Origin of the sequence: Parabacteroides faecis, assembly GCF_014647375.1 — a bacterium.
GTDB lineage: Bacteria > Bacteroidota > Bacteroidia > Bacteroidales > Tannerellaceae > Parabacteroides > Parabacteroides faecis.
Genome location: NZ_BMPB01000017.1, coordinates 115,343 through 204,250 on the forward strand (window position 1 = coordinate 115,343; position 88,908 = coordinate 204,250).

The 88,908-nt window shown below is 43.9% G+C and carries 72 protein-coding genes, 1 other RNA gene and 1 pseudogene; 43 read left to right on the forward strand and 31 right to left on the reverse strand.

All coding sequences use genetic code 11. The features are described 5' to 3' along the window. Positions 1 to 41: 41 nt before the first annotated feature. From IEY67_RS22530 to IEY67_RS22545, 4 genes are read left to right on the forward strand one after another with little or no spacing between them, the layout of a single operon-like run. Positions 42 to 596 carry a nitroreductase family protein gene (locus tag IEY67_RS22530; protein WP_122375310.1) on the forward strand — a complete coding sequence of 185 codons (555 nt, stop codon included), beginning with the start codon at positions 42 to 44 and terminating at the stop codon, positions 594 to 596. Then, positions 593 to 1,360, forward strand: a complete 768-nt coding sequence (locus tag IEY67_RS22535) for a Rossmann-like and DUF2520 domain-containing protein (protein WP_122352109.1) — start codon at positions 593 to 595, stop codon at positions 1,358 to 1,360. The genes IEY67_RS22530 and IEY67_RS22535 overlap by 4 nt, the downstream gene beginning before the upstream one ends. After that, entirely contained in the window at positions 1,353 to 1,874 is a 522-nt protein-coding gene (locus IEY67_RS22540; RefSeq protein WP_122352110.1) for a KdsC family phosphatase, read from the forward strand. Before IEY67_RS22535 ends, IEY67_RS22540 begins: the two co-directional genes overlap by 8 nt. 14 nt (positions 1,875 to 1,888) lie before the next feature. Next, positions 1,889 to 2,470 carry a Maf-like protein gene (locus IEY67_RS22545; protein ID WP_122375312.1) on the forward strand — a complete coding sequence of 194 codons (582 nt, stop codon included), beginning with the start codon at positions 1,889 to 1,891 and terminating at the stop codon, positions 2,468 to 2,470. 4 nt (positions 2,471 to 2,474) lie between these two features. Here the strand turns inward: IEY67_RS22545 and IEY67_RS22550 are convergent, their stop codons facing one another. Further along, complete coding sequence (locus tag IEY67_RS22550; protein ID WP_122375365.1) at positions 2,475 to 3,284, reverse strand: MBL fold metallo-hydrolase; 810 nt, start codon at positions 3,282 to 3,284, stop codon at positions 2,475 to 2,477. Between the two features lie 204 nt (positions 3,285 to 3,488). On the opposite strand from IEY67_RS22550, the gene rplU reads away from it, so the two are divergent. Continuing rightward, positions 3,489 to 3,806, forward strand: a complete 318-nt coding sequence (gene rplU, locus IEY67_RS22555) for a 50S ribosomal protein L21 (protein WP_122352112.1) — start codon at positions 3,489 to 3,491, stop codon at positions 3,804 to 3,806. A 22-nt stretch (positions 3,807 to 3,828) separates the two neighbouring features. Continuing rightward, the gene (gene rpmA, locus IEY67_RS22560; protein WP_122352113.1) at positions 3,829 to 4,095 is read left to right on the forward strand and encodes a 50S ribosomal protein L27; all 267 of its coding nucleotides are present in this window, start codon (positions 3,829 to 3,831) and stop codon (positions 4,093 to 4,095) included. Positions 4,096 to 4,226: 131 nt separating this feature from the next. On the opposite strand, the gene IEY67_RS22565 is transcribed toward rpmA, so the two are convergent. Both IEY67_RS22565 and IEY67_RS22570 read right to left on the reverse strand, forming a co-directional pair. Next, a complete protein-coding gene (locus tag IEY67_RS22565; RefSeq protein WP_183672440.1) occupies positions 4,227 to 5,444 on the reverse strand; it encodes a sensor histidine kinase in 1,218 nt (405 codons plus the stop codon). Further along, positions 5,441 to 6,793 (reverse strand): sigma-54-dependent transcriptional regulator, encoded by a 1,353-nt coding sequence (locus IEY67_RS22570; RefSeq protein ID WP_122352115.1) that lies wholly within the window; start codon positions 6,791 to 6,793, stop codon positions 5,441 to 5,443. Before IEY67_RS22570 ends, IEY67_RS22565 begins: the two co-directional genes overlap by 4 nt. 214 nt (positions 6,794 to 7,007) lie before the next feature. Here IEY67_RS22570 and IEY67_RS22575 point away from each other — a divergent pair, with 214 nt between their 5' ends. The 6 genes from IEY67_RS22575 to IEY67_RS22600 all read left to right on the forward strand — a co-directional run bounded on the left by IEY67_RS22575 (position 7,008) and on the right by IEY67_RS22600 (position 14,534). Then, a complete protein-coding gene (locus IEY67_RS22575; protein WP_183672441.1) occupies positions 7,008 to 7,706 on the forward strand; it encodes an ABC transporter ATP-binding protein in 699 nt (232 codons plus the stop codon). A gap of 12 nt (positions 7,707 to 7,718) precedes the next feature. After that, positions 7,719 to 10,100 (forward strand): ABC transporter permease, encoded by a 2,382-nt coding sequence (locus IEY67_RS22580; protein ID WP_183672442.1) that lies wholly within the window; start codon positions 7,719 to 7,721, stop codon positions 10,098 to 10,100. A 195-nt stretch (positions 10,101 to 10,295) separates the two neighbouring features. After that, positions 10,296 to 10,829 (forward strand): C40 family peptidase, encoded by a 534-nt coding sequence (locus IEY67_RS22585; RefSeq protein ID WP_183672443.1) that lies wholly within the window; start codon positions 10,296 to 10,298, stop codon positions 10,827 to 10,829. 79 nt (positions 10,830 to 10,908) lie between these two features. Beyond that, positions 10,909 to 12,183: a serine--tRNA ligase gene (gene serS / locus IEY67_RS22590; protein WP_122352119.1), complete on the forward strand. Its 1,275-nt coding sequence runs from the start codon at positions 10,909 to 10,911 to the stop codon at positions 12,181 to 12,183. A gap of 96 nt (positions 12,184 to 12,279) precedes the next feature. Next, a complete protein-coding gene (locus IEY67_RS22595) occupies positions 12,280 to 13,569 on the forward strand; it encodes a DUF3472 domain-containing protein (protein ID WP_183672444.1) in 1,290 nt (429 codons plus the stop codon). A gap of 11 nt (positions 13,570 to 13,580) precedes the next feature. Next, complete coding sequence (locus tag IEY67_RS22600; protein WP_183672445.1) at positions 13,581 to 14,534, forward strand: TraB/GumN family protein; 954 nt, start codon at positions 13,581 to 13,583, stop codon at positions 14,532 to 14,534. Between the two features lie 62 nt (positions 14,535 to 14,596). Here the strand turns inward: IEY67_RS22600 and IEY67_RS22605 are convergent, their stop codons facing one another. The 7 genes from IEY67_RS22605 to IEY67_RS22635 form a co-directional block, all read right to left on the reverse strand. After that, positions 14,597 to 15,043 carry a hypothetical protein gene (locus tag IEY67_RS22605; protein WP_122375319.1) on the reverse strand — a complete coding sequence of 149 codons (447 nt, stop codon included), beginning with the start codon at positions 15,041 to 15,043 and terminating at the stop codon, positions 14,597 to 14,599. Beyond that, positions 15,033 to 17,450, reverse strand: coding sequence for a glycoside hydrolase family 3 N-terminal domain-containing protein (locus tag IEY67_RS22610; RefSeq protein WP_183672446.1), 2,418 nt, complete (start codon positions 17,448 to 17,450; stop codon positions 15,033 to 15,035). The genes IEY67_RS22605 and IEY67_RS22610 overlap by 11 nt, the downstream gene beginning before the upstream one ends. Before the next feature lie 29 nt (positions 17,451 to 17,479). Continuing rightward, positions 17,480 to 19,753 carry a hypothetical protein gene (locus tag IEY67_RS22615; RefSeq protein WP_183672447.1) on the reverse strand — a complete coding sequence of 758 codons (2,274 nt, stop codon included), beginning with the start codon at positions 19,751 to 19,753 and terminating at the stop codon, positions 17,480 to 17,482. 71 nt (positions 19,754 to 19,824) lie between these two features. Next, complete coding sequence (locus tag IEY67_RS22620) at positions 19,825 to 21,429, reverse strand: RagB/SusD family nutrient uptake outer membrane protein (protein WP_122375322.1); 1,605 nt, start codon at positions 21,427 to 21,429, stop codon at positions 19,825 to 19,827. 19 nt (positions 21,430 to 21,448) lie between these two features. Continuing rightward, positions 21,449 to 24,529, reverse strand: coding sequence for a SusC/RagA family TonB-linked outer membrane protein (locus IEY67_RS22625; RefSeq protein WP_183672448.1), 3,081 nt, complete (start codon positions 24,527 to 24,529; stop codon positions 21,449 to 21,451). Positions 24,530 to 24,700: 171 nt separating this feature from the next. Further along, on the reverse strand, positions 24,701 to 25,867 hold the full coding sequence (locus tag IEY67_RS22630; RefSeq protein WP_183672449.1) for a glycoside hydrolase family 88/105 protein: 1,167 nt from the start codon (positions 25,865 to 25,867) through the stop codon (positions 24,701 to 24,703). A 92-nt stretch (positions 25,868 to 25,959) separates the two neighbouring features. Beyond that, positions 25,960 to 30,048 (reverse strand): hybrid sensor histidine kinase/response regulator transcription factor, encoded by a 4,089-nt coding sequence (locus IEY67_RS22635; protein WP_183672450.1) that lies wholly within the window; start codon positions 30,046 to 30,048, stop codon positions 25,960 to 25,962. 173 nt (positions 30,049 to 30,221) lie between these two features. On the opposite strand from IEY67_RS22635, the gene IEY67_RS22640 reads away from it, so the two are divergent. Continuing rightward, a complete protein-coding gene (locus IEY67_RS22640; RefSeq protein WP_183672451.1) occupies positions 30,222 to 32,339 on the forward strand; it encodes a glycoside hydrolase family 2 protein in 2,118 nt (705 codons plus the stop codon). Between the two features lie 87 nt (positions 32,340 to 32,426). On the opposite strand, the gene IEY67_RS22645 is transcribed toward IEY67_RS22640, so the two are convergent. Then, entirely contained in the window at positions 32,427 to 33,017 is a 591-nt protein-coding gene (locus tag IEY67_RS22645; protein WP_183672452.1) for a nitroreductase family protein, read from the reverse strand. Positions 33,018 to 33,230: 213 nt separating this feature from the next. Between IEY67_RS22645 and IEY67_RS25270 the strand changes: the two are divergent. From IEY67_RS25270 to IEY67_RS22665, 5 genes and pseudogenes are all read left to right on the forward strand, one after another. Beyond that, positions 33,231 to 33,311: pseudogene (locus tag IEY67_RS25270) on the forward strand (ORF6N domain-containing protein); the annotation flags it as partial. Positions 33,312 to 33,471: 160 nt separating this feature from the next. Then, positions 33,472 to 34,740, forward strand: a complete 1,269-nt coding sequence (locus tag IEY67_RS22650) for a site-specific integrase (protein ID WP_183672453.1) — start codon at positions 33,472 to 33,474, stop codon at positions 34,738 to 34,740. Then, complete coding sequence (locus IEY67_RS22655; protein ID WP_183672454.1) at positions 34,733 to 35,722, forward strand: tyrosine-type recombinase/integrase; 990 nt, start codon at positions 34,733 to 34,735, stop codon at positions 35,720 to 35,722. The genes IEY67_RS22650 and IEY67_RS22655 overlap by 8 nt, the downstream gene beginning before the upstream one ends. Continuing rightward, complete coding sequence (locus tag IEY67_RS22660; RefSeq protein ID WP_183672455.1) at positions 35,709 to 36,722, forward strand: site-specific integrase; 1,014 nt, start codon at positions 35,709 to 35,711, stop codon at positions 36,720 to 36,722. The genes IEY67_RS22655 and IEY67_RS22660 overlap by 14 nt, the downstream gene beginning before the upstream one ends. Before the next feature lie 12 nt (positions 36,723 to 36,734). Beyond that, positions 36,735 to 37,328, forward strand: a complete 594-nt coding sequence (locus IEY67_RS22665) for an ORF6N domain-containing protein (RefSeq protein ID WP_229801172.1) — start codon at positions 36,735 to 36,737, stop codon at positions 37,326 to 37,328. A gap of 18 nt (positions 37,329 to 37,346) precedes the next feature. On the opposite strand, the gene IEY67_RS22670 is transcribed toward IEY67_RS22665, so the two are convergent. Beyond that, on the reverse strand, positions 37,347 to 38,192 hold the full coding sequence (locus tag IEY67_RS22670; protein ID WP_183672456.1) for an endonuclease VIII: 846 nt from the start codon (positions 38,190 to 38,192) through the stop codon (positions 37,347 to 37,349). Positions 38,193 to 38,370: 178 nt separating this feature from the next. Here IEY67_RS22670 and IEY67_RS22675 point away from each other — a divergent pair, with 178 nt between their 5' ends. The 4 genes from IEY67_RS22675 to map all read left to right on the forward strand — a co-directional run bounded on the left by IEY67_RS22675 (position 38,371) and on the right by map (position 41,170). Further along, positions 38,371 to 38,985 (forward strand): TetR/AcrR family transcriptional regulator, encoded by a 615-nt coding sequence (locus tag IEY67_RS22675; RefSeq protein ID WP_122375367.1) that lies wholly within the window; start codon positions 38,371 to 38,373, stop codon positions 38,983 to 38,985. Continuing rightward, positions 38,978 to 39,706, forward strand: a complete 729-nt coding sequence (locus tag IEY67_RS22680; protein ID WP_183672457.1) for a T9SS type B sorting domain-containing protein — start codon at positions 38,978 to 38,980, stop codon at positions 39,704 to 39,706. Before IEY67_RS22675 ends, IEY67_RS22680 begins: the two co-directional genes overlap by 8 nt. Continuing rightward, entirely contained in the window at positions 39,703 to 40,233 is a 531-nt protein-coding gene (locus tag IEY67_RS22685) for a hypothetical protein (protein ID WP_183672458.1), read from the forward strand. The genes IEY67_RS22680 and IEY67_RS22685 overlap by 4 nt, the downstream gene beginning before the upstream one ends. 85 nt (positions 40,234 to 40,318) lie before the next feature. Beyond that, positions 40,319 to 41,170: a type I methionyl aminopeptidase gene (map, locus tag IEY67_RS22690; protein ID WP_183672459.1), complete on the forward strand. Its 852-nt coding sequence runs from the start codon at positions 40,319 to 40,321 to the stop codon at positions 41,168 to 41,170. Positions 41,171 to 41,335: 165 nt separating this feature from the next. Here the strand turns inward: map and IEY67_RS22695 are convergent, their stop codons facing one another. Next, positions 41,336 to 41,647: a hypothetical protein gene (locus IEY67_RS22695; RefSeq protein ID WP_147382550.1), complete on the reverse strand. Its 312-nt coding sequence runs from the start codon at positions 41,645 to 41,647 to the stop codon at positions 41,336 to 41,338. A gap of 434 nt (positions 41,648 to 42,081) precedes the next feature. Between IEY67_RS22695 and IEY67_RS22700 the strand changes: the two genes are divergently transcribed. Beyond that, positions 42,082 to 43,812 carry a serine protease gene (locus tag IEY67_RS22700; RefSeq protein ID WP_183672460.1) on the forward strand — a complete coding sequence of 577 codons (1,731 nt, stop codon included), beginning with the start codon at positions 42,082 to 42,084 and terminating at the stop codon, positions 43,810 to 43,812. Between the two features lie 9 nt (positions 43,813 to 43,821). Then, positions 43,822 to 44,289, forward strand: a complete 468-nt coding sequence (locus IEY67_RS22705) for a hypothetical protein (RefSeq protein ID WP_122352134.1) — start codon at positions 43,822 to 43,824, stop codon at positions 44,287 to 44,289. A 248-nt stretch (positions 44,290 to 44,537) separates the two neighbouring features. Here the strand turns inward: IEY67_RS22705 and IEY67_RS22710 are convergent, their stop codons facing one another. Beyond that, entirely contained in the window at positions 44,538 to 45,764 is a 1,227-nt protein-coding gene (locus IEY67_RS22710) for a DUF763 domain-containing protein (RefSeq protein WP_183672461.1), read from the reverse strand. Between the two features lie 110 nt (positions 45,765 to 45,874). On the opposite strand from IEY67_RS22710, the gene IEY67_RS22715 reads away from it, so the two are divergent. Both IEY67_RS22715 and IEY67_RS22720 read left to right on the forward strand, forming a co-directional pair. Further along, positions 45,875 to 46,393, forward strand: coding sequence for a DsbA family protein (locus tag IEY67_RS22715; protein WP_229801173.1), 519 nt, complete (start codon positions 45,875 to 45,877; stop codon positions 46,391 to 46,393). A gap of 2 nt (positions 46,394 to 46,395) precedes the next feature. Continuing rightward, complete coding sequence (locus IEY67_RS22720; protein WP_183672462.1) at positions 46,396 to 47,028, forward strand: hypothetical protein; 633 nt, start codon at positions 46,396 to 46,398, stop codon at positions 47,026 to 47,028. Between the two features lie 115 nt (positions 47,029 to 47,143). Here IEY67_RS22720 and IEY67_RS22725 read toward each other — a convergent pair whose 3' ends face one another. The 5 genes from IEY67_RS22725 to IEY67_RS22745 form a co-directional block, all read right to left on the reverse strand. Beyond that, the gene (locus IEY67_RS22725; protein ID WP_122352138.1) at positions 47,144 to 48,145 is read right to left on the reverse strand and encodes a GGGtGRT protein; all 1,002 of its coding nucleotides are present in this window, start codon (positions 48,143 to 48,145) and stop codon (positions 47,144 to 47,146) included. Positions 48,146 to 48,152: 7 nt separating this feature from the next. Beyond that, a complete protein-coding gene (locus IEY67_RS22730) occupies positions 48,153 to 48,344 on the reverse strand; it encodes a hypothetical protein (RefSeq protein ID WP_122352139.1) in 192 nt (63 codons plus the stop codon). Beyond that, complete coding sequence (locus IEY67_RS22735; RefSeq protein WP_075556747.1) at positions 48,337 to 49,029, reverse strand: iron-sulfur cluster assembly scaffold protein; 693 nt, start codon at positions 49,027 to 49,029, stop codon at positions 48,337 to 48,339. Before IEY67_RS22735 ends, IEY67_RS22730 begins: the two co-directional genes overlap by 8 nt. A gap of 123 nt (positions 49,030 to 49,152) precedes the next feature. Beyond that, positions 49,153 to 49,599 (reverse strand): OsmC family protein, encoded by a 447-nt coding sequence (locus IEY67_RS22740; RefSeq protein ID WP_122375336.1) that lies wholly within the window; start codon positions 49,597 to 49,599, stop codon positions 49,153 to 49,155. 14 nt (positions 49,600 to 49,613) lie between these two features. After that, positions 49,614 to 50,723 carry a TlpA disulfide reductase family protein gene (locus IEY67_RS22745; RefSeq protein ID WP_183672463.1) on the reverse strand — a complete coding sequence of 370 codons (1,110 nt, stop codon included), beginning with the start codon at positions 50,721 to 50,723 and terminating at the stop codon, positions 49,614 to 49,616. Between the two features lie 188 nt (positions 50,724 to 50,911). Between IEY67_RS22745 and IEY67_RS22750 the strand changes: the two genes are divergently transcribed. The 5 genes from IEY67_RS22750 to IEY67_RS22770 all read left to right on the forward strand — a co-directional run bounded on the left by IEY67_RS22750 (position 50,912) and on the right by IEY67_RS22770 (position 63,677). Next, the gene (locus IEY67_RS22750) at positions 50,912 to 54,973 is read left to right on the forward strand and encodes a hybrid sensor histidine kinase/response regulator transcription factor (RefSeq protein ID WP_183672464.1); all 4,062 of its coding nucleotides are present in this window, start codon (positions 50,912 to 50,914) and stop codon (positions 54,971 to 54,973) included. Positions 54,974 to 55,257: 284 nt separating this feature from the next. Further along, positions 55,258 to 56,385 carry a basic secretory protein-like protein gene (locus tag IEY67_RS22755; RefSeq protein WP_183672465.1) on the forward strand — a complete coding sequence of 376 codons (1,128 nt, stop codon included), beginning with the start codon at positions 55,258 to 55,260 and terminating at the stop codon, positions 56,383 to 56,385. A 17-nt stretch (positions 56,386 to 56,402) separates the two neighbouring features. Further along, positions 56,403 to 58,739 carry a GH92 family glycosyl hydrolase gene (locus IEY67_RS22760; RefSeq protein WP_122352144.1) on the forward strand — a complete coding sequence of 779 codons (2,337 nt, stop codon included), beginning with the start codon at positions 56,403 to 56,405 and terminating at the stop codon, positions 58,737 to 58,739. Between the two features lie 22 nt (positions 58,740 to 58,761). Beyond that, positions 58,762 to 61,050 (forward strand): GH92 family glycosyl hydrolase, encoded by a 2,289-nt coding sequence (locus IEY67_RS22765; protein ID WP_183672466.1) that lies wholly within the window; start codon positions 58,762 to 58,764, stop codon positions 61,048 to 61,050. 302 nt (positions 61,051 to 61,352) lie between these two features. Continuing rightward, a complete protein-coding gene (locus tag IEY67_RS22770) occupies positions 61,353 to 63,677 on the forward strand; it encodes a GH92 family glycosyl hydrolase (protein ID WP_183672467.1) in 2,325 nt (774 codons plus the stop codon). Positions 63,678 to 63,762: 85 nt separating this feature from the next. On the opposite strand, the gene IEY67_RS22775 is transcribed toward IEY67_RS22770, so the two are convergent. The 4 genes from IEY67_RS22775 to IEY67_RS22790 all read right to left on the reverse strand — a co-directional run bounded on the left by IEY67_RS22775 (position 63,763) and on the right by IEY67_RS22790 (position 67,399). After that, positions 63,763 to 64,143, reverse strand: coding sequence for an MmcQ/YjbR family DNA-binding protein (locus tag IEY67_RS22775; RefSeq protein WP_183672468.1), 381 nt, complete (start codon positions 64,141 to 64,143; stop codon positions 63,763 to 63,765). Positions 64,144 to 64,221: 78 nt separating this feature from the next. Then, positions 64,222 to 65,118, reverse strand: coding sequence for a HEPN domain-containing protein (locus IEY67_RS22780; protein WP_183672469.1), 897 nt, complete (start codon positions 65,116 to 65,118; stop codon positions 64,222 to 64,224). A 23-nt stretch (positions 65,119 to 65,141) separates the two neighbouring features. Next, positions 65,142 to 66,707 (reverse strand): PD-(D/E)XK nuclease domain-containing ATP-binding protein, encoded by a 1,566-nt coding sequence (locus tag IEY67_RS22785; protein ID WP_183672470.1) that lies wholly within the window; start codon positions 66,705 to 66,707, stop codon positions 65,142 to 65,144. A 77-nt stretch (positions 66,708 to 66,784) separates the two neighbouring features. Continuing rightward, complete coding sequence (locus IEY67_RS22790) at positions 66,785 to 67,399, reverse strand: HU family DNA-binding protein (RefSeq protein WP_183672471.1); 615 nt, start codon at positions 67,397 to 67,399, stop codon at positions 66,785 to 66,787. A 357-nt stretch (positions 67,400 to 67,756) separates the two neighbouring features. On the opposite strand from IEY67_RS22790, the gene IEY67_RS22795 reads away from it, so the two are divergent. The 7 genes from IEY67_RS22795 (at position 67,757) to IEY67_RS22825 (ending at position 76,594) form a co-directional block, all read left to right on the forward strand. Continuing rightward, positions 67,757 to 69,046, forward strand: a complete 1,290-nt coding sequence (locus tag IEY67_RS22795) for a TolC family protein (protein ID WP_183672472.1) — start codon at positions 67,757 to 67,759, stop codon at positions 69,044 to 69,046. A gap of 15 nt (positions 69,047 to 69,061) precedes the next feature. Continuing rightward, on the forward strand, positions 69,062 to 69,955 hold the full coding sequence (locus IEY67_RS22800; RefSeq protein ID WP_183672473.1) for an efflux RND transporter periplasmic adaptor subunit: 894 nt from the start codon (positions 69,062 to 69,064) through the stop codon (positions 69,953 to 69,955). Between the two features lie 9 nt (positions 69,956 to 69,964). After that, the gene (locus IEY67_RS22805; RefSeq protein WP_183672474.1) at positions 69,965 to 73,090 is read left to right on the forward strand and encodes an efflux RND transporter permease subunit; all 3,126 of its coding nucleotides are present in this window, start codon (positions 69,965 to 69,967) and stop codon (positions 73,088 to 73,090) included. 52 nt (positions 73,091 to 73,142) lie between these two features. Next, positions 73,143 to 73,559: an EamA family transporter gene (locus tag IEY67_RS22810; RefSeq protein ID WP_075556725.1), complete on the forward strand. Its 417-nt coding sequence runs from the start codon at positions 73,143 to 73,145 to the stop codon at positions 73,557 to 73,559. Next, a complete protein-coding gene (locus IEY67_RS22815) occupies positions 73,556 to 74,230 on the forward strand; it encodes a response regulator transcription factor (RefSeq protein ID WP_183672475.1) in 675 nt (224 codons plus the stop codon). Before IEY67_RS22810 ends, IEY67_RS22815 begins: the two co-directional genes overlap by 4 nt. Then, the gene (locus tag IEY67_RS22820; protein ID WP_221267842.1) at positions 74,227 to 75,297 is read left to right on the forward strand and encodes a sensor histidine kinase; all 1,071 of its coding nucleotides are present in this window, start codon (positions 74,227 to 74,229) and stop codon (positions 75,295 to 75,297) included. Before IEY67_RS22815 ends, IEY67_RS22820 begins: the two co-directional genes overlap by 4 nt. 67 nt (positions 75,298 to 75,364) lie before the next feature. Beyond that, on the forward strand, positions 75,365 to 76,594 hold the full coding sequence (locus IEY67_RS22825; protein WP_229801174.1) for a phosphatase PAP2 family protein: 1,230 nt from the start codon (positions 75,365 to 75,367) through the stop codon (positions 76,592 to 76,594). Positions 76,595 to 76,614: 20 nt separating this feature from the next. On the opposite strand, the gene IEY67_RS22830 is transcribed toward IEY67_RS22825, so the two are convergent. Further along, positions 76,615 to 77,367, reverse strand: coding sequence for a response regulator transcription factor (locus tag IEY67_RS22830; protein WP_183672478.1), 753 nt, complete (start codon positions 77,365 to 77,367; stop codon positions 76,615 to 76,617). Positions 77,368 to 77,456: 89 nt separating this feature from the next. Between IEY67_RS22830 and IEY67_RS22835 the strand changes: the two genes are divergently transcribed. Beyond that, positions 77,457 to 78,107 (forward strand): DUF1349 domain-containing protein, encoded by a 651-nt coding sequence (locus IEY67_RS22835; RefSeq protein ID WP_183672479.1) that lies wholly within the window; start codon positions 77,457 to 77,459, stop codon positions 78,105 to 78,107. 97 nt (positions 78,108 to 78,204) lie between these two features. Next, positions 78,205 to 79,851: a diphosphate--fructose-6-phosphate 1-phosphotransferase gene (locus IEY67_RS22840; protein ID WP_183672480.1), complete on the forward strand. Its 1,647-nt coding sequence runs from the start codon at positions 78,205 to 78,207 to the stop codon at positions 79,849 to 79,851. A gap of 69 nt (positions 79,852 to 79,920) precedes the next feature. Here the strand turns inward: IEY67_RS22840 and IEY67_RS22845 are convergent, their stop codons facing one another. Genes IEY67_RS22845 through IEY67_RS22860 form a run of 4 tightly spaced genes read right to left on the reverse strand, consistent with a single transcriptional unit; the run spans position 79,921 to position 81,720 of the window. Beyond that, positions 79,921 to 80,559 (reverse strand): hypothetical protein, encoded by a 639-nt coding sequence (locus IEY67_RS22845; RefSeq protein ID WP_122352159.1) that lies wholly within the window; start codon positions 80,557 to 80,559, stop codon positions 79,921 to 79,923. A 53-nt stretch (positions 80,560 to 80,612) separates the two neighbouring features. Next, entirely contained in the window at positions 80,613 to 80,945 is a 333-nt protein-coding gene (locus IEY67_RS22850; protein ID WP_122352160.1) for an NINE protein, read from the reverse strand. Positions 80,946 to 80,996: 51 nt separating this feature from the next. Continuing rightward, entirely contained in the window at positions 80,997 to 81,368 is a 372-nt protein-coding gene (locus tag IEY67_RS22855) for a DUF2752 domain-containing protein (RefSeq protein ID WP_183672481.1), read from the reverse strand. A gap of 10 nt (positions 81,369 to 81,378) precedes the next feature. After that, positions 81,379 to 81,720, reverse strand: a complete 342-nt coding sequence (locus IEY67_RS22860) for a TM2 domain-containing protein (protein WP_122352162.1) — start codon at positions 81,718 to 81,720, stop codon at positions 81,379 to 81,381. An 87-nt stretch (positions 81,721 to 81,807) separates the two neighbouring features. Between IEY67_RS22860 and IEY67_RS22865 the strand changes: the two genes are divergently transcribed. After that, positions 81,808 to 82,410, forward strand: a complete 603-nt coding sequence (locus tag IEY67_RS22865; protein ID WP_122352163.1) for a riboflavin synthase — start codon at positions 81,808 to 81,810, stop codon at positions 82,408 to 82,410. A gap of 66 nt (positions 82,411 to 82,476) precedes the next feature. Here the strand turns inward: IEY67_RS22865 and IEY67_RS22870 are convergent, their stop codons facing one another. The 3 genes from IEY67_RS22870 to rnpB all read right to left on the reverse strand — a co-directional run bounded on the left by IEY67_RS22870 (position 82,477) and on the right by rnpB (position 85,632). Continuing rightward, on the reverse strand, positions 82,477 to 83,844 hold the full coding sequence (locus tag IEY67_RS22870) for an MATE family efflux transporter (RefSeq protein WP_183672482.1): 1,368 nt from the start codon (positions 83,842 to 83,844) through the stop codon (positions 82,477 to 82,479). A 10-nt stretch (positions 83,845 to 83,854) separates the two neighbouring features. Continuing rightward, positions 83,855 to 85,231, reverse strand: coding sequence for a YihY/virulence factor BrkB family protein (locus IEY67_RS22875; protein WP_122352165.1), 1,377 nt, complete (start codon positions 85,229 to 85,231; stop codon positions 83,855 to 83,857). Between the two features lie 44 nt (positions 85,232 to 85,275). Next, positions 85,276 to 85,632, reverse strand: an RNA gene (gene rnpB, locus IEY67_RS22880) — RNase P RNA component class A. Between the two features lie 495 nt (positions 85,633 to 86,127). Between rnpB and IEY67_RS22885 the strand changes: the two genes are divergently transcribed. Both IEY67_RS22885 and IEY67_RS22890 read left to right on the forward strand, forming a co-directional pair. After that, positions 86,128 to 87,705 carry a Do family serine endopeptidase gene (locus tag IEY67_RS22885; protein WP_122352166.1) on the forward strand — a complete coding sequence of 526 codons (1,578 nt, stop codon included), beginning with the start codon at positions 86,128 to 86,130 and terminating at the stop codon, positions 87,703 to 87,705. A 143-nt stretch (positions 87,706 to 87,848) separates the two neighbouring features. Beyond that, on the forward strand, positions 87,849 to 88,709 hold the full coding sequence (locus IEY67_RS22890; RefSeq protein ID WP_005641668.1) for a sigma-70 family RNA polymerase sigma factor: 861 nt from the start codon (positions 87,849 to 87,851) through the stop codon (positions 88,707 to 88,709). Positions 88,710 to 88,908 lie beyond the last annotated feature (199 nt).

Sequence of the window (88,908 nt, forward strand, 5' to 3'; positions counted from 1 at the left end):
GGATGAAGATGATTAATTAATAGTACAAAAGTAAGATAAAAATGGATAGTTTTGCAACACTGATCAAGAATAGAAGAAGCACGCGTAAGTTTACTGACCGGTTGCTTTCACCTGAACAAGTCGAAATGATTTTGAAAGCTGCCTTGATGGCTCCCGCTTCCAAGCGTAAGAATCCCTGGCAGTTCATAGTGGTGGAAGATAAGGAAATGTTGAAAAAGCTGGCTGGCTGTAAAGCGGCAGGTTCCTCGTTTCTTGAGGGGTGTGCACTGGCTGTTGTGGTTATAGCGAATGTGATGGAAAGCGACGTCTGGGTGGAAGATGCTTCTATTGCCTCTATCTATATGCAACTTCAGGCGGAAGATCTGGGACTAGGTAGCTGCTGGTGCCAGATACGTAACCGTCAGACGGAAGACGATACCGACGCAAATACTTATGTACGTGATCTGCTCGATATCCCTTATCAGCTGGAAGTCCTTTCAATAATCGGTTTCGGTTATAAGGACCAGGAGCGTAAGCCGTTTGATGAAGCTCATTTGCAGTGGGAGAAGATTCACCTGGGCACATTTAAAATGCCGGAAGAAAATAAGGAAGCATGAAAATAGTTTTTGTCGGAGCCGGAAATCTGGCAACACGTTTGTCGCTTGCCATGCAACGGGTCGGAATGCAGATAGGGCAGGTGTATAGCCATACGGAAGAGAGTGCCCGTCAGTTGGCTGTGCAGCTGGGATGTCCGTGGACCAACGATCTGTCTGCCTTGCAGGAGGATGCGGATCTGTATGTCTTTTCTTTAAAGGATACGGTTTTGCAGGAGGTGATTTCTAAAGTCAAACCGAACAGCGGCATGTGGGTTCATACGGCTGGAAGTATGCCGATGAATGTTTTTGAAGGATATACCCGGAGATTCGGAGTTCTTTATCCTTTGCAGACTTTCAGTAAAGGCCGGAATGTGAGTTTCGACGTAATCCCTTTTTTCCTGGAAGCCAATACGGAGAAGGAGGCGGATTATCTGAAAAATATAGCCAGCGCTCTTTCTGAAAATGTCCGTTTCATGTCTTCTGAAAAGCGCCGGAGTCTGCATCTGGCAGCTGTGTTTGCCTGTAATTTTACCAATCATATTTATACATTATCTTATAAATTGCTGGAAAACGAATCCATCCCGGCGGATGTCCTGTTGCCGCTTATCGATGAGACGGCAGCAAAAATACATTCCATGTCGCCGTCAGCCGCTCAAACCGGTCCGGCGATCCGGTATGATGAAAATGTGATCAATAAACATCTGGCTATGCTGGACGATCCGGATATGAAAGCGATCTACCAGCTTCTAAGCCGGAGCATACATAAGGAGGCCCAAAATGAGTAGTATCAATTATGACCTGACAAAGATAAAAGCATTTGTATTCGATGTAGACGGTGTGTTGTCGTGCGACGTGATCCCGCTTCATCCTGATGGCGATCCGATGCGTACAGTCAATATCAAAGACGGTTACGCCTTGCAGTTGGCTGTAAAGAAAGGCTATCAGGTTGGAATTATTACCGGTGGCTATACGGAAGCCGTACAAATTCGTTTCTCCCGGTTGGGTATCGAACATATATATATGCGCAGTGCTGTAAAGATACATGACTTCCATGATTTTCTGCAAAAGACCGGGTTAAAACCGGAAGAGGTTATGTATGCCGGCGACGATATTCCGGATTATGATGTGATGAAGCTGGTGGGATTGCCTGTAGCTCCAGCCGATGCCGCACCGGAAATCAAACAGATTGCCAGGTATATCTCCTTGCGTAACGGGGGCGAAGGTGTTGCCCGCGATGTGATAGAACAAACAATGAAAGCACAAGGCCATTGGATGAGCGCGGAAGCCTTCGGATGGTAATAACAATGAAACATATGTTGACTAACCTACGTAAATACCGGATTGTACTGGGGTCTAACTCGCCTCGCCGGAAAGAATTATTGTCCGGACTTGATCTCGAGTTTGAGGTCGAGGTGATTCCCGGTATCGATGAATCGTATCCTGAAACATTGACGGCAGAAGAGATTCCTTTGCATATCGCCCGCAGGAAGGCGGAAGCGTATCTGGAAAAAATGACTGATGATGAATTGCTGATTACGGCTGATACCATCGTGGCTACTTACGATCGTATTTTGGGTAAACCTGCAAATCGTGAAGAGGCGATCGAAATGTTAAACTATTTGTCCGATCATGTCCATGAGGTTGTGACAGGAGTTTGCTTGACGACCAAAGAGAAGAGTATCTCTTTCTCTGTAGCTTCGGCCGTCAGCTTTGCGAAGCTGGAAGAGGATGATATTATCTATTATGTAGATAAATATCGTCCGTTCGACAAAGCCGGTAGTTATGGTATACAGGAATGGATCGGGTATATCGGTGTGGAGGCCATCAACGGATCATTTTATAATGTGATGGGGTTGCCGGTACAACGATTGTATCAGGAGCTGAAAAAGTTTTAAGTAGTCATTTTATCTCGATAACATTTCCTGTGTAGTTGTAAAATACACGGTCGTTGAATTGTTGATGGAAGAGGGCGTATTTATCGACCCCTGTACAATGACAAGTACCAATTCGTTCGACCGGATTTGTTTTAAAGTGATTGGCGATCACTTCAAATTTCTCAGTTGCAGCATTGTGGATATGGAAGCCTCCCAGGATCAGATCGGGAGATAAGGCAGGGAATCTATCTCGTACTGTCCGGTAAATATTAGTGATCCCCCGGTGTGAACAGGCACTGATGATTGAAAAAGAATTATTAGTTGTCAGAGCTAATGCCAGTTCGTCTTCAAAGTTATCAGGGATTTTACCCGTATTGCCCCGGGTATAGAAACGATCGAAGTGTGTATCTTCCGGATCGGAAATTTCTATCTGAGGAAAAATAAAAACTCCGGAAACCAGTTCTGTTATACTATTAATGTATAAGAAGCGGGAACGTTCGGACACCGGTACTTCCCTGATCCCGTTTTCTCTGTCATCTTTGAATTTAGGACAAAGAATTTCCTGTTTACAGACAATCTTTGCCGTTTCATTCAATGCCATGAAATGCCGTAAGCCTCCGGTATGGTCGCTGTGTCCGTGTGAAAGGATCAGGTAGTCTGTCTTTTTCAGATCGATATTCAGTATATGGGCGTTATGAATGAACAAGTCGGAGGCGCCTGTATCGAAAAGTATATTATATTCAGGGGTTTCGATATATAATGACAAACCATGTTCTGCACGCAGTTGGCGTCCGTAGACACAGTTTTCGACCAAAGTGGTTATTTTGTATTTCATACGGAATAATATTTTATTCAACTGATAAAATTCAGTCATAAAGATAAACAATTCTTCTGGGATGAATAAAAAAATCCAGTTAATCCTTGCATAATATATTCGGAAACAGTAATTTTGCGGTCTGAAATTCTGCAGAGGGTAAACAAGTGATACCTAATATGTATCCACCCCCGGGACATAACCTGTTTAAATATAAAAAGACAGATGTACGTAATCGTAGAAATTAACGGACAGCAGTTCAAAGCTGAAGAAGGAAAGAAATTGTTCGTTCATCACATTCAGAACGCAGAAAGCGGTGCTGTTGTTGAGTTTGACAAAGTATTGTTGGTTGACAACAATGGTGATGTAAAAGTAGGTGTTCCTACAGTTGATGGCGCAAAGGTAGTATGTGAAGTACTGTCTCCGCTGGTAAAAGGTGATAAAGTGCTGATCTTTCACAAGAAGAGAAGAAAAGGTTATCGTAAACTGAACGGTCACCGTCAGCAGTTCACTGAAGTGAGTGTAAAAGAAATTGTTGCTTAACGTTTAAAGGAGAAAAAAAGAAATGGCACATAAAAAAGGTGTTGGTAGTTCTAAGAACGGCCGTGAATCACAAAGTAAGAGATTAGGTGTTAAGCTTTTTGGTGGTGAAGTAGCTAAAGCTGGTAACATTTTGGTTCGCCAGAGAGGTACAGTTCATCATCCGGGTGAAAACGTTGGTATCGGTAAAGATCATACGTTGTACGCTTTGAAAGATGGTGTTGTTACTTTCCGTAGAGGTAAAGAAAACAGATCTTTCGTTTCTATTCAGGAAATCGTAGCAGAAGCATAATTCGCTTTACTCGAAAAGAATAAGAAAAGCGGAATATCCGAAAGGATGTTTCGCTTTTTTATTTTGTTTCACTTAGGAGAAACAGTTGTTTCTTCGAGTAGGAACAAACGTTTCTTAAGATGAAACAAATGTTAGCCTTGGGGATTGAACAAAACAGTAAAAGCACTTCCCGCCTTTTCCTGGCTTTGCACATGCAACTTAGCGTTATGTAACTTGACGATTTCCCGGGAGATACTCAGGCCGATGCCGTTACCGTTTTTCTTTGTACTGAAGAAGGGGATAAATATTTTGTCGCGTACCGCATCGGATATACCGCATCCGTTATCGGCAACGGTGACATAAGGATGCCCTTCGGCATCGCAACCGGAGAAGAGATGTATTTCCGGCTTCTTTTTTTCGCAAATAGCATAGGCGGCATTGGTTACGAAGTTGATTATCACCTGTTCGATCAGATCTCTGTCTATATAGGCCGTTACGTCCGGATCGTCCGTTTTGAGAGTGAATTCGATCCCTTTTTGCTGCAAGGAAGGGTTCATCAGGGAATGAATGGAGTTCAACAGGTCGTAGAGGTTATAGGATTTCATATCGGGCACTATCTTCTGGCTCAAACTGCGATACGTCTCGGCGAAACGTAGCAACCCGTCACTGCGGCGATGTATTGTATCCAATGCCAGTTCCATATCTTCCAGATCCGGCTCTGACAGTTGGGATGATCTTTCTTTCAGGACATGTATTTTTCTTCTGAGCGTATCCGAAAGGGAGGAGACGGGGACGATAGAATTCATTATTTCATGAGTCATCACATTAAGCAATCCTTTCCAGGCCCCCGATTCAACCTCTTCCATAGTAGCGCTGACATTATGGAAAGCTATCAGTTTATAGGTTTTTCCTCCTGTTTGGAAAATGGAGGCATTGGTCATCGTTTTGATGGTTTGTTTCCGGGCATGGATCGTGATCAATGTACTTTCATTTACCGGAATATCGAGCAATTCATTGAACAGATCTTCATTTTGTTTTTTCAACCAGTTGATGTTCTTTATATGGGGAATATTGAGCATAGTTGTAAAAGAGTCGTTCATCCACAATGTTTCGTGTGTTTCTATCTCATAGGCGAGAATGCCGGTGTCGACCAGTTCCAACATCTCTTTCAGATAATGTTGCTGCGCTTCTTTTTCGCTTGCCAGGTTCAGGAAAGCGTCCGTGATGGTCTGGAACCGGGGATATTTTCTTGAGAAATCTTTGTAAAGGATAGACTCGGCAAATTCGTCGATCTCCCGGTTGGTCTTTTTCCGTACGTACATTATATATATAAGGAGTACGGCAATTATACTGGATAACAGGATAGTCATAGTCCGTATTTTTCTAACCGACGGTATAAAGCTCCCCGGGTCAGTCCCAGCTCTTTAGCAGCCTGTGATATGTTTCCGTTATGTTTTTGGATCACCTGTTCGATAGCGGTTCTTTCCAGATCTTCCAGATTATGGGTCGGTATCGGTTGGTTGTTTTCTTCCGGTTGTTCCATCGGCGAGAAGGTGATATCCTCCGCTTTCAGCACATTGCTGTCGGACATAATAACACCTCTTTCTATGGTATATTGCAATTCGCGTACATTTCCCGGGTAATGATACAGCATCAGTTTCTTTTTGGCTGAGTCGGATAAACGGAACTTTTGCTTGAAATACTTTTTCTCATATATCTCCAGGAAGTGTTCTGCCAGCAGGATGATATCTTCGCCCCGTTCACGGAGAGGAGGCACTGTTATTTCTACCGTATTGATCCGGTAGATCAAGTCCCTGCGAAAATGTGTCTCATTAGCCAGTTCCCGTAGCGGAAGATTGGTTGCGGATAATAAACGAATATCTACCGGTGTCGGTGCATTGGCTCCCAGGCGTGTTACCTCCCGGTTTTGTAATACGGTCAGCAGTTTGGCCTGTTGTTGCAAAGTAATATTACCTATTTCGTCCAGAAAGAGCGTGCCTTTGTCGGCCGCCTCGATTAATCCGGTTCGGTCTTCGCGTGCATCTGTAAAGGCTCCTTTTTTATGTCCGAAAAGCTCGCTTTCAAAAAGAGTCTCTGTCAGGGAACCTACATCCACTTTTATATACGGGTAGTTTCGGCGGAGAGATAACTGATAAATATAACGGGCTACCAGATCCTTACCTGTACCGTTCTCTCCCAGTATTAATATATTGGCATCGGTAGGTGCTATCTTTTGTAATTTATGGAACAATAGCTGCATGCTTTCCGAAGCACCTATAATCTTTACATCTGTTTTCCTTTCATTTATCTTTTCTTTGATCTCAGGAGATGTCTGTTTATATAATGTTTCCGTCAGGAGATTTATCAGGTTTTCATTATGCCAGGGTTTAACGATAAAGTCGGCTGCCCCTTCTTTCAGGCTTTTGATTGCCAGATCTATATCGGCATAGGCCGTGATCATGATAACGGATTGAGCCGGTTTCCATTTCTTGATTTCCTTCAACCAGTACAAACCTTCATTGCCGGTATTGATGGAGCTTCTGAAATTCATATCCAACATAACAATGTCGATATCGTTTGTCATGATCAGTTTATGGATGTTTTCAGGGTTCGTTTCGGTCAATACCGTTTTTGCTTCCATCTTCAGCAAGAAACGAACTGCGGTCAGAACGTCTTTATCATCATCAACAATCAGTATATTTGCCTGGTGTAAGTTCATAACAACTCTTTTTTAGTAGGTTGCAAATATATCAAGAATGAGGTGAATCCCAAAGTCGTTTCTGTTTTTTGTCCACAGGCATACAGAAGGTGTCCGTTAATGGACACTTTGGAAATTAGCGCATTTGACTAATGGGTTAATAGATAGTGCGTTAATGCTTTGGTACGCTACTTGTTCCTGATAATATGTAATATACTGAATAATTCATAAAACTATGATTCGAATAAATGATTTGAGAAAAGTATACCGAACGGATGAAGTTGAGACGATTGCGCTGGATAATATGTCGCTTCACGTAAAGGAACATGAATTTGTTGCTATCATGGGGCCTTCAGGATGTGGTAAGTCTACTTTGCTGAATATTCTGGGATTGCTCGACGATCCTACTTCGGGTTTTTATCTTCTTAATGGCGTCGAAATGACCGGCCTGAATGAAAATAAACGATGTGACTTGCGGCGGGAGAATATAGGGTTTGTCTTCCAGAGCTTCAATTTGATCGAGGAACTTACCGTATTCGAGAATATCGAATTACCTCTGGAAAATTGCGGAATGAAAGCTTCCCTGCGGAAGATGAAGGTGGAAAAGGCTTTAAAAAGCGTTTTGTTAAATCACCGGCGTAACTATTTCCCGTCACAGCTTTCCGGCGGACAGCAGCAGAGAGTGGCAATTGCCCGGGCAATTGTCAATGACCCGAAGCTGATCCTGGCAGATGAGCCTACCGGTAATCTGGATAGCCAGAATGGTCTGGAAATTATGGATCTGCTGACTTCTCTCAACGATGCGGGTACTACCGTCGTTATGGTGACGCACAGTGAACATGATGCCCGTTACAGTCATCGTATCGTTCACATGCTGGATGGGAAACCGGTTACAGAAAATTTCCTGAAAGAATTGGCTTACACTACAAACTAAAGACTTACACAAATGAATATAAGAAGATCTATCCGGATTATTTTCCGGAGTAAAACATATAGTTTATTGAATATCGTCGGGCTGGCAATCGGAATTACTTCGGCAGCACTGATCTTTCTTTGGGTCGAGAGCAAGGTGAATTTCAATAAGGCAATCCCCAATTCCCGGAATATATATGTCAGTGCTTATCACTATTATCCGGGATCGGGTGAGTGTATCACTTCTTTTGAATCAAATAATTTACTAGCAAAAGCTTTGGATGATGACTTTCCGGAAGTGAAAAGTTGTGCCAGGTACAATAGTGAAACACTCGTTTTTGTGCCGGAGAATACGACAAACTCTTTTGAGGAAAAAGGTGCATATGCCGATTCTTCTCTCTTTAATATGATCGGAATGGAGTTTATATACGGAGATATATCCTATGTCTTTGAACCCCAATATTCGATCATCCTCAGTCGTTCGATGGCCCGGAAGATTTATGGGAACGAAAACCCGATAGGAAAAGGCCTTGTCAATGAAGGGGCTATATATCAAGTGACGGGTGTGTTTGAAGATATGCCGGATAATACCTCCTTTCAGTTTGAATGGTTGATTCCTTTTCGTATCATGGAGCAGAAAGTAAAAAAAGTATTCGATATAGGCGAATGGGGGGCTTCCTGGTTGCATACTTATGTCGAACTGGAACCGGGTGTCGATTTAAAATTGTTGAATGATAAATTGGACAAACTGTCTTTCCTGAAAGCTGGTCCGACGTATAAAAGTTTTCATATATTTCTTTATCCTTTGAATAGAATGCTTTTATACGGGCAGTATAAAAATGGGGTGGAAACCGGAGGGGGGTATATTAAGACTGTTTCGCTCTTTTTTCTGATCGGAGTATTGATTCTGCTGATTGCTTGTATTAATTTTATGAACCTGTCGACAGCCCGTTCTCAAAAGCGGGCATTGGAAGTCGGGGTACGGAAAACGTTCGGGACTAAAAGGAAGTACCTGATCAGGCAATTCCTGGTGGAGTCGGGACTGATAACGTCGATAGCCCTTTTGTTGTCGGTCGGGTTGATCTGGCTGAGTCTTCCCTTGTTTAATGAATTTATAGGTGTCCGGTTATCCTTCAGTCTTCTTAATCCGACGATTGTGATAGGGTTGTTGGTAATCGGGTTATTCTGTACTTTTCTGGCAGGCAGTTATCCAGCCTTGTATTTATCTTCTTACAATCCGTTGGCTACGTTGAAAATGCAGAAAGTGAGTAAAGGGGGGAGTGCCGCATGGATACGTCAGGGGTTAGTCGTCTTTCAGTTTACGATGGCATTTATTCTGATTTGCAGCACTTTTGTTATTTATCTTCAGATACAACTGATACAAAAACGTGATATCGGGATAGTAAAAGACAATCTGGTGAGTTTTTCTGTCACGGCTGAGTTATATAATTCGTCATCGGCTGTGCTGAACGAATTGAGAAATACAGGTGTGGTAGAGAAATGTGGATTTTCTGCCAATCAGATCCTGAATTCGAGTATGAAAACCAATCCCTGGGTCTGGAATGGGAAAGATCCGGAGGATGATGCCTATGTCTCTGTGAATTTTGTATCGGAAGGTTTAATCGGTGCTGCCGGTATAAAACTTATAGACGGAACGGATATTGATCCGACTAAGAAAAATAATAAAGGGGAGGCTGGGGTTCTTATCAATGAAACTCTGGCAAAAAGAATGGGAAAAGAAGGACGTATAGGAGGACAGATCGGACAGTCGGCAGAACGTAAATGGGAAATCGTAGGTATTATGAAAGATTTTGTGTTCGATGATTTTTATGCAATCGAACCGGCGTCGGCATTGTTTTTTTATGATCCGAAAAGAACGAACCTATTGTTTGTCCGTCTGAAACCGGATATCGAGACATACAAAGCAATAGGGCAGGTGCAAACTGTATTACGTTCTTTTACGCCGTATCACGCATTCGAACCGACCTTTATGACTGACGATTTCGATCGTTTATTCGAGAATGAACATCTGGTAGAAAAACTGTCCGCCTTGTTTGCCGTGCTGGCTATTTTCATATCCTGTTTAGGATTATTGGGGTTAAGTGCTTTCTCTGCCGAACAACGAACCAAAGAGATCGGTATCCGTAAGGTTTTGGGTGCTAAGATAATAGATATACTTTTCCTGTTGGGAAAAGCGTATATGGTGCTTCTGCTTATTTCTTTTGTAATAGGTATTCCTGTCTCATTATATGCCGGTACTCGTTACCTGAAAGATTATGCTTATCGTATTGTGCTCAGTTGGAATATCTTTGTTGGGGTTGCTTTGCTGATCACCCTGATAGCCCTTCTGACAGTTAGTTTCCAGTCACTGAAAGCTGCCATTGCCAATCCGGTGAAGTCGATAAAGACGGAGTGAGTCTGATATAGGTCTTATAGAACAATTATGACTCGTAGAAATTTCATCATATCCTGTCTTTGAGGACTTCTGTTTAGGGTTATAACCATAACAAAAGAATAGTATTGCAGGTTTTTTGGGGCTACAACCCTAAAAGCTTATTGGAAATATACTATATTTGTGGTTATATCCCTAAAATTAGTTGTATGATAAGTCATGACTTGTAGAAATTTTATCATATCCCATCTCTGGATGCTTTTGTTTATTCTGGCACTGACATCCTGCGGTAGCAAGAAGCGTGTTGCACTTCCGGCTGACTTTAAAGGGCCTAAAGAATTATCGCGTTTGTATGGAGTCCGTATTACTCCCGATGATAATATATTCCTTTATAATGAGGGAGCTAAATGGCTCGGTACGCCTCACCGGATGGGAGGAAGTACGAAACGGGGAGTCGATTGTTCCGGATTTGTGGCGATTGTCTTTCGGGAGGTTTATGGAAAACAATTGTCGCGTTCGTCGGCGGATATGCTGAAATATAACTGCCGGAAGGTTAGCCGGGGTAAATTGCAGGAAGGCGACCTGGTGTTTTTCAGGACAGGGAGCGGTAAGAAAAAAGTACCTAACCATGTCGGTATTTATCTGAAGAACGGTAAATTTATCCATACCAGTACTTCGAAAGGAGTTATAGTAAGTAACTTGAGCGAACCCTATTATACACGGAGCTGGATAACAGGCGGTCGGGTGAAGTAAGATATTTTTGTAAACATCTGAGCAGAAGTTGCATTTTTATGTATCTTTGCACTTCAAAATAAATAAACATAGAGCAAGTATGTTGACGCTTAAAATGATTACGGAAGAAACAGACCGCGTAATTCGTGGCCTGGAGAAGAAACACTTTAAGGGTGCACAAGAAAGCATCGCTAAGGTGATCGAACTGAACGATAAAAGACGTAGTACACAGAATCAATTAGATACAAACCTGGCAGAGGTAAATTCGCTGTCGAAAGCAATCGGTGGCCTGATGAAAGAAGGCAAAAAAGAAGAAGCCGAAGCTGCTAAAAAGCGTGTTGCCGAGATCAAGGAAATCAGCAAGGGTATCCAGGCTGAAATGGATCAGGCTTCGGAAGAGATGCAGAACCTGCTTTATACAATTCCGAATGTTCCTTATGATGAAGTTCCTGAAGGTGTAGCTGCCGAAGATAATGTGGTAGAGAAAATGGGTGGCATGGAAACCGAGTTGCCGAAAGATGCGCTGCCTCATTGGGAATTAGCTAAGAAATACGACCTGATCGACTTCGATCTGGGAGTGAAGATCACCGGTGCCGGTTTTCCGGTTTACAAAGGACAGGGTGCTCAGTTGCAGCGTGCCCTTATCAATTTCTTCCTGGATGAAGCCCGCAAATCGGGTTATATGGAAATCATGCCGCCGACAGTAGTAAATGCTGCTTCCGGTTTTGGTACAGGTCAGCTTCCGGATAAAGAAGGCCAGATGTATCATTGTGAGGTAGATGATCTTTATCTGATACCGACGGCAGAAGTGCCTGTAACAAATATCTATCGCGATGTGATCATCGATGAAAAGCAATTGCCGATCAAGAACTGTGCTTATACACAGTGTTTCCGTCGTGAAGCAGGTTCGTACGGTAAGGATGTACGTGGGCTGAACCGTCTGCATGAGTTTTCTAAAGTGGAACTGGTTCGTATCGACAAGCCGGAACATTCAAAACAATCTCATCAGGAGATGTTGGATCATGTGGAAGGTTTGCTTCAGAAACTGGAACTTCCGTATCGTATCCTTCGTCTGTGTGGTGGCGATATGAGTTTTACTGCGGCTCTTTGTTTTGATTTCGAAGTCTATTCCGAAGCTCAGAAACGTTGGCTGGAAGTTAGTTCTGTTTCCAATTTCGACAATTATCAGGCGAACCGTCTGAAATGCCGTTACCGTGATGAAAACAAAAAAACTCAACTGTGTCACACCCTGAATGGTAGTGCTTTGGCTTTGCCGCGTATTGTGGCTGCATTGCTTGAGAACAATCAGACACCGGAAGGTATCCGCATTCCGAAAGCGCTGATTCCTTACACAGGATTTGATATGATCAAATAATATCCGTAGATTAGTAGCGGAAAAAATAACAGGAGACGGGATGGAGAGTAGCGAGGTTACTTCCGTCCCGTTTTGCTTTAAATCTAAAAACAGAAAATGAAGAAGATTAAACAAGTTTTTTTATTGGGTATAGCTGTCCTGATGTGCAGTTGTCAGGGGAAACAGTTAGAACTGACAGCGGATGCGGTGGTTGTTCCGTTGGGTGGAAATACCTATGTGACAGCAGGGAAAGATGGAGCGAAAGTCTCAACCGAAGGTATCAAATCGTGGACGGGACCCGAAGCTGTTCTTTCATCGTGGTTTAAGGTAAGCCAGGCAGGAGAATTGAAACTGTTCCTGAAAGCCTCTGCTACGGAAGGTCCGTCGGTGGTGAAGGTTACTTTTGGCGGAAAGAGTTTTGATGTGAAGGTCGTAGATGCTGCGGAAACGGTTATTCCGGTAGGTAGCATATTACTTTCTGAACCAGGTTATGTGCGTGTGGATTTGCAGGGAGAGAAAAAAGAAGGTACTCAGTTTGCCGGTATTTCCGAACTGTTGATAGATGGTCCGGCTGCCCGGGAACCTCTTTATTTTATACGTGATTTTGAACCTTACTGGGGAATGCGCGGACCTTCAGTGCACATGAAATATACTTTGCCGGAAGAACCGATTGAATATTTTTATAATGAAATAACTGTACCTGAGGGAGAAGATAAAATAGGTAGTTATTTTATGACCAATGGTTTTGGGGAAGGATATTGTGGTATCCAGGCGAATAGCGACAAAGAGCGTCGTATTTTATTTTCTGTATGGAGCCCGTTTGAAACGGATGATCCGAAAGCGATACCGGAAGATCACCGTATTAAATTACTGGCACAGGGAAAGGACGTTCATATCGGCGAGTTTGGTAATGAGGGTTCTGGCGGACAAAGTTATTTGATTTATCCCTGGAAAGCAGGTGAAACTTATCGTGTAATTACACGCGTTCATCCGGATGGGAAAGGAAATACCGCTTATTATGCCTGGTTTTTTGCCCCTGAAGAAAATCAATGGCGCCTGATAGCCGGGTTCTTGCGTCCGCAGACAAATGTGTGGTATACCGGAGCACATTCTTTCCTTGAAAACTTTATACCCGGACAAGGCTATCTGGAACGTAGCGTCCGTTTCGGAAACCAATGGGCACGTACGGCAAAAGGAGAATGGAAAGAACTTACCGAAGGTATGTTTACTTATGATGCTACAGCCCGTGCCGGGGTCCGTCAGGATTATGCGGGTGGTGTGGCTGATAATATGTTTTTCCTTCGTAACGGCGGTTTCTTCAATGATAATACAGAGTTTAAATCTATGTTTACCCGTCAGCCGAATGGCACTGTTCCGGAGGTGGATGTAAGTAAGTTACCCTTATAAGATAGGCTGTTATGTATAAAAATTTGGTTTCAGTACTTGTCTTATTTTTTGCTTTTTTGTCTTGTTCCTTTTCTTCCCAAAAGGATCTTGAAGGAGGTGTGTTGTGGGAAATCTCAGGAAATGGGCTTGAAAAGCCTTCTTATCTTTTGGGAACGTGGCATGGAACTTTCGATATATTGTATAGTTATGTTGATAGTATTCCCGGTTTTCAAAAAGCGTTCGATACCTGTACGCAATATGTGGGAGAAGCAGAAAATATAGATAATATGGAAGAGTTTATGTCTTCATTTGACCCCAAATTGCCAAGGGATACTTCTTATACAAATTTATTGGATGAACCTGAATATTCATTTCTGGACTCTGTGTTGGTTAGCCGAATGAATGTTCCTTTGGATAAAATGTATTTGAAGCCGGCTTTTCTGGCATTGGTACTTAGGCAGCTGGAGGAACAAGCTAAGCTGGTGAAGGCAGGATACAGCCAGGGGCAAATTGATAGTATGCGTACTCAGGTCATGGATGTGGTATTGTACACAAGTGCAAAAGACAAGCAATATAATGTGTTGGGTTTGGAGACAATCAAGGAACAATTGGATATGTTATTTCCTGAGGGTAATCTGAAAGAGGAAGCCTCCCAGTTGATCATCGCTTTACGAGACCAGAAAGTACAGACTCTTTTGATAGATGAATTGCATAGTGCTTACCGGTCACAGGATATAAACCGTATAGTTGATTGTGAGAAAAAGATTCGTTCGGCTTTTCAGGATGAACCTCTGTATAGTAAGGAATATGACGATTTTTTAGAAAAGATGATAGACCAAAGGAACCGGGACTGGGTACAAAAGTTACCCGGATTAATTAAAGATAATCCGACATTCATAGCAGTCGGTGTTCGTCATTTACCGGGTAAAAATGGAGTTATTTGTCTTTTACGGGAAAAGGGTTATCGAGTGGAAGCCTTCAGATAAAAAAGAGAGGATTATACAACGAAGATTTATATTTTAAAGTGCACTCCTTAAGTTGAATATAACTAAGGAGTGCATTTGGTATAAAGTAGGATTAACAGGTCATCTTTTAATGAAAGATGTATCTGGTAGTCATCGAAAGTATAGATCGTGTTCAATGTTTCTCCGTCTACATCTATTTCCTCTCCTGAAGCTTCAGCTTCCTGCAAAGAAATTTCTTCCAGGAGCGTAGCTGCCCAATAACGATGAATCGGCAACAAACGTTCGTAGGACACACATACATTATTTTCCAAATAGAAGCGATAGGACACTTTGAATAAGCGTCCTAATTCATCTTCTTCCTGGTCGGTCATAATGAAGAGCGTATCGGTCTGTTTACAGTTTTCGATGCGTTCCTTGTTCTCTGAAATATATTGGAGGATATTTTTATCGGTTTTATCCAACCATGTCTGGGAAAAAATAGCCTGGCTGCCTACTAGCAGCAACAGGACTATCATTAACTTATTCCACATAAAATTCTGCATTTAAAGGAGTCGATTGGGATGAATTTCCGGCAGACAGGAAGAACTTCCCGGGTTCTACTACAAACTCATTTTGATCGTTATACATGCCGTAAGCACGGCGGTTTACCTTGAAAGTGACTGTCTTTTCTTCACCCGGTTCCAGAGAGACACGTTCGAAGCCGCATAATTCTTTTTCGAAGCGGGAGATGGAAGATGTTTCGTCGTTCAGATAAAGCTGGACGACTTCATCGCCTTTTACCGAACCTGTGTTTTTTACTTTGCAGGTAACGGTCAAGGTGTCTCCATCGGCTATTTTTGCAATGGTCGGTTGAAGGTCGCTTAGTTCGAAGGTGGTATAGCTGAGTCCGTAGCCGAACGGATACAATTCGCCGTCCACCCGTGCAAAACCTTTACCTGTAGCATTTGGTTTGAAAGGGAAGGCCCAGGGAATTTGTCCGACCGATTTCGGAAAGGTGGCAGAGAGTTTTCCTCCGGGATTATAGTCACCGAACAGCACTTCGGCAACCGCTTGTCCGGAGAACTCCCCGGGATACCAGGCTTCAACGATGGCCGGTAAATGGGTATCTTCCCAATTCAATGTGACCGGCCGGCCGTTGAATAGTACTAATACGACCGGAGTACCGGTTGCCTGTACAGCACGTACCAGCTCTTTTTGCCTACCCGACAGATCCAGGTTGACACGACTCCTGGATTCACCGATCGTACGGAAGTCATCGCCTACATAAACGATTGCAACTTCAGCTTTTCGGGCAATCTCTACGGCTTCGTCGATTTCTTCTTTTTCCTTATCGCTCAGTTCAAAGAACATCACATCGCTTTGCGGGAAGTTTTTATCCCGGACATTACAACCTTTGGCATACATCAGATTTACATTGTCTCCCAACAAATTCTTCAGTCCTTGCAGACCGGTTATTATTTCCGGATTATGGGAGCCGTAACGGGAAGTCAACGATTTGTATTCATCCGCCAACGGACCAATCACCGCAATGTTTTTGATGTCTTTTGACAAAGGCAACCTGTTTTTTTCATTTTTCAGTAAGACGATGGATTCGTGGGCGGCACGTAATGAAACAGTCCGGTTTTTCTCGCTGTTGACTATCCGGTCTGCGAGTTGGGGGTCTTTTACATAAGGTTCGTCGAAAAGTCCCAGCCAGAATTTGACATAAAGAACTTCCCGTACGCGCTGATCCAGGGTACTTTCCTCTACCAAGCCGTTTGTCAAGGCTTTTCGTAACGTTTCGATAAATATTTCCGGTTTTTGGAAGAATGTGCGGATATTCAACCCAGCATTCAACTCGCTGGCAACGGCTTCTTCTTCATTATCTACAATGTGATAGAACTTTTTATTTTTATCAATGCTCCAACTGTCGGATACGATATATCCTTTAAATCCCCATTGGTTTCGCATTAATTCGGTCATCAGATAATAACTGGCACTGACCGGAGTGCCGTTATAGTCGTTATGGGCACACATGGTTCCCAGGGCTCCGGCTTCCTGGAAGGCGATACGGAACGGTTCCAAGTGAAGTTCGTGTACTTCCTGTGGAGTGGCATGTGGATCGGTGCGTGATTCACAGTCGCGACCTCCGGCAGGCACTCCATAGATGGCGAAGTGTTTGGGGGTGGATACCACCCGGTTACTCTGGATGCCAAGTACCTGTTGTCGTCCCAGTTCTCCGGCAAGATAAGGATCTTCTCCGTAGCTTTCGACGGTCCGTCCCCAACGTGGGTCGCGTGCCAGGTCGAGAATGGGAGAGTAGACATTTGTATATCCTAGGGCTTTCGCTTCTTCTCCGGTGATACGGCCGATCTCACGGACAAGTTCTTTATCCCAGGTACATCCTAGTCCGATCTGTGCCGGGAAGAATGTCGATTTTTCATGCTTTAGTCCGCGGATCCCTTCGTTGGTCATGTCGGCAGGGATTCCCAGACGTGTTTCTTCCACAAAGAAAGCCTGTACTTTATTCATGGCATCTGTGTGATTGGAGTAGGGATAATCCAGGGAAGTACGTTTCCATTCTCCATTCAGATGTTCGTCGATGTTGCCGATACCGTCTTTCCAGATCCGGTTTTTCCATTCCGGCGTTGGAAGAGTATCTTTCAACACGGCACCATATCCGTAGATTGTACCTAGCTGACAGGTTTTCTCCTCGGTTGTCATTTGTTTGAGCAGATCTTCCACCCGTCTGTCGATGGGCTGGGAAGGATCTTCGTAAATATCTTTTTCTCCGTTTTTATTGAAGTCGATCCATCCTTTGTGATAGATGTTCTTCTGCTTTTTGGGTATGCCGGGCTTTGAAGCCTGCAGGTTGTAGCAATCTGCGCTCAGCATGGGGAGTATCCCGAATAAAAAGCAAAGAAGCAGACGTTTGGGAGATGTGTTATTGATGATCATGATCTTACTATTAGATGCTTATATTTATGTTATTCAACGATATACCAGTTATATCCTTTGGCTGGTATAGTAATAGGGATGGTGACGGAATAGTCGCGTTCCAATGCGTATACCTGCATATTTTTGTCTTGTTCTTTTATGGTTACCTTATCGGTCAGCCCCGTATAATAAAGAGGAATTTTGATCTCTTTGTGTACGGGAACGTCCAGCGGATTGTAAACGGAGATGAAACCTTTCTGTTTCAGTGTCGGGTTTACGTGCATGATCCCATCCCAGTCTTGTCCGTCGGGTCGGCGGAGGTGGATAATGTCGGAATCCAGTATCTGACGGTATTTTTTATAGAAAGAGACCCATTTGTCTACGAGTTCTTTTGTTGCTTCGGTGTCGTATAGACGCGGTCCGCGATAACAAGCTTGTACGCCTGCCCCGAACAGATTCCGGAGCCGTGTTTCGTAATGGTCCAGATGCTCATTCAGAGGCTCGATCGTAGCAGCTTCACCTCCTCCGTGATATTGGGTGAGGGGAACGAACATGAATCCCATGCTGGGTGTTTTCTGCCAGGTTCCGTCATAGATATTTTGTCGTTCGATGATTTCCTGATAGGCACGGGGTAACGACCAGTTGGTCTCTACATATCCCATCGGTGTTTTGTTGGAACCGCTGAGGAAATACCAGTCCGGAACGTTCAGATAGACTCCGTTCGCCCGGCACCAACGATAGAAGGAGCTGATTTTCTTCCATTGCTGCCATTGGGAATCGAGATACCCTTTGTGCCCGCTGTGAGAAGTGGAAGCGCAGGGATCTCCGGGATACGAACCGTCGTTTTCAAAGACGTTCATGCCTGTTGTCGTAAAGAAATTCTGTAATTTACGGAAGTAGGTATCTCCCCAATCGGATGCGATACAGGGAGATACGCCGAACCGGCTACCTTCTTCACGTGTTTTGGCCGGTTTCCCGGTTCTATGACTAATTGCGGCGTCTGTCTCTTTTGCTCCTCGGCTAGCCAGCAGGGAGTAACCTCCGATGGCGATACCTTTTCCGGCGGCATAGTCGCTTAATTCTTTCATTCGTTGCAGATAAGAAGCTGAATCATTCTCAATCTTGAATCCGCTGCCGAAAGTCATGATGACCATTTCGAAGCCGACGGCGGCACATTGGTCGATGGCTTGTTTGACCGCTTCGCTATCTGATTGGCGTACGTGCATAAATATCGGATTCTCCTGTGTCCAGGGAGCCATCATGCGCCAGAACTTACATTCTGCCAAGCCACGTCGTTCCCGGTCGGTCGCATCCCGTAGCATCTCGAATGCCGTACAGGATTCAAAACTATTACCGGCCTTGATTTCCATTCCGGGGCCGAGCAAGGGAGTGACTTCCAGACGGGCGGGTTTGTATTGCCCGTAGTAACGTATTCCGGTAAATTCATATTCGGGATGGTCGAACACCCAGCGGACAGCGGGATTATCTTTCATTGCTTCCATATCGCCGCCCATGGCATAGTCGGTAACGACAAACAGCTGGGTGAAACGGTCTATATAGTCACGTGGTGCATCTGTCTGTACCGGTTGTTTACGAAAATCTTGGGTGTAAGCACCCGGCTCTTGTGCCATCATGCGTACTTCGTGCGGTTCGCCGTAATGTACTTTCGGGGCGGTTTCCACTAAGGCGAGTATTTCAGATTTGAAAGAGTCGAGCGTAACGGTTTCCGGCCCTTTGTTTTCGATCTCGATCCATTTAGCAAGGATAGGGGCACCGTCATACAGTTCGTAGATGACGCGTACTCTCAGCTCTTTACATTCCAGGGGAGCTGTTGCCGGTGCCTGGTAATTGAATGTGATCCGTTTTCCCGGAGCCGGCCAGGGATATACATTCGAGATCCATTGAGAGTTGGGTTTCCAGGGAAAGCGTTCTTTGCTTTCGCTTATCTGGTAATCGACTAACATAAAGGCTGAGTCGCAAGCCTGCATCGTGTCGATAAATTCTTCTGTCAGAAAGTTATTGACGGGTTGCCCGGTCAGTCCTCCGACAGGGTATTCTTTTCCATTGATGACAAGGAGGGCTTCAGGGCGCACTGCCCGTAATTCGTTTTGTCCGGTTATCAGGTTGTCAAGGGCGATGGTTGCTGCGTTAGGGGCAAGCAGAAAAGTACGGCGCAGGAGGCCGTTGCTCAGTTCGAGACGTTTCCCCTCATGGGTAGTCTGTACATTAGACTTGTAGGAAGAACCGTCGATCAGCCAATCCTGGGCAGATGCGTTGAATACCAGTGTGATAAGAATCAGAAATGAGTGTAAGATACGTTTCATGGTGAATTATTTTAGAAAATGTATTATATAAAGTATGTGTGACTTTTGTCACACATACTTTCATTTATCTGTTAATAACCCGGATTCTGTGGAAAATCAGCTCCCGTGTTGGAGTCGATAATCGTTTGCGGGATCGGCCATAAAGCATGATGTTCGTCGATCTGGTTGCTGTAAGAATTGTACTTTTTGGTACGTTCTACCAGCTTACCGGTACGAACCAATGTCAGACGGCGTAATTCTTCTCCTACTAATTCGCGGATACGTTCATCCAGCAGGAAGTCCATTGTAGCCTGTGAAGCAGCGATGTCCGGAGCACCGGCACGTTTACGAACGACATTGATCGCTTCGGCAGCACCGTTTGCGTTGTTCTGGCGGATACGGGCTTCGGCTAACAGCAGGTAAGTTTCAGCCAGCCGGAATTTCATACGGTCTTTGTTGTTGCCTTCATAACTCGGACTATCGTCTGTTTTTCCGTAGAAGAATTTAGTGATCACCGGATAGATGGTACATTTCGACCAGGTACTTTCCGTGACAGGAGCTTCTTTACCCAATAATTCCGGGGTTTCCGGGTTATTATAATACCAGGTCCTTTTGATATTATATTTTGAATTACGTATATCGCTGTTTGCATAGAAGTTATCTGTGTCGATCCACCATTTGAACGGAACGATCTGCGCCAGACCACGTCCACCCAGTGAGTCACACAATGTGAAACCTGTTTCATTCCAGTATTTGGGAACCCATGCGCGTTTTGTCCAGTCTTCGTATTTTCCGCCGCCGCCTGTCGTATTGTATTCGAGCTGCATCACCCAGATAGCTTCTTTGTTTCCGGAAGTACGGTTCTGATTGTATTCGATGAACATATCGGAGAACGGGTCACCCGGTAGGTCTTTCTGCGCGCCGAAACGTGTAGTCATCAACTGGAAATAACCGGAATTGATCACTTGTTGAGCGGCTTCCTCTGACTTGGCATATTCCCCGGTGAGCAAATACATTTCCGAAAGCAGGTGAAGGGCCGGCCATTTGGTCAGTTTTCCTGCTTCCACATTATCCGGATTTTCCGGAAGATTTTCTGCAGCGAACTTCAGGTCGTCTATGATATGTCCGAGAACTTCTGCTTTCGGTGTCCGGGTAAAATCGATGCGGAACTGTCCTTCGATCGTTTCCACGTAAGGTACATCCCCGTAGAGGTAAACGAGATAGCGGTAAGCATAGGCACGGAAGAAACGGGCTTCTGCCTGGAAACCTACTTTATCGGTAGGAGCATTCCAGTTCTCATTCTTATCAGCATAGGTCAGTAACTCGTTTACATTCGCGATCAGGCCATATGACCATTTCCAATAGTTCTCAACGAATGTAGTGGAAGAGGTGTAAGACAAATTTTCAAAAGGCAGTAAAGAACCGTCCTTATGACCGGTGTAGACGATATCGGTAGCTACCTGGAATGCTTCGTAAGGACAGGCCTGACTCAGGGATGCAGTGCCGCCTCCCCATGTGTTGAACTCGGAACGGGCCCAGCCGTACAGACCGTTAACCCCTACCTGGAAACCGTAAGTGCTGGTATAAGTATTGTCCGGAGCCAGTTCTTTTTTTAGATCTTCATCTAAAAAATCGGAACAGGATGTTCCTGAGAATAATAAAAGTGTTGCTGCGGCAACTTTCAATATATTTTTCATATCTGTATTCATTTATGGATTAGAAAGTAAGATTTAAACCTAACATGTATGAACGGGCAGTCGGGTAGGTATAAATGATATTGGCATTTGTATCCGTACCGTCGAAGTTCAATGCGTTCTTTACGTTGCTGAATGTACATACGTTATTAATACTGGCATTTACGTTCAGGGCGGCGATACCTACCCTGTTCAACAGGGATTGCGGGATATTGTAACCTAGCGTGATGTTCTTCAACTGAACATAATTCATTTTCTTATAGAATGTATGTTTGTCGTAAGGCACATAACCCGGTGAGGTCATTTCGTTTGTCGGATTTTCCGGTGTCCAGTAGTCCATGCCGTCGATATAGTTGTATCCGAGAGACCAACGTTCGAAATTGTAATCCTGCATTTCTTTGGTAACGCCGAATACGCCGTTGAACAGGAACGAGAATGTGAAATCTTTGTAGTTGATCGTGTTGCCTAAAGACATCGTGAAGCTCGGCAGTTTGGAACCGATGATCATTTTATCCTTTGCCGTAATTTTACCGTCACCGTCCCGGTCTTCCAGCTTGGCAGAACCCGGCGCTGCTCCTTTTTGGTATTCTTCCCCCTTTTCATTCAGGTATTTTTTCTGTGTGGCGTCCCAGGCGATGGTATGGCCGTTCAGTTCGAAGCTGTCATTTTCCTGCCAGGTACCCAACACGTTGTAGTCGTAATGGACTTTCACCGGTTCGCCGATAAACCATTTGTTGGTCAGGTCATCGTTACCGTCACCACGCAGTTCGACGATCTTGTCACGATTCAGAGCGAAGTTGAAGCTTGATCCCCAGCGGAAGTCTTTTGTTTCCACATTTACAGAGTTCAATGTAATTTCGACCCCTTTGTTGCGGGTTTTACCCACGTTGTCCATGATAGAGTTATAGCCGTTCATAATAGGTACGGTACGTTTCATCAACAGGTCGGATGTATTGGAAACGTAAACATCGATATTACCGGACAGGCGGTTGTTCAGGAAGCTGAAGTCGAGACCTGCATTGAATGTGCGGGTTGTTTCCCATTTCAGGTTCGGATTACCTACACCGTCATAAGGGAGGTAAACACCATTCACGGCTGTACTTTTGTCCCCGTAGATATAAGTTGTCAGTGAAAGACGGTCCAATGTCTGATAGGCTTTGATCGCCTGGTTACCGTTAGAACCCCATGAAAGACGAAGTTTCAACATACTCAATACGTCGGCAGTACTTTCCATGAAGCTTTCCTGTGAAATATTCCATGCTGCTGCTACCGATGGGAAGAAAGCATATTTGTTATTTTCACCAAAAGCTGAATAACCGTCGGAACGACCGGTAAACGTCAGCAAATATTTGTTGGCGAAGTTGTAGTTGACACGTAACATATAGGATAACATAGCGGTTTCGGTCAATTCTGATTTCAGAATCTTGTTCTCTTCTGCTCCAGCCATATTATGGTATTCGGAATCGTCATTAACGAAGCTGGTACCGGATTGTTCGGACTTTTGCAGATTGGTCTGTTGTAAACTGAACAGGGCTGTCGCGTCGATTTTATGTCTTCCGAATTCACGGTTGTATTTCAACAAGTTTTCCCAGGTGTAATCCCAGTAATGTTCGTTTATGATTTTAGCGGAACCGTTTTGCTCACGTCCTGTAAGTGTATTACGTCCGTAGTATTCACCTTCGAATTTAGAGCGATAGTTGTAACCGAAGTTTGTGCGGAAAGACAATCCTTTCACCGGCAACATCGCATCTGCAAATGTGGAGATGAAAATGTTACGTGATGTCTTATCACTGGTTGCGTTCATATTGGCGAACGGGTTCGGATGTAATGTCTCATCCATCGGATAGTCGCGTAAAGAACCGTCGGTGTTGTACATTTTTCCGTAAGGTGACTGGAGCATCGCATCGGATATACCTGCCTGCATGCCACCATATTCTTTTTGTATAGCTTGAGTTCCCATACCTATTGTCAGCCAGCTGCCTAACTTCTGAGTGATATTCAGAGAGATGTTCGTTCGTTTTACACCGGTATCTTCGACCACACCTTCCTGGTTCAGGCGTGAGATAGATGCCATGTAAGTGGTGGCATCCGTACCACCGGAGATACTGATCTGATGGCTGTTAGTCAGGGCGGTCCGGAAAATCATATCCTGCCAGTCTGTTTCAATGCCATTCTGGTAGTTTTCCTTTTCGATCGCTCTTAATACATCGTCTACGGTCGGGTTTTCGATACCTTTCCATACTGCGTACTGAGCCTGTAGGTATTTGATATAATCGGAACCGTTCATCATATTAATATGACGTTCCGGTTGTGAGAAACCGATCTGTCCTTTATAAGTTACAGAAGCAGCTCCTCTTTTACCTTTCTTTGTCTGGATAAGGATAACCCCGTTAGAACCGCGTGAACCATAGATTGCTGCGGAAGAAGCATCTTTCAGGACTGACATGTTTTCAATGATGTTCGGGTCGATATCCCCGAGTGATCCACTGTAGGGAATACCGTCGAGTACAACCAACGGAGCATTATCGGCTGTCAGCGAGTTTTCGCCACGTACACGCAGGGTCTGGTCTTCCGACGGACTCGCTTTGCTTGTCGTGATGTTCAGACCGGCAACCTGCCCTGCCAGTTTATCCAACAGGTTGTTGGTTGTTACCATCTGAAGCTTTTCTTCTCCAACGGCAACAATACCACCGGTTAAGTCGGATTTCTTTTGCGAACCGTAACCGATCACAACAACGTCTTCCAGACCGATTGCATCGTCTTTTAATACAATGTTCAACATTTTTGCTCCTGTCACTTTGATCTCTTGTGTCTGACAACCGATGTAAGAAATTACGAGGGTTGAGTTCTGAGGCACATCAAGAAAGAATTTACCATCCACATCGGTAATTGTACCCATTGTAGTACCTTTTACCAATACGTTTGCTCCGATGATCGGAAATTTGTCGGCTTCTCCAATAACAGTACCAGAAATCTTAACATCTTGTGCAAAAACCTGCACTGATAAAGATGTAAGAAGAATAAATAATAAAGAAAGAAATCTACTCTTTCTTTTGGCTGCCTCCCCTGTAAGAGGAGGTAGCGCATTGAAAAATCTTCTCATGCTTTCCATAATAATTTTGCGCATTAAATAATTTAAGTAATAAAATAAAGTAAAGTGGTTTACTAATTTTGGGTCAAAAGAATGAATTATACATATTGTGTGCGGACAAATATGTCTCAAAAGGACGTATTATTGTCTCAATACGCTAAAAAACATGTATTTTATGTGGCTTTATTTGTTAAAATTATAAATCTCACATGCGGCCATCAGAAAAGCGCCCGTTCCGTATAATTCTGTCATATCACGAGTCACTTTGCGCGGATCGGCACCGACTGGCTGTACCCATCCCAGTTTACCGTCCGGTTCTACTGCCGAGACAAGAGCTTTCCATCCTTTTTCGATAACGGGAAGGTATTTATCTGCCGGAAGATACCCCTGATTCACCCCGTATGCAAGACCATAGACGATAAAACCGGTCGCACTGGTTTCCGGCGACGGATAACTTTCCGGGTCCAACAGGCTGGCATGCCAATAGCCGTCTTTGCTTTGCAGTCCGGCTAGCCGTTCGCTTATTTCCTGAAACAACTGGAGGTAAAAGGGACGATATTCCGTATCATCGACAGGTAATGTTTTCAATATTTCTGCCAGACCGCCGATCACCCAGCCGTTTCCGCGTCCCCAAAAGACTTTTTTGCCGTTTGCCTCTTTCTGACCGAAATAGCGGCTATCACGGAAAAAGAGTTTTTCATCTTTATCGTATAAATGATTGTAAGTGGCTTTAAATTCGGTATCGGCGAACATCATATATTTTTTATTGCCGGTGAGGGTGTAAAGGCGGGTATAAACGGCGGGAGCCATGAACAAGGCATCGCACCAGGACCATCTTTCATAGGTGACAGGTTTGCTATAATCGATATCCAATCCTCCTTTGGATGGATTATTGATGACCCAGTCGATGCGGGCCAGGGTAGGGAGAAGCATTTTTTCTTCCTTGTACTTATTATACATATCCAGATAAGTCTGTGAGACACAAATGTCGTCGGCATGATACATCCGGTCGGCTACCTGCCAGTGCTGGCGGTTGAAGACCTTTTTCAGCCAGTCGAAGTATTGGGTATCGCCACAGAGTTCGGCCCAGTCGTACATTCCCAAATAGAGAGCACCGGCGATCCAACCTTTGGGTTCACTGATTGCATATTTATTGTTGGGAAACTCTTTGATCTGCCAGTCGGCAACTTTTCCGGCAACCGATAATATTTCCTGTTTATCAAAGCCTGACCGGGTGTTTTGTTCGATAGAAGGGCTGACGGCCGTTTCTGCAATCAGATTTACGGGCAACAAGGTGGCGGCACTCAGCCCGGCCAGTGCTGCCATGTGTTTTAATGACAATGAATACATAGTTTCTTTTATTAATGATTAACAATAGCCAAAAGAATAAAAGAACTGCATTTGGGATAAGTATAATTATCCCAAATGTGAGTATAAATGTCTCATTGTTTACTTTCCTGATATTCGGTCGGTGACATTCCATAAACCGTCTTAAAACTTCGGGCAAAATAAGAGCGGCTACTGAAACCTACATGCTGGGCTACTTCAGACACATTCATACTCGATTCTTTAAGTAGCTTTGCTCCGGCTTCCAGGCGTATATTCTTGATAAGCTCGATAGGGGATAAGCCGGTAACGGCTTTCACTTTCCTGTAAAAGTTTGCCCGGCTCATACCCAAAGCCTGGTAGATCACTGACACGTCCAGTTCCTGATTGGATATATTGGCTTTCACAATATCTATGTATTGACTGAGGAAGTCGTTGTTCTCTTCCGGTTCTTCCACACCGAGCTGTTTCAGTGTCGATGATTCTCCGTAGATATTTTTCATTTTCTCCCGGAGTGAGAGGATATTTTTTATACGGGCTTTCAGTAAAGAGACCTGGAACGGTTTTACGATATAATCGTCTGCTCCTGCTTCCAGCCCTTCTTCAATTTGTGAGACCATCGATTTAGCTGTTAACAGAATGACCGGAATATGACAGAAGTTTTGATCTTCTTTGATTCTTATGCAGAGTTCCAGTCCGTTCATTTCCGGCATCATCACATCACTGATAACGATATGCGGATACGTTTTATCTATTTGTTCAAGAGCATCTTTTCCATTGATCGCCTTCATGACAATGTAGTCGTGTTGGAGTTGCTGTTCCAGATATTCCAATACTTCCTGATTATCGTCAACCAGTAAGACTGTTTGTTTATTACGGGTTTCTGTTTCTTCAACCAGCAACGCTACTTTCTTATTGATCTCGGAAGGATATGAATGGGAAACGTCATTAGCCTGCTCTTTTTGCTTTTCCGTATCCGGCAGGAGTATCATAAAGCAAGTGCCTTTTCCTTCGGTACTTGTAGCCCAGATAGATCCCTGGTGTTGCTGGACGATGGAACGAGTCAGGCTAAGGCCGATACCGGTACCGGATACCTGTTTGTAGATATCTTCTTTGGCACGGTAGAATGGCTCGAATATTTTATCGGCTTCTCCCTGGTTGAATCCCATTCCGGTATCTGTTATTTCGATAAACAGGTAACTGCTTTCTATCAAAGTTGAAACTTGTTGTTCCGGGAACATCGGTAAACCTTCGCAATAGGGCTGGGCTATTTGCCGTATGCGAATGGTTACCTGACCACCGGACGAAGTGAATTTGAATGCATTGGACAACAGATTGAAAAAGACTTTTTCGATTTCCGCCTCATCGTAACAAGTGAAGAATGATTCCGGCAGATTATTATCCAGCGTGAAAGTAATCTCCCGGTTCGCTGCAACACTTTCGAATGAATGATACATTTCCTGTATGAACGCACTAAAATTAAAACGAGTCTTCTGGAGGATTGTTTTTCCGGCTTCATATTTCTGGATATCCATTAAATTGTTTACCAGCAGTAACATTCTTCCTGTATTTTTCTTGATCAGTTGCAAGGCATCTTTCACTTCCGGAGAGAAGGTTACCCGTTGAAGAAGATCATTCAACGGATTAATGATCAATGTAAGGGGTGTTCTCAGTTCATGTGAGAAGTTGGTGAACATCCGCATCCGTTCTTCATGCAGTTCGTTCATCCGTTCCTGTTCCAGCTCCCTGTATTTTTCTTCCCGTTCCCGTTCGTGTTTGAGGTGTTGCCGCTGCACGATCCATATAACGATCAGGGATATGATACACAAATAGATCAGGTAGGCCCACCACGTTTTGTAGAATGGAGGATTGACGGTGATATGCAGTATTGCTTCCCGGGTATTCCAAATGCCGTCGTTGTTGGCTGCTTTTATCCGGAAAGTATATTTTCCGGGTGATAGATTACTATAATAAGCTTCCCGGCGATGACCGATATTATGCCAGTTATGGTCGGCTCCTTCCATTATATAAGCGTAGGAATTATCCTGAGAATGGATAAAGTTTAAAGCTGAATACCGGATCGTGATATTTCCCTGGTTGGCTTCAAGTGTGACGTTATTATCATACTGCAGAGGCGATAACTCCTGATAGGTTGCTTGCCCTTCCGGATCTTCCTGAGTGTTTATAAGCAATGAGGTTATATAAACTGGGGGAATATTGGGATTCGTTATCACTTTTTGCGGATTGATCGCCAGTATTCCTTTATTTCCCGGGAAATAGAGGGTTCCGTCTTTCGATACACAATTATTGGCATAGAGTGTGTATTCTTGTGTCGGACTGTCAATGGGGCTGATCAGTTCAAATTTATTTTCCGGACGATTTAATTTATATAGTTCTTTAACGGTGACCACCCATATATCGCCATTCTTATCGATGGATAGCGAATTGATGTAACTTTCCGACAGTCCATCCTCTTTCTGATAATTCTGTATTAAGTTCAACTCTTTATCCAGCCGGAATAAACCACCTTTGGTGGTGGCTATCCATATGTATTGTTCGACATCTTTCAATGCACCGGTGATACTTCCTAATCGTTTGTTTTTCTCTCCGTTCTGTAACCGGGCAGTGAGGTCCGTTACTGTTTCTTCGTTCATGTCATAGACGAAAACACTATCGCTGATCGCACCAAATAAAAAGATATCCTGTTCGAGTTCTTTGATCAGGCACATTCCTTTGAATTGTTTTTCTCTGCCATCGACATTGAATTTATTGATTGTTTTCCCTTTATCGACCATAACCGTCTGGCTTGGAGTATTGGTCGGAATCCATAACCGTTTTTTGCTATCAATATATAAGGTATTAATGTCGTTATATTTATAGTCATGTATTTTTTGATATTGTTTACTATGAATCGAAAAGAGATAAACAGACCCGAAATGGGTCGCACAAAAAATAGAATCTCCCTGTATCAAAATGGATTTGAGGATATTTATTTCATAATTCCCGGCTTGTAACGGTTTAATGGGATAGATCCTTTGTTCCTCATTGTTCGGATTATAATAAAGTAATCCGGCCCCTTCCGTTGCGAACCACATATTACCGTCGTTATCTTCCTGGCCTTGTCCTATGATACCGGCAAAGGCATTCGGCGTGATGAATGAGGTCGGTTTATAAAACGGGCTGTGGTAATTGACTCCGGCAGAATAGGTTCCAACCCATAATGTTTGATCACGGTCGATCAGCATGCTGTGAATGGAGTAATGGCTGAGTGCCCCCTTTGCATTCATGTCCATATCGATGGACTTGATAATCATAGTTTGAGTATTCAGTATATTTAAACCTCTGAATGTGCCGATCAGAATAGAGTCTTTACCGAATGGAATAAGGTGACGGATCGAATTGTTATTCAGGCCGGAGTTGTCTGTGTCCAGCCGGATAAAAGTCTCATCTTTTTTGTTATATATACATAACCCGTGTTCATTGGTTCCAATGAAAATGTTATTATCAGGACCTTTTAATAAAGTGGATATAGTGCTATTAGGTAGTTTCTGCCGATTATTGGCGCTATCCGGAAGATAATGTTTTTTTCGTTTCCAGTCGCTGGAGAATATATATAATCCTTTGTCTTCCGTTCCGATAAAGATATCTCCGTCGTTATCCTGAATGACAGAGTGAATAGGAGCCTCGAAATTTTTCAGGAAAGACATTTCCTCTACCGTTTTATCCGGATTACATTTTAATACGCTTCGGGTGGTGAACGCATATAAATCGCCGTTGGTATGGTATAGAAAGTTATTGACGGCATTAGTCGTAATTGACGGATTAATTGTTCTGGGATAGAAACGGGAGATTTGCTGTGTTTTATAGTCAATGCAGTTCACACCGTTGGAGGTTCCTATCCATATGTTTTTATTTTTGTCTTCGTTGATCTTGCGGATATAATTATCACTGATTGAAGCCGGGTTGTTCACTTCGTTTTGATACAGTTTAAATTCATATCCGTCATAACGGTTTGCCCCATTACGGGTTCCGAACCATATATATCCGTCCGAATCCTGGAAAATATTAAGCACTGAGACTTGGGAAAGCCCGTCTTCCACTCCCAGGTGTGAAAAGAAGAACAGGTTGTTGTTGTTTCCATAACCGGAAATGGTATGGATGAGTAAAATGATAAGTATGTGTATTTGTTTGTGTATTTTCGCCATATGTATTCAACGTGTGGTTTTGCAGGAGCAATATAGTTGTTTTTATCTGTACAAAGGTAATAAATATGGAGCTATTTGCCGAAATAGAGACGATCTTAATCGGTAATGAGATGATTTTATTAGCAGAAACGGATGCTCGGAGGTATATTTGCAACTCATTCAATTAACAAATCATGAATAAACGAGTATTAAGTTTAACCTTATTATTAGCCTGTCTGGGATTTGTGTCGATGCAGGCGGAAGGCCGGAAAGTGGAATCTTTTAATTCCGGCTGGTCATTTAAGAAGGCTCCGGCTGAAAAAGAGTTGGCTGTAAATGCCCGAAAGTGGGATAGTGGTTGGTCAGAAGTGGAAATACCCCATACCTGGAATGCTAAAGATATGCAGGTACAGGCTAATAGCTTTTATGAAGGGGCTGCTTATTACAAGAAACAATATTTTTTCCCTGCGGAATTAAAGGATAAACGTGTCTTTTTACGTTTTGAAGGTGTCGGCTCTTGTTCCGAAGTGTTTGTGAACGGAGTGTTGGCTACTGCCCATAAAGGAGGATACTCGGCTTTTGCCTGTGAGATCGGTCCGTTATTGAAAGCGGGAGAAGAAAATGAGATCATGGTGAAAGCGGACAATAAATCGCGTCCGGATGTGATTCCCGTCAACCATAATCTGTTCGGGGTGTATGGCGGTATCTATCGTCCGGTATGGTTGATCGTAACAGAACCGTATAACATCAGTGTGACTGATTGTGCTTCTCCGGGTGTTTATATTACCCAAAAGAATGTGTCTAAGAAACAGGCGGAGGTAAAAGTAAAGGTGAAACTGGATAACGGTACTCTGCAACCGGTCCCTGTGACTTTGCAGAATACGATCTATGACCAGGAAGGGAAACAGATTGCAACGAACAGTCAGTCTTTCGAATTGACGGCACAGGGCGAACAGGCTTACGAGTCTTCTTTCACGATCAAGAAACCGACTTTGTGGCAGGGACGTGAGAATCCTTATCTGTATAAGGTTGTCAGCCGTCTGATCAAAGACGGACAGGTGATCGACGAAATGGTACAGCCGTTAGGGTTGCGTAAATATGAGATCGTTGCCGGTAAAGGATTCTATCTGAACGGTGAGAAGTATCCGATGTATGGTGTTACCCGTCATCAGGACTGGTGGGGACTGGGTAGTGCTTTAAAGAATGAGAACCATGACTTCGATCTGGCTACGATCATGGATGTCGGTGCGACAACCGTCCGTTTTGCTCATTACCAGCAGTCGGATTATTTATATTCCCGCTGCGACAGCCTGGGATTGATCATCTGGGCGGAAATACCGTTTGTGAACCGTGTCACGGGTCAGGAAGCGGAAAACTGCCGGAACCAGTTGCGTGAAATGATCCGCCAGAGCTTCAATCACCCGTCTATTTATGTGTGGGGACTGCATAACGAAGTGTATCAGCCGCATCAATATACCAAAGAACTGACGCAATCTCTGCATGATCTGGCTAAGACGGAAGACCCGGATCGTTACACAGTATCGGTAAACGGATATGGTCATATGGAACATCCGGTGAACCTGGTTGCCGATATTCAGGGGATGAACCGTTATTTCGGTTGGTATGAAAAGAAAATACAGGATATCAAACCCTGGGTGGAAGGATTGGAAAAAGAATATCCTCATCAGAAACTGATGCTGACCGAGTACGGTGCTGATGCCAACCTGAACCATCAGACAGAATATCTGGGAGATGCCCTAAACTGGACAAAAGAATTTTATCCGGAGACATTTGCTACCAAGACTCACGAATATCAGTGGAGCGTGATCGCGGCCCATCCGTATATCATTGCTTCTTATCTTTGGAATACGTTTGACTTCTGTGCCCCGATGTGGGTGCGTGGCGGTGTTCCGGCTCGGAATATGAAAGGACTGGTTACATTCGATCGTAAGATCAAAAAAGATTCTTATTTTTGGTATAAGGCCAACTGGAGCAAAGAACCTGTACTGTTCCTGACGCAACGTCGTAACTGGGATCGTGAGAAAAAGGAAACTTCAGTGACGGTTTATTCAAATATCGGTACGCCGAAAGTGTATCTGAACGGCAAAGAACTGGCCGGTATCCGTGAAGGTTATACGCCCGTACATTATATTATAGATAATGTGACGCTCGATATGGGTAAGAATATCGTAAAGACGGTCGTTGTAAAAGACGGCAAGACGTACGAAGATGAGATCGAATGGATGTATAGCGGAGAAAAGAAACGCGATTCGGACCAGTCGGTTAATAAAGAAGAACATGCCGGATTCTGATCTTTTTCCCGGAATTAAATGATAGATAAAATCCCGGTATTACTCCTGAAAGCCAAAAGGCAGGGGAGTGATACCGGGATTTATTTTTTACCATCCGTTGTAATGTATCTGTTTCTTGTTGAATTTATCTTTCGGCTTTTCTATTCCCGTAGGGTAACCGACCGGAATAACTGTCAGCGGAACGATATGGTCGGGAAGATGCAATGCTTCCCGTACAACATTCATCCGTTCAGGATAAGGATAGGCGGCAGTCCATACGGCTCCCAGTCCTAACGATTCGGCAGCCAGCAGTACGTTTTGCGCAGCAGCGGAGCAATCCAACTGCCAGGCATTGCCGGATTTGACGGTATCGCCACATACGATAATGGCTTGTTTAGTCTCTTTCAGCATACGTGCCAGGGGTAATCCGTCTCCCATGGTATCCAGGATATCACGGTCTGTTACGATGATAAACTCCCAAGGGCGGCGGTCTCTGGATGAAGGGGCTGCCATTCCTGCACGGGCCAATGTTTCCAGCTTCTCTTTTTCAACCGGCTGTTGTGTATATTTGCGTACGCTTTTGCGGTTGAAGATTGTTTCCAATGTTTGGTTTTCTTCCTGACTGTCTTTTGATTCTGTATTGCTGTTACAGGCAATCAGGATAGAGAATAATGCGATAAAAGAATATGTCCATTTCATACTGCAAACATACAAATTGAAACGGATAAAATCCGGAATTACAATAAGATTATTTCTATCTTTGTGAAGTCACTTTAAAAATCAAAATCATGTCGATCAATTCAATAAACAGGCGTCGGGAAGACTTGATAAAGCAGATCAGTCAAATAGAAGACGAAGAATTGTTGATCTCTCTGGAAGATCAGATATGAACATCAATAAAACATTGACATTATGGATTTACAGATTATTCAAAGTAAAATATATGAGATCAGAGGACAAAAGATTATGCTTGATAAAGATTTGGCCGTTATGTGAAGCTTCACATAACCGCAATTATGCACAGTAAGCGATTATGTACAGTAAAGTCATCTAGCAGCTTTAAAATAGAGCATAAGAGAATCAATAACTAAACATAATTTTTTGTATTTTACTGAGAGCAGTGATTTTGCTGTTCTTAGTAAAATATTTAGTTATGAGACCATTATTTAAATTCAGCATCCTTTCCTTGGATGAATTAACCGCCTCAGTTAGTAATTACATGTCAACACATTTTCTTCGGTCAAAAGTCACAATCCGCAATTATTACTGGGTTTGGCGAAAGTTAGATCGGTATATGTTCGAAAATGACATTGATATTTACACCCCTCTGGTAGGGAAATCCTTTTTAAGTCAGAGGTTTGGATTAAATCAGGATTATCGTAAACTGTCCACCTCCAATAAAAATTTTGTCAGATCGATTAAGATCTTATCAGAATACCAATCAACAGGGATTGTAAAACCATCAAAGCAAGAGGTGTCATTTTATGGAGAAATAGGAACTTTAATGCAATCCTATATTAATGCTTGTCGTTTGAGACGTTTAGTTCCGGATGCAATAGATCGATACGAGAGAACTCTCTATCGCTTTTTTTGTTTTCTGAATAGAATTAAAGTAGATGAAATCCAGAACATTAAGACTGTTCACATCTTACTGTATTTTAATAACCTTGACGCTCAGGTAAAGTCCCTTATACAAAATGCAGCTTCCATATTGAAGTTATTTTTTTCTTACTTGTATGACAACAACTATACACTTACAAATTTATCCCTGGCTGTTCCACGCCATAATATCAGGGAGCAACCCAAGCTACCATCATATTACTCAAAAGATGAGATAGAAAGCCTGCTGCAATCTATTGAAAGAAGTAGTGATTTGGGGAAGCGTGACTACGCAATAATTTTATTGGCTGCCCGACTAGGATTGAGAGCTTCAGATATTTGCAGTCTGAAGTTTGAAAATATTATATGGGACAAAAGCCTTATGCAATTGGATCAAAACAAAACAGGGAAACGGATAGAATTACCACTACTCACAGAATTAGGGAATGCAATTATTGATTATTTAAAACTCGCACGTCCGAAATCAAAAGAAACATATGTTTTCTTAAGAGCAAAAGCTCCTTTTACCCGACTTTATAGTGCCGCCATAACCTCTATTGTCCATAAACACCTTGTTCATGCTGGAATAAATATTGAAAACAGAAGACATGGAGCACATGCTTTGAGACATTCATTAGCTGGTGTACTGCTCGAACAAAGGACTACTCTTCCCATCATTTCTGAGGTTCTTGGTCATGGTAGTACAGAGTCCACGAAGTATTACTTGAGGATAGATTCTACATCCCTTAAACAATGTGCGCTTGAAGTACCTCCTGTTTTACAAAAGTTTTACACTCAAAAAGGAGGGATTTTTTATGCGTAAACATTATAACTTTACAGGGGCTTATGCTTTATACATTGAGCAATTGATTGCTTTGAAACAAAAATTAGGCTATAAATATACATCCGCACAAGAATTGCTGTTCCGGTTCGACCGGTTTACTATAGAAAGAGCGGAATTATCGCCTGGCATAACAAAAGAACTTTCAGACGCATGGTCTGAAAGAATAGGGTTTGAATCAGACAAATACAGGCAACGCAGAATCAGAATATTGGTACAGCTGTCTTCTTTAATGAATGATATTGGAGTACATTCATACATCCCTGTCTTTCCGAAAGTTCACGAACGTATTGTCATTCCATACATCTATTCTCAAACAGAGATTGTGGCTATATTCAAAGCTTGCGATGAAGTTCAAATAAGCCGTAGACTAATGAATTGCTATGTAATTATTTTACCTGCTCTGTTTCGGTTACTCTATAGCACGGGACTCCGCATAAATGAAGCATTGGCGCTTTTGGATGATGATATAAATTTGGATCAAAATTATTTGATCGTCAGGGATAGTAAAAATACTAAAGAACGTTTAATCCCTATCTCCGAGTCGCTTTCTTCTGTTTGTAAGGAATATCTACAATATAGGGATATGATGCCACTAAATAGGGATAAAAACTATTTCTTTGTTTCCCTGAATGGGAGCAAATGCAAAAGTGGAGTTGTGTATGGATGGTTCCGGAGAATCCTTTTGGATGCTGGTATTCCATACAAGGGGAACCACCAAGGACCTCGCATCCATGACTTAAGACATACATTTGCCGTGCATTCTCTTGCTAAAATGGCAGAGGAAGGTACTGACTTGTATTGTGCATTACCTTACTTGTCTATCTACCTTGGTCATCAGTCAATAAGGGCGACAAACGGATATGTGAGATTGACCGCTGAAATGTATCCAGAGTTGCTTAAGAATGTCAATGTTGTATGTTTGAACGTTTTCCCTAAAACAGAATATCATGAATCCAACTGATTTCTCAAAACACTTATCTGGCTTTTTAATCAAATACTTGCCCGGAGAACGCGGTGTAAGCACCAACACTATCAGCTCTTATAAATACACATTTTTATTACTTGTCACCTTTGTTCAAGAGAAGAAGGGTCTCAATATAAAAGTACTTACTATTAAATGTATAACAAAAGAACTTGTTGTGGAATTTCTTGATTGGCTACAAAAGGAAAGGCACAACGGCAATTCAACTCGAAACGCGCGGCTTGCAGCCATCCATGCTTTTTATCGTTACCTACAGTATCAAGCTATAGAGAACCTTTATGAATGCCAAAGAATATTATCTATCAAAAATAAGAAGACTGAGACGAAATTTTTAAATTACTTGACAATAGAGGGTGTTGCATTAATTTTAAAGCAACCCGATATATCTACCATGCGTGGCAGACGTGACCTGGCTTTATTGTCATTGATGTATGACACAGGAGCACGAGTACAAGAAATAGCCGACTTGATAGCTTCATCCGTCCGCCTCGACAAGCCATATGTGATAAAAATCAAAGGAAAGGGTAACAAGGTGCGGATTGTACCAATGTTGGATGGACAAGTGGCACATTTACTAAAATATATGATTGAGCATAAACTTACTGATAAGTATGCCAATCAGTATCCTTTATTTTGTAATAAGCATAATGAGAAACTAACGCGTGGTGGAATCACATACATTCTCTTGAAATATGCAGAAATGGCAAGAAAAGAATCAACATCGCTTATTCCTGATGGTATTGGCTGCCACTCGTTCCGCCATTCTAAGGCAATGCACTTATTACAAGCGAATGTGCCATTAATTTACATCCGGGACTTTTTAGGACACACTTCTGTCACAACTACAGAGATTTATGCAAGAGCGGATTCTAAACAGAAACGTGATGCCATTGAAAAAGCCTATGCGGATGTGATGCCAAACGAAACTCCTATGTGGGTCAATAATGACAACTTGTTAGAGTGGCTAAAGAGCCTATAAAGAAAAATGATTATGTACAGAGATATGAGAAAATGTCCTGATGGAAGACACTTGCAGAATTGTACTGTACATAATCGTTTACTGTGCATAATGGCGGAACTTTACCAAGTAGAAGTTCGAATATTGAATCAGGCTGTAAAAAGAAATATAAAACGATTCCCTAGTGATTTTATGTTTCAATTGACTTCTGATGAATGGGCAATCTTGAAATCACAGTTTGTGACTTCAAGTTGGGGAGGTATTCGTAAGTTACCTAATGCTTTTACTGAGCAGGGTTTAGCAATGTTGTCTGGTGTTTTGAGTAGCGATGTTGCCATAAATGTGAATATCTCAATAATGAGGGCCTTCGTTGCAATACGAAATGGTATCCGTAATAATCAGGAACTTGAAGATCTAAAAAATCGTATCAAAGCATTGGAAGATGGAAGTGAAGATACGATAGCTGCAATAAATGACCTTAGCGAGGATACCCGAAAAGAATTAGATGATATTTATTTAGCTTTATCGCAATTAGCTGGCAAACAGAAACAAATTGATAAACAAGTAGAACGTAAACCTATTGGTTTTATTCATTATCAAGATAAAAGGCAGGTAGAGAAAGATTAATCCTAAAAAGAAATATTTTTACGGTTGAGTCAACTTCTGACATTCAAAGCAATAATAGATACTGCCTCCCATATAACTCTCTTTGCGTATATCTTCTCCGCAAACCGGGCAAGGCTTGCCGGTGGTATCTTTGGATAGTATGGGGATATAGCGGCCTTTATTTCCGAGCAGGTCTGTTTCCGAATTACGTCCGCCTGCCTGATAGATTTCCTGAAGTGTCGCTTTAGTGCAATGAAACAACGTATCTTTCTGTTTTTCAGATAATATGTTGATACGAGTTTTAGGATGGATACGTGCTTTGAACAGGATGTCCTGTAAAACTCCGTTTCCTAATCCCGGTATCGTTTGCTCGGTCGCAAGGAAAGCCTTTGCCGTTTTCTTTTGTTTCTCCTCACTGTTTATCAGGCTCAGAAAATAGGTTTTGTCGAAAGCTTCCGAAAGCACCTGTGGTTTGGTACGTGCCCCTTCACGATAGGAGCTGAAGCTGCAATCGAAAGCACCGTCAGGAAAACACATGACTGCCCCGTACATCCGGACGGATCCCATGATACAACTCTCGTCTTCGAAAGCAATGAGCAACTGGTGTTTTTCCGGTATCTTTTCACCGGGAGCGTAGTACCGGATATTCATCCCGTCTCCGAATAATAAACGCACATCTTCTATATCTATCTCGATCAGACCACCATAGGCATGAGCTTCCCCAATTATCTTACCGGTAAGCATCCCCGAATAATTAGCCGGATCTCCATAGAACCATGCAAACTTATGAGGTGTATATCCTGCGCTGACAAATGTAATTCTTTTCCCTTTAATCGTTTGATTCATCTGCTCGGAGATGTACAAGGCTTCCGGTGCTTCTATCATTTTTAACAGGTTTATTCGTTATGTATGTTTTTACTTGGTAAACATACGAATATATCTCTGTTTAGAAAGCAACCGGATCGCTTTTTCTGAAGAAATAAATAAAATAATTAGTTTTTTCTTGTGATGTTACCGCTGGGTAACTTATGTTTGTGACCGAATGGTAACAACAGTAAGAATGATGGAAAAAGAAAGAATGAGTAAAAACAGAGAATTGACGGAGTTGGCTTTCCTGAAGGCGATAGATGACTTGATAGAGGAAGACGGTTTTGAGAACCTCGGAGTAAATGCCGTGGCAGCAAAAGCCGGATTGTCGAAGATGTTGATCTATCGTTATTTTGAATCGTTGGACGGACTGATCGTCGCCTATATTCAACGGAATGACTATTGGATCAACCTGGAGCCGGAATTGCCTGATGTAGCACATTTGGGAGACTTCGTCAAGAAGTTATTTCGTGATCAGATCACGATGTTGCGCGACAGTTACACCTTGAGACGGTTGTATCGCTGGGAGCTTTCAGCGAAAAATAAAGTAATAAAAGAGTTACGCGAAAGGAGGGAGGCAAAAGGCATCTGGCTGATTGAAGCAGTCAGCCGATTAACGAACCGGCCGAAAGAGGATATAGCCGTTATGGCGACTGTCCTGACTTCTTCCATCACTTATCTTGTCCTGCTGGAAGAAAATTGTCCGGTTTACAATGGCTTCAAACTGCAAAGTGAGACAGGCTGGGAACAACTGGAGAAAGGATTAGACCGATTGATCGATAACTGGATTAAAAATTATACAAATGAATAAGACAAGTATTTTTGCTGGAGCCTGCATGGTTTTGCTGGCTTGTTGTTCATGCAACAATGATTTGGTGGAGTATAAAAAGAATGACCTGAAAATCACGTTGGAGAAAGGCGAATCATGGTTGCATGACTTTCCCTTGTTCCTGGGAATAAACAAAAAGAATCCTCCCCAGATAGCTATATGGTTGGAAGACAGGGATGGCAACTATCTCTCTACAGTTTATGTGACCCATAAGATCGCGACCCAAAGCTGGCAAATGGCAGGTAAAAACAGAAGGAAGGAGTCTTTGCCGCACTGGAGTTACTCACGTGGAGTAAAATATGATGACGGACTGTATCTGCCGACCAAAAAAGAACCTTTTACGGATGGTCTGACAGGAGCGACCCCGCATGACGGTTTCGATGTGAAGATGCAGCCTGCGGAAGGATTGAAGCAGTTCAGAGTGAAAATAGAAATCAATCATTCCACCGATTTTAATGACAACTATCCAAAATCGGCTCAGGAGGGAGATAAGAATTATTCAGGCGGAAAGGAGGGGAGTGGACAACCTGCCGTTATCTATGCAGCGGATATCGACCTGTCGTCGGATGCTACATCGTATGTCGCTACGCTGGTCGGACATAGTTCGCCGGACGGAAGTGACGGACAGATATATCCGGATACCTCTTCCCTGACCTCCGCTTTACAGATTGTAAAACAGATCACAATAACGATCCAGCCATGAAACAATACCTGTTCGTATTTTTCTTTATTCTGATACCTTTTGTGTCAAAAGGTCAAACGGATTATAAACCTGTTCAATATCAGGTAACTGTCAGTACGGGGATTCCGATGAACACGCCTTCTGCTGTCCCGTTCGTACTGGAGGGTAAAGCATTCTATCGCTTTAGCAACCGTTTTTCGGTCGGATTAGGGAGTGGATTTTCCCTTTATGACGGAGATATTCTGATCCCTTTAACCGGTAATTTGCAATTCGATCTGTTGAAACCGGTCCGGTTTACTCCTTATCTCGATTGTTCGGTCGGTTATTCTTTTGCTCCTTCCGGAAAGATGGTGGGAGGGTTTTATTTGTCGCCTTCTGTCGGGGTCCGGATGAATGTATGGTCTGATAAGAAACTTTTGTTTGCTTTGGGATATGGGCTACAGGATCTAAAACGTTTACGGGAATATTCAACCTCCCATTTTGTTTCTTCTTATGAAGAATCATTGAATTATCATTGTCTTTTAGTCAAACTGGGTGTCATTTTTTGAACTTTATTAAACTGATTTTACCTGTAAAGATTAAAAACTAATGTACCTTTGTTGTGTTATTACTAAAGAATAACGGAATAAATGTATGAGAAAAAGAAATAATTGGCAGATAATCAAGGGCCAACCACTTACCGAACTAGATAAAAAGATTCTCTATCTCCAGAATAAAGGTCATTTGGTTCCTTCCCGGAAATTGATTAAAACAGAAGAACAGATTGAAGGTATCCGCAAAAGCGGAGTTGTAAATTCAGGAATCCTCGATTTAGTGGGAAAGGAAATAAAAGCCGGTATGTCGACCGCTGAAATAGATAAACTGGTCTATGACTATACGATTTCCCACGGGGCTATCCCGGCTCCGTTGAATTTTGAAGGATTTCCGAAGAGTGTCTGTACTTCCGTCAATGAGGTTGTTTGTCATGGAATTCCCAGTGAAAAAGAGATATTGAGAGAAGGTGATATCATCAATGTAGATGTTTCTACGATCCTGGACGGTTATTATTCGGATGCTTCCCGGATGTATATGATCGGCAAGGTTTCTCCAGAAAAAGAGAAATTGGTGCGTGTGGCAAAGGAATGTCTGGAAATAGGTGTGGAAGCTGCTAAACCTTTCGGCTATGTGGGCGATATCGGTCATGCGATCCAGAAACATGCGGAGAAGAATGGTTTTTCGGTAGTCCGTGACTTATGCGGTCATGGAGTAGGCCTGGAATTTCATGAAGAGCCGGAAGTTACCCATTTCGGCCGTAAAGGAACCGGTATGTTACTGGTTCCGGGCATGGTTTTCACCATCGAGCCGATGATCAATATGGGAACATATCGTGTTTATATTGCGGAAGAAGATGGCTGGACTGTCATTACCGACGACGAACTTCCTTCCGCCCAATGGGAACATACTTTCGTGATGCGGGAAGACGGACTGGAGATATTATCCGATTAAAGTAAGTTTTATTGTTGAAATACTTATGTTTTTCTGATTAAATACTTATGTATCTGGGAACAAATACTTAAGTGTTTTAGCATGAATCCATAAGTATTTCAAACAGTACGTTGCAGGTTTCAGGTGGTTTAAATATTTATAAACCATCTATTTATCCTGAAGGGTTTATTTTTCCTTGCATTTATGAGGCTGTATGTAATCCCATTCCTGCAGTTTCCCGTCAAGCAGACGCAACCTATAAGTTCCCTCCACATAGTCAACGTATCCAAGCGTCTCCAGATAACCTGTAGGAGTTTGTTTTACTTCCAGCCTTTTATAAGTATTCCCCATAATATTTATAACATCCTGCCTTGCCATTCCCAATTCCAGTTTTTGAATATTGTTATCAGCAGCCATCGCGTTTGATAGCGTTGCTCCGCAGGAAGTTAACAGGCATATCGAAAGAACTGATAAAAGTGCATATTTAATTATATTCATGGTATGTTTGCTATCCGTTAATTTCTGACAAATAATGAACTTTCGCAATATACTACTATTATTTGATATGTGGTAGGTATCTATTGAAAATAAACATATATGTTTTGTCTGCAAAGCATATATGTTTTGAAGTCAAAAGTCCCTGGTTTTGTATTCAAAAGACCCTGGTTTTCCGAAAAAGGCGGCTGTATAATTACTTTTCATTCCGAAGCCCCGGATATCAACGCATGAAAATGACTGAAACCTGAAACGTGTATTATTGTATCTCCCGCCATGATGTTTAATAAAGGTGATAGCAAGCTCTCCGCCGTCTTTGGTTGTGAAAAGGAATAACATTTTAAATTTCATAAGCGGATAATTTTATACTCAGACAATATGTACTCAGATAATAAAGTATTACATTTGTCGGCATATCTGATAACATGAGAAAAGAAATGAAACGAATACTATTACTTATTTTGATTTGTTGCCACCTATTACCGGCAACTGCGCAGAAAAACGCCGCTCCTAAATGGATGGACAAAAGTAAAAAAGCTGTTGTTTTAATCACTACATACGGGAAAGACGGAACCAAACTTACCTCGGGAACAGGCATTTTTGTTTCTGAAACAGGGGATGTCCTTACAGCTTACGATCTGTTCAAAGGGGCAGAAAAGGCAACGGTGACGGATGTGGAAGGAAAAACATATCCGGTTACAACGATCGTCGGTGCGGATGAATTGTATGATGTTATAAAGGTGAAAGCGGAAACTCCCAAAAAGGTACAGTTCTTTCCTATCGCTGCCGATCCGCTGGCTGTAGGTGCTGTAGCTTATTTATTACCCTATACAACAGAAAAAAAAGCTGATTTTGAACAGGGAACGATTACGGAGGTCAGCAAACTGAAAGATCCGTACAGTTACTACAAATTATCCATTCCGTTGGAAGATGCCCGGGTGAACTCGCCGATATTGAATGCCGAAGGTGAAGTTTTCGGTTTGGCGCAGGCTGATGCATCCGGTAAGAAAGATGTATCGTATGCCGTTTCGGCATCTTATGTGAATAGTCTGTCTATAGCTCCCACCGATTTCCTGAATTCCGTATATAATAGTATAGGGATAAAGAAAGCATGGCCGGCAGACGTAGAGCAGGCCCAGGTCGCTTTGTTCCTGAAAGGAAGTACACAGGATGTAAAAACATATCTGGAAACATTGAACGATTTTATCGCGACATTCCCGAGTTCTGTTGACGGCTATCTGAACCGTGCCAATCATTATGCCGGACGCCGTGCCGAACTTGCTTCTACTCCTGCAGAGCAGGATAAGTATCTGAAATTGGCGTTGGACGATATTGAAACAGCTTCCAAATACAGCAATAAAAAAGGAGATGTATATTATAATAAAGCGAAACTGATCTATAGCGTAGCTGCCACCGATACGACTTTGACCGATCCGGCATGGACTGTACAGGCTGCAATGGAAACAATTCAGAAAGCTATAAGTGAAGAGGATCTTCCGGTTTATCATCAGTTGGCGGGAGATATTCATTTCTTCCTGAAAGAATTCGACCAGGCTTATAACGAATATATGATCGTGAACAATAGTGACCTGGCATCGCCTAGCTCTTTCTATTGGGCTGCTAAGGCTAAGGAAAATACACCCGGATTCAATATCGGAGATGTGATCGCCCTGCTGGATAATGCTGTAGAAAAGTGTGGGTTACCGCTTACATCCGATGCCGGTCAGTTTATTCTGGAGCGTGTGGACTGGAAACTCCGTCTGTCACAGTATGCAGAAGCGGTCGAAGATTATGACTTGTATTATAAAGCAATGAACGGCAGTGTCGGCAGCGATTTTTATTTCTACCGTGAACAGGCTAAATTCCGTGCCGGCGATATGGATGGTGCTTTGGCTGATATCAAAGAAGCCGTTCGCCTGAGTCCGGATATCCCGGATTACCGTGCGGAAGAAGCATCTGTCTATGTTCGTTTGAAAAACTATACGGAAGCATTGGCATGTATTGATGAGGCATTGAAGGTTGCTCCTGATTTTGCAGCTTGTTATCGTCTGAAAGGTATTTGTTATGTACGTATGGAAAAGAAAGCAGAAGCCTGTGAAGCCTTGAATAAGGCAAAAGAACTGGGTGATCCGTTAGCTGAAAGACTGATAAAGGAACATTGTAAATAAGGACCGGATATGAATAACGTGAAAAGTATTTTCATTATTGCTGCTGTGGGCTTGTGCCTGATCGGTACAAGTGGTTGTAAAGGTAAGTCGGAGCAGGGGGGAGATCAAACAGTAGAGAAGACAGGAACCCGTGCGAAAGTTAAGGCGACTCTTTTTGATAAATCACTTCCCGAGATCAAGGAATTTGTCAATGGAAAGTGGGAATTGGTCAGCGGCCAGAACGCCGGTCAGCTTTGCGAGTTTGAAAATACTTTCATTGTATTTGACGGCGATAAATATATCTGGTCGGAAGATGGAAAAGACGAACCCGGCGATCTGAACTGGCGGAAAGCCGATACGGGGGTAGGATACGAAGCCTATCTGATGGATGTCTTTTATGCAACCAATCCGGCTTATCCGTTGTCGATAAACGGCGATACCTTGTTTATCCAGGATTGTACGGAGACTGGGTATAAATATACGTTGGTACGACGCTAGTGAAGATTTTATTATAACAAGTGCTTTCGGTTTTAACAGGCAGTATCGGCAATCATAAGAGAACGCTTTGCGTTCTCTGAAAGGCCTCAGCTGGTGAGCGTAAAGCGCAGCATCCGTAGAGAGCGTCCGGAGCATCCGTTGTTTGAGCGCAGCGAGTTTCGGAGGCGACAGCGAACGCAGGATGCGGAGTAGCGAGGCAGGTGCAGCCTTGAACTTTTGGTTACTTTTCTTTCAAGAGAAAAGTAACTTTAATCCCACAGACTTAATTGTATTCCACCTTCTCCTTTGTCCTCTTTTTTCTTTACGGGCTTTTTGGCATTTCCGAAAACAGTTTTTCCTTTGTATTTGTAAGAATTATCCCGTTCGTATTGTACCCAATCATCGAAATAGTTGTTGGGCGTATAGCCTTTTTCCATCTCCTGTGATATTTTGGAAAGGTTCTTTAGTGCATCGGACTTGTCTTTCTCTCCGAGATGTGCCTTATGGATTGCATTGTTAAACACTTCAATAGTCTCGTCATAAACACTTGTCGGAACCGGGAACGGATGCCCGTCTTTTCCCCCGTGGGCAAAAGAGAAACGTGCCGGATCGGAGAACCGGGAAGGCGTCCCATGTATCACTTCGCTGACTAAAGTGAGTGATTGTAATGTTCTTGGTCCCACTCCCTCCAACAAAAGAAGCGATTCCATATCGGATATATTTGTTTCATGAGCCAGAATCAGAGCGGCTCCCAGCCGTTTAAGATTTACATCTTCAGCTTTTACTTCATGGTGATTGGGAAGGATAATGGAAACTTCGCGCATCAGCTTGTCGGGGGATTCTTTTGTCAGTTCGACAATACCTTCTTTTGTCGGTGCAGCCAGTTTATCCGTCAGATTGAGAATCAATCCCTGGTTCCTTCCGCAAACAGAAGTATGCGGCTCTTCCATAAAAGAACGGAGTGAAGACGAAAGCCAGTGATAACGCCGTGCCATGCGTTCATTCGGGTTCATCCCCTGTTGGATGACAGACCAGTCGCCCTCTTTGGTAACGATAAATGTATGCAGATAAAGCTGAAAACCATCCTGTACAGCTGTGTTATCGACCTTAGCTGCCAGCTTGCTGTGTCTTACCAATTCATTCCCGTTTAATCCGGTTTTGTTGGCTACCTCCAGCAATTGATTAGGTGTTTCTCTCGAAAACTTACCTCTTCCTCCGCAAATATAAACACCAAGTTCTTCTGAACGGTAATTGATCGCTTTTCTCAGGGCATTCATAACAGACGTTGTAATACCAGACGAATGCCAGTCCATTCCCAGCACGCAGCCTAACGACTGAAACCAGAACGGATCACTCAGGCGTTGCAGCAAAGCCGGACGTCCGTATTCGATGATGATGGCTTCTGCAATAGCTCCGCCAAGCAGGCTCATTCGTTCGGCCAACCAGGGTGGAACGGTTCCGTAATGTAATGGTAAATCTGCTGTACCTCTTTTCATAGATGCGAAGATAGCTAAAAAACAGAATCGGTTCAGTTAATGAAATGCTAATATAAACAACAAAAGAAAAGTCTGTGATGTTATTAATTAGAAATCAAATAGTAACAGCTATGTATTTGGAAGTAAATAAGAACGATCACGTTCAAGGTCCGGTCAATGCACCGATAGAATTAATTGAGTATGCTGATTATCAGTGTCCTTATTGTAGAAAAGCTTATCATATAGTAAAAGATATACAGAAGAAACTCGGTGACAAAGTGCAGTTTGTTTTTCGTAACTTCCCGTTGACGGAGTTACATCCGCACGCTTTGCATGCTGCTATTGCAGCAGAGATCGCTGCTTCTCATGGCAAGTTCTGGGAAATGCACGATCTTCTTTTTGAAAATCAAAATGCGTTGGATGACTATTATCTGCTGGAATATGCTAAGAAGTTAGGAATAAATGCCGCAGAGTTTGAAACGGATTTCGGCAAAGACCGTTTCTATCAGAAAGTAAAAGATGACTACGATTCCGGATTGGAAAATGATGTACAGGGAACGCCAACTTTCTTCGTTAACGGTGAAGTCTTTGACGGGAACTGGACGACTTCCGAATTCATCGAATATCTGGAGTCTTTAATTTCAAAATGAAAATGAAAAAAATAAGTTTGATCATACTGACCTCTTTCTTGTTGGTAGCTTGCGGAGCATATAAATATCTGGATCTGGGTATGTTGACCACGGGTATGACTGTTGCCGAGGTGGAGAACATGATGGGACCTCCTAACCGGGTATTGGCTGTAAACAAGAAAGATGGTTATGTGCAGGAAGTTTTGGAATATCGGACAGCCCGTGATGAAGTGTATGCGTTGGAGTTCTGGGATAATTATCTGACAGGATATGAATATTTGTATGACGATGTGACCTATATTCCACCGGTAGCTCCTCCGATGATATTCCCGGATTATGGTCGTCCTATTTATATTTACCCTCCGGACCATCATCATTCGAATCGTCCGAACAAGCCTAACCGTCCCGGCTCGAATCGCCCGGAGTCCAATCGACCAAGTCGTCCGGAGTCAAACAGACCCGGCTCGAATCGTCCCGAATCGAATAGGCCAAGCCGTCCGGAAACCAATCGTCCGCAGACAAAACCTTCAGAAGTTACCCGTCCGTCGAATAGCGGAACAAGTAACCGTACGGAACAGTATAGAAATCCAACGAATAGTGAGTCAAAAACGAATGACAGATCAAATACAAACGGAAGGAATGGGGGACGAAGATAGTAAGTCTTTATTCCACATTTTCTTTTCTATTGAATGGCGTGTAACTGAGATATGGTATATAAAAAAGCCCCTGCAATCTTATGCTGCAAGGGCTTTACTATATCAGTAAGTTTAATTACTTCTTCATAGCTTCCTCGATAGCAACAGCTACAGCAACAGTAGCACCTACCATCGGGTTGTTACCCATACCCAGGAATCCCATCATTTCTACGTGAGCAGGAACGGATGAAGAACCAGCGAACTGAGCGTCACCGTGCATACGGCCCATCGTGTCTGTCATGCCGTAAGAAGCAGGACCGGCAGCCATATTATCCGGGTGCAGAGTACGGCCTGTACCACCACCTGAAGCAACAGAGAAATAGTTGTGACCGTTTTCCATACATTCTTTCTTGTATGTACCGGCTACCGGGTGCTGGAAACGAGTCGGGTTAGTTGAGTTACCTGTGATAGATACGTCAACACCTTCAGCACGCATTACAGCAACACCTTCACGAACATCGTCGCAACCATAGCATTTTACTTTTGCACGAAGACCTGTAGAATACGGATATTCTTTGATCACGTTCAAAGCACCTGTTGCATAGTCGAACTGAGTCTGAACATAAGTAAAGCCATTGATACGTGAAATGATCATAGCTGCATCTTTACCCAGACCGTTCAGGATAACGCGCAACGGTTCTTTACGAACTTTGTTTGCCATTTCTGCGATCTTGATAGCACCTTCAGCAGCAGCGAAAGATTCGTGACCGGCTAAGAATGCGAAACATTTTGTTTCTTCACGAAGCAGACGTGCACCCAGGTTACCGTGGCCGATACCAACCTTACGGTCGTCAGCAACAGAACCAGCGATACAGAATGCCTGCAGACCGATACCGATAGCTTCGGCAGCGTCAGCAGCGCTTGTGCAACCTTTCTTGATAGCGATAGCAGCACCTACAACGTAAGCCCAGCATGCATTTTCGAAACAAATAGGTTGAGTTTCCTTACACATTGTATAAGGATCGATACCTTTAGCGTCGCAGATAGCTTTTGCATCTTCGATACCGTTGATACCATATTCTTTTAAAACCGCGTTGATGTGATCAATACGACGGTCGTAACTTTCAAATAAAGCCATATTATTTTTACTTTTTTAAATTCTTATTTACCAGGAATAAAGATATTAGAAAGTTGAAAACAAGTACACCGCCGCAACAGGCCATATAGAATGCCATCCAGGGACGGTCCGGCTTCATAACGAAGTAGGTGATTACCGTCGCGATAACAGTTATGATTATTAGCCCGGTCAGGACGCGTGTCAGTGTTTTCTTATTCATTACGAGGGTCGATATATTTTACAGCTTCTTTGAAACGACCGTAAGAACTTTTCGCTTTTTCCAGTGCTTCGTTAGCATCGATGCCTTTCTTTACCATATCCATGAATTTACCCAGGTGGATGAATTCATATCCGATCACCTGATCGTCAGCATCCAATGCCATACGAGTACAGTAACCTTCTGCCATTTCCAGGTAACGAACACCTTTAGCCAAAGTACCGAACATAGTACCAACCTGGCTACGCAGACCTTTACCTAAGTCTTCCAGACCGGCTCCGATAGGCAGACCACCTTCAGAGAAAGCAGACTGAGTACGTCCGTAAACGATCTGCAGGAATAATTCGCGCATAGCTGTATTGATAGCGTCGCAAACAAGGTCAGTGTTCAATGCTTCCAGAAGTGTTTTGCCCGGAAGGATTTCTGATGCCATCGCAGCAGAGTGAGTCATACCAGAGCAACCGATAGTTTCAACCAGAGCTTCCTGAATGATTCCTTCCTTAACGTTCAGTGTCAGTTTACATGCACCTTGCTGAGGAGCACACCAACCCACACCATGAGTCAAACCTGAGATGTCAGTGATCTGAGTAGATCTAACCCATTTTCCTTCTTCAGGAATCGGAGCACAAGGATGGTTGGCTCCCTTCTTTACAACACACATGTGTTGAACTTCATGTGAATAAATCATAATCGCTAATTTATTATATTAAAGTGATAATAAAACTTTATGCTAATTTTTATGTAATATCGCTTTCTAAAAGACCGCACAAAGATAAAATTTTTAATTCAGCCATGCAAGACGGAAAGTTCGTTATTTATCGATAGGCTGAATATTAAGTTCGGTACCGTTAAGCAGTATCCGGTAAGTGATGGGGCCTATCTTTTTCATCATAAGCGCTACACCGCAGTATTTTTCCTGTGAGAGACGGATCGCTTTTTCTATCCGGGCACTGTCTTCTGTGTTTCCTGTAACATGGTAAGTAACATCGAAAGCAGTATAAAGCATCGGGATCGTATCGGATGTCTCTGCTTTGACATCGATCGACAGTTTGTCGAAGCGAACTCTCATTTTCTTGAAAAGAGAGATCACGTCGACACCGCTGCAACCGGCCATAGCAACGAGCATCAACGCTTTCGGGCGGACACCCGAACCGGTGCCGCCGTCTTCTTTGCTGGTGTCGATCGTTACCGTATGGCCATCCATCTGGGTTTCAAAGGTAGAATCCTTTTTCCAGTCGAGAGTGATTTGGGCAGACATATCGTAACTTTTTATTATTTAAGTGCTTCCTGTAATTTGGCATCTATTTCTTCGCCATGAATATTCTTGGCAATGATCGTACCGTCTTTATCGACCAGGATCGTATGAGGAATGCTGTTCACGCCATATAAGGCAGCACCAGCATTCTGCCATCCTTTCAGGTCGGAAAGCTGTGTCCAGGTAATGTTCAGGTCCTTTACACCTTTGGCCCAGGCTTCCGGTTTGCTGTCGAGCGAAATACCTACTATTTCAAAACCTTTATTTTTATATTGTTTGTACAATTCAACCAGATGCGGCATTTTTTTGCGACAGGGAGGACACCAGGATGCCCAGAAGTCGATCAGGACAACTTTGCCGTTGCCTACGAATTCTGACAGGTTATGAACTTCACCTTTCGGATCAGCCATTTCGAAGTCAGTGAATTTTTTACCGACTGCAACGTTTTTCAGAACTTCCAGATGACTGACCATTTTGTCGATATTTGGCTGTGCCTTAAAGGTTGAGTCGGCTTTTGACAGTATTTCGTTCTGTTGCTCTTCACTCAGGTTGTAACGGTTATCGTATAAATATCTGGCAGACATTTTCTGGTCCATATGAGCCAGAATATAGTTACAGATAGCCTTGGTTATTTTGTCGCTGATTTCATCGTACTTCTTTTCTGCAGCAGCGGCAACCGTTTTATCTTCGGAACGTATTTCGTCTCCCAGTTTTCCCATTTCATCGAAAAATGGTTTGAGACTGTCTTTCATAGCCTTTTCTGCATCGTTGGCGGGAGTTCCGGTTACACTTGATAAGGTGTCCAGGTAGATAGTTAGTTTACCGTTTTCAAGTGTGAACGTTGTCTTGAATGGAGTAGCTATGCCGCGTTCTGCCTGAACAACATCGGGCGAGAACTGAATGATCGTAATCAGTGATTCATTTTGAGTACCCTTGAATTTGAATGTATTATTTTCTACCAGCGCACTGTCGAAAGGTAAAACATCCGGATTTCCGTACTCATAAAGATATACGTAATTCCCGTTCAGATCGGCGTTTGAAACTGTACCGGTTATTTCGTAACCCGGTTTTTCGCTGCAAGCTGCAAGAAGCAGGGCGGAGGCAGCCAATGAAAGATACTTTTTCATATATTATATGTGTTAAAACGATGTCATCACCTTGTAATTTGCGAAGTTATCGCTTTATTAATTATAGTTTATTTCTTTAGGCTTAAAAAGTTCTAATATTACCGAAAAGATGGATTATATTTGTTGTCTGATCGGTATCCGGGTGTTTACAGGCGGATAGCGGGGATTATTTTACAAATATTCAAACTATGACTTGGACCAATAATAATGAACGGACAGTGAGATGGTTTCCTGGTGTGAAACTGTTGGTGCTCGTTTCGTTTTTATTCTGCATATTTTCAGACGGAAAGGCATCGATATCGTTGCATAAGGCAAATATCGATCTGTCGAATAATGCAATCATCGATATTTATCAGGACGATCATGGCTATATGTGGATCGGTACTTACGACGGCCTGAATCTTTTTAATGGAAGAAATACCTATGTGTATCGTTTTGAGCCTGATAATAAATATACCCTTTGCAGTAACATTATTAATAAGATATCGGATGGTGGTCCCGGATACCTGTGGATATCCACCTCTATGGGATTGAACAGGTTCTCACTGCGCGACCGCAAAGTAACGGAGTCATATCCGGAATATCCGGAATGTGTTTTAATTGCAACCGACTCATTGGAGAATACATTGGTTATCAGTCAAAAGAACTTTATATCCTGCCATACTGCCCGGACCGGTGCTTTTCAGGATATTTATACCCAAGGCATAAACCCGGAAACGACAAAGATATTATTTACTGACGGGCAAGGTGGTTTTTATCTTCTCTCTTCGGACGGAGCTCTGAAGCAACTGGTTCCTGACTATTCCAGATTGCCTTTGACCATACAAATAAGGGAAAATAAAATACATGACGGTCAGATAAGTCAGGCCTTTTATGAAGAGGGTATTATTTATTATCTAGATACTGACAACAAATTATATCAGTATAGCATAGATAAAAATAGAAAAGAGTATCTGTTCGACCTTTCCGGGTGGATAGAAAAATATGGAAATATAGCCCGTATCGCTTCTTTCCAGTCGAAGCTGTATCTGGTTTTCAGGAACGGCCTGTTACTGGAACCCGCTTTCCCGGAAGAAGCATTCGACCTGAATATCGGTGTTTTCAGTATGTTTAAAGACAAAAAGCAGAATATCCTCTGGATCGGTACGGATGGGCAGGGAGTCCGGATGCTATATGATAAATATGAACGTTTCGACGGATTATCTCTGGAAAACCTACCTTTTGTGATGCGTAACCCGGTCCGTTCTGTTTATACGGACGAAGATAAGACATTATGGTTCGGGACGAAAGGGGATGGTTTTATCCGTATAAAAGACTATGATTCATACGGGAAAAAACAGATTCCGGCAGATAAGATCGATCGTTATACGATGGCTGACGGTCTTTCCAATAACCGGGTCTATTGTTTTTACAGGAGTCAGTATCATCCTTTGGTTTGGATCGGTACGGATGGCCCCGGTCTTTCCTATTATTCCTATGAAGATGAAAAAGTCCATACGTTGCCCAGTAAAATCGATACACGGATACGGTATGTCCATTCTGTTTGCGAGATAAACGATTCGACATTATGGATGGCAACAACGGGTGACGGGTTGATCGAGGTGATTTTGGAACAGGATAAATCCGGACTGGCGGTTAAATACCTGCAATCTTATCTGTTAGAGAAGGACGGTAAAATATGCAATGAGTTTTATTCCATGTATTATGATGGAAAATCGACTCTCTATCTGGGTAGCCGTGGAGGGTATGGGATGGCACGTTTCGACCTGACTACCAGGCAGTATGATTTCATGTCGATGAATAATTCCGGCAATCAGGCTATCGGTGATGTTTTGAGTTTGTATTACAGCAGCGACTCGACCATTTATCTGGGAGCCAGTTCGGGGATGACCCGGATGAAATGCGACCAGTCGGGAACCTGCGAAGTCTGGCAGTACGACCGGAGTGACGGTATCAGCAATGATATGATTCACGGCATTCTGGAAGATCAGGACGGATGTATCTGGTTGAGTACTAATAAGGGGCTGACAAAGTATAATCCCCATAACAGCTTTTTCCATAATTATGGAAGTCAGGAACTGATGGTCACGGAGTTTTCCGATGATGCTTATTGGAAATGTCCTTATACCGGACGTCTGTTTTTTGGCGGCATCGACGGGTTGATATGGATCGATCCCCAGAACGACCGGTTGGAGAGTTATAGTCCCGATCTTCACTTTTTTGAATTGAAGATGGGAGGGGAAACAGTCAGCTTGTACGATTATACGGAAACAAATCCGGTTCCCGTCACTATTCCTCCCGATGTTTCAACCTTCAGTATCTCCTTTGTGGCAACCGATTATATTCATGGAGATAACTATGAATATTCTTATCTGTTGCAGAATTATAATACCAACTGGACAGAGTTACAGAAGAATAATGAAATATCGTTTACCAAACTGCCTTACGGAAATTATACCCTGAAAGTGCGTTACAAGAACGATGTCTATGACTCGAATGCACGGGAATATCTGTTACCGCTGAAGGTTCTCCCTCCCTGGTATCGCGGAACCTGGGCGATCGTTATCTATATCTTTTTGTTATTTGCTTTTTTTAGCTTGCTGGCTTATTGGATCAACAGGCGTATTGCGGAAAAGCAACAACAGGTTGCCCGGAAAATCCATGAAGAACAGAAAGAAAAACTGTATGAAGCCAAATTGAATTTCTTTGCAAATATAACCCATGAGCTTTGTACGCCGTTGACTTTGATAAACGGAGTAGGGGATTATATCCATTCCTATGCGGAGAATACTTCCGATAATAAGTTGAAAAGGTATATCCGTATATTGAGGGACAACGTTATGAGCCTGAATGAACTGATCCAGGAAATCTTGGATTTCCGTAAGATAGAAGAGGCGGGTTTGAATTATTTCAGTATCAAACATATCTCTGTTTCCGATATCATCCGCAGGCAGTATGAATCTTTTACGCCTATCGCCGAGCAGAACGGGATAAAGTTTACCTTGTCTCTGCCGGATCAGCTTTACTGGAATACAGATCCTACCGGATTAAAGAAGATACTGGTCAATCTCGTTTCCAACGCTTTTAAATACGCAGATGAAGCCGGGGATATATCTATCTCTGCCGTTGCGGAAAATGAATCGTTGATCATCCGTGTCTACAACTCGGGTAAAGGTATTTCGGAAACAGACCTGAAAACGATCTTTGACCGGTACCGGATATTGGGCGATCTGGATGGAAACAATTATACACAAACAACCTCCAGGAATGGATTAGGCCTGTTTATCTGTCATAGTATCGTACAATCCCTGCAAGGGAATATAGATGTTCGGAGCGAGGAAGGTAAATATGCCGAATTTATTGTCCGGCTGCCTTATCTCGAAGCAGACGAGGAAGAGACTGAACAGGAGAAAGAGGAACAGGATTCTCCCCTTGTATCTATCCCTACCGATGAGGGGACAGAGGTGCCGGAAGTCGTTTCTCCGGATAACAAACCCTGTATTCTGGTGGTGGACGATAATAAAGATATCGTCTGGCTGATCAAAGAATCGTTGTCTCCTACATATAATATAGAAGAAGCATATAGTGTGGAAGAAGCTCTCCGTTTCATGGAGCAACAAACGCCGGCCCTTATCATTACGGATATTATGATGCCGGAGATAGATGGCCTGGAGCTGGTCAGCCGTGTAAAATCGGATAAGTTTACCCGCCATATCCCGTTGATTGTGGTTTCTGCCAGAATATCGGAACGCGACCAGGCGGAAGGGCTGGATCTGGGTGCGGATGCTTATCTGACGAAACCGTTCTCGTCGGTAGTACTTCGTTCGGTGGTCAATAGGCTGATGACAAGCAAGAAAGAACTGAAAGATTATTATTATTCTCCGGAAAGTGCCTATGAACAGTCCGGCGGCCAGTTGGTCCATCAGGAGGATAAGGAATTTATGGATGCCGTAACAACTCTTATCAGGGAAAATCTCGATAAGGAAAATCTGCGTCCGGAGCTGATTGCCGAAAAACTGGGAATGAATACCCGTTCGCTCTACCGCCGTTTCATGAAAATATCACCTCTTACTCCGATTGAGTTTATAAAGGATTACCGGTTCACCTATGCTGCCCAATTGCTGGTGACAACCAATCTGAATGTACAGGAAATTATCTATAAAGTCGGTATATCCAGTAAATCTTATTTCTACCGGGAGTTTGCCGCCAAGTATAATCAGACACCTAAAGAGTACCGAAATAAAGGGTAATTGGTTGATTCTCTGTGAGTGTCCTGGATTACCTAAAAAGTGCCCTGATGTACCAGATGTATATCAGGGCACTTTTTTTGCTTTTCGGGAGTAACCCCGGAAAAGAACGATAAAGTAATATTGCACTCAGATTTGTGAAACCCGATACATGCTTTATTATGAATACAGGATAAATCAGAACAATGAATAAAAGCACTTCGTCCGATTGGCATTTTCGGGCAAGTGTAACTGGGAGTTGTTTTTTTCTTTGGATAGTGAATGCTTTATTGATTTTATTTTGTCTTATGAAGAAGTTGTGTTACATAAATATATTTGTTTTAGTAGTTGGTAGTTTTTTGCTTTCAGCATGTAGGGAGAAGGTTTCAGTGAATGTAAAGGAGTTGTCGGATGGGGACCCTACAACTTATTATACAGGAACAGAGAAACTGAATCGGGTTGTTTTTGATTCTCAATACAGCATTCCTATCCAAAGTTATAAAATTTATTCGTCAGGCGAGGCACCTGCACACGATCCGGTGAACTGGGTGCTGAAAGGTTCCTACGACGGAAAGAACTGGGTGGTGGTAGATGAACGGAAAGACCAGCGTTTCTGTTCCCGTTATCAGGAAATCCTTTGTCCGATAACCAACCCTTCTAACTATAAACAATATATGCTGGAAGCCGAAACCGCCGGGAACGATACGTTGGTGATCGGTGATATTTCATTCTCCGAAAAGAATTTAGTAACGGACTGGGAAGACTTCAACTATCCCGAAGTCGATTTTGAAGTGCTTGCTCCGGATACCAAAGGGGCAGCGATCTATGCAGACCTGGTACAAGATCCGGATGCTTACATAAAATATCATGCCCGCAAGGTGGCGGAAATCCTTTTTTATACTGCAAAAGATACGATGAATGATGTTCAGACCATTCATTATACGTTGAAAGACTACGACGGCGTTTCTGCCAAATCCGGAAACCCGCCTGCTATCTATATTGAATATAGCACCCGCCATATCGAGAAGTCGATGAATGAATCGCTCTACAAACTGGATTTTGAAACGCGCGGTGTGTTATTCCACGAACTGGTTCATGCTTACCAGTTTGAGCCGAAAGGAATCGGTTCATATTCTACAAACAAAGAATTTTGGGCATGTATCGAAGGAATGGCAGATGCCGTCCGGGCAGAATCCGGCTTTTTCGATATGAGTACCCGTAAACCGGGTGGAAACTGGATGGATGGCTACCGCACGACCGGATTCTTTATTCAGTGGTTGAAAACCAAAGATCCGGATGCTATCCGTAAATTCCATCTTACAGTCCGTGACCTGGATGTCTGGAGTTTTGACAAGGCGATCAAGAGCATCTTTGGCGAGGAGTCCGGTATTGAAAGCATGTGGAATGAATATCAGGCTTTTTTGACAAAAGAATAAATTAATACTACATACTTATGAAATCTTCAAGATGTTTAGCCTTATTTCTGTCTGTAGCGTTGGCAGGAGGGACATTATTTGCCCGGGAGAAAGTATCTCTGGTCAATCCGATCATCGGAACAAACGGGATGGGGCATACTTTTCCGGGAGCCTGTGTGCCGTTCGGACTGGTACAGTTAAGCCCGGATACCGATACGATCCCGCATAATGTCGACGGTAAGTACCAACCCCGCGCTTACGAATATTGCGCAGGTTACCAACACAAAGACAGTAGTATCGTCGGATTCAGCCATACGCATTTCAGCGGGACCGGCCATTCCGACCTGGGTGATATCCTGATCATGCCTACAACAGGTAAACTGAAACTGAATCCTGGAACTGCAACCGATCCGGATGGCGGCTATCGTTCGCGTTTCTCACACGATACGGAAATATCCCGTCCTGGTTATTATGAAGTGATGCTGGACGATTATGGAGTAAAGGCACAACTGACTACTACCAAACGGGTGGGAGTCCATAAATATACTTTTGCTGAGAATAGCGGTAACCAACGTATCATTCTTGATATGATTCATGGTATTTACAATTACGATGGGAAAGTGCTCTGGACGAATATTCGCGTAGAGAATGATACGTTGGTTACCGGTTATCGTATAACGAATGGTTGGGCGCGGACCAATTACACCTATTTTGCCATGTCTTTCTCTAAGCCGGTCGTTCATTACGGCTGTGATGAAAAGGCGAAAGTGAATTACCGCGGTGGTTACGGCAAGTTCAATATGAAAGAGAACTTCCCGGATATCGGCGGCAGGAAGATCGTCGCTTATTTCGATTTCGATCCGGCTGCTTCGCAAGAGTTGGAAGTGAAGGTTGCCCTTTCCGGTGTCAGTACCGATGGTGCGCTGAAAAACCTGCGTGCTGAAGCATCCGGCTATAGCTTTGACGAATTGGCGGCAAAGGCTTCGGATACCTGGAACAAGGAACTTTCCATTATCGAGGCAAAAGGTACCGATGACCAGCAGGCAATGCTCTATACCTCTTTATATCATACAATGATCAATCCGTGTGTCTATACGGATGTCGACGGTCAGTATCGTGGCCTGGACGGTAATATTCATCAGGCAGATGACTTTACCAACTACACGGTCTTCTCTGTTTGGGATACCTATCGGGCTTTGCACCCGTTATTTAATATTATCAAGCGGCAGGTGAATACCGATATTGCCCGTTCTATGCTGAAACATTGTGAACAAAGCGTACATAAGGCATTGCCGGTGTGGAGCCATATGGCAAACGAGAACTGGTGTATGATCGGTTATCATTCTGTATCCGTATTGGCTGATGCCGTGGCAAAAGGCTTGCCGCTGGATAAGGATGAAGTGCTGAAAGCAATGGTCAGCAGCTCTACCATCCCTTATTACGACGGGACGAAAGAGTTGATGGAAAAAGGATATGTATCCCTCGACCGTAGCGGTAGTGCCGCTTCGCTGACATTGGAGTATTCCTATGACGACTGGACGATTTACAATACCGCCCTGCTGGCAGGTAATCGTGAAGTTGCCGATCGCTACAAGAAACGGGCCATGAACTATGTCAATGTATTCGACACCAGTATCGGTTACGCCCGTCCCCGTTATTCGGACGGACGCTGGAAAGAGAATTTCAATCTGTTGAGTACGCATGGCGAAGGTTTTATCGAAGGCAATGGTCTGAACTATTCGTTCTATGTTCCTCAGGATGTCAATCATATGATCGGGTTGATGGGGGGAGACAAGTCTTTCATCTCTAAACTCGATTCACTGTTTACGATGCATCTGCCGGATGAGTTCTTTGCCGAAACGGAAGACGTTACGAAAGAAGGTCTGTTAGGTGGTTACGTTCATGGTAACGAGCCGAGCCACCATATCCCGTTCCTGTATGCCTGGACTACCCAACCCTGGAAAACCCAGTACTGGCAGCGTGAGATCATGAACAAGATGTACCGTAATAATATCGACGGCCTGTGTGGAAACGACGACTGCGGGCAGATGTCGGCCTGGTATATCCTGTCGGCTATGGGATTCTATCCGGTTTGTCCGGGAACAGACCAATATGTTTTGGGAGCTCCTTATCTTCCATATATGAAGGTTTCGCTTGAGAACGGAAAGACATTTGAAGTCAAAGCCGATAAGGTAAGCGATAAGAACCGCTATGTAAAGTCTGTCAAGCTGAATGGTAAACCTTACACAAAAGGATATATCACCCAGCAGGATATCATGAACGGGGGAGAACTGACCTTTGAAATGACATCTTCGCCGAATAAGAAACGTGTATTTACCGGCGACGACAAGCCTTATTCTTTATCTGCTAACTAATCATCATTCTATAAATTTATCCATGAAGAAATTATTTATTCTAGCGATTGCCTTATGCAGCAGCCTTTTTACGATGAAGGCTGCCGGAAAGGCTGATCTGGTGGATTATGTCAATCCGCTGGTCGGCTCACAGTCGAAAATATCTTTGTCAACAGGAAATACCTATCCGGCTATTGCTATGCCGTGGGGTATGAATTTCTGGATGCCTCAAACCGGAAAGATGGGGGATGGCTGGGCCTATACGTATGATGCCGATAAGATCCGCGGCTTCAAACAGACACATCAGCCTAGTCCCTGGATCAACGATTACGGTCAGTTTGCCATTATGCCGATAACCGGCAAGGTGGTTTTCGATCAGGACAAACGTGCCAGCTGGTTCTCTCATAAGGCAGAAGTTGCCAAACCGAATTACTACCGCGTTTACCTTGCCGACCATGATGTGGTGACGGAGATCACTCCGACAGAACGTGCAGCGATGTTCCGCTTCACCTTCCCCGAAACAGATAAATCGTATGTGATCGTCGATGCGTTCGACCGCGGTTCTTATATCAAGATCATCCCGGAAGAGAATAAGATCATCGGCTATACGACCCGTAACAGCGGTGGTGTTCCGGAGAATTTCAAGAACTATTTCGTTGTTGTGTTCGATAAGCCTTTTACTTATAAGGCAGCAGTAGGGGACAATGAAATCCGTAAGGGTGAAACAGAAGCTCAGGAAGATCATACCGGTGCGATTATCGGTTTTTCTACCCGCCGCGGAGAGATCGTTCATGCACGTGTCGCCTCTTCTTTTATCAGTCCTGAACAGGCTGAGTTGAATCTGAAAGAGCTGGGTGACCGTTCTTTCGACCAGATCGTTGATGCCGGACGCAAGACATGGAATGAAGTGCTGGGACGTATTCAGGTAAATGACGATAATATCGACAAACTGCGTACATTCTATTCCTGCCTGTACCGTTCCGTTCTTTTCCCGCGTAGCTTTTACGAAGTGGATGCCAATGGAAAAGTGGTGCACTACAGTCCGTATAACGGCGAAGTGCTGTCGGGTTATATGTTTACCGATACCGGTTTTTGGGATACCTTCCGTTGTTTGTTCCCATTCCTGAACCTTGTATATCCGTCAATGAATACAAAGATGCAGGAAGGATTGGTGAATACTTATAAAGAAAGCGGCTTCCTTCCGGAGTGGGCAAGTCCCGGTCATCGCGGTTGTATGGTGGGTAACAACTCTGCTTCAGTTGTAGCAGATGCGTATCTGAAAGGATTGCGTGGTTACGATATCGAAACGCTTTGGGATGCTGTTGTACATGGAGCTAATAATGTACACCCGAAAGTATCATCTACCGGCCGTCGGGGTTTCGACTATTATAACAAGCTGGGGTATGTACCTTATGACGTGAAGATTAACGAAAGTGCTGCTCGTACACTGGAATATGCTTACGATGACTGGGCTATCTATAAATTAGGAAAGGCACTCGGTAAACCTGAATCTGAAATTGCGATCTTTGCGAAACATGCAATGAACTATAAGAATTTGTTCGATCCCGAAACTAAGCTGATGCGTGGCCGTAATGAAGACGGAACATTCCAGTCTCCGTTCAACCCGTTGAAGTGGGGGGATGCTTTCACCGAAGGTAACAGCTGGCATTATACCTGGTCTGTTTTCCACGATCCACAGGGATTGATCGACCTGATGGGAGGAAAGTCCGGCTTTAATGCAATGATGGATTCCGTATTCAGTGTGCCGCCTTTGTTCGATGACAGTTATTATGGTGGTGTTATCCACGAGATCCGTGAGATGCAGATCATGAATATGGGTAACTATGCACATGGTAACCAGCCGATACAGCATATGATCTATCTGTATAACTACTCCGGCGAACCCTGGAAAGCCCAGTATTGGGTACGTGAGGTGATGGATAAACTTTATTTCGCAACTCCCGACGGCTATTGTGGTGACGAAGATAACGGACAGACTTCTGCCTGGTATGTGTTCTCTGCCCTCGGTTTCTATCCGGTTTGTCCGGGAACTGACCAGTATATCCTTGGTTCCCCGTTGTTCAAGAACGTAACGTTGAATCTGGAAAACGGTAAGAAGGTCGTGATCAATGCAAATAATAACAATGAAGCCAACCGCTACATCTCTTCCATGAAGGTAAACGGCAAGAATTACACCCGTAATTACCTGACCCATGAAGATCTGTTGCGTGGTATGACGGTCAATTGCACCATGTCCGATACTCCGAACAAAAACCGTGGTACGGAGGAAAAGGATGCGCCTTATTCATTCTCAAAAGAAATCAAGGAATAAATAGAAAATGATAAGCTAATGTGGCAATATGCCAATGTGCCAATTTAGAAATAATAGAACTATCCAATGAATAGGATGGCTTGATTATTACAGGTTTATTTGCCGTCTGCTTTAGCTGACGGATCAGTAAATAGTTTATCTCTTCGGACTTTAGTCCCATCTTAAACAGTCTCTCTATTTAAGAGAAATGTGGCTAAAGCCAAAAGAGAAATAGCTTGTAAACCGTCAGTTAAAACTGACGGCAAATAAACCAGTAATAATCAAGTTACTTTGATTATGGGATAGTTCACTTCTGCAAAGATATGAAACAACGAATATATACCTTACTCGCTATTTCCTGTTTTGTTCTGACCACTACAGCCCAGAGTGAGAAGCTGACAGATTACGTCAGACCTCTGGTTGGAACAGACGGTTACGGGAATGTCTACCCCGGTGCACAGATTCCGTTCGGCGGTATCCAGATCAGTCCGGATACAGACTCTAAATATTACGATGCGGCAGCCGGTTATAAATACAACCATACTTCCATCCTCGGCTTCAGCCTGACGCATCTGAGCGGAACGGGTATCCCCGATCTGGGCGACTTCCTGTTTATTCCCGGTACCGGTGAGATGAAACTCGATCCGGGAACCCGCGAAAACCCCGATGAAGGTTACCGCTCGCGTTATACCCATGACCAGGAATGGACTTCTCCCAATTACTATGCCGTCCTGTTACAGGATTACGATGTGAAAGCCGAAATGACAGCCGGGCTGCGCAGCGGAATGTTCCGTTTCACCTATCCCAAATCGGACAAGTCTTTCATCATGATCGACCTGAACCATACGTTGTGGCAATCCTGCGAATGGTCTAACCTTCGTGTTGAGAACGATTCGACCCTGACCGGCTACAAACTGGTCAAAGGCTGGGGACCGGAGCGCCATGTCTATTTCACCGCCGTCTTCTCCAAAAAGCTGAAAGACTTCCGTATCATGCAGGATAAGAAGCCGGTTATTTACAATACCTCCCGTTTCAGAAGCACGAACGAAGCCTGGGGAAAGAACCTGATGGCTTGTCTTTCCTTTGAAACGGAAGCCGGTGAAGAAGTCATTGTAAAAACTTCTGTCTCCGCAGTCAGCACCGACGGTGCCAAACTGAATATGCAGGAACTGAACGGGATGACCTTCGACGGCCTGAAAGAAAAAGGTATCGACTTATGGGAGCAGGAACTGGAAAAGTATCGCGTGACAGCCGACCGGAAGACAAAAGAGACATTCTATACTTCTGCTTATCATGCCGCTTTGCATCCTTTTATCTTCCAGGATGCCGACGGTAGTTTCAGAGGTCTGGACAAGAATATCGAACAAGCCAAAGGCTTTACGAATTATACGACTTTCTCTTTGTGGGACACCTATCGCGCCTTGCATCCCTGGTTCAACCTGGTTCATCAGGACGTGAACGCCGATATAGCCAACTCCATGCTCGCCCATTACGATAAAAGTACGGAGCGCATGCTTCCGATCTGGTCTTTCTACGGCAACGAAACCTGGTGTATGATCGGTTACCATGCTGTTTCCGTCCTGGCCGATATGATCGTGAAAGGTGTCAAAGGTTTTGATTACGAACGGGCGTACGAAGCCATGAAGACAACCGCAATGAATAAGCATTACGATTGCCTGCCCGATTACGACCGTAACGGTTATGTCCCCTTCGATAAAGAAGCCGAGTCGGTTTCCAAAACGTTGGAGTATGCCTACGACGATTATTGTATTGCCCGCGCTGCCCAGGTTTTGGGAAAGACGGACGATTATACCTATTTCCTGAACCGTTCCCTCTCTTATCAGACTTTGATAGATCCGGAAACCAAATACATGCGTGGCCGCGACAGTCAGGGAAACTGGCGTACTCCGTTTGCCCCGATTGCTTATCAGGGGCCGGGATCGGTTAATGGCTGGGGCGATATCACCGAAGGCTTTACGATGCAGTACACCTGGACCGTTCCGCATGACGTACAGGGATATATCAACCTGGCGGGAAAGAAGCTGTTCGAGAAACGGCTGGATGAACTCTTTACTGTTGAGCTGCCGGACGATATCCCGGGAGCCCACGACATTCAGGGACGCATCGGCGGTTACTGGCACGGCAATGAGCCTTGCCATCATGTCGCTTATCTCTATAATTACCTGGGTAAGCCGTGGAAATGCCAGAAATGGGTACGCGAAATAGTCGACCGTTTCTATGGCAACGAACCCGGTTCTCTGAGCGGTAATGACGACTGTGGCCAGATGTCAGCCTGGTATATGTTCAACTGTGCAGGCTTTTACCCGGTTGCCCCGTCCAGTAATATATATAATGTAGGTTCACCTTGCGTCGAGGCACTGACCATTGCCATGAGCAACGGTAAAGAGATCCGCATGACGACCGAAAACTGGTCGAAAGACAACGTGTACGTCAAGGAATTGTATGTGAACGGAAAGAAATACAACAAATCGTATCTGACATACGACGATGTGCAATCCGGTATAACCCTGCATTTCGTCATGAGCGACAAGCCGAATTACAAACGTGCTGTCTCAGCCGATGCCTATCCGGCTTCTTTGTCCTTACCCGGCAAAACAATGCTCTATCAGAAACCTGTTGACAAATAAGACTATGACCATTTAGAAATTTAAGTAACGACGAGTGCAACTTTACCCCTCTCCGAGAGGGGGCAGGGGGTGTGTGATTTTTCTTTCATGCACCCCTTTCTTCTATCATCTCCCGTTCTTTCTTTGTCAGGCTCCCGACTACGATCTCATACGATTTCTTCACCAGCTCTTTAATCTTCTGATCCGGTACATCCTGATTGAAATGGACACTGATCCAATACTTCTTGTTCATGTGCCATCCGGGCGTAATGCCTGCATACTGTCCTTGCAGTTCTCCCGATTCATCCGGGTTGCATTTGATACAACAGAAATCAAAGATTTCGATATTCACAAAGCAAAACCATTTGTCCGCAATATAGAAACACAAGACGTCCCGACTGTATTTATCCGCCACATTCGTAAACGGCATCTTCTCATGCACTCCTTTCAATGAAAGGCAGTATTCTCTGAACTCTTCGATATTCATAATCCTGATTAATTAGAACTACACAAAGTTAGCAAAACATCTGTGGTCTGAAAGTACCAGATCTTTGTCTGACAGTATTTATTGTGTATTACCCTGCTCTTCGTACTCTTTAATCTTTGCAGTACAAATTTGCTTTGTAATATCTCTAAGCAATTCCACTTTAGGGACAAGTGCATCGATGTCTTCTTTAGTGACAACAAAGTACGGATTATACCGTGCTTCCACATAAGCAGACTTAAGTAAAGTAAAAAGACGTTTCTCTTCAGGAGTGTCTTGTGGAAAAACTGTTTTCAAATCCTCGGAATACCTTTTAGTGGAAGAGGAGAGTTTGGAAAGATTATGTTGCTTGCTATTTCGTAAAGTAAATGTCAACCGAATGGCATAGTAATAATTTTCACAGGCTTGATGTAATAAGAAAGCTTCCATTCTGTAATCTTCATATTCATACGCATACTTAGCCTGTCTTAAAAAACTATTGGCTCTATCATACTTTTCATCAAGATAAGCCTGTGCCTGTTCTTTTATCTCTGCAAAGTTCAGTTTTCTTCTACGAGCTAATTTATGATTTCCACTATTATAAAGGATGATGCCTTCCTGTTTAATTTGTGTATAGAAATACCGTCCTTCTTCCAGATACTTATTCAACATCTTAATATCATCGTTGATAAATTCGACAGGTGTATCCCGGTCAAAATCTTTTCCGGCAAAGAATATATCTTCTACATTATCCAGAACGGTCTCCGCCTTTTTGCTGTTGATGCCGCTTGTTATTACATAAATATCATAATCGGATATTTTGACCGTAGGGATGCCGCCGTCTTCTATTCTTACGCTACGACGCACATAGTTCCCTCTTGCATAGCTACCAAAAAGAATAATAAACTCAGTTTGAGGTAATCTTTTTAATATCTCTTTAACCAGAAAATTCAATTCTGCCTGTTTGTCTTTTGGTAGATAAGCTATTGAGTCTTTCATTATGATTTATGTTATGTACAACATTACTGTGATGTCCAGTTTTCGATATTGCGCTCTTCGGCACTGAAATTGGCACCAACTTTGATTAGTTGGCGGCCATCGGACTGGTAAGGGAGGAGATAACCCTTATCGTCGATCTGGCGGAGGGCTTCTTCTACGGTGCCGTCGAGTTTGAACTCGAAGACGTAGATGTAGTCGCGGGTTTTCACCACGGCATCGGCACGACCGCGGGCACTGCGCACTTCGGCCTCCGTGAACTGTCCCATAAGCTTGAAGACGAGATAGAAGACGGCCTGATAGTGGCGTTCGGTCTTGTCATTCAGTTCGTAGGGAATGTCGGCAAAGAAGGCACGCAGGCGCTCCATAAAGGCATCGACGTCCCCCGACTCCAGTTCACGAACAAATTTTCCAATGTAGAAAGAACTTTCGGTAGAGGGGATAGCTGTATAGAATGGGACGATAAAATTCAAGAATCCGTATTTTACTTCTTCGTTAGGAAAGCCTAACGTATATAGCCGGAAACGTGGATCAAACCCTTTAATCGTCAGGTAACCGCTTTGATAGATCACCGGGATGGGACGTTGTACGTCGGCTCTATAATCGGCAAAACCATCGACTGCCATTTGTACGCCGTCGATGTCACGCAGATCATAATCTGTCTTTTTCAGCAGCTCGACGAGGAAGGTCGGGGTTCCGGTCTTAAACCAGTAGTTGTCGAATTGACTTCTATCCAACACATTCAAGACGCTGAAGGGGTTGAAGATGCCTTCCTGTCCAAACATGAAATGGTAACCGTCATAGAGGCGTGTCATGGTTTCGAGCGTCTCTTCGGGAGTGAGGTCGTTGTCTTCGGCCAACTCTTTCAGTTCGGGTTCGAAATTGTCAGCTATCTCTTGCCAGGTGAGGCCGCAAATCTCGTTATAACGCTTGTCCATACTTATATCGTTCAGCTGGTTGAGGTCGCTGAAGACGCTGACCTGGCTGAATTTGGTGACGCCTGTCAATAGATAGAATCTCAGATATTGGTCGGCACTTTTCAGTACGCCGTAGAACGCTTTCAAGGTATCCTTGTAGGCGGAATGGAGTGCTTCTTTATGCAGCGATTGTAATAGCGGCTTGTCGTATTCGTCGATCAGGACAACAACCGGGCGGTTTGTTTGCTCGGCGGCACGGCGTATTACCCCCTTGAAACGAAGGGAAAGGGTTGCTTCGTCCTCCCCTTGGCCGTAGATTGCTTCCCATTGAGTCAGCTGATTGCTGAGCAGGGCATCCAACTGCTCGGGGGCGTCGAACTTTTCGGCATTCAAATCTATGTGCAATACCGGATAGACGATCCAGTCTTTTTCCTGCTGCTCGATGGCAAGTCCTTCAAACAACTCCTTTTGTCCTTTGAAGTAGGCTTCGATAGTCGATATCAGCAAGCTTTTGCCGAACCGTCGTGGACGGCTTAGAAAGTAAGGCTTACCGCTGTTGACCAATTGATAAATCAGGGCGGTTTTATCAACATACAGATAATTGCATTCGCGCAGAGACTTGAAACTCTGTATCCCGATCGGGAATTTGCGGCTGATGTCTATTGAAATTGCCATAGTTGTACTGCTTTATAAAATAGCAAATATAGTTATTTAATTTGAATTCTGCCGCAGGTTGCTACCGGCACATTTGTCTATGCGGGCGATATTTCCTCTGCTTGCGGCGGCAACGAATACACCCTGTGTGTCCGGTATCCCATCTTGATCACTATTCCATCCTTCATAAACTGTTTCATATCCTCCGTAGCCCGGTAGCGGCTGCAACCGTTTAGTGACGCATAATCCGTCAGATTGATATACGGATTGTTTTGCAGGTATCTGAGCATTTTCTTTTTCCGGTCTTCCTGTTCGTTGGAAGTCACATTTTCCCTTTTGACTTTTATCGGTCGCTCCTTGTTGACCAATGTTTTCAATCGTTTGGAACAGCGGAAGTTTACCCCGTCAGCCCTCGCAAAAAAGACAGTCCGGCCTTTCTCATCCGTTTTCTGTAACGTTTTGAGGGCAGGGGAGAAGTGCCCCAATCCTTCCAGTTCCACACAATATCCGTTGGATAAATTCCTTCCGATATAAGTGATCAATGCCTCGATCGCTCCTTTCACATCTGCCGAAGTGAGGGTACTCGAATCAGAGAGGTATTCACAGACGTCTTCCATTCTCATGGTCCCTTTGGATATAAGCCGGGCGCAAGACTGTTGCTCCTTGCCGCTGGTGTTAGGGGCCTTGTATACTCCGAATTTAATTCTTCCCATAATCGCTTAATTTTAGTACTGATATAGTTGTTATTACCTCGGATGTATCTTAGACAAGGTGCGTCCGAATCTTATTTATCTGCCTATATAATCTGTTGCCGACGCTGTCGACAATATTGTTGACACTGTCGAAAGCTTTGCCGACACTGTCGTTTATTTTGCCGACAGTGTCGGCAACAACTTCCCCGCCTTCCAAAGATACTGAACATTGGGTCAGAAAGCAAGTAACTCAAGGCTTATTTGAGTTAAGATGCAGACATTTCCTGTCAGGTCGCGGTAAAGTAGATGCGTCCTTACGCCGTCATCTTCAAAATGTCTTCAATATTCCCTCTTAGTTTTGCCGCAAAAAAACGAGAGATGAAGACGTTATTGATTGGTTTGGGGCTTAGTTGTTGCCTGCTTTCAGTAAAGGGACAACAGGTTTCGTATACATTGGATTATTATCTGGAATCGGCGCGGGAGAACAGTCCTCTTATTCAGGATTACAGGAATCAGAAAGAAATTGAGGTTTATGAACGACAACGGCTGAAAGCATTATACACTCGTTCGAAGGTAACACTGAACGGAGATTACCTCTTTGTTCCTGTCATCTCGAAGGATAACGGGAAGACTTCTTTTGAATGGAATCCGCAGGATGGGGTCGATTATTATGGTTATGATCTGGGACAGAGCAGTGGTCATTTTCAGGCGGGAGTGACCTGGACGCAGCCGTTGCTGGGGCACAGTGCCTATAAAGTAGCTGACGAGCAAGCACGGATGAATACGGAGATACTGAACGATAAGATGCATCTGGAGCAACATCAGTTGGAGCGGGTGGTAACGGAACAGTATCTTCTTTGCCTGCTGGATAGTAAACAGATAGCCTTTGCCGATTCTGTCGGACAACTGCTCGACCGTCAGGCTGCCGTTGTCCGGCATCTGGCGGAAAGCGGTCTGGCAAAGCTTTCGGATTTGCAGCTGGTGACGATAGAACGGCAGAGTAATCAGGACATGGAGATCGCTTTGCGGCAATCTTTTTATACGCATTTGATGGATTTGAATATGCTGTGCGGTATCAAAGATACTGCGGTGGTTTTGTTGGAAGAACCGGCTTTGACGCTACGGCTGCTTCCTGCCGCTTCGTCGGCCTTTATGGAGCAATACCGGTTGGATAGCCTGAACACGCTTATGTCTCTGCATTCGTTCAACGTACAATATAAACCACAGCTCCATTTGTTTGTCGACGGAGGTCTGCGTATCTCGGAGTTTGCTTCCATGCAGAAGCATTTCGGGATGAGTGCGGGGCTTACCTTTTCATGGACGTTGTATGACGGTAAACAAAAACGGCTGATGGAGAAGCAGGCGCGTGCCCATATGAACAGCATCGCTTTCTATAAAGACAATTTCAATATGCAACAGGAGTTACGCAGGCAACAATATCTGACGGAACTGAAGACCTACGGGGAAAGGTGCCGGTTGCTGCAAAACCGTCTGGCGGAATACCGGCAGGTACTTGCGGGCTACAGGAAAGAGATGCAGGCAGGCGAATTATCTGTCATCGATTATATTACCGTGCTGAGGAACAGGATAGAAGCAGAAAAAGAATATATATTACTGGAGACAAACCGTCAATTACTCATCAATATTTTTAATTACTGGAATTGGTAATAAATATCATATCTTATGAAATGTATCGTATTATTACTGGCAATATGCCTGACTGCCTGCGGGCGGTCATCCGGCGATGCGGAGACTTCCTATGAGAAGCCCCGGACATCCGTTACGCTGACACATGTTACACCCGGCAGGATCAGGAACGAAATCGTACTTTCCGGTACGACTGTCTATCAGAACAAAACGATAGTTACGGCTCCTATCCCTTCCTTTATTTCTGAAGTAAATGTACAACCCGGTATGAAGGTAGAGGCAGGTCAGCTTCTTTACAAATTGGAAAGCAAGGAACACCGTGCCTTGTCCGGTGAACCGGAGGAAAACAGGTTGGGGATGGTGGCTGTCAGAGCGGCTGCCTCCGGAATCGTAACGTCTGTGATGCAGCAAACAGGCAGTTTCGTTGCCGAAGGGACTGCCCTTTGTACGCTTGCCGATCTGAACAGCCTGGTCTTTGAGTTGAACGTGCCTTACGAACAAAGCCGTTATATTATACCGGGGAAGACCTGTACGATCGTATTACCGGATGCGACGGTCTTGAAGGCTGTTATCCGGACTCCGCTGGCGACGATGAACACCGCTTCGCAGGTCCAGCAGGTAGTGGCCCACGCTCGTTCGTCTTTCTTGCCTGAAGGATTGACTGTCAAAGTGCTGGTCGATACCAGACATACCGGAAATGAAATCAGGCTTCTGCCTAAAGCAGCCGTACAAAGCGATGAGATGCTGACCGGTTATTGGGTGATGAAGCTGGCAGACGATAGCACTGCTGTCCGGATTCCCGTAATCATAGGAAATAGTTCAGCGGACAGTATCGAGATAGTATCCCCTTTGTTTTCTGCTTCCGACCACATTGTCCTGAGCGGCAGTTACGCATTGGAAGACAGTGCCCGTGTCGTTATCCTCAAATAGAAAGCAGCAATGAACACAATACAGAAAAGAAGTTTTCATCAGCTCTATAGCAAACCGATCCTCTTTTTCGGTTTATTGTTGCTGATGGCCGGTATCTTTTGTTATACCCGTATGCAGACGAATCTGTTTCCGGAAGTGTTGTTCCCGCGTATTACCGTCATTGCCGATGCGGGGCAGCAGCCGGTAGACAGGATGATGATTACCGTGACCAAACCTCTGGAAAGTGCAGTAAAGAAAGTGCAGGGAGTAACCGTGGTGAAAAGCAGCACCAGTCGGGGCAGTTGCGTGATCGAAGTGTATTTTAACTGGGGACTGGATATCTACGCGCTCAAGACTCAACTGGAGAGCCGGATTAACGAGATAAAGAGTTTCCTTCCGGCAGGGATTGTCATTTCTGCCGAGGCGATGAACCAGTCTTTGTTCCCGGTGTACGGTTATACGCTGGAGAGTAAAACATATAGCCGTATCGCGTTGCGGGATGTGGGTAATTTGATCGTGCGGCCTGTCTTTTCACAGGTTAAAGGGATCAGCAACGTGGTCGTGAGAGGCGGGAAGGCTAAAGAGTTTGTCGTTATTCCGGATGCGGTACGGATGTCTTCCCTCGGCATCACTCCGGAGTTGGTAAAAAGTGTCTTTGAACAGACTAACTTTGTGCTGGGCAATGGGAATGTGGCGGATTATAACCGTTTGTATCTGACCCTGACCGATACCCGTATCAATGATATGCAGGAACTGGAGAACACGATCATCCGCAACGACGGTGTCCGTACGGTCCGCCTGAAAGATATCGCCCGTGTGGAAGTGCAGGAACAACAGGAGTTTCTGAAGATCAATGCCGGAGGGAATGATGCCGTACTGATCGACCTGGTCAAGCAGCCGGGAGTCAACCTGCTCGAATTTGCCCGGGATGTGGAAGTTCGGGCAGATGAGGTCCGGGCACAGCTTCCTGCAGGCTATGAGTTGAAACCTTATTACAATCAGAGTGCTTTTGTCGGCGACAGCATACACAGCGTTATAAAGACGATTTATGAAGGATTGTTCCTCGCCATTGTAGTTATGATTCTTTTTCTGCGCTCCTGGCGTGCGAGTCTGGTGGTTATGCTGACCATTCCGGTGACACTGGCTTTTAGTATTTTACTGGTTTATTTGGCTGGTATCACGATCAATATCATGTCGTTGGGAGCCATAGCCGCTTCTGTTGGACTGATAATAGACGATGCGATCGTTATTATCGAACAGATTTACCGGGAGCATGAAGAGCGTCCCGGAACCGACCGGTTTACGGTTGTCCGGCATGCCATACGGAATCTGTTTCCGGCAATGGTCGCTTCTTCGCTGGCTACCATCGTGATTCATTTCCCGTTCCGGTTGATGAGCGGGTTGGCGGGAAGTTTCTTTAAAGAGTTGTCCGACACGATGCAGTTGACGATGGTGGCTTCGTTTCTGGTGACCTGGCTTTTGCTTCCGGTCTTTCATCTGATGATCGGCTATAAAAAGGTATTCGGACCGAAGCGGGCAGATGCTCCGGCCGATAATAATATGGAAGAGAAAGCCGTTCATAAAGTTCACTGGCTTACCGTACTTTACGGCAAACCGTGGATTGCCGTCTGCTTTGTCCTTTTTCTGGCAGGGAGCGGATGGTTCGCTTCTTCACGACTGACTACCGGTTTCCTGCCTGATCTGGATGAAGGGACGATCGTGCTCGACTATCATTCTCCCTCCGGTACGGATATTGAAGAGACTGATCGTCTTTGTCGGCAGATGGAAAAGATTATTCTGGCGCATCCCGATGTGGATACTTATTCCCGTCGTACTGCTTTGGGGATGTCTTTCAAGACGCGTCCGAGTAATTTCGGAGATTATCTGATCCAACTGAAGAAGGTGCGGACGAAGACGACGCCGGAGGTGATTAGTGACCTCCGTCACTCTCTTTCTTTAGCTGTTCCGGCCATGACCATTGACTTCGGGCAACGTATTTCCGATCTGCTGGGTGATCTGATGAGCACACCCAAACCCATTGAAGTGAAAATATTCGGAAATGATTATGCTACTTTGCAGGAGCTGGCAGCCCGGGCGGAGGAGGTGATGAGAACTGTGCCCGGCGTAGTGGATATCGATAACGGATTGATTCCTGCCGGAGCTTCCCTGGTTTTTATCCCTGACCAGGAACGATTGTCGCAATTCGGTATCTCGTTGACAAACTTTCAGGAGCAACTGGCTGCATATACAGGGGGTGTTCCGTTGGGACTTCATGCAGACGTCATCGAGCCTAACCCGGCGCAGGCGGCTATGACCGGTGGTTTACAGATCGGTTCTATTCAGGAGGGAGAACAGATGAGGCGTATCTTGTTGCGTTTTACCGACTTTGCGGACAACTCACCCGAAAAGCTCCGTAACCAGTTGATTTTCCTTCCCGACGGAAGTACGCGCCCGCTTTCTTTCTTTTGCCGGGTAACAGTCATTCCCGGTGAAATAGAACAACGGCGTGAAGACCTGAAAAGTAACATCACCCTGACTGCACGCCTGGAAAATCGTGATCTGGGTAGCGCGATGGGTGACCTGCAACAGGCGTTTGCCCGGCAATTGACGTTACCTGCAGGTTGCAGCCTTGTCTACGGAGGCGCTTACTCCGAGCAACAGCAATCGTTTAAAGAGTTATTGCTGATTCTCGGTCTGGCAATTTTGTTGGTGTTCGGTGTACTTATGTCCCTGTTCCGGCAGTGGAGGATTTCATTGGCTGTGCTGTTTATCTCGGTAACGGGTATCTGTGGTTGCCTGCTGGCATTGTGGGTGACAGGTGTTCCGTTGAATGTCAGCAGTTATACGGGGATAATTATGATTGTCGGTATTATTGCGGAGAACTCTATCTTCACGGTCCATCAGTATCGTATGAACCGGAAAGCCGGTGGCGATGTGGCGGGATCTGTCAATTATGCCATCGCTTTGCGTATCCGTCCCAAACTGATGACGGCCATAGGGGCGATCCTGGCACTGATGCCGTTGGCTCTCGGTATCGGTATGGGGGCACAGATGCAGCAACCGCTGGCTGTAGCCGTCATAGGAGGGTTTGTTGCCGGGCTGCCGTTGCTGCTGATCGTTCTGCCGAGCCTGATGATGTTAATTTATAAACGGTAAAAAGAATTCTCAGGAAATATGTAAATTTGTCATATCCTAATCAGTATGTATTATGTGGAAATATTATGCGCTTCTATCGGCTCTCTTTGCTGCCTTAACGGCTATATTTGCGAAAGTGGGTGTCAAAGGAATTAATTCAGACCTGGCGACGGCTATCCGGACGTTGGTTATTTTGTTGATCACGTGGGGGATCGTATTCTTCGGTAATCATGTCGGTGAGATAAAAGAGATCAACCGGCATACATGGACTTTTCTTATTCTGTCGGGGATAGCGACGGGACTGTCCTGGTTGTTTTATTTCAAGGCGATACAGGAAGGGGATGTTTCACGTGTGGCTCCGATCGATAAGCTGAGCGTTGTTCTCACGATCTGTCTTTCTTTCCTCTTTCTGAAGGAACCTGTAAGTTTGAGAGTGATTATCGGCGGACTGCTGATAACCGGTGGAAGCATTTTAATGATTGTGAAATGAAACTGTTGATCATTGAAGACGAACGGGAATTGTCCGGCAGCATTGCCGCCTTCCTCAATTCCGAGAACTATTTGTGTGAGCAGGCTTTTACTTTCGGGGAGGCGATGGAGAAAGTCAATTTATACGATTACGACTGTATCCTGCTGGACCTGATGCTGCCCGGAGGCAACGGTTTGGATGTCCTGCGGGAGATAAAACGGCAGAACAATCCGGCGGGAGTGATCATCGTTTCAGCGAAAGACTCTCTGGATGATAAGGTGAACGGTTTGAAGATCGGGGCTGATGATTATCTGGCCAAGCCTTTCCATCTGCCTGAACTGAGTATGCGTATTTATGCTATTATCCGCCGCAGGCAGTTTTCAAGCAGTAATACGTTGTCTAGCAACGATATCAGTGTCGACTTGTTAAGCAAGGAAGTCCATGTAAAGGACCGGATAGTGGTTCTGACCAGGACAGAATATGAGTTGTTGCTTTTCTTTATCGGAAATCGCAACAAGGTGATCTCTAAAAGTGCCCTTGCCGAACACCTGAGCGGTGATATGGCCGATATGCTGGATAACCAGGATTTTGTATATGCCCATATCAAGAACCTGAAGGCCAAGTTGGCGGAAGCCGGTGCGGACGATTGTATCAAGAACGTGTATGGAACCGGATATAAATGGATCGAATGAAAAGTCTGTTACATAAAAGCCTGACGCAGTTTATCGTCTGTGCAGCTGTGTTGTTGTTGCTTGCTACTCCTTTGTTCTATTATCTGACGAAGTATTTTTATGCCGAGGATCTGATAGATATAATAGAGGCGGTAGAGGCGGGAAATCCGTTGCCGGCAATGGATCTGGAGAGGGATCTGCTGGTCGGAGTGGTTCTGCAGTTTGTGTTGATCACCGGTGTGTTGAGTATTGCCCTTGTCCTGATGATGAGGCTTATTTCCAAGCGCCTGTGGATACCTTTCGACGATACGCTCCGGCGTATAGAAAGATTCTCTCTCGAAGGAGGAAGTATTCCCCGGTTTATGCCGAATGACACACAGGAGTTTACCCGGCTGAATGCCGCCCTTACCCAGCTGATGAAAAAGAACCTGGAGAGTTACCGTTTGCAGAAGGAGTTTACGGAGAATGCTTCGCACGAACTGCAAACCCCTTTAGCTGTGTTTCAAAGCAAACTGGACCTGTTGTTGCAGCAGTCCGATATGACGGAAGAACAGGCGGAGATCGTCCAGAGCCTGTATGAAGTGACGCGCCGCCTGTCCCGCCTGAATAAGAACCTGTTGCTGCTTGCCCGTATCGAGAACGATCAGTATAAACAGATGGAAGAGATGGATGTGGCGCGGACTTTGAAAGAAATGTTGCCTTTACTGGAAAAGCTGACGGAAGGGATAACGGTGCATACGGATCTCGGAGCTCTTCCGGTTCAGGTTGAGGCTAACCGGACGTTATTGGAAAGCCTGATAAATAACCTGATTATAAATGCTGTGCGTCATAATGTGAAAGACGGGGAAATCTTTATTTCCGTAACGGATCGCCGGCTGACCATCGCGAATACGTCGGCTGAGGTGGGTTTGGACGAGCAGTTGTTGTTCAGCCGTTTTTACCGTCCTTCGGAGAAGGTGCAGGGGAACGGTTTGGGGTTGGCTATCGCAAAGGCTATATGTGAATATCATGGTTGGCATATACATTATATATATAAGGAAGGTTTGCATCGGTTTACCGTATCTTTCGACAAGAAGGAAGTAGGCTGACCAAATTCAAATTGTCTACAAAATTGCTTTCTAGTTTTGCTGCCGTCATTCATAGTTATATTCAATGATGCGTAGCAAACTATTCTTTTTATTCTTATTATCTGTCTCTTGGGGTGTGCATGCACAGGTCGATACTGTAAAGATCTTTCCCCGGGAGAGTGGCTTTCAGCGGACTATAAACAAGGTAACTTCTTCGCGGGCTTATCAGATGACTTATATCGGTGTCCCGCTTGTTGTCGGAGGGTTGATCGTGAAAAGTGAAGACGACCATTTCCGGCAGTTGAGGAATGCTTACCTGCCTGCGTTCAGCCGCCGTTACGATGATTATACCCAATATCTTCCGGCTGCCGTGATGCTGGGGATGAAAGCGGGAGGCGTGGAAAGTCGAAGTTCGTGGGGACGGATGCTGGTTTCGGATGCTTTTTCGGCTGTGATCATGTCGACGGTGGTGGGGCAGTTGAAAGTTCATACCAATGTGATGCGTCCTGATGGTTCCAACGATCATTCTTTTCCGTCCGGCCATACGGCAACGGCATTTATGACGGCGACAATGATGAGCAAAGAATATGGTTTCAAAAGTCCGTGGTATAGTATCGGGGCTTATTCGGTTGCCACTGCGACCGGGCTTACGCGGATGGCAAACAACAAGCATTGGCTGAGTGATATCCTGGCAGGGGCAGGTTTCGGTATCCTGTCGACGGAGTTGGGATATTTCTTTGCTGACCTGATATTCAAAGAGAAAGGGCTGAACCGCTCCGCTTCTTCTGAGACATTCGATCGTTTCCATGTTCCTTCATTTCTGGGGCTTCATCTGGGGCTTAGTGTTATTCCCGGTGAGTATCGCTTAAATGATCATTCTCGGATGAGTTTTTCTTCCGGTAGCAGTGCGGGTGTCGAGGGAGCCTGGTTCATCAACCCGTATGTCGGGTTCGGCGGAAAGTTCACGGCAGCGAATATGTCTGTGATCTTGAATGAGGTAGCCGAAGACGAGTCGTTGGATTGGATAGCGGGATATGCCGGAGCATACTTCTCTTATCCGTTGGCTTCCCGTCTGTTGGTCGGTAGTAAGTTGCTGGCCGGATACGGTCACTATTCTGCGTGTGACCTGTCGACCGTGACAATCGGTAATAGGGGCGGTATGAGTATGGAAACGGGCGGTTCGATGACGTTTCTGGCTAAACAGAATCTGGGGGTAAAGTTCTTTCTGGATTACAATTTGACGCCGGTGGCTGCCCCGTCCGATAAGAAGTGTACACAGATCCTTACGGTGGGGAGTTCTATTTCGGTAACGTTTTAATCAGGGAAAGATCGGTGCCGTCAGATCAGTTTCAGCCCTTTGGCTATCCGGCATGCCTCGATGGAATTGCTTACGTGCAGCTTTCCCAGGATATTCTGCCGATGCCTGTTTACCGTATTTATGCTGATCGAGAGGGTGGAAGCAATCTCTTTGCTCATCATGCCCTGTTCTATTAGCTGTAGAATCTCTCTTTCTCTTACGGATAGAATATCGTTATAAGTCTGTTTCTGCAGTTCCAGGATTTGTCCGTCGGCGGAGTTGATGATGGCACTGTCTAAAGATGGATCGGCTGTCAGGTTGTAAAGACATAAAGACAACCGGATGCTGCCGTTGGATTGGCTGGCGATGTAGAACATTCTGTGTAGTACATGGATATATTTGTCGGTATTATCACGCATCCGGATATGACTGACAATATGATAGTCGGCACGTTCCTTTTCCGGAATACTTTTCAGAAAGTCCAGGAACCGGAGTTCCTGCAGGTGTTTTTCCAGCAGGTCGTCGGGATGGATACGACTGAAGATCTCTTCTTCCCAGATCGAGTGGATTGTTTTGTTGGAGCCTCGTTCGGTCAACCCCAGCTTTTCCGCCATTCCTCCGTAGTAGATATGGCTCGTGTTCGTTTTCATGTCACTAAGTACTGCGATCGAATTTTCAATCTGTGCATACGTGGATGCGATCAGTTTACATTCATTGAGCCGGTTCGACAACTGTTGCTCTTCTGTGAATGTCTGTTTCAGTAATTCGTCGTTCAGTTTGTTTACGATATCCATATCTGACGGGTAGAATGGTTATTAATCAGTATTGCATGTTTATCGGCAAGCGTCTACCTTTGCAAAGGTAAATAAAATGTATGAAAACAATGAAGAAAATAATCTTAGGCGTATTCGCCTTACTGGCAATGGAAACAACATCGGCACAGACACTCGAAAAGATGCAGTGGTTCAACGAACCAGCACAATGGGAGATCAAGGACAAGGCATTGTCCATGTTCGTTACCCCGCAAAGCGATTACTGGCGTATCTCTCATTATGGATTTACCGTCGATGATGCGCCTTTCTATTATGCGACCTATGGCGGCGAGTTTGAAGCCAAAGTGAAGATCACGGGCGATTATAAGGAGCGTTTCGACCAGGCGGGACTGATGCTGCGTATAGACCATGAGAATTATATCAAGGCCGGTATCGAATTTGTAGACGGTAAATTCAATCTGAGCACGGTCGTTACCCATAAGACCAGCGACTGGAGTGTGATAACGTTGGATAAACCTGTCCCTTATATCTGGATCAAGGCAGTCAGACGGTTGGATGCCGTTGAAATATTCTACTCCTTCGACGACAAGACTTACACCATGATGCGAAATGCCTGGTTGCAGGATAATACGCCGGTAAAGGTCGGCTTTATGGGTGCTTGTCCTGATGGGAACGGTTTTAATGTAAAGTTTGAACATTTCCAGGTAAAGCATTTGCCTGATCTGCGTAGATTGGAGTGGCTGAAGAAAAATGCGGAATAAACCTCTGTGTACCTCTTTCACGATTAAAGAAAAAATTCTATATTTGCACCGCTTTTAGGAGTAAATCAGATAATTTCTATATAAATCAGATTAAGAAATGACAAAGAGCGCATTACAAATTGCAAGAGCAGCTTACCAGCCTAAGGTACCCGCTGCATTGAAAGGTGCTGTAAAAGCCGTTGACGGTGAGTATACACAATCAGTTGCCGATCAGGAAGAAATCAAAGAACTGTTCCCTAACACGTACGGGATGCCGATCGTTACTTTCGAAAAGAGCAGCGAAAAGAAAAATATGCCTGCTATCAATGTAGGTGTGATCCTGTCAGGTGGTCAGGCTCCTGGTGGTCATAACGTGATTGCCGGTATCTTCGACGGTGTAAAAGCTACAAACAAAGACTCTCGTCTGTATGGCTTTATCCTGGGTCCCGGTGGTCTGATCGATCACAAATATATGGAACTGACTGCTGATATTATCGATGAATATCGTAATACAGGTGGTTTCGATATGATTGGTTCAGGCCGTACTAAACTGGAAACAAAAGAACAGTTCGACAAAGGTCTTGAAATCCTGAAAAAACTGGGTATCTCTGCTCTGGTTATTATCGGTGGTGACGACTCAAATACAAATGCTTGCGTATTGGCTGAATATTACAAAGCTATCAACGCTGGTGTACAGGTTATCGGTTGCCCGAAGACGATCGACGGTGACTTGAAGAACGAGCAGATTGAAACTTCTTTCGGTTTCGATACTGCTTGTAAAGTATATTCAGAAGTGATCGGTAACATCCAACGTGACTGTAACTCTGCTCAGAAATACTGGCACTTCATCAAATTGATGGGACGTTCAGCTTCTCATATTGCACTGGAATGTGCTTTGCAGACTCAGCCGAATGTGGCTATCGTTTCAGAAGAAGTAGAAGCTAAGAACATGTCTTTGGACGATATCGTAACTTATGTTGCTGAAATCGTAGCAAAACGTGCTGAAGCTGGTAACAACTTCGGTACTGTATTGATCCCTGAAGGTTTGATCGAATTCGTTCCGGCTATGAAACGTTTGATCGCTGAATTGAACGACTTCCTGGCTAAACACGATGCAGAATTCAAGATGATCAAGAAGAGTGAACAACGTGCTTATATCATCAGCAAACTGACAAAAGAAAATTCTGACCTGTATGCTTCTCTGCCGGAAGGCGTTGCACGTCAGCTGTCTTTGGATCGCGACCCGCACGGAAACGTTCAGGTTTCTCTGATCGAAACAGAAAAGTTGTTGTCTGAAATGGTAGGCAAGAAATTGGACGAATGGAAGAAAGCCGGTAAATATAACGGTAAGTTCTCTGCTTTGCACCACTTCTTCGGTTACGAAGGCCGTTGCGCTGCTCCGTCTAACTACGATGCTGACTACTGCTATTCTTTAGGTTACACTGCTTCTTGCCTGATCGCTGCCGGTAAGACTGGTTATATGTCATCTGTTCGTAATACGACTGCTCCTGCTGACAAGTGGATTGCCGGTGGTATTCCTGTAACAATGATGATGAACATGGAAAAACGTCATGGTGAAATGAAACCGGTTATCCAGAAAGCTTTGGTGAAGCTGGACGGTGCTCCTTTCAAGAAGTTCGCTGCTAATCGCGACGAGTGGGCTTTGACTACCAGCTACGTTTATCCGGGTCCGATCCAGTACTTCGGTCCGACGGAAGTTTGCGACGAACCGACTAAGACGTTGCAGTTGGAACAGGCTAAATAATTAGCTAGAAATATAGTCTATATAATAGAGGTAAGGCGTAGGCTTTACCTCTATTTTTTTAGGTAACGACTATATGCTGACATCGATTGAGTATTTGCTCAGCGGTTCTTCACCTGCTTGTTTCAGTATTCTGTTTGCCTTCTTGAGACAAATATCATTGAAGTCTTTTTCTATATAGATGAAATTGTGACGTACATACATGGAGTCTACCGGGACAATTTTCATCTTCTGAAGGTCAATGTCAATAATCTGTTTTTTTAAATTCTTTTTATTGATACTTCCGCAGGCATACTGTATAAATGCAGACAAAGCATTTAGTAAAATCTGAACGGTATCATGAGGCACTCTGCGATTATAAAATAAATGATGATAAAATGAAATTACCATAGAGCGTGTATTCTCATCGTAGCTATTTAGCAAAAACTGGTATTCCTGATAGTCGTCAAGCAAATCGTCGGCTAACTGGTTTTTATCGAACAAAAGATTTGTAGGAGCAATATTTATCCCGGTTACCTCTTCGAATTTATCAGCAATGAATTCTGCATCTTTATATGTTATATCAGTCTTTGTACAATCCTTTTTTATCTGGATGGAGTCGAAAAGTGAATATCCGGTCAACAGAGTATACATTAGCATCGCTCTGCCGCATATCGGATGATCCATCATTGATTTAGAAAGCTGATCAATCTGATTTTGTGTTGTTTTCATAATAGTTGTTTTATTAATATTAATACGGAGACAATGTACAAAATATAGTTGACTTATGATACTATTTTCATCAATATATTCATATTATGTCGTTTGGTTGCACCGGTGATCAGGAACCAGTCGACGATCCACCAAAGTCCCAGTCCGCCGCCGGTGAGAAGTTTGCCGATCCCTTTTCCGATATCGCCGAGCAGAAAACGGTCTAAGCCGATTGTTCCCAGGAAAATAGAGGCGAGAAGTATCTTGCCCGGACTTTTGAAAGGTGTTGTCGTAAGAAGGAATTCTTGTTCCGGGGTGAGATTAAGCAGGCGATTGATCGGAATCTCATATTCAGGGAATTTATGTTCATTGGCCAGAAGAAACTGGTCTACTTTTTCAGCTTCCATATATTAGTCGATTAATTAATGTTTGGCAAAGATAGTCATTTCTCTTGTCTTCTACAGCCCTTTATGGATATTCCATATCCAATTCAGGATCGTTAGTAAGACGATCGGTAGGAGAACGTATTTATTGGTAAGATGATGTTCCGATCTGTTTAACCAGTCCCGGAACTGACGGTTTTTCCGTATGAAGTCGGAAGCTAATCCGGCTATATAGAAAATAGCCAGTAAAGTGAACAGTAAACCATACGGATTGATCAGGACTGATGTGTAGATGTCTCCTTTCAGTAAGCTGGTTAAGGCGCGTCGTGTACCGCATGCCGGACAGGGATATCCGGTAATTGTGTGAAAGATACATGGGAATGACAATAATATATATCCCGCCATGATGACCAGGACGGGATATACATATTTATTTCTTATTTCCACGAGAATGGAATTAGAGCATTAGTATGTTTTGTAACTGTTCCAGGTTTTTCTTTTTAGTTGCGTCCATGATCAGGAACCAGTCGATAATCATCCATATTCCGCAACCACCCAGGGTAACAAGTTTGCCGACACCGAGTCCGACGTCGCCGATCAGGAAACGGTCTATTCCCAGTGATCCCAGAAAAATAGAGATGATCAGTATCGTTGTCGGGTCTTTGAAATCGCAGGTTTGTAAATAAATTAGCTTGGATTCATCTAAGGCTAACAAACGATCTCTGATAAAAGGCATCTGACTGGCAGGCAATTTGCTGCTGTTTGTCATGAGGAACATATCCACTTTTTGTGCGTCCATAATTTTATAGATTGATTTACTAACGACAAATATAGTGTTTTTTCGTATCTTTGAACCTGATAATATTAATTTAAACAACACAATACTATGTTCTCAGGAATTGTAGAAGAAGCTGCTCAGGTGGTTGCGTTGAACGCAGATCAGGGAAACCTGCATATCACAATGAAATGTTCATTTGTAAATGAGCTGAAAATTGATCAGAGTGTAGCACATAACGGCGTTTGCCTGACGGTGGTAAACCTGACCGACGATACGTATACGGTGACAGCCATTCAGGAAACATTGGACCGTTCCAATCTGGGATTATTGAAAGTGGGTGATCTGGTAAATCTTGAACGAAGCATGATGATGAACGGTCGCCTCGATGGCCATATCGTGCAGGGGCATGTGGATCAGACTGCCGTTTGTAAGAATGTACGCGAAGCGGATGGTAGTTGGTATTATACGTTTGAATATACGTTCGATAAGGCAATGGCGCAGCAGGGCTATATGACGGTGGAAAAAGGTTCCGTTTGTGTGAACGGCGTCAGTCTGACTGTTTGCAACTCGCAGCAAAATAGCTTTGAAGTGGCTATTATTCCTTATACGCATGATAATACGAACTTTTGCCGGATCGAAGAGGGAACGGTTGTCAATCTGGAATTTGATATCGTAGGCAAATACATCAGTAAGATGATGCAGTTCAAATGAAAGTTTTCCTCTCATAAGCCAAACAACGACCGAACGACCGGGCATTCGACCCGGCACGTTCGATCGTTATTTCACGACACATCTTTTCTTCCAGATATCCATCTTGTAATATATATAGGTAATGAGCAATCCGATAGCAATACTGATGCCAATTGCCCACCAGATACCTTGTCGTCCGTACCAGGCACTTAGCTGGTAAGCCAATGGTATGCGGATCAACCACAGGCAAAGCAGGCTGGTGACCATCGTGAAAATGGTATCGCCAGCACCACGAAGGGCTCCGTTGTATATGTTCAGGGCACCGTGGACGATAAAGAAACCTCCGATAATCAATAAATATTCTTTCCCGATAGCGATTACGGCCGGATCGCTGGTAAATGCACGCATCATCTCTTCTCCGAAAAAGTAAACGGCGGTAAAGGTGATTACGCTGAATATAACGTTGACCAGCATGGTAAACCGGAGCCCTTTGCGGACACGGTCGAAATGTCCGGCTCCGATATTTTGTCCGCAAAAGGCAGCTAAAGCTCCCGACAGGGTCAGGACGGCCTGTGTTATAATGGTATCTATTTTTCCGGCAGCGCCATAAGCTGTCAGTGTATCGGTGCCGAAACTGTTCACTATCCCGAGAAGTGCGATCAGGCCCAATGCGATTGCGCATTGCTGGACGCTGGTGGGTAGTCCGATTTTCAGTCCTTCTTTGAAGAGTGTCATATCAAACAGTAGATCCTGCTTTTTGATGGAGAGTAGGGGATGCGTATTGTTTACATATCCCAATGCGACACACATGCCGATTCCTTGTGCTATGACAGTTGCACGTGCCGCACCTTCAATTCCCCAGTCGAACCCTACGATGAAAAGTAAATCCAGTACGATATTCAATACTGTCGTAATGAAAATGAAGATCATAGGACGGACGGATTCACCTACACCTCTCAATATGGAGATGATACTGTTGAATGTAACGAACAGGAAAGTTCCTCCGATATAAATCCTGAAATAAGCAACGGCACTAGGTATAACTTCCTCCGGCGTATTTGTCAGACGGAAGATCGGTTCTGCAAATATGATCCCGGCAATTGAAAGTGCAATGCCTGCCACCAGCATAAATATAAAGAAGGAGGAAAATGCCCGCTGTACTTTGTCATATTGTTTAGCTCCGAAGAATTGTGAAACGACCACTGATGTACCGCTTCCGACACCGATGACAAGTGAAATGATAAAGTAGTAAATAAAAAAGGATGCAGAAACGGCAGCCAATGCTTCTTTTCCCAGAAACTGTCCGACAATGATACTGTCTGTGATATTATAGAGTTGCTGTAACAAGTTCCCGATAAGAAGCGGCAAAGCGAAACGTACGATCACTTTCCACACGGGACCATGCGTCAGGTCATTTTTGTTCCTGGGTGGAACTGTCAGCTCTTCATCCTCCATTTTCAATCGTTTAGAGATCTTTGAGAAGGATGTTGTCGTTCGCTTTGATCATATCTTCCCGGGTTTTTAGTAATGCATGCCATTCTTTGGTAAAAAGTTTGGAAGTATCTATCTTGAAATTTTCGGAACCGTATTCATCCATTTTGGTGAACAGGTAACCGACTGTTATTTTATTTATGTCGATAGCGGGTTGATAATAAACGACTCGTTCATCATCTCCGTAATTTACTTCTATAATGATGCCTAGTTCGGTAAGCAAATAAAGAATATCTGTAGTAAGACGGATAGGGATGCGGTAGGCATCCGACAATTCGTCGGCCGTATATGGTTTTTCCCCGTTAACGAATCGTTTTATGATCAGGGAAGAGATAAGCAAAGTCAGGAAGTCCTTATATCTGCGGCTGATGTTTTTACTGTCGCGTTCAAAGCTGAACTTTTTTACATTCTGTGAGGCATACGACAGTTCGGCCCCGAAAAGACATATCAACCAGGATAATTGTAACCATAGTAATAATAAAGGTAAGGCGGCGAAACTACCGTAAATGGCATTGTACTTACTTACCCAGATTTGTCCGGTAATGTAAATGAACTGGAAGAACTGGAAAGCACAACCTGCGATTATACCTGCGATCAATCCGTTGATGAACCTGACTTTTGTGTTGGGAAGAGACAGGTATAAACCGGTAAAAGCCATGATCGTAATAATATAAGGTACTACATTCAGAGCAAGTTCAACCAGTGGGGTGAAAAACAGGTAATTGCTCAGGAATGAATTTTGCAAGGTAGAAGCAAAGATGGAAAGCCCGCTGGAAGCTGTCATCAGTACCGGTAATATAAGGAACAAAGCCAGGTAGTCGGATATTTTTCTATACCAGGGTCGTGACTTTTTTATTTGCCAGATATCGTTAAAGGTATCTTCAATGGAAGAGATCAGGTTGATGACCGTATAAAATAGCAAGACAAGACCGATTCCGATAATAACACCGCCTTGTGCCTGTGCCAGGTAATTCTCTACATACTGGAAAGCCTTGTTGAGTTCGTTTTCGTGTCCGGGAAAGTAATAGAGCAACTCTTTCCGCACGGTTGCCTGAAATCCGAACCCCTTGGCAATACCTACTAATACAGCTAATAAAGGAACAATGGCTAGAAATGTGCTGTAGGTAAGGGCTGATGCTTTGGTTTGCAGATTCTCACTGTTGAATCCGCGTACAGCAAGTATGATTGTCTTGATCGTGTTGATATAAAGCTCTTTCAGGCCGCTTACTTCATTCTCTGTAATTCTCCAGATGTCGTAAGTTACAAAACGAATGGTTCTTGTCAGCAAGGCGTTGATCCGTTCTATCAGAGGCTTTTTATCACCAGTCTTTTTATCCGTCTTCTTCTTCATGCTGTGATTTGTAAGGGCAAAAGGTGTTTGCCGGATGAATAAAAAAATGCAGCCTGCCTGTAAGCCGGGTCCTGTGCTCCAACCGGAGTCGGAGTGTCTGCCATTTATCTTGTCTTACCGTCACCGGCAAGCTTTAGCGGTCTACCCCCCGGCATCGGACGAGCAATCCTACATACGCCGGTATACATGACCTTACAACCCATAAGATGTACGGCATCCTGTATTGCTACAGGATCCGGTGAGCTCTTACCTCACCTTTTCACCCTTACCGGACGGATCCGGTGGTTATTCTCTGTTACATTACTCAGCCCTTGCGGACTGCTTCCCGTTAAGAAGTATGGTGCTCTGTGTTGCCCGGACTTTCCTCACATCCGAAGATGAGCGACAGACCGGCAGGCTGCAATGCGACAAAGATAGGTATTTTAGTTGACAGTTGACGGTTGACGGTTGACAATTTTGGGTAAAGATAAGGGCAGGGTGTTTATCTGTTTGTCTTTGGGTTACTTACCGAATAAGGGCTGGTTTACTTAGTAAGTAGTAGAGATGTCTGCTTATCGAGTTGGCGAAGAGTTACTTAATAAGTGGATCAAAGGTTACTTGATAAGTAAAGGAAACTCTTTCTTTAATCTGTCAACTGTCACTTGTCAACTGTCAACTTAGTTGAACTTTCTGCCGTTCTTACTGTTATATTACTGAAAGCATGACCATTTGGCAGGGGAATGATTGTTAAAAAGGTACTTTGCAATGCACAGTACTGTTAAGCGCAGTTAACCCCGGATAATTCGCCGTTAAAAGTGATAAAAAATCAAGGCTAAATGGAATAATCGCACGTTTTTTGAGTTTTCTTTGTCGAAAGAAAAGTGTTAAATTTAAATGTTTGATAAAATAAAAAGAGTATGAGAAAGATGTGGAAAAATGTGCTTGGTTTTGTTCTCGTAGCTGCGATCAGTACGGGTGCGGCAGTTGGAACGAGTGCTTATTTGATGAATAAAAATCAATCAGTATATAATGCCTCGAACTCGACTGCGGCGAATACTTTTAATCAGCCTTACCGGTTGACGGGTATGAATGCAGTTGCTGCAGAGAATACCGATTTTACTACTGCTGCGGAGAGTACTGTGCACGGAGTTGTACATATCAAGGCAACAACGAATGCTAAACAATCTGCAGATGGCGGAGGCCAGCAGCAGTATATGGATCCTTTTGAGTACTTCTTTGGATTCGGGGGCCGTGGAGGTTTCCAGCGTCCTCAGCCGCAGCCTCGTGTAGGAGCCGGTTCAGGAGTCATTATTTCTACTGATGGATATATAATCACTAATAACCATGTGATTGATGGTGCTGATGAATTGGAAGTAACATTGAATGATAACCGTAAATTCTCAGCGAAGTTGATCGGAACCGATCCTACAACAGATATTGCATTGATTAAAGTAGATGCAAAAGATCTTCCGACTATTCCGTTCGGAGATTCTGAGAAACTGAAAGTAGGAGAGTGGGTTCTGGCTGTAGGTAACCCTTTCAATCTGACATCGACTGTAACTGCCGGTATCGTTAGTGCAAAAGGACGCGGTATCTCTATGGGAGGCGATAGAAGTAAAATCGAATCGTTCATCCAGACAGATGCAGCAGTAAACCCTGGTAACAGTGGTGGTGCTTTGGTGAATACGAAAGGTGAACTGGTTGGTATCAATACAGCTATCTATTCTGAAACAGGAAACTTTGCCGGATATTCATTTGCAGTGCCTATCAGTATTGCTGGTAAAGTGGCTAGCGATTTGAAACAGTATGGAACTGTTCAGCGTGCAATCCTCGGTGTATTGATGATGAGTGTGGGTGATATTGCCGATCAGCTGAGTTATCCGAATCTGGATAGTAAATTGAAAGAAGAGCTGACCGAATTGAAATCGAAGATTAAAGTTTCTGAAGGAGCTTGTGTTTCAGATTTTGCTGAAAGAAGTTCTGCGAAAGAAGCCGGAATCGAGAAGGGTGACGTGATCATTGCTGTTAATGGAGCTAAGATTAAAAATGCTAATGCATTGCAGGAACAGATCAGCAAATATCGCCCGGGTGATAAAGTTCAGATCACTGTAGACCGTAATGGTAGCAGTAAAACATTTAATGTAGAACTTCGTAATGCACAAGGTAGTACATCTGTAGTGAAGAGCGCAGGTGATAACAGTGCAGATGTTCTTGGAGCCGCTTTTAAAGCGTTGACGGATAAACAAAAACGTGAACTTGGTGTAAGTTATGGTATTGAAGTAACAGGATTGTTGAAAGGTAAATTGAAAGATGCCGGAATCCAGAAAGGCTTTGTTATCATGATTGTCAATGACCAGAAGATCTCTACACCCGAACAACTGGAAAAGTTGGTAGATAAGGTCTTGAAAGGAAATGCAGACGATCGTTACATCGTAGTGAAAGGTTTCTATCCGAACGGACGTACAAAAGTATATGCTATTGATCTAGCCGAATAATAAAATAAAGTTATATTCGTCTTATTTGGCGGGAAGATTGTTAAAGGTTTATAATTGGTCGGGTGTAGGGTGCACTCGACCAATTTTGTCAATAAAAATAATATTATCTTTGCACCCTGATATTTCTCAATTAAAAACATTGGATGAGACAGTTAAAGATCACAAAGTCCATTACCAATCGCGAAAGTGCTTCGCTTGATAAGTATCTTCAGGAAATAGGCCGTGAAGATCTTATTACAGTGGAAGAGGAAGTAGAATTGGCACAGGCAATTAAAAGAGGCGACCGGAGAGCATTGGAGAAATTAACCAGAGCTAACCTGCGTTTCGTCGTTTCTGTAGCTAAGCAATATCAAAACCAGGGATTAAGTTTACCTGACCTTATTAACGAAGGTAACCTGGGGTTGATTAAAGCGGCTGAGAAATTTGATGAAACCAGAGGGTTTAAGTTCATTTCGTATGCTGTATGGTGGATTCGTCAGTCTATTTTGCAGGCTTTGGCAGAACAGTCGAGAATTGTTCGTCTTCCGTTGAATCAGGTAGGTTCGCTGAATAAGATCAGTAAAGCCTTCTCTAAATTTGAACAGGAAAATGAACGTAGACCTTCTCCCGAAGAATTGGCAGACGAACTGGATATTCCTGTAGATAAAATTTCAGATACTCTAAAGGTGTCCGGAAGGCATATCTCTGTGGATGCACCGTTTGTTGAAGGCGAAGACAACAGTCTTTTGGACGTGCTTGTGAACGACGACGCTCCTATCGCTGACCGATCGTTGATGAACGAGTCATTGGCAAAAGAAATTGACCGAGCACTTGCTACACTAACCGAAAGAGAATGTGAAATAATCAAAATGTTTTTCGGTATTGGCTGTCAAGAAATGACATTGGAAGAGATTGGCGACAAATTTGGCCTCACTAGAGAGCGCGTCCGCCAGATCAAGGAAAAAGCAATCAGAAGATTAAGACAAGGAACACGTAGCAAGCTCCTCAAATCGTATTTAGGTTGACCTCGGGTAAAACCAAAGAGGTAAACAAAGCTCCATATCCAGAAGGATACGGGGCTTTTGTTTTTTTGTACATAATATATAGGGAATAATTGTTATCTCGAATAAGCGTGAAGTTTATGAATATTTTTTTGATATCTAATAGTCAGTTCTTCAGAATTATAGTGTGATGATAACGTTATTATCTAAAAAATAGTTTCTA

Bases quoted from the DNA above. Each gene is read 5' to 3' on its own strand.
- IEY67_RS22530 (WP_122375310.1), top strand. From the start codon at position 42: ATGGATAGTTTTGCAACACTGATCAAGAATAGAAGAAGCACGCGTAAG.
- IEY67_RS22535 (WP_122352109.1), top strand. From the start codon at position 593: ATGAAAATAGTTTTTGTCGGAGCCGGAAATCTGGCAACACGTTTGTCG.
- IEY67_RS22540 (WP_122352110.1), top strand. From the start codon at position 1,353: ATGAGTAGTATCAATTATGACCTGACAAAGATAAAAGCATTTGTATTC.
- IEY67_RS22545 (WP_122375312.1), top strand. From the start codon at position 1,889: ATGTTGACTAACCTACGTAAATACCGGATTGTACTGGGGTCTAACTCG.
- IEY67_RS22550 (WP_122375365.1), bottom strand. From the start codon at position 3,284: ATGAAATACAAAATAACCACTTTGGTCGAAAACTGTGTCTACGGACGC.
- rplU (WP_122352112.1), top strand. From the start codon at position 3,489: ATGTACGTAATCGTAGAAATTAACGGACAGCAGTTCAAAGCTGAAGAA.
- rpmA (WP_122352113.1), top strand. From the start codon at position 3,829: ATGGCACATAAAAAAGGTGTTGGTAGTTCTAAGAACGGCCGTGAATCA.
- IEY67_RS22565 (WP_183672440.1), bottom strand. From the start codon at position 5,444: ATGACTATCCTGTTATCCAGTATAATTGCCGTACTCCTTATATATATA.
- IEY67_RS22570 (WP_122352115.1), bottom strand. From the start codon at position 6,793: ATGAACTTACACCAGGCAAATATACTGATTGTTGATGATGATAAAGAC.
- IEY67_RS22575 (WP_183672441.1), top strand. From the start codon at position 7,008: ATGATTCGAATAAATGATTTGAGAAAAGTATACCGAACGGATGAAGTT.
- IEY67_RS22580 (WP_183672442.1), top strand. From the start codon at position 7,719: ATGAATATAAGAAGATCTATCCGGATTATTTTCCGGAGTAAAACATAT.
- IEY67_RS22585 (WP_183672443.1), top strand. From the start codon at position 10,296: ATGACTTGTAGAAATTTTATCATATCCCATCTCTGGATGCTTTTGTTT.
- serS (WP_122352119.1), top strand. From the start codon at position 10,909: ATGTTGACGCTTAAAATGATTACGGAAGAAACAGACCGCGTAATTCGT.
- IEY67_RS22595 (WP_183672444.1), top strand. From the start codon at position 12,280: ATGAAGAAGATTAAACAAGTTTTTTTATTGGGTATAGCTGTCCTGATG.
- IEY67_RS22600 (WP_183672445.1), top strand. From the start codon at position 13,581: ATGTATAAAAATTTGGTTTCAGTACTTGTCTTATTTTTTGCTTTTTTG.
- IEY67_RS22605 (WP_122375319.1), bottom strand. From the start codon at position 15,043: ATGTGGAATAAGTTAATGATAGTCCTGTTGCTGCTAGTAGGCAGCCAG.
- IEY67_RS22610 (WP_183672446.1), bottom strand. From the start codon at position 17,450: ATGATCATCAATAACACATCTCCCAAACGTCTGCTTCTTTGCTTTTTA.
- IEY67_RS22615 (WP_183672447.1), bottom strand. From the start codon at position 19,753: ATGAAACGTATCTTACACTCATTTCTGATTCTTATCACACTGGTATTC.
- IEY67_RS22620 (WP_122375322.1), bottom strand. From the start codon at position 21,429: ATGAAAAATATATTGAAAGTTGCCGCAGCAACACTTTTATTATTCTCA.
- IEY67_RS22625 (WP_183672448.1), bottom strand. From the start codon at position 24,529: ATGAGAAGATTTTTCAATGCGCTACCTCCTCTTACAGGGGAGGCAGCC.
- IEY67_RS22630 (WP_183672449.1), bottom strand. From the start codon at position 25,867: ATGTATTCATTGTCATTAAAACACATGGCAGCACTGGCCGGGCTGAGT.
- IEY67_RS22635 (WP_183672450.1), bottom strand. From the start codon at position 30,048: ATGGCGAAAATACACAAACAAATACACATACTTATCATTTTACTCATC.
- IEY67_RS22640 (WP_183672451.1), top strand. From the start codon at position 30,222: ATGAATAAACGAGTATTAAGTTTAACCTTATTATTAGCCTGTCTGGGA.
- IEY67_RS22645 (WP_183672452.1), bottom strand. From the start codon at position 33,017: ATGAAATGGACATATTCTTTTATCGCATTATTCTCTATCCTGATTGCC.
- IEY67_RS22650 (WP_183672453.1), top strand. From the start codon at position 33,472: ATGAGACCATTATTTAAATTCAGCATCCTTTCCTTGGATGAATTAACC.
- IEY67_RS22655 (WP_183672454.1), top strand. From the start codon at position 34,733: ATGCGTAAACATTATAACTTTACAGGGGCTTATGCTTTATACATTGAG.
- IEY67_RS22660 (WP_183672455.1), top strand. From the start codon at position 35,709: ATGAATCCAACTGATTTCTCAAAACACTTATCTGGCTTTTTAATCAAA.
- IEY67_RS22665 (WP_229801172.1), top strand. From the start codon at position 36,735: ATGTACAGAGATATGAGAAAATGTCCTGATGGAAGACACTTGCAGAAT.
- IEY67_RS22670 (WP_183672456.1), bottom strand. From the start codon at position 38,192: ATGATAGAAGCACCGGAAGCCTTGTACATCTCCGAGCAGATGAATCAA.
- IEY67_RS22675 (WP_122375367.1), top strand. From the start codon at position 38,371: ATGGAAAAAGAAAGAATGAGTAAAAACAGAGAATTGACGGAGTTGGCT.
- IEY67_RS22680 (WP_183672457.1), top strand. From the start codon at position 38,978: ATGAATAAGACAAGTATTTTTGCTGGAGCCTGCATGGTTTTGCTGGCT.
- IEY67_RS22685 (WP_183672458.1), top strand. From the start codon at position 39,703: ATGAAACAATACCTGTTCGTATTTTTCTTTATTCTGATACCTTTTGTG.
- map (WP_183672459.1), top strand. From the start codon at position 40,319: ATGAGAAAAAGAAATAATTGGCAGATAATCAAGGGCCAACCACTTACC.
- IEY67_RS22695 (WP_147382550.1), bottom strand. From the start codon at position 41,647: ATGAATATAATTAAATATGCACTTTTATCAGTTCTTTCGATATGCCTG.
- IEY67_RS22700 (WP_183672460.1), top strand. From the start codon at position 42,082: ATGAAACGAATACTATTACTTATTTTGATTTGTTGCCACCTATTACCG.
- IEY67_RS22705 (WP_122352134.1), top strand. From the start codon at position 43,822: ATGAATAACGTGAAAAGTATTTTCATTATTGCTGCTGTGGGCTTGTGC.
- IEY67_RS22710 (WP_183672461.1), bottom strand. From the start codon at position 45,764: ATGAAAAGAGGTACAGCAGATTTACCATTACATTACGGAACCGTTCCA.
- IEY67_RS22715 (WP_229801173.1), top strand. From the start codon at position 45,875: ATGTATTTGGAAGTAAATAAGAACGATCACGTTCAAGGTCCGGTCAAT.
- IEY67_RS22720 (WP_183672462.1), top strand. From the start codon at position 46,396: ATGAAAAAAATAAGTTTGATCATACTGACCTCTTTCTTGTTGGTAGCT.
- IEY67_RS22725 (WP_122352138.1), bottom strand. From the start codon at position 48,145: ATGGCTTTATTTGAAAGTTACGACCGTCGTATTGATCACATCAACGCG.
- IEY67_RS22730 (WP_122352139.1), bottom strand. From the start codon at position 48,344: ATGAATAAGAAAACACTGACACGCGTCCTGACCGGGCTAATAATCATA.
- IEY67_RS22735 (WP_075556747.1), bottom strand. From the start codon at position 49,029: ATGATTTATTCACATGAAGTTCAACACATGTGTGTTGTAAAGAAGGGA.
- IEY67_RS22740 (WP_122375336.1), bottom strand. From the start codon at position 49,599: ATGTCTGCCCAAATCACTCTCGACTGGAAAAAGGATTCTACCTTTGAA.
- IEY67_RS22745 (WP_183672463.1), bottom strand. From the start codon at position 50,723: ATGAAAAAGTATCTTTCATTGGCTGCCTCCGCCCTGCTTCTTGCAGCT.
- IEY67_RS22750 (WP_183672464.1), top strand. From the start codon at position 50,912: ATGACTTGGACCAATAATAATGAACGGACAGTGAGATGGTTTCCTGGT.
- IEY67_RS22755 (WP_183672465.1), top strand. From the start codon at position 55,258: ATGAAGAAGTTGTGTTACATAAATATATTTGTTTTAGTAGTTGGTAGT.
- IEY67_RS22760 (WP_122352144.1), top strand. From the start codon at position 56,403: ATGAAATCTTCAAGATGTTTAGCCTTATTTCTGTCTGTAGCGTTGGCA.
- IEY67_RS22765 (WP_183672466.1), top strand. From the start codon at position 58,762: ATGAAGAAATTATTTATTCTAGCGATTGCCTTATGCAGCAGCCTTTTT.
- IEY67_RS22770 (WP_183672467.1), top strand. From the start codon at position 61,353: ATGAAACAACGAATATATACCTTACTCGCTATTTCCTGTTTTGTTCTG.
- IEY67_RS22775 (WP_183672468.1), bottom strand. From the start codon at position 64,143: ATGAATATCGAAGAGTTCAGAGAATACTGCCTTTCATTGAAAGGAGTG.
- IEY67_RS22780 (WP_183672469.1), bottom strand. From the start codon at position 65,118: ATGAAAGACTCAATAGCTTATCTACCAAAAGACAAACAGGCAGAATTG.
- IEY67_RS22785 (WP_183672470.1), bottom strand. From the start codon at position 66,707: ATGGCAATTTCAATAGACATCAGCCGCAAATTCCCGATCGGGATACAG.
- IEY67_RS22790 (WP_183672471.1), bottom strand. From the start codon at position 67,399: ATGGGAAGAATTAAATTCGGAGTATACAAGGCCCCTAACACCAGCGGC.
- IEY67_RS22795 (WP_183672472.1), top strand. From the start codon at position 67,757: ATGAAGACGTTATTGATTGGTTTGGGGCTTAGTTGTTGCCTGCTTTCA.
- IEY67_RS22800 (WP_183672473.1), top strand. From the start codon at position 69,062: ATGAAATGTATCGTATTATTACTGGCAATATGCCTGACTGCCTGCGGG.
- IEY67_RS22805 (WP_183672474.1), top strand. From the start codon at position 69,965: ATGAACACAATACAGAAAAGAAGTTTTCATCAGCTCTATAGCAAACCG.
- IEY67_RS22810 (WP_075556725.1), top strand. From the start codon at position 73,143: ATGTGGAAATATTATGCGCTTCTATCGGCTCTCTTTGCTGCCTTAACG.
- IEY67_RS22815 (WP_183672475.1), top strand. From the start codon at position 73,556: ATGAAACTGTTGATCATTGAAGACGAACGGGAATTGTCCGGCAGCATT.
- IEY67_RS22820 (WP_221267842.1), top strand. From the start codon at position 74,227: ATGAAAAGTCTGTTACATAAAAGCCTGACGCAGTTTATCGTCTGTGCA.
- IEY67_RS22825 (WP_229801174.1), top strand. From the start codon at position 75,365: ATGCGTAGCAAACTATTCTTTTTATTCTTATTATCTGTCTCTTGGGGT.
- IEY67_RS22830 (WP_183672478.1), bottom strand. From the start codon at position 77,367: ATGGATATCGTAAACAAACTGAACGACGAATTACTGAAACAGACATTC.
- IEY67_RS22835 (WP_183672479.1), top strand. From the start codon at position 77,457: ATGAAGAAAATAATCTTAGGCGTATTCGCCTTACTGGCAATGGAAACA.
- IEY67_RS22840 (WP_183672480.1), top strand. From the start codon at position 78,205: ATGACAAAGAGCGCATTACAAATTGCAAGAGCAGCTTACCAGCCTAAG.
- IEY67_RS22845 (WP_122352159.1), bottom strand. From the start codon at position 80,559: ATGAAAACAACACAAAATCAGATTGATCAGCTTTCTAAATCAATGATG.
- IEY67_RS22850 (WP_122352160.1), bottom strand. From the start codon at position 80,945: ATGGAAGCTGAAAAAGTAGACCAGTTTCTTCTGGCCAATGAACATAAA.
- IEY67_RS22860 (WP_122352162.1), bottom strand. From the start codon at position 81,720: ATGGACGCACAAAAAGTGGATATGTTCCTCATGACAAACAGCAGCAAA.
- IEY67_RS22865 (WP_122352163.1), top strand. From the start codon at position 81,808: ATGTTCTCAGGAATTGTAGAAGAAGCTGCTCAGGTGGTTGCGTTGAAC.
- IEY67_RS22870 (WP_183672482.1), bottom strand. From the start codon at position 83,844: ATGGAGGATGAAGAGCTGACAGTTCCACCCAGGAACAAAAATGACCTG.
- IEY67_RS22875 (WP_122352165.1), bottom strand. From the start codon at position 85,231: ATGAAGAAGAAGACGGATAAAAAGACTGGTGATAAAAAGCCTCTGATA.
- IEY67_RS22885 (WP_122352166.1), top strand. From the start codon at position 86,128: ATGAGAAAGATGTGGAAAAATGTGCTTGGTTTTGTTCTCGTAGCTGCG.
- IEY67_RS22890 (WP_005641668.1), top strand. From the start codon at position 87,849: ATGAGACAGTTAAAGATCACAAAGTCCATTACCAATCGCGAAAGTGCT.